The sequence below is a fragment of the Tenuifilum sp. 4138str genome, from assembly GCF_041102575.1.
Classification (GTDB): domain Bacteria; phylum Bacteroidota; class Bacteroidia; order Bacteroidales; family Tenuifilaceae; genus Tenuifilum; species Tenuifilum osseticum.
Map to the genome: position 1 here is coordinate 1 of NZ_JBGCUE010000003.1, position 115,343 is coordinate 115,343.

General features: G+C 41.7%; 117 protein-coding genes (1 of these 117 running past the window's edge). 48 read left to right on the top strand and 69 right to left on the bottom strand.

From position 1 onward, the window contains the following. Positions 1–315: 315 nt before the first annotated feature. Both AB6811_RS03555 and scpA read left to right on the top strand, forming a co-directional pair. Entirely contained in the window at positions 316–2,199 is a 1,884-nt protein-coding gene (locus AB6811_RS03555) for a methylmalonyl-CoA mutase family protein (RefSeq protein WP_369489074.1), read from the top strand. Between the two features lie 32 nt (positions 2,200–2,231). Further along, the gene (gene scpA / locus AB6811_RS03560) at positions 2,232–4,367 is read left to right on the top strand and encodes a methylmalonyl-CoA mutase (RefSeq protein ID WP_369489075.1); all 2,136 of its coding nucleotides are present in this window, start codon (positions 2,232–2,234) and stop codon (positions 4,365–4,367) included. Between the two features lie 880 nt (positions 4,368–5,247). Here the strand turns inward: scpA and AB6811_RS03565 are convergent. Together AB6811_RS03565 and fusA2 are read right to left on the bottom strand one after the other, a co-directional pair. After that, a complete protein-coding gene (locus AB6811_RS03565) occupies positions 5,248–5,706 on the bottom strand; it encodes a peptidylprolyl isomerase (RefSeq protein ID WP_369489076.1) in 459 nt (152 codons plus the stop codon). A gap of 81 nt (positions 5,707–5,787) precedes the next feature. Beyond that, a complete protein-coding gene (gene fusA2 / locus AB6811_RS03570; RefSeq protein WP_369489077.1) occupies positions 5,788–7,944 on the bottom strand; it encodes an elongation factor G2 in 2,157 nt (718 codons plus the stop codon). 407 nt (positions 7,945–8,351) lie between these two features. On the opposite strand from fusA2, the gene rpsL reads away from it, so the two are divergent. The 36 genes from rpsL (at position 8,352) to AB6811_RS03750 (ending at position 32,855) form a co-directional block, all read left to right on the top strand. Further along, the gene (rpsL, locus tag AB6811_RS03575) at positions 8,352–8,732 is read left to right on the top strand and encodes a 30S ribosomal protein S12 (protein WP_369489078.1); all 381 of its coding nucleotides are present in this window, start codon (positions 8,352–8,354) and stop codon (positions 8,730–8,732) included. A gap of 29 nt (positions 8,733–8,761) precedes the next feature. Then, positions 8,762–9,238, top strand: a complete 477-nt coding sequence (rpsG, locus tag AB6811_RS03580; protein ID WP_369489079.1) for a 30S ribosomal protein S7 — start codon at positions 8,762–8,764, stop codon at positions 9,236–9,238. A 31-nt stretch (positions 9,239–9,269) separates the two neighbouring features. Then, a complete protein-coding gene (gene fusA / locus AB6811_RS03585; protein ID WP_369489080.1) occupies positions 9,270–11,387 on the top strand; it encodes an elongation factor G in 2,118 nt (705 codons plus the stop codon). Positions 11,388–11,409: 22 nt separating this feature from the next. Then, the gene (rpsJ, locus tag AB6811_RS03590) at positions 11,410–11,715 is read left to right on the top strand and encodes a 30S ribosomal protein S10 (RefSeq protein WP_369489081.1); all 306 of its coding nucleotides are present in this window, start codon (positions 11,410–11,412) and stop codon (positions 11,713–11,715) included. Between the two features lie 25 nt (positions 11,716–11,740). After that, entirely contained in the window at positions 11,741–12,358 is a 618-nt protein-coding gene (gene rplC / locus AB6811_RS03595; protein ID WP_369489082.1) for a 50S ribosomal protein L3, read from the top strand. After that, on the top strand, positions 12,358–12,990 hold the full coding sequence (rplD, locus tag AB6811_RS03600) for a 50S ribosomal protein L4 (RefSeq protein WP_369489083.1): 633 nt from the start codon (positions 12,358–12,360) through the stop codon (positions 12,988–12,990). Before rplC ends, rplD begins: the two co-directional genes overlap by 1 nt. A gap of 12 nt (positions 12,991–13,002) precedes the next feature. Next, positions 13,003–13,293 carry a 50S ribosomal protein L23 gene (gene rplW / locus AB6811_RS03605; protein WP_369489084.1) on the top strand — a complete coding sequence of 97 codons (291 nt, stop codon included), beginning with the start codon at positions 13,003–13,005 and terminating at the stop codon, positions 13,291–13,293. Between the two features lie 5 nt (positions 13,294–13,298). Beyond that, the gene (rplB, locus tag AB6811_RS03610; RefSeq protein WP_369489085.1) at positions 13,299–14,123 is read left to right on the top strand and encodes a 50S ribosomal protein L2; all 825 of its coding nucleotides are present in this window, start codon (positions 13,299–13,301) and stop codon (positions 14,121–14,123) included. Positions 14,124–14,142: 19 nt separating this feature from the next. Then, entirely contained in the window at positions 14,143–14,412 is a 270-nt protein-coding gene (gene rpsS, locus AB6811_RS03615) for a 30S ribosomal protein S19 (RefSeq protein WP_369489086.1), read from the top strand. 23 nt (positions 14,413–14,435) lie between these two features. After that, the gene (gene rplV / locus AB6811_RS03620) at positions 14,436–14,849 is read left to right on the top strand and encodes a 50S ribosomal protein L22 (RefSeq protein WP_369489087.1); all 414 of its coding nucleotides are present in this window, start codon (positions 14,436–14,438) and stop codon (positions 14,847–14,849) included. Positions 14,850–14,856: 7 nt separating this feature from the next. Beyond that, a complete protein-coding gene (rpsC, locus tag AB6811_RS03625; RefSeq protein WP_369489088.1) occupies positions 14,857–15,594 on the top strand; it encodes a 30S ribosomal protein S3 in 738 nt (245 codons plus the stop codon). Positions 15,595–15,625: 31 nt separating this feature from the next. Continuing rightward, complete coding sequence (gene rplP / locus AB6811_RS03630; RefSeq protein WP_369489089.1) at positions 15,626–16,054, top strand: 50S ribosomal protein L16; 429 nt, start codon at positions 15,626–15,628, stop codon at positions 16,052–16,054. A 7-nt stretch (positions 16,055–16,061) separates the two neighbouring features. Further along, the gene (rpmC, locus tag AB6811_RS03635) at positions 16,062–16,262 is read left to right on the top strand and encodes a 50S ribosomal protein L29 (protein ID WP_369489090.1); all 201 of its coding nucleotides are present in this window, start codon (positions 16,062–16,064) and stop codon (positions 16,260–16,262) included. A gap of 12 nt (positions 16,263–16,274) precedes the next feature. Beyond that, positions 16,275–16,547 (top strand): 30S ribosomal protein S17, encoded by a 273-nt coding sequence (gene rpsQ, locus AB6811_RS03640; protein WP_369489091.1) that lies wholly within the window; start codon positions 16,275–16,277, stop codon positions 16,545–16,547. Between the two features lie 2 nt (positions 16,548–16,549). Continuing rightward, complete coding sequence (rplN, locus tag AB6811_RS03645; RefSeq protein ID WP_369489092.1) at positions 16,550–16,915, top strand: 50S ribosomal protein L14; 366 nt, start codon at positions 16,550–16,552, stop codon at positions 16,913–16,915. 20 nt (positions 16,916–16,935) lie between these two features. Beyond that, positions 16,936–17,256 (top strand): 50S ribosomal protein L24, encoded by a 321-nt coding sequence (gene rplX / locus AB6811_RS03650; protein ID WP_369489093.1) that lies wholly within the window; start codon positions 16,936–16,938, stop codon positions 17,254–17,256. Next, complete coding sequence (rplE, locus tag AB6811_RS03655) at positions 17,256–17,813, top strand: 50S ribosomal protein L5 (protein WP_369489094.1); 558 nt, start codon at positions 17,256–17,258, stop codon at positions 17,811–17,813. The genes rplX and rplE overlap by 1 nt, the downstream gene beginning before the upstream one ends. 3 nt (positions 17,814–17,816) lie before the next feature. Then, positions 17,817–18,086 carry a 30S ribosomal protein S14 gene (gene rpsN, locus AB6811_RS03660; protein WP_369489095.1) on the top strand — a complete coding sequence of 90 codons (270 nt, stop codon included), beginning with the start codon at positions 17,817–17,819 and terminating at the stop codon, positions 18,084–18,086. A 26-nt stretch (positions 18,087–18,112) separates the two neighbouring features. After that, positions 18,113–18,508, top strand: coding sequence for a 30S ribosomal protein S8 (rpsH, locus tag AB6811_RS03665; RefSeq protein ID WP_369489359.1), 396 nt, complete (start codon positions 18,113–18,115; stop codon positions 18,506–18,508). A 21-nt stretch (positions 18,509–18,529) separates the two neighbouring features. Further along, positions 18,530–19,084: a 50S ribosomal protein L6 gene (rplF, locus tag AB6811_RS03670; RefSeq protein ID WP_369489096.1), complete on the top strand. Its 555-nt coding sequence runs from the start codon at positions 18,530–18,532 to the stop codon at positions 19,082–19,084. A 22-nt stretch (positions 19,085–19,106) separates the two neighbouring features. After that, a complete protein-coding gene (gene rplR, locus AB6811_RS03675) occupies positions 19,107–19,466 on the top strand; it encodes a 50S ribosomal protein L18 (protein WP_369489097.1) in 360 nt (119 codons plus the stop codon). 5 nt (positions 19,467–19,471) lie between these two features. Next, positions 19,472–19,993, top strand: coding sequence for a 30S ribosomal protein S5 (rpsE, locus tag AB6811_RS03680; protein WP_369489098.1), 522 nt, complete (start codon positions 19,472–19,474; stop codon positions 19,991–19,993). Positions 19,994–20,005: 12 nt separating this feature from the next. Continuing rightward, a complete protein-coding gene (rpmD, locus tag AB6811_RS03685; RefSeq protein ID WP_369489099.1) occupies positions 20,006–20,185 on the top strand; it encodes a 50S ribosomal protein L30 in 180 nt (59 codons plus the stop codon). A 26-nt stretch (positions 20,186–20,211) separates the two neighbouring features. Further along, positions 20,212–20,658 (top strand): 50S ribosomal protein L15, encoded by a 447-nt coding sequence (rplO, locus tag AB6811_RS03690; protein ID WP_369489100.1) that lies wholly within the window; start codon positions 20,212–20,214, stop codon positions 20,656–20,658. Positions 20,659–20,664: 6 nt separating this feature from the next. Further along, complete coding sequence (secY, locus tag AB6811_RS03695; RefSeq protein WP_369489101.1) at positions 20,665–21,981, top strand: preprotein translocase subunit SecY; 1,317 nt, start codon at positions 20,665–20,667, stop codon at positions 21,979–21,981. 29 nt (positions 21,982–22,010) lie between these two features. Then, on the top strand, positions 22,011–22,787 hold the full coding sequence (gene map, locus AB6811_RS03700) for a type I methionyl aminopeptidase (RefSeq protein ID WP_369489102.1): 777 nt from the start codon (positions 22,011–22,013) through the stop codon (positions 22,785–22,787). A 14-nt stretch (positions 22,788–22,801) separates the two neighbouring features. Further along, on the top strand, positions 22,802–23,020 hold the full coding sequence (infA, locus tag AB6811_RS03705) for a translation initiation factor IF-1 (protein ID WP_369489103.1): 219 nt from the start codon (positions 22,802–22,804) through the stop codon (positions 23,018–23,020). Between the two features lie 19 nt (positions 23,021–23,039). Further along, positions 23,040–23,156 (top strand): type B 50S ribosomal protein L36, encoded by a 117-nt coding sequence (ykgO, locus tag AB6811_RS03710; protein WP_369489104.1) that lies wholly within the window; start codon positions 23,040–23,042, stop codon positions 23,154–23,156. 37 nt (positions 23,157–23,193) lie between these two features. Further along, positions 23,194–23,571, top strand: a complete 378-nt coding sequence (rpsM, locus tag AB6811_RS03715; protein WP_369489105.1) for a 30S ribosomal protein S13 — start codon at positions 23,194–23,196, stop codon at positions 23,569–23,571. Between the two features lie 10 nt (positions 23,572–23,581). Next, positions 23,582–23,968, top strand: a complete 387-nt coding sequence (gene rpsK, locus AB6811_RS03720; RefSeq protein ID WP_369489106.1) for a 30S ribosomal protein S11 — start codon at positions 23,582–23,584, stop codon at positions 23,966–23,968. A gap of 34 nt (positions 23,969–24,002) precedes the next feature. Beyond that, the gene (gene rpsD, locus AB6811_RS03725) at positions 24,003–24,611 is read left to right on the top strand and encodes a 30S ribosomal protein S4 (RefSeq protein ID WP_369489107.1); all 609 of its coding nucleotides are present in this window, start codon (positions 24,003–24,005) and stop codon (positions 24,609–24,611) included. 15 nt (positions 24,612–24,626) lie between these two features. Continuing rightward, positions 24,627–25,619, top strand: a complete 993-nt coding sequence (locus tag AB6811_RS03730; protein WP_369489108.1) for a DNA-directed RNA polymerase subunit alpha — start codon at positions 24,627–24,629, stop codon at positions 25,617–25,619. 5 nt (positions 25,620–25,624) lie between these two features. Further along, positions 25,625–26,149 carry a 50S ribosomal protein L17 gene (gene rplQ, locus AB6811_RS03735; RefSeq protein WP_369489109.1) on the top strand — a complete coding sequence of 175 codons (525 nt, stop codon included), beginning with the start codon at positions 25,625–25,627 and terminating at the stop codon, positions 26,147–26,149. Positions 26,150–26,234: 85 nt separating this feature from the next. Further along, positions 26,235–27,527 (top strand): phosphopyruvate hydratase, encoded by a 1,293-nt coding sequence (eno, locus tag AB6811_RS03740; RefSeq protein WP_369489110.1) that lies wholly within the window; start codon positions 26,235–26,237, stop codon positions 27,525–27,527. Positions 27,528–27,608: 81 nt separating this feature from the next. Further along, on the top strand, positions 27,609–29,498 hold the full coding sequence (locus AB6811_RS03745) for a menaquinone biosynthesis decarboxylase (protein WP_369489111.1): 1,890 nt from the start codon (positions 27,609–27,611) through the stop codon (positions 29,496–29,498). A gap of 24 nt (positions 29,499–29,522) precedes the next feature. Continuing rightward, positions 29,523–32,855: a ligand-binding sensor domain-containing protein gene (locus AB6811_RS03750; RefSeq protein WP_369489112.1), complete on the top strand. Its 3,333-nt coding sequence runs from the start codon at positions 29,523–29,525 to the stop codon at positions 32,853–32,855. Positions 32,856–32,903: 48 nt separating this feature from the next. On the opposite strand, the gene AB6811_RS03755 is transcribed toward AB6811_RS03750, so the two are convergent. Both AB6811_RS03755 and AB6811_RS03760 read right to left on the bottom strand, forming a co-directional pair. Then, positions 32,904–34,334 carry a DUF5723 family protein gene (locus AB6811_RS03755; RefSeq protein WP_369489113.1) on the bottom strand — a complete coding sequence of 477 codons (1,431 nt, stop codon included), beginning with the start codon at positions 34,332–34,334 and terminating at the stop codon, positions 32,904–32,906. Positions 34,335–34,337: 3 nt separating this feature from the next. Then, entirely contained in the window at positions 34,338–34,997 is a 660-nt protein-coding gene (locus AB6811_RS03760) for a hypothetical protein (protein WP_369489114.1), read from the bottom strand. A 552-nt stretch (positions 34,998–35,549) separates the two neighbouring features. On the opposite strand from AB6811_RS03760, the gene AB6811_RS03765 reads away from it, so the two are divergent. The 5 genes from AB6811_RS03765 to AB6811_RS03785 all read left to right on the top strand — a co-directional run bounded on the left by AB6811_RS03765 (position 35,550) and on the right by AB6811_RS03785 (position 40,580). Beyond that, positions 35,550–35,828 (top strand): hypothetical protein, encoded by a 279-nt coding sequence (locus tag AB6811_RS03765; RefSeq protein WP_369489115.1) that lies wholly within the window; start codon positions 35,550–35,552, stop codon positions 35,826–35,828. Position 35,829: 1 nt separating this feature from the next. Further along, on the top strand, positions 35,830–37,662 hold the full coding sequence (mutL, locus tag AB6811_RS03770; RefSeq protein ID WP_369489116.1) for a DNA mismatch repair endonuclease MutL: 1,833 nt from the start codon (positions 35,830–35,832) through the stop codon (positions 37,660–37,662). Between the two features lie 53 nt (positions 37,663–37,715). Then, positions 37,716–38,540 (top strand): rhomboid family intramembrane serine protease, encoded by an 825-nt coding sequence (locus tag AB6811_RS03775; RefSeq protein ID WP_369489117.1) that lies wholly within the window; start codon positions 37,716–37,718, stop codon positions 38,538–38,540. Positions 38,541–38,622: 82 nt separating this feature from the next. Continuing rightward, positions 38,623–39,498 (top strand): rhomboid family intramembrane serine protease, encoded by an 876-nt coding sequence (locus AB6811_RS03780; protein ID WP_369489118.1) that lies wholly within the window; start codon positions 38,623–38,625, stop codon positions 39,496–39,498. After that, a complete protein-coding gene (locus AB6811_RS03785) occupies positions 39,498–40,580 on the top strand; it encodes an endonuclease/exonuclease/phosphatase family protein (protein ID WP_369489119.1) in 1,083 nt (360 codons plus the stop codon). Before AB6811_RS03780 ends, AB6811_RS03785 begins: the two co-directional genes overlap by 1 nt. 5 nt (positions 40,581–40,585) lie before the next feature. Here AB6811_RS03785 and AB6811_RS03790 read toward each other — a convergent pair whose 3' ends face one another. The 65 genes from AB6811_RS03790 to AB6811_RS04110 form a co-directional block, all read right to left on the bottom strand. After that, positions 40,586–41,551, bottom strand: coding sequence for a pyridoxal-phosphate dependent enzyme (locus AB6811_RS03790; protein ID WP_369489120.1), 966 nt, complete (start codon positions 41,549–41,551; stop codon positions 40,586–40,588). A 5-nt stretch (positions 41,552–41,556) separates the two neighbouring features. Then, complete coding sequence (locus tag AB6811_RS03795; protein ID WP_369489121.1) at positions 41,557–42,357, bottom strand: peptidase associated/transthyretin-like domain-containing protein; 801 nt, start codon at positions 42,355–42,357, stop codon at positions 41,557–41,559. 414 nt (positions 42,358–42,771) lie between these two features. Next, the gene (locus tag AB6811_RS03800) at positions 42,772–42,933 is read right to left on the bottom strand and encodes a hypothetical protein (RefSeq protein ID WP_369489122.1); all 162 of its coding nucleotides are present in this window, start codon (positions 42,931–42,933) and stop codon (positions 42,772–42,774) included. Positions 42,934–43,382: 449 nt separating this feature from the next. Further along, complete coding sequence (locus AB6811_RS03805; protein WP_369489123.1) at positions 43,383–44,105, bottom strand: sulfite exporter TauE/SafE family protein; 723 nt, start codon at positions 44,103–44,105, stop codon at positions 43,383–43,385. A 338-nt stretch (positions 44,106–44,443) separates the two neighbouring features. Next, the gene (locus AB6811_RS03810) at positions 44,444–44,605 is read right to left on the bottom strand and encodes a hypothetical protein (RefSeq protein ID WP_369489124.1); all 162 of its coding nucleotides are present in this window, start codon (positions 44,603–44,605) and stop codon (positions 44,444–44,446) included. Positions 44,606–45,166: 561 nt separating this feature from the next. After that, positions 45,167–45,541, bottom strand: coding sequence for a heavy-metal-associated domain-containing protein (locus AB6811_RS03815; protein WP_369489125.1), 375 nt, complete (start codon positions 45,539–45,541; stop codon positions 45,167–45,169). 32 nt (positions 45,542–45,573) lie between these two features. Then, positions 45,574–47,379: an efflux RND transporter periplasmic adaptor subunit gene (locus tag AB6811_RS03820; RefSeq protein ID WP_369489126.1), complete on the bottom strand. Its 1,806-nt coding sequence runs from the start codon at positions 47,377–47,379 to the stop codon at positions 45,574–45,576. A gap of 1 nt (position 47,380) precedes the next feature. Further along, the gene (locus tag AB6811_RS03825) at positions 47,381–48,613 is read right to left on the bottom strand and encodes a TolC family protein (RefSeq protein ID WP_369489127.1); all 1,233 of its coding nucleotides are present in this window, start codon (positions 48,611–48,613) and stop codon (positions 47,381–47,383) included. Further along, positions 48,610–52,434, bottom strand: a complete 3,825-nt coding sequence (locus tag AB6811_RS03830; protein WP_369489128.1) for an efflux RND transporter permease subunit — start codon at positions 52,432–52,434, stop codon at positions 48,610–48,612. Before AB6811_RS03830 ends, AB6811_RS03825 begins: the two co-directional genes overlap by 4 nt. 94 nt (positions 52,435–52,528) lie before the next feature. Next, entirely contained in the window at positions 52,529–52,957 is a 429-nt protein-coding gene (locus AB6811_RS03835; RefSeq protein ID WP_369489129.1) for an HYC_CC_PP family protein, read from the bottom strand. Between the two features lie 752 nt (positions 52,958–53,709). Continuing rightward, complete coding sequence (locus AB6811_RS03840; protein ID WP_500812346.1) at positions 53,710–54,132, bottom strand: PQLLE family protein; 423 nt, start codon at positions 54,130–54,132, stop codon at positions 53,710–53,712. Next, positions 54,066–54,371, bottom strand: coding sequence for a hypothetical protein (locus tag AB6811_RS03845; RefSeq protein ID WP_369489131.1), 306 nt, complete (start codon positions 54,369–54,371; stop codon positions 54,066–54,068). Before AB6811_RS03845 ends, AB6811_RS03840 begins: the two co-directional genes overlap by 67 nt. 17 nt (positions 54,372–54,388) lie before the next feature. Next, positions 54,389–54,565, bottom strand: a complete 177-nt coding sequence (locus AB6811_RS03850) for a hypothetical protein (RefSeq protein ID WP_369489132.1) — start codon at positions 54,563–54,565, stop codon at positions 54,389–54,391. Between the two features lie 110 nt (positions 54,566–54,675). Then, positions 54,676–55,008: a GDCCVxC domain-containing (seleno)protein gene (locus AB6811_RS13805; RefSeq protein WP_500812344.1), complete on the bottom strand. Its 333-nt coding sequence runs from the start codon at positions 55,006–55,008 to the stop codon at positions 54,676–54,678. Further along, the gene (locus tag AB6811_RS03860) at positions 54,896–55,786 is read right to left on the bottom strand and encodes a cation diffusion facilitator family transporter (RefSeq protein ID WP_369489134.1); all 891 of its coding nucleotides are present in this window, start codon (positions 55,784–55,786) and stop codon (positions 54,896–54,898) included. Before AB6811_RS03860 ends, AB6811_RS13805 begins: the two co-directional genes overlap by 113 nt. A gap of 7 nt (positions 55,787–55,793) precedes the next feature. Beyond that, complete coding sequence (locus AB6811_RS03865; RefSeq protein WP_369489135.1) at positions 55,794–56,588, bottom strand: cation efflux transmembrane domain-containing protein; 795 nt, start codon at positions 56,586–56,588, stop codon at positions 55,794–55,796. 5 nt (positions 56,589–56,593) lie between these two features. Further along, a complete protein-coding gene (locus AB6811_RS03870) occupies positions 56,594–57,061 on the bottom strand; it encodes a hypothetical protein (RefSeq protein WP_369489136.1) in 468 nt (155 codons plus the stop codon). A gap of 45 nt (positions 57,062–57,106) precedes the next feature. After that, positions 57,107–57,493, bottom strand: coding sequence for a DUF302 domain-containing protein (locus AB6811_RS03875; RefSeq protein WP_369489137.1), 387 nt, complete (start codon positions 57,491–57,493; stop codon positions 57,107–57,109). 76 nt (positions 57,494–57,569) lie between these two features. Next, positions 57,570–58,094: a hypothetical protein gene (locus tag AB6811_RS03880; RefSeq protein WP_369489138.1), complete on the bottom strand. Its 525-nt coding sequence runs from the start codon at positions 58,092–58,094 to the stop codon at positions 57,570–57,572. An 82-nt stretch (positions 58,095–58,176) separates the two neighbouring features. Continuing rightward, positions 58,177–58,590: a Fur family transcriptional regulator gene (locus AB6811_RS03885; RefSeq protein WP_369489139.1), complete on the bottom strand. Its 414-nt coding sequence runs from the start codon at positions 58,588–58,590 to the stop codon at positions 58,177–58,179. Positions 58,591–58,716: 126 nt separating this feature from the next. Beyond that, on the bottom strand, positions 58,717–59,346 hold the full coding sequence (locus tag AB6811_RS03890) for a hypothetical protein (RefSeq protein ID WP_214043132.1): 630 nt from the start codon (positions 59,344–59,346) through the stop codon (positions 58,717–58,719). Positions 59,347–59,363: 17 nt separating this feature from the next. Next, positions 59,364–59,864, bottom strand: a complete 501-nt coding sequence (locus tag AB6811_RS03895; RefSeq protein ID WP_369489140.1) for a hypothetical protein — start codon at positions 59,862–59,864, stop codon at positions 59,364–59,366. Between the two features lie 272 nt (positions 59,865–60,136). Beyond that, positions 60,137–60,931: a cation efflux transmembrane domain-containing protein gene (locus AB6811_RS03900; protein ID WP_369489135.1), complete on the bottom strand. Its 795-nt coding sequence runs from the start codon at positions 60,929–60,931 to the stop codon at positions 60,137–60,139. 5 nt (positions 60,932–60,936) lie between these two features. Next, a complete protein-coding gene (locus AB6811_RS03905; protein WP_369489136.1) occupies positions 60,937–61,404 on the bottom strand; it encodes a hypothetical protein in 468 nt (155 codons plus the stop codon). A gap of 45 nt (positions 61,405–61,449) precedes the next feature. Continuing rightward, the gene (locus tag AB6811_RS03910) at positions 61,450–61,836 is read right to left on the bottom strand and encodes a DUF302 domain-containing protein (protein ID WP_369489137.1); all 387 of its coding nucleotides are present in this window, start codon (positions 61,834–61,836) and stop codon (positions 61,450–61,452) included. Between the two features lie 76 nt (positions 61,837–61,912). Beyond that, positions 61,913–62,437 carry a hypothetical protein gene (locus AB6811_RS03915; protein ID WP_369489138.1) on the bottom strand — a complete coding sequence of 175 codons (525 nt, stop codon included), beginning with the start codon at positions 62,435–62,437 and terminating at the stop codon, positions 61,913–61,915. 82 nt (positions 62,438–62,519) lie between these two features. Next, entirely contained in the window at positions 62,520–62,933 is a 414-nt protein-coding gene (locus AB6811_RS03920) for a Fur family transcriptional regulator (RefSeq protein ID WP_369489139.1), read from the bottom strand. A gap of 126 nt (positions 62,934–63,059) precedes the next feature. After that, positions 63,060–63,689: a hypothetical protein gene (locus AB6811_RS03925; RefSeq protein ID WP_214043132.1), complete on the bottom strand. Its 630-nt coding sequence runs from the start codon at positions 63,687–63,689 to the stop codon at positions 63,060–63,062. Positions 63,690–63,706: 17 nt separating this feature from the next. Then, entirely contained in the window at positions 63,707–64,207 is a 501-nt protein-coding gene (locus AB6811_RS03930) for a hypothetical protein (protein ID WP_369489140.1), read from the bottom strand. Between the two features lie 272 nt (positions 64,208–64,479). Beyond that, positions 64,480–65,286, bottom strand: a complete 807-nt coding sequence (locus tag AB6811_RS03935) for a cation efflux transmembrane domain-containing protein (protein WP_369489141.1) — start codon at positions 65,284–65,286, stop codon at positions 64,480–64,482. Beyond that, positions 65,267–65,653, bottom strand: a complete 387-nt coding sequence (locus AB6811_RS03940) for a DUF302 domain-containing protein (protein ID WP_116496663.1) — start codon at positions 65,651–65,653, stop codon at positions 65,267–65,269. The genes AB6811_RS03935 and AB6811_RS03940 overlap by 20 nt, the downstream gene beginning before the upstream one ends. 78 nt (positions 65,654–65,731) lie before the next feature. After that, positions 65,732–66,064, bottom strand: a complete 333-nt coding sequence (locus AB6811_RS03945; protein WP_321774021.1) for a P-II family nitrogen regulator — start codon at positions 66,062–66,064, stop codon at positions 65,732–65,734. A gap of 12 nt (positions 66,065–66,076) precedes the next feature. Further along, on the bottom strand, positions 66,077–67,315 hold the full coding sequence (locus tag AB6811_RS03950) for an efflux RND transporter periplasmic adaptor subunit (RefSeq protein WP_369489142.1): 1,239 nt from the start codon (positions 67,313–67,315) through the stop codon (positions 66,077–66,079). A 19-nt stretch (positions 67,316–67,334) separates the two neighbouring features. Next, positions 67,335–71,675: a CusA/CzcA family heavy metal efflux RND transporter gene (locus tag AB6811_RS03955; RefSeq protein WP_369489143.1), complete on the bottom strand. Its 4,341-nt coding sequence runs from the start codon at positions 71,673–71,675 to the stop codon at positions 67,335–67,337. A 143-nt stretch (positions 71,676–71,818) separates the two neighbouring features. Next, positions 71,819–72,124: a DUF6660 family protein gene (locus AB6811_RS03960; RefSeq protein ID WP_369489144.1), complete on the bottom strand. Its 306-nt coding sequence runs from the start codon at positions 72,122–72,124 to the stop codon at positions 71,819–71,821. 71 nt (positions 72,125–72,195) lie between these two features. Further along, the gene (locus AB6811_RS03965) at positions 72,196–72,609 is read right to left on the bottom strand and encodes a Fur family transcriptional regulator (RefSeq protein ID WP_116496670.1); all 414 of its coding nucleotides are present in this window, start codon (positions 72,607–72,609) and stop codon (positions 72,196–72,198) included. 693 nt (positions 72,610–73,302) lie between these two features. Next, entirely contained in the window at positions 73,303–73,557 is a 255-nt protein-coding gene (locus AB6811_RS03970; RefSeq protein WP_500812345.1) for a GDCCVxC domain-containing (seleno)protein, read from the bottom strand. After that, on the bottom strand, positions 73,520–74,410 hold the full coding sequence (locus AB6811_RS03975; protein WP_369489145.1) for a cation diffusion facilitator family transporter: 891 nt from the start codon (positions 74,408–74,410) through the stop codon (positions 73,520–73,522). Before AB6811_RS03975 ends, AB6811_RS03970 begins: the two co-directional genes overlap by 38 nt. A 6-nt stretch (positions 74,411–74,416) precedes the next feature. After that, on the bottom strand, positions 74,417–75,208 hold the full coding sequence (locus AB6811_RS03980; protein WP_016778468.1) for a cation efflux transmembrane domain-containing protein: 792 nt from the start codon (positions 75,206–75,208) through the stop codon (positions 74,417–74,419). Positions 75,209–75,213: 5 nt separating this feature from the next. After that, complete coding sequence (locus AB6811_RS03985) at positions 75,214–75,681, bottom strand: hypothetical protein (RefSeq protein WP_369489146.1); 468 nt, start codon at positions 75,679–75,681, stop codon at positions 75,214–75,216. A 45-nt stretch (positions 75,682–75,726) separates the two neighbouring features. Beyond that, entirely contained in the window at positions 75,727–76,113 is a 387-nt protein-coding gene (locus AB6811_RS03990) for a DUF302 domain-containing protein (RefSeq protein WP_291855486.1), read from the bottom strand. Positions 76,114–76,125: 12 nt separating this feature from the next. Continuing rightward, positions 76,126–76,359: an SHOCT domain-containing protein gene (locus AB6811_RS03995; protein ID WP_291855483.1), complete on the bottom strand. Its 234-nt coding sequence runs from the start codon at positions 76,357–76,359 to the stop codon at positions 76,126–76,128. Between the two features lie 51 nt (positions 76,360–76,410). Continuing rightward, entirely contained in the window at positions 76,411–76,935 is a 525-nt protein-coding gene (locus AB6811_RS04000) for a periplasmic heavy metal sensor (protein ID WP_010528936.1), read from the bottom strand. Positions 76,936–77,016: 81 nt separating this feature from the next. Further along, positions 77,017–77,430: a Fur family transcriptional regulator gene (locus AB6811_RS04005; RefSeq protein WP_369489147.1), complete on the bottom strand. Its 414-nt coding sequence runs from the start codon at positions 77,428–77,430 to the stop codon at positions 77,017–77,019. Between the two features lie 118 nt (positions 77,431–77,548). Further along, entirely contained in the window at positions 77,549–77,878 is a 330-nt protein-coding gene (locus tag AB6811_RS04010) for a P-II family nitrogen regulator (RefSeq protein ID WP_369489148.1), read from the bottom strand. 23 nt (positions 77,879–77,901) lie between these two features. Further along, a complete protein-coding gene (locus tag AB6811_RS04015; protein WP_369489149.1) occupies positions 77,902–79,203 on the bottom strand; it encodes an efflux RND transporter periplasmic adaptor subunit in 1,302 nt (433 codons plus the stop codon). Positions 79,204–79,221: 18 nt separating this feature from the next. Then, on the bottom strand, positions 79,222–83,565 hold the full coding sequence (locus tag AB6811_RS04020) for a CusA/CzcA family heavy metal efflux RND transporter (protein ID WP_369489150.1): 4,344 nt from the start codon (positions 83,563–83,565) through the stop codon (positions 79,222–79,224). A 135-nt stretch (positions 83,566–83,700) separates the two neighbouring features. Further along, entirely contained in the window at positions 83,701–84,006 is a 306-nt protein-coding gene (locus tag AB6811_RS04025) for a DUF6660 family protein (RefSeq protein ID WP_369489151.1), read from the bottom strand. Between the two features lie 70 nt (positions 84,007–84,076). Beyond that, positions 84,077–84,490, bottom strand: coding sequence for a Fur family transcriptional regulator (locus tag AB6811_RS04030; RefSeq protein ID WP_369489152.1), 414 nt, complete (start codon positions 84,488–84,490; stop codon positions 84,077–84,079). A gap of 673 nt (positions 84,491–85,163) precedes the next feature. Continuing rightward, the gene (locus tag AB6811_RS04035; protein WP_369489153.1) at positions 85,164–86,942 is read right to left on the bottom strand and encodes a DEAD/DEAH box helicase; all 1,779 of its coding nucleotides are present in this window, start codon (positions 86,940–86,942) and stop codon (positions 85,164–85,166) included. Positions 86,943–86,946: 4 nt separating this feature from the next. Further along, positions 86,947–90,348, bottom strand: coding sequence for an AAA domain-containing protein (locus AB6811_RS04040; protein WP_369489154.1), 3,402 nt, complete (start codon positions 90,346–90,348; stop codon positions 86,947–86,949). A 247-nt stretch (positions 90,349–90,595) separates the two neighbouring features. Continuing rightward, positions 90,596–90,994 carry a hypothetical protein gene (locus AB6811_RS04045; RefSeq protein ID WP_369489155.1) on the bottom strand — a complete coding sequence of 133 codons (399 nt, stop codon included), beginning with the start codon at positions 90,992–90,994 and terminating at the stop codon, positions 90,596–90,598. 47 nt (positions 90,995–91,041) lie between these two features. Beyond that, positions 91,042–93,714 (bottom strand): DEAD/DEAH box helicase family protein, encoded by a 2,673-nt coding sequence (locus tag AB6811_RS04050; protein WP_369489156.1) that lies wholly within the window; start codon positions 93,712–93,714, stop codon positions 91,042–91,044. A 9-nt stretch (positions 93,715–93,723) separates the two neighbouring features. Continuing rightward, positions 93,724–94,881, bottom strand: coding sequence for a DNA methyltransferase (locus AB6811_RS04055; protein ID WP_369489157.1), 1,158 nt, complete (start codon positions 94,879–94,881; stop codon positions 93,724–93,726). A gap of 91 nt (positions 94,882–94,972) precedes the next feature. Continuing rightward, positions 94,973–96,145, bottom strand: a complete 1,173-nt coding sequence (locus AB6811_RS04060) for an IS4 family transposase (protein ID WP_369489158.1) — start codon at positions 96,143–96,145, stop codon at positions 94,973–94,975. A gap of 78 nt (positions 96,146–96,223) precedes the next feature. Further along, on the bottom strand, positions 96,224–97,045 hold the full coding sequence (locus AB6811_RS04065) for a site-specific DNA-methyltransferase (RefSeq protein WP_369489159.1): 822 nt from the start codon (positions 97,043–97,045) through the stop codon (positions 96,224–96,226). Next, positions 97,042–97,347, bottom strand: a complete 306-nt coding sequence (locus AB6811_RS04070) for a helix-turn-helix domain-containing protein (protein WP_369489160.1) — start codon at positions 97,345–97,347, stop codon at positions 97,042–97,044. The genes AB6811_RS04065 and AB6811_RS04070 overlap by 4 nt, the downstream gene beginning before the upstream one ends. A 5-nt stretch (positions 97,348–97,352) precedes the next feature. Next, a complete protein-coding gene (locus AB6811_RS04075; protein ID WP_369489161.1) occupies positions 97,353–99,146 on the bottom strand; it encodes an ATP-dependent nuclease in 1,794 nt (597 codons plus the stop codon). A 514-nt stretch (positions 99,147–99,660) separates the two neighbouring features. After that, positions 99,661–100,755 carry a serine hydrolase domain-containing protein gene (locus tag AB6811_RS04080; protein WP_369489162.1) on the bottom strand — a complete coding sequence of 365 codons (1,095 nt, stop codon included), beginning with the start codon at positions 100,753–100,755 and terminating at the stop codon, positions 99,661–99,663. Positions 100,756–101,094: 339 nt separating this feature from the next. Then, complete coding sequence (locus tag AB6811_RS04085; protein WP_369489163.1) at positions 101,095–102,654, bottom strand: AlwI family type II restriction endonuclease; 1,560 nt, start codon at positions 102,652–102,654, stop codon at positions 101,095–101,097. After that, positions 102,647–103,555 (bottom strand): DNA adenine methylase, encoded by a 909-nt coding sequence (locus AB6811_RS04090; RefSeq protein WP_369489164.1) that lies wholly within the window; start codon positions 103,553–103,555, stop codon positions 102,647–102,649. Before AB6811_RS04090 ends, AB6811_RS04085 begins: the two co-directional genes overlap by 8 nt. Next, positions 103,545–104,876 carry a DNA adenine methylase gene (locus AB6811_RS04095; protein WP_288021368.1) on the bottom strand — a complete coding sequence of 444 codons (1,332 nt, stop codon included), beginning with the start codon at positions 104,874–104,876 and terminating at the stop codon, positions 103,545–103,547. Before AB6811_RS04095 ends, AB6811_RS04090 begins: the two co-directional genes overlap by 11 nt. A gap of 344 nt (positions 104,877–105,220) precedes the next feature. Beyond that, entirely contained in the window at positions 105,221–106,984 is a 1,764-nt protein-coding gene (locus AB6811_RS04100; RefSeq protein ID WP_369489165.1) for a tyrosine-type recombinase/integrase, read from the bottom strand. Positions 106,985–107,314: 330 nt separating this feature from the next. Next, the gene (locus AB6811_RS04105; protein ID WP_369489360.1) at positions 107,315–107,563 is read right to left on the bottom strand and encodes a tyrosine-type recombinase/integrase; all 249 of its coding nucleotides are present in this window, start codon (positions 107,561–107,563) and stop codon (positions 107,315–107,317) included. After that, a complete protein-coding gene (locus AB6811_RS04110; protein ID WP_369489166.1) occupies positions 107,560–107,838 on the bottom strand; it encodes a phage lytic cycle repressor MrpR family protein in 279 nt (92 codons plus the stop codon). The genes AB6811_RS04105 and AB6811_RS04110 overlap by 4 nt, the downstream gene beginning before the upstream one ends. A 261-nt stretch (positions 107,839–108,099) precedes the next feature. Here AB6811_RS04110 and AB6811_RS04115 point away from each other — a divergent pair, with 261 nt between their 5' ends. From AB6811_RS04115 to AB6811_RS04135, 5 genes are all read left to right on the top strand, one after another. Further along, a complete protein-coding gene (locus AB6811_RS04115; protein ID WP_369489167.1) occupies positions 108,100–109,125 on the top strand; it encodes a LacI family DNA-binding transcriptional regulator in 1,026 nt (341 codons plus the stop codon). Between the two features lie 24 nt (positions 109,126–109,149). Then, on the top strand, positions 109,150–110,295 hold the full coding sequence (locus AB6811_RS04120) for an MFS transporter (RefSeq protein ID WP_369489168.1): 1,146 nt from the start codon (positions 109,150–109,152) through the stop codon (positions 110,293–110,295). Next, positions 110,295–111,404 carry an ROK family protein gene (locus AB6811_RS04125; protein ID WP_369489169.1) on the top strand — a complete coding sequence of 370 codons (1,110 nt, stop codon included), beginning with the start codon at positions 110,295–110,297 and terminating at the stop codon, positions 111,402–111,404. The genes AB6811_RS04120 and AB6811_RS04125 overlap by 1 nt, the downstream gene beginning before the upstream one ends. A gap of 122 nt (positions 111,405–111,526) precedes the next feature. Then, the gene (locus AB6811_RS04130; protein ID WP_369489170.1) at positions 111,527–113,851 is read left to right on the top strand and encodes a beta-mannosidase; all 2,325 of its coding nucleotides are present in this window, start codon (positions 111,527–111,529) and stop codon (positions 113,849–113,851) included. 18 nt (positions 113,852–113,869) lie between these two features. After that, positions 113,870–115,343 carry the 5' portion of a GH92 family glycosyl hydrolase gene (locus AB6811_RS04135; protein ID WP_369489171.1) on the top strand. Its footprint extends 1,475 nt past the window's final position, so 1,474 of the gene's 2,949 nt are visible here — the first part of the coding sequence; it begins with the start codon at positions 113,870–113,872; the stop codon falls past the right edge of the window.

Below are 115,343 nucleotides of genomic sequence, written 5' to 3' on the forward strand. Positions count from 1 at the left end.
TCAAAGAACTATTTTCCCCTATATCCTATTCTGTATGAGCTATTCCTATCCTTTTGCTTAACTAAACGACATTGAATTATGAATTATTTTTTAATAGCCACATAGGCCAATAAAAACCAGAACACATATTGCAATTATGAAACTTACAACTGCAACCCTGCTACTGTTATGCTGAAAAGTGTTAAGCCTGTTTAACCCTACCGCGACCAATTTTTATGCTTAATAGCATTATTCGCTTAATTATCACCCCAAATTAACAGGCTGCTATTGTAGCAATTGTTAAATTTGCAAATCAAAAATCCTAAAAGTCTGATTATGGCAGAAAAAAGCAACGAGAAGCTTTTTACCGAATTTCCGCCGGTTTCAACAGCTGAGTGGGAAGCGGTAATCCGCGAGGATTTGAAAGGAGCCGACTACGATAAAAAGTTGGTATGGAAAACGCTCGAGGGGTTCAGCGTTAGGCCATACTACCGCTCCGAGGATCTTGCAAACCTTGAAACAGTTCATGTTAAACCGGGCGATTTCCCGTTTGTAAGGGGTAACCATCAAAAAGGTAATCCTTGGCTCATCCGTCAGGATTTTGAGGTATGCCTCGACAAACCCACCGAAGCCAATCGAAAAGCAATCGACATGCTGAACCGCGGTGTGGAATCGTTAGGTTTTAACCTATGTAGCGACTGTGAACCCTCATACGACTCCATTAGCCGATTGCTTAAGGATATCGACCTTTCAAGGGTGGAGGTTAACTTTACAGGGGGATCAGCATCAGCCAAGGCGCTTCCTTTCATTATCAAGTTTTTTGAACAGTCGGGCGTAAAGCCAACCGATATCAAAGGTTCTATTGATTACAGCCCGCTCACAACTTTTGCGCTTAAAGGCAAATTCTGCTGCGAGAACGATGCCTCGTACCAGGGTTTGGTGAACGTGCTAAACGCCGTAAAGAGTTTCCCAAACTTCAGGGTTATTGGTGTTAACGCCCATGTATTCCACAACAGTGGCTCCTCGGCTGTTCAGGAGTTGGCCTTTGGCCTTGCCATGGCAAGTGATTACCTAAACGCCCTAACCGACAAGGGGTTTGGTATCGATGAGTTAGCAGCTCGTATCCGTTTCAACTTTGCAGTGGGAGCAAACTACTTCATGGAAATGGCTAAGTTCCGTGCTGCACGCATGCTCTGGGCAAAAATGGTTGAAGCCTACAACCCCAAGAGCAAGGATGCTGCCCGCATGAGCATTCATGCCGAGACCAGCCGTTGGAACCTTACAGTTTACGACCCATACGTTAACATGCTCCGCACCACAACCGAGAGCATGAGCGCCGTATTGGCTGGAGTTGACTCGCTCAACGTGTTGCCATTCGATGCACCATTTGCTCAGCCTTCGGCTTTCAGTGAGCGTATTGCCCGCAACCAGCAAATATTGCTTCGCGAGGAGTCGCACTTTGGTAAAGTAGCCGATCCTGCTGCAGGCAGCTACTACATTGAGAACCTTACAATCTCAATTGCTGAGTACGCCTGGAACCTATTCCTTGAGGTTGACAGCCAGGGAGGTTTCCGCGAAGCCTTTACAAAAGGATTTATTCAGGAAAAGATTAATGAGGTTGCTGCTAAACGCGACGCCAATATTGCCTCGCGCCGCGAGACCGTTCTTGGAACCAACCAGTACCCCAACTTTACTGAGGTTGCCGACCTTGCCAAGGTTAAACCCGAGGCCGTTACCCGTCCAAAGCCCGTGAAATCAGCCGATGCTATTGCTCAACCTCTTGTTCCTTACCGTGGTGCTCAGGCTTTTGAGGAGTTGCGCTACCGAACCGATAGTAGCGGCCGTCGCCCACGTGTGTTCATGCTAACCCTTGGCAATTTGGCCATGCGTCGTGCACGTGCCCAGTTCAGCTGTAACTTCTTTGCCGTTGCTGGCTTTGAGGTTATTGACAACATCGGTTTCAATACTGTTGACGATGGTGTAAAGGCTGCAATGGATGCTAAGTCCGACATTGTGGTGATTTGCAGCTCCGACGATGAGTACGCCACACTTGCCCCCGAAGCCTTTGAAAGGCTTAATGGCAAAGCAATTTTTGTTGTGGCCGGCGAGCCCGCCTGCAAACCCGACCTTGAGGCAAAGGGGATTGCCAACTACATCAGCGTGAAGAGCAACCTGCTCGATACCCTGCTCAAGTATCAGGAAATGCTGGGAATTAAGTAACTGCAATTTTACTTAACCATAAGAGGTAAACAATGAAACCCGATTTTAAAAAGATAGATATAAAACACATCGATAAAAGTAGCGGTGTGTTAAACGTAGAGGCCGACTGGTTAACACCCGAACGCATTCCGGTGAAACCTGCCTTTACCGAAACCGACCTGGAAAACATGGAGCACCTGAACTATGCGGCAGGTATTCCGCCTTTCCTTCGCGGCCCTTACAGCACCATGTACGTGATGAAACCTTGGACTGTAAGACAGTATGCAGGCTTTTCAACCGCTGAGGAATCAAATGCCTTTTACCGCCGTAACCTGGCCGCTGGCCAGATGGGGCTTTCAGTAGCATTCGACTTAGCCACTCATCGCGGCTACGACTCCGACCACGAGCGTGTAGTTGGCGACGTGGGTAAGGCAGGCGTGGCTATCGACTCGGTAGAGGATATGAAAATCCTTTTCGACGGCATTCCCCTCAACAAGATGTCGGTTTCAATGACCATGAACGGCGCAGTACTTCCCGTTATGGCATTCTACATTGTGGCTGCGCTTGAGCAGGGTGCCAAGCTCGAGGAGCTAAGCGGAACCATTCAGAACGACATCCTGAAGGAGTTCATGGTGCGTAACACCTACATTTACCCTCCTGAATTTTCCATGCGGATTATTGCCGATATCTTTGAGTACACCTCAAGGAAGATGCCCAAGTTCAATAGCATCTCCATTTCAGGGTATCACATGCAGGAGGCCGGTGCTACTGCCGATATTGAGCTAGCATACACCCTTGCCGACGGGCTTGAGTACCTGCGCACTGGTGTAAAAGCTGGTATTGATATAGATGCCTTTGCGCCCCGCCTATCGTTTTTCTGGGCTGTTGGCATGAACCACTTCATGGAGATAGCCAAGATGCGTGCTGCACGCTTGCTCTGGGCTAAGATTGTTAAGCAGTTTAACCCCAAGAATCCCAAATCGATGGCGCTGCGTACACACAGCCAAACATCGGGGTGGAGCTTAACCGAGCAGGATCCCTTTAACAACGTAGCCCGTACCTGCATTGAGGCAATGGCAGCAGCGCTTGGTCATACTCAAAGCTTGCACACCAACGCACTCGATGAGGCCATAGCCCTTCCAACCGATTTCTCGGCTCGTATTGCCCGCAACACTCAGCTATACATTCAGGAGGAAACCAACGTTTGCCGCGCAGTTGACCCATGGGCAGGTTCGTACTACGTTGAGTACCTTACCCACGAGATAGCCCATAAGGCATGGAAACTTATTCAGGAGGTAGAAGAGCTTGGCGGTATGGCAAAAGCCATTGAGACCGGCATTCCAAAAATGAAAATTGAGGAAGCCGCAGCCCGCAAGCAAGCACGTATCGACTCGGGCAAGGATATCATTGTTGGCGTTAACAAGTACCGCCTGGACAAGGAAGATCCCATTGAAATACTTGATGTTGACAACACCGCCGTGCGCGAAGCGCAGATCCGTCGCCTGCAAAAACTCCGTGCTGAACGCAACGAGGCAGAGGTTCAAGCTGCCCTCAATGCCATTACACGTTGCGTAGAAACCGGCGAAGGTAACCTGCTGGAACTATCGGTTGAGGCTGCCAAGAAACGTGCTACACTCGGTGAAATATCATATGCCTGCGAGAAAGTGGTTGGCCGTTACAAAGCGGTTATCCGTTCCATTTCAGGCGTTTACTCAGCAGAATCTATGGATGATCCTAACTACCAGAAAGCCCGTGAGCTCTGCGAAAAGTTCGCTAAGCTCGAGGGACGCCAGCCCCGTATCATGATTGCCAAAATGGGGCAGGATGGCCACGACCGTGGCGCCAAGGTTGTATCGACCGGCTATGCCGATATAGGATTTGATGTGGACATTGGGCCTCTATTCCAAACCCCTGCTGAGGCAGCTAAACAAGCCGTTGAAAACGATGTTCATGTGCTTGGCGTGTCCAGCTTGGCTGCCGGCCACAAGACCCTAGTTCCTCAGGTAATTGAGGAATTAAAGAAACTTGGCCGCGACGATATCATGGTTATTGTTGGGGGCGTTATTCCTCCTCAGGACTACCAGTTCCTTTACGACCATGGCGTTGTGGGCATATTTGGCCCCGGAACCTCAGTGGCTTCAGCTGCCGTTAAAATTTTGGAAATCCTGCTCGAAAAATTTGAAGAGTAATCACATCGTTTATACTGAAAAAGGGTTGCGATTGCAACCCTTTTTCATTTATTCCTGATTTATAAGTATAAACTCCTCTAAAACGCCTTTCTGTCATGCTGAGCACAGCCGAAGCATCTCTTTATACCTTAAGTCCTGTATCTTTTTTACTTTTGTTTTCCAGCAATCGCTCTTTGTAATGTTTTTTTGTTGCGATGCAACGATTCACCATTGCTCTTTGGAAAAGGTACAACGTGCATCGCCCAAAATTTTGAATACAACAATACCCAGGGTTAAAACCCTAGGCTTAGTTGATTTGTCCCTACAGGGCTGTTCGCTATACCTGAGAGAGATTCCTCGACTAGCTCGGAATGACAATCCCCCTTTTTTCCTTACTCACATTGTCATGCTGAGCTCGCCGAAGCATCCCTTTGTACTTTCATTACCTAATTCTTTATTGCTCTTCGGAACCCTTTCGCAATGCGATGCAACGCTTCAGGGTTGTTCTTTGGAAAAGGTAATGCGTGCACCGCTATACTTGTGGGAGTAGCCATGGGGTTACAAATGTTTCGCCCCTACGGGGCTGGGGATGGCGATCGTTGTACGTGGAAAACGACCTCACCCCCGCCCCTCTCCTGACAGGAGAGGGGAGAGGCAATTAGGAAGCTTTTTTGCAGGGCTAAAGTCTCCCCTTTCAGGGGAGATTTAGAGGGGTCGTCTAGGTTGCTCGTGGAGAAAGACCTCACCCAAGCCCTTTCTCCTGAAGGGAGAGTGGAGCGCAATGGGGAAGCATTAAGGCGGAGCCTAAGCCTCACCTATCAGAAATGATTCAGAAGAGTTGGGATGCGATTTCTCGGAGCGCGAAACAAAACACCAAACACTAAACACTAAACACCAACCCTTATCCCTCAACAATTACAATCTTTTCAATCCTATCGCCAACACGGATAGCGTCAATTACTTCAAGGCCTTCGTAAACCTTACCAAAGCAGGTATGCTGGCGGTCGAGATGTTTGGTGTTTTGCCTGTTGTGGCAAATAAAGAATTGTGAACCACCTGTGTTACGGCCTGCGTGTGCCATGGAAAGAACACCACGATCATGGTATTGGTTGTTTCCGGTAAGCTCGCAGTTGATTTTATAGCCAGGTCCACCGGTACCTACCCGGGGATCTGTCATATCCTTGGAGTAGGGGCATCCCGCCTGAATCACAAAGTTGGGGATTACGCGGTGAAAGGCTAACCCATCGTAAAAGCCTTCCTTGGATAGCTTAACAAAGTTAGCAACGGTGTTGGGGGCATCCTCCTCGTAGAACCGAACCTTCATTACCCCTTTCGATGTGTGAATTTCTGCTGTTCTCATGGTGTGTTTGTTTGGTACAAAGGTACAAAAAAAAGAGGGCAAATCCCAACCGGTTGCCCTCTTTTGCTGAGTATCTTATGGCTATTCTTCCTCTTCCTGTTCCTGGTATGCCTTAAGGAGTTTTTCCTGAACATCGGCAGGTACTTGCTCGTACGAGGCAAACTTCATGGTGTAGGTTGCTCTACCGCTGGTTAACGAAGATAAGGCGGTGGAGTAGCGGTTTAGCTCAGCCAAGGGAACCTTGGCGTTAATCACCTCAAAACCTTTAACGCTGCCCATGCCCATAATAATGGCTCGGCGGTTCTGTAGGTCGCTCATCACATCGCCCATTCGGTCGGCAGGAACAAGCACTTCAACATCGTAAATGGGCTCCATGATCTTAGGACCGGCTTCCTTGAATGCATTCTTGAATGCATTGCGGCCAGCGAGTTTAAATGATATTTCGTTTGAGTCAACCGGGTGCATCTTACCGTCGTAAACGGCAACGCGGATATCGCGGGCGTAAGAACCGGTAAGGGGTCCCTGTTCCATCTTCTCCATAATACCCTTGAGGATGGCAGGCATAAAGCGAGCATCAATTGCGCCACCCACAATGCAGTTATAGAACACCAGTTTACCGCCCCATTCCAGGTCTATCTCTTCCTTCCCCCTAATCGAGAGGTTGATTTCCTTGCCGTTAACCTTGTACTTAACGGGGTCAGGTGCTCCTTCAACATAGGGCTCAATAACAAGGTGAACCTCGCCAAACTGACCGGCACCACCCGATTGTTTCTTATGACGATAGTCGGCTTGGGCTACTTTGGTAATAGTTTCGCGGTACGGGATACGCGGGGCTATGTATTCAATTTCGAGCTTGTGCAGGTTGGTAAGTTGCCACTTCAGTATATTGAGGTGGAATTCTCCCTGGCCTGAAATGATAATCTGACGGAGCTCCTTGGAATGTTCAACCAGAATGGTTGGGTCTTCCTGGTGGGCACGGTTAAGCAGTTCGCCCAGCTTTTCAACCTCGGCCTCATTCTTTGGCTTAACTGCGGTACGGAACTTGGGATCGGGGAATTCCATGGGGTCGAAGGTGAAATCCAGACCCGGTCCGCAAAGTGTATGGTTGGTTTTACTGTTTTTAAGCTTAACGGTAGCGCCTATATCGCCGGCAACCAGTTCGGAAACCTTGTTACGGTTCTTGCCTGCTACAACAAATAGCTGCGAAAGGCGTTCCTTTGTTGAGTTGTTGGCGTTGGTTAGATCCATACCCTCGGTTACCTTACCGGACATTACGCGGAAGTAGCTGATTTCGCCAATGTGTGGCTCAACGGTCGATTTGAATATGAAAAGTGAGGTTGGGGCGCTGGCGTCGCAGATAATGGGCTTTTCGTTATTGTTTTTAAGAACCGGGGAAAGGGTAGGATTTGGCCCAACGTTAATGATAAAATCCATAAGGCGCTTGGTGCCAATGTTTTTAGCTGCCGATAGGCAGAAAACCGGCATAATGCTGCGGCTGGCAATACCCTTTGAAATACCTGAACGCATCTCATCCTCCGTGAGCAAACCCTGCTCAAAGAACTTCTCCATGAGCGATTCGTCGTTTTCGGCAGCAGCCTCAATGAGCGCATTGTGAAGCTCATTGGCCTTATCCATTTCGCTATCGGGAATGGGGAGTTCCTCGCGGATACCGGTATCGCCCTTAAACTTATACATTTTCATGGTGATAACATCGATAAAGCTATCGAAAGCAGCACCGGTAGCAACGGGGTACTGAACTAAAATAACCTTATTACCGAAGGTTTGCTTTAGCGAGTCGAGTGTAGCATCAAAGTTAGCCTTATCGTGGTCGAGCTGGTTAATGGCCAGTATCATAGGCTTATGAAGACGCTCGGCGTGACGGTTGAAAATTTCGGTTCCAACCTCAACCCCGTATTGGGCGTTAATAACCATTACCAGCAAATCGGCGGGATACATCGATGAGATAACGGCGCCAACAAAGTCGTCGGATCCCGGGGTGTCAATAATGTTAAGCTTGCTATTATTGAACTCGGTGTATAGCAAGGTTGAAAAAATTGACCTTTGGTTCTGCTGTTCAATTTCGGTGTAATCGGAAACGGTGTTCTTCCCTTCAATTGTTCCCTTGCGTTCAATTACCTTACCTTCAAACATCATCGACTCGGCCAGCGATGTCTTGCCCGAGCCAGTATTACCCAGTAAGGCGATATTCCTAATTTGTTCGGTTTGGTAGGTTTTCATGCGGTTTACGCTTATTATTGGTTTAACATCAGGTTAGTTAATTTTTCCAGTCGCGGGTATTCATTTATATAAAGGTATATCCCTTTAAAACCGATTCCCTTGACCGGTACCACCCTTTTGGGGTAGCCCCAAAAATAGTAAAATTTTGTTTCCAACAAATAAAAATTTCCAAAAGCCTTATGTTGTAAAACATTTTAGGGACATTGAGCGGATGATTTTTACAAGTTGCTAAAAATCAGGCTTGTTTTTTTAAATCAAAAGCTATACCTTTGCGCCCGCAAAAATGCAAACCGACCAAAAAAGTTGATGATCAACAAAAAAGTTGAGTTGCATTGTTGTAATTGTAAAAAAATCAATACCTTTGCAGTCCATTTTTTAAACTTAAACTATAACAATAAATTGGATTTATGCCAACAATTCAGCAACTAGTAAGAAAAGGAAGGTCTAAACTGGTGGATAAGAGCAAGGCTCCAGCCCTTGATGCTTGCCCCCAGAGACGAGGTGTATGTGTACGCGTGTACACCACTACACCTAAGAAGCCGAATTCGGCTATGCGTAAGGTTGCCAGGGTTAGGCTTACTAACGGTAAGGAGGTTAACGCCTACATTCCTGGTGAAGGTCACAACTTGCAGGAGCACTCCATAGTGTTAATCCGCGGGGGTAGGGTAAAGGATTTGCCCGGTGTTCGTTATCACCTGATTCGCGGAACACTCGATGCTTCCGGAGTAGAAGGTCGTAAACAGGGCCGTTCCAAGTACGGCGCCAAGAGGCCTAAAGATAAAAAGTAAAAGTTAACCTCATTTGAATTGGTTGAACAATGAGAAAAGCAAAACCAAAAAAACGGATTATCTTACCCGATCCCAAGTTCGGCGATGTAATGGTTACCAAGTTTGTGAACAACTTAATGGTAACGGGTAAGAAGAGTATTGCCTTCGAAATCTTTTACAATGCACTTGATATAGTTGGTAAAAGAATGAAGGACAGCGAAAAATCGCCCCTTGAAATCTGGAAGATTGCCCTTGAAAACGTTACCCCACAGGTTGAGGTTAAGAGCCGCAGGGTGGGTGGTGCTACTTTCCAGGTTCCCACCGAGGTCCGTCCTGAGCGTAAAATCTCACTCTCCATGAAAAACCTCATACTTTTTGCCCGTAAGCGCGCCGGTAAGGGTATGAGCGAAAAGCTTGCTGCTGAGATTATTGCTGCTTACAACCAGGAAGGTGGTGCTTTCAAGCGTAAGGAGGATATGCATAAGATGGCTGAAGCTAACAAGGCTTTTGCACATTTCCGTTTCTAAAACCAAATAGCACGAGGAAGGTAGGAGATAGATGAGCAGAGATTTAAGATTCACTCGGAATATTGGGATTATGGCCCACATCGACGCCGGTAAAACAACAACTACCGAGCGTATCCTGTTTTATACAGGTAAAACTCACAAAATTGGTGAGGTACACGATGGGGCTGCAACAATGGACTGGATGGTGCAGGAGCAGGAGCGTGGTATCACTATCACCTCAGCCGCTACTACAACTTTTTGGAACTACGAGAATAAGCAGTATCAAATAAACATTATCGACACCCCAGGACACGTGGACTTTACCGTTGAGGTGGAGCGTTCACTCCGTGTACTCGATGGCGCCATTGCCACTTTCTGTGCCGTGGGTGGTGTTGAGCCCCAAAGCGAAACCGTTTGGCGCCAAGCCGATAAGTACAGGGTTCCCCGCATTGCCTATGTTAACAAGATGGACCGTGTGGGTGCCGATTTCCTTGGGGTTGTTCAGGAAATTAAGGACAAGTTAGGTGCAAACCCAATTCCCATTCAGCTCCCTATTGGAGCCGAAGATAACTTCAACGGCATAATCGATCTTATTGAGAATAAGGCCGTAGTTTTCTTTGAGGACGAAAAGCTTAAGGCTACCAACTACCGTTTGGAACCGGTTCCTGCCAACATGAAGGACGAGGTTGACGATTGGCGTGCCAAGCTTATTGAGGCAGTTGCATCGTACAACGATGAGCTCCTTGAGCGTTTCTTTGAAGACCCCGATTCCATTACCAAGCAGGAGATTATTGAAACTATCCGTAAGGCAACAATCGACATGTCGATTATTCCGGTTCTTTGCGGATCGTCGTTCAAGAATAAGGGTGTACAACACCTGCTCGATGCAGTTGTTGCCTTCCTTCCCAGCCCTCTCGATAAGGGCGATGTGGTTGGTACAAATCCTAATACCGATAAAGAAGAGGTTCGTAAACCCTACATCGATCAGCCTTTCTGCGGTTTAGCATTCAAAATTGCTACCGATCCCTTTGTAGGCCGTTTGGCCTTCATCAGGGTTTACTCCGGAAAGATTGATAGCGGTAGTTATGTTTTTAACACCCGTACCGGCAAAAAGGAGCGTATTAGCCGTATTTACCAGATGCATGCCAACAAGCAGAACCCAATTGAGTTTTGCGAGGCTGGCGATATTTGTGCTGCGGTTGGTTTTAAAGATATTAGAACTGGCGATACCCTTTGCTTGGAGGAAAAACCAATTGCCCTTGAGGCCATGACTTTCCCTGAGCCTGTAATTGGTTTAGCTATTGAGCCCAAAACCCAAAAGGATTTGGATAAGCTTGGCGTTGCGCTTAACAAGTTAGCCGAGGAAGACCCCACATTCCGTGTAAACACCGACCCCGATAGCGGTCAAACCGTGATTAGCGGTATGGGTGAGTTACACCTCGAGATCATTGTCGACCGCCTACGTCGCGAGTTCAATGTTGAGATTAACCAGGGCGCACCTCAGGTAGCTTACCGCGAGGCATTTACCAAGAGCGTTTCGCACCGCGAGGTGTTCAAGAAGCAAACTGGTGGAAAGGGTAAGTTTGCCGATATTATTTTTGAAATGGGTCCTGCAGACGAAGGCGTAACCGGACTGCAGTTTATTGATGAGGTTAAGGGTGGTAATATTCCCCGTGAATTTATCCCCTCAGTACAGAAGGGCTTTGAGCTAGCCATGAGCAACGGCGTACTCGCCGGCTATGCCATCCCCAGCATGAAGGTGGTACTCAAGGATGGCTCGTTCCACCCGGTTGACTCCGATGCACTCTCGTTCGAAATAGCTGCCCGTTACGGATTCCGCGCAGCAGGTCCAAAAGCCGCTCCGGTTTTACTTGAGCCAATCATGAATGTAGAGGTGGTTACCCCCGAGGAAAACATGGGCGATGTAATTGGTGACCTCAACAAACGTCGTGGCCAAATTGCCGGAATGGAATCGAAGGGTAACGCCCGAGTGGTTAAGGCTAAGGTTCCCCTTGCAGAGATGTTTGGGTACGTAACCGTACTCCGCACCCTAACCTCCGGACGCGCCACTTCAACCATGGAGTTCTCCCATTACGCCGAAGTACCCGCTAACATTGCTAAGGAGGTGATTGAGAAATCCAAGGGCAAAGAGCTAAAGGAAATTGAATAATTACTTTTATCCGATAAGTACAATGAGCCAAAAGATTAGAATTAAACTCAAATCGTACGACCACAACCTGGTTGATAAGTCGGCCGAAAAGATCGTGAAAACGGTCAAGGCTACAGGCGCTGTGGTGAGCGGTCCAATTCCGCTTCCAACACATAAGCGGATTTTTACGGTTAACCGTTCAACATTCGTTAACAAGAAGTCGAGGGAGCAATTTGAACTCAGCTCCTATAAGCGTTTGCTCGATATCTACAGCTCCAATGCGAAGACTATCGATGCTCTGATGAAGCTCGAACTTCCCAGTGGAGTCGAAGTAGAGATTAAAGTATGAGTGTGAATTGTAAATTAGAAAGACAATGCCACAAGGATTAATTGGACGTAAAATCGGAATGACTTCCGTATTCGGTGAGGACGGTAAGAATATCCCCTGCACCGTAATTGAGGCTGGTCCTTGCGTTGTCACACAGGTAAAAAGCGCTGAAACCGATGGTTATACAGCCATTCAGCTTGCCTATGATGACAAAAAGGAGAAACACACCAGCAGGCCTATGCTCGGCCATTTTAAGAAAGCCAACACTACCCCAAAGCGTAAGTTGGTTGAATTCCGCGATTGGGAAGGATTACAGCTTGGCGATGTAGTAACCGTTGACCTCTTTGCTAACGACAACTGGGTTGACGTAGTTGGTATAACCAAAGGTAAAGGATTCCAAGGTGTTGTAAAGCGCCACGGCTTTAGTGGAGTGGGCGGAAGAACCCACGGTCAGCATAACCGTCAGCGTCACCCGGGTTCTATGGGTGCATCTTCGTTCCCTTCACGTGTACTTCCAGGCAAGCGTTTGGCAGGCCGTACCGGAGGCGAAAGGGTGAAAATCATCAACCTACGTGTTCTTAAGGTTATCCCTGAGAGCAATCTTTTACTCGTTAAAGGATCGATTCCAGGGGCAAAGGGTTCTTACATAATTATTGAGAAGTAATGGAAATCAAGGTACTTAACATACAAGGACAGGAAACCGGCAGGACTATTCAGTTGGAAGACTCGATTTTTGGTATCGAACCCAACGACCATGCCATTTACCTCGACGTTAAGCAAATACTAGCAAACCGTCGTCAGGGTACGCACAAATCCAAACAGCGTAACGAGGTTTCCGGTAGTACCCGTAAGCTAAAACGCCAAAAGGGTACCGGTACTGCTCGTGCAGGTAGCATCAAGTCGCCCTTGTTCCGTGGTGGTGGACGTATTTTTGGTCCCGTTCCACGCGATTATAGCTTTAAGCTAAACAAGAAGGTTAAGCAGCTGGCTCGTAAGAGCGCTCTTGCATACAAGGTTAAGGAGAATGCTCTGCTTGTTATTGAAGACTTCAACTTAGATACTCCAAAAACCAAGGAATTTTTAAATATCTGCAAGAACCTGAACGTAGCCGACAAAAAAACACTCTTCTTGTTGGGCGAGCCAAATAAAAATATATATTTGTCGTCCAGAAATTTACAGAAGCAAACGGCTGCAATTGCCTCATCAGTAAACACTTACGATATTCTAAATGCTAATATGTTAGTGTTAACTGAGAGTTCTGTAGATGCTCTGAACAAAATGTTTAAGGTATCATAATAAGGAAGCGCCATGGATATACTGATAAAACCAGTTGTAACTGAAAAGATGGAGCGCTTAACCGATAAGCTGAACCAATACGGCTTTATCGTGGATAAGAGAGCTAATAAGTTACAGATAAAGAAGGCGATAGAGGAACTATACGGGGTAACCGTTGACTCAGTGAATACTATGCGTTATGCTGGTAAAGTTAAGTCCCGCTACACCCGTACCGGTGTATTGGTGGGTCGTACCAATAGCTACAAAAAGGCTATCGTAACGCTTAAGGAAGGAGATAAGATTGATTTTTATAGCAACATTTAACTAAGATGGCTGTACGGAAACTAAAACCTGTTACACCAGGACAGAGACACAAGATTATAGGTTTGTTCGATGACATTACGACAAACAAACCTGAGAAGTCGTTACTAGTCCCCCTGAAAAAGACTGGTGGTCGCAATAACCAAGGCCGAAGGACCATGCGATATATAGGGGGAGGCCACAAGCGCAGATACAGATTAATAGATTTCCTGCGCAACCGTGACAATGAGCCTGCTGTAGTAAAGACTATTGAGTACGATCCCAACCGCACTGCACGTATTGCGCTGGTTGAGTACCCCGATGGCGAGAAGCGCTACATTGTAGCCCCTGCAGGGCTCAAGGTAGGCCAAACCATCATGTCGGGTCGCGGAGTAGCTCCTGAGGTGGGTAATACCCTTTACCTTGGCGAAATACCCCTAGGTACCATTATCCACAACATCGAGCTCTACCCCGGCCGTGGTGCTTGCATGGCACGTAGCGCAGGATCGTATGCTCAGCTCCTAGCCCGTGAGGGGAAGTACGCTATCATAAAGCTGCCTAGCGGCGAAACCCGCATGGTACTTAACGAGTGTAGAGCCACCATTGGTAGCGTGTCGAACTCTGACCACGCATTGGAAAAATCCGGAAAAGCCGGACGTAGCCGCTGGTTAGGTCGTCGTCCTCGCACCCGTGGTGTTGCCATGAACCCTGTTGATCACCCAATGGGTGGTGGTGAAGGACGTGCCTCAGGAGGACACCCACGCTCACGTAAGGGTATTCCTGCTAAGGGTTACAAGACTCGTTCTAAGAAGAAACACAGCAGCAAGTTCATCATTGAACGCAGGAAAAAGTAATTTGTAAAAAACTGTAAGTATGAGTAGGTCACTAAAAAAAGGTCCCTTTATTGACTACAAGTTGGAAAAGCGTGTCATTCAGATGAACGAAACCAACAAGAAGTCTGTTATCAAGACTTGGTCAAGGGCTTCCATGATATCTCCCGATTTTGTTGGACACACCATAGCAGTTCACAACGGGAATAAGTTCATTCCTGTGTACATTACCGAAAACATGGTAGGTCATAAGCTGGGCGAGTTTGCTCCCACCCGCACCTTCCGTGGCCATGCTGGTAATAAGAACAAATAGTGAATTGATAAAAGGAAAAAGAGATGGGTGCAAGAAAACATAACATGGCCGAGAGGCTTAAAGCGGAGAGGAAAAACAAAGCAGTTGCTCGCTTACGCAACTGTCCATCTTCGCCCCGTAAGATGCGCTTGGTGGTTGACCTGGTTCGTGGTAAAGACGTAAACACAGCGCTCAACATACTTAAATTCAGCCGCAAGGATGCCGCAAAGGATGTACACAAGCTCATCCTTTCAGCAGTTGCTAACTGGAAAGCTAAAAACGAGAACGTACGCATTGAGGATGCCAACCTTTTCATCAAGGAGATCTTTGTTGATCAGGGCAGAATGCTTAAACGTATTCGTACAGCACCACAGGGACGCGCTCACCGCATCCGTAAACGCTCAAACCACGTAACCGTTGTGGTTGATAGCGCAGTTAATAACGAATCAAACAACTAACAGCTACATGGGACAGAAAGTTAATCCAATAGCAAACCGTTTAGGAATCATCCGTGGATGGGATTCCAACTGGTACGGAGGTAAAAAATACGCTCAGAAATTGGTTGAGGATAGCAAAATCCGCGACTACCTGAATGCTAGGCTTGCCAAGGCCAGCCTCTCAAAAATAGTTATTGAGCGTACCCTGAAGCTGATAACCGTAACCATACATACTGCTCGCCCAGGTATCATTATTGGTAAGGGCGGACAGGAAGTGGATAAGCTACGCGAGGAACTACGTAAGATTACCAACAAGGATGTTCAAATCAATATCTTTGAGGTGAAGCGCCCCGAAATTGATGCTGTTATCGTAGGTAACAACATTGCTCGCCAAATTGAAGGACGCATCTCTTATCGTAGGGCTATTAAAACAGCCATTGCCTCAACCATGAGGATGGGGGCTGAGGGTATTAAGGTGCAAATTTCTGGCCGCTTGGGTGGCGCTGAAATGGCACGCTCTGAAACCTACAAGGAGGGACGAATTCCCCTGCATACCTTCCGTGCCGATATCGATTACGCCCTAGCTGAGGCTCACACCAAGGTTGGCGTTATAGGTATTAAGACCTGGATTTGCAACGGTATTGTTTACGGTAAGCGCGATCTTTCACCAAACATTGGTACAAGGAGCGCTACAAACGTAGCCGAGAAAAAGGCAAAACCGGCACCTAAGGGAGGTTCACGTCCTCGTGCTAAGAAAAAGAAATAGTAAGGTGTATAAACACTAAAGCATTAGCGAAATGTTACAGCCAAAGAAAACAAAATACAGAAGGCAGCAAAAGGGAAAAATGAAAGGGACTGCTCAACGTGGAAACCAGTTGGCATTCGGTTCATTTGGAATTAAAGCCCTTGAGGCGAGCTGGATCACAAGCCGTCAGATTGAGGCTGCCCGCCAGGCCGTGACCCGTTACATGAAGCGTGAAGGTCAGATCTGGATCAGAATTTTCCCCGATAAGCCCATTACCAAGAAACCTGCCGAGGTACGTATGGGTAAAGGTAAAGGTGCTCCTGAGGGGTTCGTTGCTCCGGTTACTCCCGGCCGCATTCTGTTTGAGTGCGACGGCGTACCCTACGAGGTTGCAAAGGAAGCATTGCGCCTGGCAGCTCAGAAGCTCCCTATTACTACTAAGTTTGTTGTCCGTCCGGACTTTGTTGAACCTTCAAACTAATTGAGCCATGAAAGCAGCAGAAATTAGAGAGTTCACTGATAAGGAGATTCTTGAGCGTATTGAGCTGGAAAAAACCAACCTGCTTAAGCTAAGGTTGAACCATAGCATATCTCCTTTGGATAATCCAATGAAAATTAAAGAGACCCGCAGGAACATTGCCAGGTTGAAAACCGTCCTGAACCAGCGGAAGCTCAGTCAAAACAAGTAATGCGTTGTAGCTATGGAACAAGTAAACGAAGTAAAGAGAAATAACCGTAAGGAGCGTATTGGCGTGGTGGTAAGCAACAAGATGCAAAAGTCTATTGTTGTTGCCGTAAAGCGTAAGGTAAAGCACCCCATTTACGGAAAGTTTGTAAATAAAACCACCAAGTTTTACGCTCACGACGAGAATAATGTATGCGAGGTTGGCGATTTGGTTCGCATCATGGAAACTCGCCCTCTTAGCAAGCTCAAACGCTGGAGGTTAGTTGAAATCATTGAAAAGGCTAAGTAGTCATGATACAGCAGGAAAGTAGACTAGTAGTAGCTGATAATAGCGGAGCTAAGGAAGTGCTCTGCATCAGGGTACTGGGAGGTACCGGTAAACGCTACGCCCGTATAGGCGATAAGATAGTGGTTACCGTAAAGAGTGCCATACCAGGTGGTGATATCAAGAAAGGTACCGTTTCAAAGGCCGTAGTGGTTCGTACCAAGAAGGAGATCCGCCGTCCGGATGGCTCATACATCCGTTTCGACGATAATGCTTGCGTACTGCTTAACAACCAGGGCGAAATTCGTGGAACTCGTATCTTTGGCCCGGTTGCCAGGGAACTACGTGATAATTACATGAAGATTGTTTCACTTGCACCTGAGGTGTTATAAACCCCAATAACTGAAGAATTATGGCAAAGTTACACATCAAGAAAGGGGATATGGTTTACGTAATCTCCGGTGAATCTAAAGGCCACCAGGGTCGCGTACTCAGTGTGCTCGTAAAGGAGAACCGTGCAATTGTTGAGGGTGCTAACATGGTATCGAGGCATACCAAACCCAATTCCAAAAACCCTCAGGGTGGAATTATCAAAAAGGAAGCCCCAATTCATATTTCAAACCTAATGCTGGTTGACCCCACCACTGGCAAGCCAACCCGCATCGGTCGTCGGTTGAACGACCAGGGTAAACTTGTTCGTTACTCTAAAAAATCAGGAGAGGAGATTAAGTAATGGAATACGTACCAACCCTAAAGAAAAAGTATAGGGAGGAGATTGTCCCCGCGCTCATGAAACAGTTCAACTACAAGAGCGTGATGCAGGTTCCCCGGTTGGAAAAAATAGTGATCAACCAAGGGATAGGACAAGCAGTAGCCGATCGCAAACTCATTGAGCAGGCACAGGCAGAACTCACCATGATTGCCGGTCAAAAGGCAGTTCAAACCTACTCGCGTAAGGATATATCAAACTTTAAGCTCCGTAAGGGGGTTCCCATTGGGCTTAAGGTTACCCTCCGCCGCGAAAGAATGTATGAGTTCCTTGAGCGTTTAATCAACGTTTCCTTGCCGCGTATTCGCGACTTTAAGGGAATTAACGACAAGTTCGACGGCCGTGGAAATTACACCCTTGGCATTCAGGAACAAATTATTTTCCCTGAGATTGACATCGATAAGGTGAGCAAGATTCTGGGTGCTGAGATCACTTTCGTAACCACATCGGAGAACGACGAGGAGGCTTATGCACTTCTTCGTGAGTTTGGGTTACCTTTTAAAAATGCTAAAAAGGAATAGACTATGGCAAAAGAGTCAATGAAAGCGCGTGAGGTTCGCCGTGCGAAACTCGTTGCAAAATACGCCGAGAAGAGAGCTAAGCTCAAAGAGGAAGGCGATTACGTTGGGCTTCAGAAGTTACCCCGTAACTCTAACCCCATCCGTTTGCGTAATCGTTGCATGTTAACCGGAAGGCCCAGAGGGTATATGCGCCAATTTGGCATCAGCCGTATCACCTTCCGCGAAATGGCCTCAAAAGGCTTAATTCCTGGTGTTAAGAAAGCTAGTTGGTAGAATTTTAATAATAAAACGAAGCAATGATTACCGACCCAATTGCAGATTACCTAACCCGAATTCGTAACGCCGTGATGGCTCGTCACCGGGTTGTTGAGGTACCCGCTTCGAATATGAAGAAGGATATCACCAAGATTCTTTTCGATAAGGGGTACATACTAAACTATAAATTTGAGGATGATGGCAAGCAGGGCATTATTAAAATCGCTCTTAAGTATCATCCTGAGACTAAGGCATGTGCCATCAAGCACTTGGAACGCGTTAGTACTCCCGGCTTGCGTCGCTACAGCAACGCAAAAGATCTTCCCCGCGTGTTAAATGGCCTGGGTATTGCTATTATCAGCACATCGCAAGGGTTGATGACCGACAAGGAGGCTCGCGCCAAGAATATTGGTGGTGAAGTGGTTTGCTATGTTTACTAATCCAGTATAATTTTTAAACTAATGTCGAGAATAGGAAAAAAACCTGTAAACTTACCACAAGGAGTAAGCGTTAGCATTAGCGCCGATAATGTGGTAAGCGTGAAAGGCCCTCTCGGAGAACTAAAGCAAAAAGTTGATCCGGATATCACCGTAAAGGTAGAGGGAAATGAAGTTGTTCTCTCCAGACCAACTGATCATAAGCGTCACCGTTCGCTACATGGGCTATACCGTGCCCTTATCAACAACATGGTAATTGGTGTATCCAAGGGCTTTGAGGTACAGCAGGAACTTGTGGGTGTTGGTTACAAGGCCGAAGTTAAAGGTCAAATCCTTGAGATGAGCCTTGGTTTCTCCCACGACATCTACTTTGAGATGCCCAAAGAAATAAAGGTTGAAGCCATTACCGAGAAAAAGGGTAACCCCAAGGTCATTCTGAAGAGCATTGATAAGCAGCTCTTAGGTCAGGTTGCCGCTAAGATCCGCTCGCTTCGTAAGCCTGAGCCATATAAGGGTAAAGGTATTCGCTTTGTGGGTGAAGTTGTACGTAAGAAAGCTGGTAAGTCGGCTAGTGTATAACCCGTAAAACTGAAAGAGAGATATGGCTTTAAGTAAATTGGAAAGAAAGTTGCGCATTCGCAGACGAATCCGCAAAAGAGTTTCGGGAACAGCTCAAAAACCTCGTATGTCGGTTTTCAGGAGCAACACCAACATATACGTTCAGTTTATTGACGATATCAATGGTGTAACACTAGCATCGGCCTCTTCGATGTCAAAAGAGATTGCAGAGAAAAAAAATATTACTAAAACCGAACAAGCCCGACTTGTTGGACAGCTTGCCGCTAAAAACGCCATGGCTAAGGGTATTGAGAGTGTGGTGTTTGACCGTGGTGGTAACCTATACCATGGCCGCGTTAAGGCTTTAGCTGATGCCGCAAGAGAAGGTGGACTTAAATTCTAAGCACGATGTCACAGAATACCAACATACGAAGAGTAAAAGCCAGCGACCTTGAGCTCAAGGACAGGCTGGTTAGCATTCAGCGCGTAACCAAGGTAACCAAGGGTGGTAGAACTTTCAGCTTCTCAGCCATTGTTGTAGTAGGTAATGAGAATGGCGTAGTAGGGTATGGCTTAGGTAAAGCTAGCGAAGTAACCGCTGCCATAGCCAAGGGTATTGAGGATGCTAAAAAGAATCTGGTTAAGGTACCCATACTAAAGGGTACTATCCCCCACGAACAGGAAGCCAAGTTTGGTGGTGCCAAGGTGCTGATTAAACCTGCTTCGCACGGTACCGGTGTTAAGGCTGGTGGTGCTATGCGCGCCGTGCTTGAGAGCGTGGGTGTAACCGACGTACTTGCAAAATCAAAAGGCTCATCAAACCCTCACAACCTGGTTAAGGCTACCGTTATGGCATTGCTTGAACTGCGCGATGCTCACACCGTGGCCCAGCAGCGTGGGGTTGACCTTAAAAAAGTATTCAACGGATAAAAACTGATGACTATGGCAAAGATTAAAGTAACACAGATACGTAGCGTTATTGGCCGCCCCGAAGGGCAACGCTTAACACTTCGTTCGCTGGGAATCCGCCGTATGCATCATACCGTTGAGGTAGAGGCTACCCCACAGGTTATGGGTATGATTGCTAAGGTGCGTCACCTTGTGCGAATTGAAGAGCAATAGGTATAACAACTAACGATTGTAAGGTCATGAAACTAGATAAACTAAAACCCGCTGAAGGTTCTACCCACAACAGGAAACGTATTGCCCGTGGTGAGGGGTCAGGACATGGAGGCACTGCCACTCGTGGTCACAAGGGTGCCAAGTCACGCTCAGGTTACTCCCGCAAGTTTGGCTTTGAGGGTGGCCAGATGCCTATACAGCGTCGTCTACCAAAGTTTGGCTTTAAAAACCCATTCCGCGTTGAGTACAAGCCCATTAACCTTGAAGTGTTGCAAGCCCTTGCCGAAAAGCACGGCTATACCACTATCGATATTGATACCCTTATCAATGCCGGTTTAGTGTCGCGCAACGATATGGTTAAAATTCTTGCCAAGGGTACTCTCAGCGCTAAGCTTGAGGTTAAAGCCCACGCTTTCTCAAAGAAAGCAATTGAAGCAATTGAAGCAGCTAACGGAACCGCAGTAAAACTATAGTGAATAATGAAAGCCTTTTTCGAAACCCTCAAGAATATATACAAGATAGAGGATCTGCGCAAGCGGATTCTCTATACTCTTGGTATTCTGCTGATTTATCGACTTGGTAGCTTTATAGTATTACCGGGTCTTGACCCATCGCAGCTTGGCGCTCTGCAAGAGCAAACCAAGGAAGGTATCATGGGCCTCCTCGACATGTTTTCGGGTGGTGCCTTTGCTAATGCTTCCATTTTTGCGTTGGGTATTATGCCCTACATCTCAGCATCTATCGTGGTTCAGCTTTTAGGAATTGCTGTACCCTACTTCCAGAGGTTACAGAAAGAAGGCGAGAGTGGTAGAAATAAGCTTAACCAGATTACCCGAGTACTTACAGTAGGTATCCTGCTATTCCAGGGTCCAGCTTACATAACCAACCTTTACGTTCAGCTTCCACAGGGAGCGTTCCTGTTAAGTGAGTTCTGGTTCACCATTACAGCCACTGTCACCATGATTGGTGGAACTATGTTCATCATGTGGCTGGGTGAGAAGATCACCGATAAGGGTATTGGTAACGGTATATCGCTAATCATCATGATTGGTATTATTGCCCGCTTACCCTTTGCCTTTGTTGCAGAACTATTCTCAAAGGCCGAAGAACTTGGTGGTGGATTGGTTCTGCTCCTATTAGAGCTCGTTATACTATTTGCAGTATTCATGTTCTCAATCCTGCTTATTCAGGGTACACGTAAAATACCTGTGCAGTATGCCAAACGAATTGTAGGAAATAAACAGTATGGTGGTGTTCGCCAGTACATACCCCTTAAGGTAAACGCTGCCGGTGTAATGCCAATCATTTTTGCTCAGGCTCTGATGTTTATCCCCATGCTGTTTGCCCGCTTTGATGCTACTGCTGGCATTGCTGCCGCTTTTAGCTACACCGGATTCCTATACAACTTCACCTTTGGATTGCTGATCATAGTATTCACCTATTTCTATACCGCTATTATTATCAATCCCAACCAGATGGCTGAGGATATGAAGAAGAACGGAGGTTTTATTCCCGGAGTAAAACCCGGAAAGAAAACCGTTGAGTATCTCGACTCCATCATGTCGAAAATCACTCTACCCGGTTCAATCTTCTTAGCTATTATAGCTATTCTTCCTGCATTTGCCATTAAGCTGGGAGTTAACAACCAGTTTGCCCAGTTCTTTGGCGGAACCTCGTTGTTAATCTTAGTAGGTGTAGTTCTTGATACACTACAGCAGATTGAGAGTCACCTGCTGATGCGTCATTACGATGGATTAATGAAATCGGGAAGGCTGAAGGGCCGTTCCGGTATGTAATAGGGCAATTTTGCCAAACGTTCTTTATAATGTTTTTAGCTAAAACCGACGAGGAAGTTGAGCTGCTAAGGCTAAACAACGATCTGGTATCGCGCACATTAGCCGAGGTGGCAAAACATATTAAGCCAGGGGTAACCACCCAAAAGCTCGACTCAATAGCCGAGGAGTTCATCAGGGCTCATGGGGCTGTTCCGGGTTTTTTGGGGTATAATGGCTACCCAGCAACGCTTTGCATTTCGGTCAACGATGCAGTGGTGCATGGCATTCCATCGTCGTATGAGCTCCGCGAGGGCGACATAGTATCGGTCGATTGCGGGACCTTCTTGCACGGGTTTTATGGCGATTCCGCCTTCACCTTTTCGGTGGGCGAGGTTAAGCCCGAAGTGCAGCGGCTGTTAAAGGTTACCCGCGAATGCCTTGAGCTAGGCATTGAGGCTGCAGTAGCCGGTGGCAGGGTTGGCGATATATCCTACGCCGTGCAATCGCATGCCGAATCGAACGGTTACTCTGTAGTCCGCGAATTGGTGGGACATGGCATAGGCCGCCATATGCATGAAAAACCCGAAGTCCCTAACTACGGAGCACGAGGCCGTGGGCCTAAGCTTGTCGATGGAATGGCAATCTGCATTGAGCCAATGATTAACCTTGGCTCAAAGCACGTTTACCAGGATCTGGATGGATGGACCATCCGTACCCGCGACGGTAAACCCTCGGCGCACTTTGAGTTGGCCGTTGTTGTTCGAAAGGATAAAGCCGAAAGGCTTTCAACTTTCAAGTATATTGATGAAGTTTTACGTTTAAGTTAAATTTTTAAGAGCGAATGTCCAAGCAAACTGCAATTGAGAAAGACGGAACTATTATTGAGGCCCTATCGAACGCCATGTTCAGGGTAGAGCTCGATAACGGACATGTTATTACCGCCCACATCTCCGGTAAAATGCGTATGCATTACATCAAAATTTTACCCGGCGATAAGGTGAGGGTTGAAATGTCGCCTTACGATTTAACTAAAGGACGTATTACTTTTAGGTACAAGTAAACCAAAAAATTTCAATACAATGAAAGTAAGAGCATCAGTAAAGAAGCGCAGCGACGAGTGCAAGATAGTTCGTCGTAAGGGACGCTTGTATGTGATTAACAAAAAAAATCCTAAGTTCAAGCAACGTCAAGGATAATTTGTTTAATTTTGCACACTAATTATTAAGTGAAAATATGGCACGTATAGTAGGTGTAGATTTGCCGAAAAACAAGAGAGGCGAGGTAGCCCTTACCTATATTTATGGTATTGGCCGCAGCAGCGCCCGTAAGATTCTGGACAAAGCCGGAATAAGCTACGATACCAAAGTAGCCGATTGGACCGATGATAATGTAACAGCCATCCGTAACATCCTGAACGAAGGGTACAAGGTTGAAGGTGAACTGCGTTCCATGGTTCAGCTCAGCATTAAGCGCTTGATGGATATTGGTTGCTACAGAGGTATTCGTCATCGTCTTGGTTTACCTGTGAGAGGTCAATCAACCAAGAATAACGCTCGTACACGTAAAGGAAAGAGAAAAACTGTTGCCAACAAGAAGAAGGCTACTAAATAGTAATTAAGCTATGGCAAAGAAAACAGCAACTAAGAAAAAAGTAGTTAAGGTTGATCCGGTAGGACAAGCCCATATTCATTCATCGTTTAACAATATCATTGTTACAATGACCAACAGCACCGGTCAGGTTATTTCCTGGTCGTCGGCTGGTAAGATGGGTTTCAAGGGTTCAAAGAAGAATACTCCGTATGCAGGTCAAACTGCAGCAGCCGATTGTGCTAAAGTAGCCTACGATATGGGCTTAAGGAAGGTAAAAGTGTTTGTAAAAGGACCCGGCGCCGGCCGTGAATCGGCTATCCGTACCATCAACTCTACCGGTATTGAGGTAACTGAGATTGTTGATGTTACTCCACTACCACACAATGGCTGCCGCCCTCCTAAACGTCGTAGGGTATAACCATTTTAGTACGAATCAATAAAATTACAAAATAATGGCAAGATATACTGGACCAACAACCAAGATTGCCCGTAAATTCGGAGAGCCCATCTATGGGCCGGATAAGTACTTCGAGAAGAAGAACTATCCTCCCGGGGTTCACGGCTTAATGAAGAAGCGCAAAAAGGTTTCGGAGTACGGAACCCAGCTGCTCGAGAAACAAAAAGCTAAGTACACCTATGGCCTACTTGAGCGTCAGTTTGCTAACCTATTTAAGCAAGCTGCTCGTAGCAAGGGTATCACCGGTGAAATTCTGCTTCAGCTGCTCGAGTCGCGTCTCGATAACGTTGTATACCGTTTGGGCATTGCTCCTTCACGTGCAGCTGCCCGTCAGTTTGTGTTACATAAGCACATAGTTGTAAACGGTAAGGTTGTAAACGTACCCTCATTCAGGTTACGTCCCGGTGATGTTGTTGGCGTTCGTGAACGCTCAAAAACACTCGAAGCTATTACCGATTCCCTTCAGTCCAACCGTCACATCAAGTACTCATGGCTGGAGTGGAATAACGATAAAATGGAAGGCAAATTCATGAACGTACCTGAGCGTTCGGAAATACCTGAGAATATCAAGGAGCAATTAATTGTTGAACTTTACTCTAAGTAATAAAACCTGTACCATATGGCAATACTGGCATTCCAAAAACCCGATAAGGTTATCATGCTTGAATCTACCGATAACTTCGGTAAGTTCGAGTTTCGTCCTCTTGAGCCAGGCTATGGTATCACGGTGGGAAATGCGTTAAGGCGTATTCTGCTATCTTCGCTCGAAGGTTATGCCATTACCTGGATTAAAATACGTGGCGTTGACCACGAGTTTTCAACTATACCCGGTGTAATGGAAGACGTAACCGAGATAGTTCTCAACCTGAAGCAGGTTCGCTTTAAACGAATAGTTGACGGTGTTGACAACGAGAAGGTTACCATAACAATTACGGGGCAGAACGAGTTTAAGGCTGGCTACCTGTCCAACTTCCTTTCAGGATTCAAGGTGCTTAACCCTGAACTGGTTATCTGTCGCATGGAGCCTGATGTTAAGATTGAGATTGAGGTTAACATCAGCAAGGGTAGGGGATATGTTCCCGCTGAGGAAAACAAGCCTGAAGATGCTGAGTTTGGCATCATACCCATTGACTCCATTCACACTCCTATCCGTAATGTTAAGTACTCGATTGAAAACTACCGCGTAGAGCAGAAAACCGACTACGAAAAGCTTATCATCGAGATCAGTACCGATGGCTCTATTCATCCGAAGGATGCGCTGAAGGAGGCTGCTAAGATTCTGATTTACCACTTCATGCTGTTCTCCGATGAAAAGATTACCCTGGAGACCGAGGATAAGTTTGAAACTGAAGAATTCGATGAGGAAATCCTCCACATGCGCCAGCTGCTGAAGCAAAAGCTGGTTGACCTTGACCTGTCAGTTCGCGCATTGAACTGCCTCAAGGCTGCCGATGTGGAAACCCTTGGCGAGCTGGTTCGTTACAACAAGAACGACCTACTCAAGTTCCGTAACTTCGGTAAAAAATCGCTCACCGAACTTGAGGACTTGCTCGATAGCCTGAACCTCTCGTTTGGCATGGATGTATCAAAGTATAAATTGGATAAGGATTAATTACGATGAGACATAACAAAAAATTTAACCATTTAGGCCGTAAGAGCGCTCACCGTAAGGCAATGCTATCGAATATGGCATCGTCGTTGATACTGCACAAGCGTATCACCACTACTGTAGCAAAAGCTAAAGCTTTACGCTCTTATGTTGAGCCACTGATTACCCGGAGCAAGGACGATTCTACACATCAGCGCCGTGTAGTTTTCAGTCATCTTCAAAACAAGCAGGCAGTAACTGAACTTTTCCGTGAGGTGGCTCAGAAAATTGGCGATCGCCCCGGCGGTTATACCCGTATTCTTAAAACCGGTACCCGTATTGGGGACGCTGCCGATATGTGTATTATAGAGTTGGTTGATTATAACACAACTTACGTTAAGGAAACAGCTAAGCCCGCAGCCAAGAAAACCCGTAGGGCTGGCTCAAAAGCTAAAAAGGCTGAAACCGGTAGCGCTAACGTAGTTGCTGAAGAACCAAAATCGGAAAATCAGGATAGCGAAAATGCTACTTCAACTGACGAAAAGGCTGAGTAACACCAGCTTAACAATACTGATTTAGGGATGAGCTTTTAGCTTAATCCCTTTTTTTATCTAACTTTACTTAAAACTACAACAAACTATGGGACAAATTGTAAGCGTTCATGCCCGTGAGATTCTCGATTCCAGGGGCAATCCAACCGTTGAGGTGGATGTGATTACTGAGAGTGGATACTTTGGCCGTGCTGCTGTTCCAAGTGGTGCTTCAACCGGAGTTCATGAGGCCGTTGAGCTTCGCGATGGCGACAAGGGTCGTTACCTTGGCAAGGGCGTGCTTAAGGCGGTTAACAATGTGAACACAATTATAGCCGATGAGATTGTTGGTATGAATGTTCTTGACCAGCAGCTTATCGACGAAACCATGATTAAGCTCGATGGCACTCCCAATAAGGGTAACCTTGGTGCCAATGCAATTCTTGGTGTTTCACTAGCTGTTGCCCATGCCGCAGCTCAGCTTACCAATCAACCCCTTTACCGTTACGTGGGTGGCGTTAATGCTCGTACCCTTCCTATTCCCATGATGAACATCCTAAACGGAGGTTCGCACGCCGATAATAGTATCGACTTCCAGGAGTTTATGATTATGCCCGTTGGTGCCAACTCCTTTGCTGAGGCTATCCGTATGGGCGCTGAGGTTTTCCACAACCTAAAATCAGTTCTCAAAAAGCTTGGATACTCAACCAACGTTGGCGATGAAGGAGGTTTTGCTCCTAACCTGAAATCGAACGAAGAGGCTATCACCGTTATCCTTCAGGCCATTGAAAATGCCGGATACCGCCCAGGCGAGGATATTTACATCGCTCTCGACCCCGCTTCGTCCGAGTACTACCTGCCCGAGGAAAAGGTTTACCACCTGCATAAATCAACTGGCGAGAAGCTAACCCCTGCTCAAATGGTTGATTACTGGAAGAACTGGGTTGACAAGTACCCAATCATTTCCATTGAGGATGGTATGGCCGAGGACGACTGGGATGGCTGGAAGCTAATGACCCAAGCTCTTGGTAACCGCATACAGCTGGTTGGCGACGACCTATTTGTAACCAACGTAGATCGTTTGCAAAAGGGTATCAATATGGGAGTTACCAACAGTATCCTAATCAAGGTTAACCAGATTGGTACATTGACAGAGACAATCAATGCCGTTCGTTTAGCCGACGTTCACTCCATGACCTCAATCATGAGCCACCGCTCAGGCGAAACCGAGGATACTACCATTGCCCACCTGGCTGTGGCCTTAAACACTGGTCTTATCAAAACCGGGTCTGCTTCCCGTTCCGATAGGATTGCTAAGTATAACCAGCTTATACGTATTGAGGAAATGCTTGGCGATGCAGCTATTTACCCAGGTAAGAACTTCAAGTACATCAAAAAATAGTTCGGTTTTTGTAACTTTTCAAAGGCTTCGGAAGTATTATCTGAAGCCTTTTTTTATTTTTAGGGGCTAAATAGTTCCGGCATGGCCTACAAGTCGCTTAGTCATTTTATTGATGTTCTCGAGCAAAACGGTGAACTACTGAGGGTGAAACGTTTTGTTGATCCCGTTCTGGAAATAACCGAAATTACCGATAGGCATTCAAAGCTACCTGGTGGAGGGAAAGCTCTTCTATTTGAGAATACTGGCACCAATTTTCCCGTGCTTACCAATGCCTTGGGTTCCGAGAGAAGAATATGCCTGGCTCTTGGAACCAATAACTTGGAGGCATTGCGCGACGATGTGGGTAGGCTGCTTGAACAGTTTACACGGCCAAGAGGTAGCCTTTGGTCTAAAATCTCGGCATTACCCGAACTTACCCGGGTGGCATCGTGGATGCCAGCAAGCCGGACCGGTAAGGGCATTTGCCAGCAGGTTGTTCATTACAACCCCCATCTTGACATGCTGCCCGTTCTTAAATGCTGGCCACACGATGGGGGTAAGTTTATCACCCTACCCATGGTACACACCGTTGATCCCAATACTGGAACTCGGAATGTTGGGATGTACCGTATGCAAATTTTCGACTCCTCACATACAGGCATGCACTGGCACAAGCATAAAACTGGCGCTAAGCATTTTGAGGAGTATAAGGGCTTAGGCAAGCTAATGCCTATTGCAGTCACTCTTGGTGGCGATCCGGCCTATACCTATGCTGCTACCGCCCCAATGCCTGAGAATGTGGATGAGTACATTCTTGCCGGTTTTTTACGTAAAAAACGGGTAAGGCTGGTTAAGTGCCTAACGGTTGATATTGAAGTACCCGAGGATGTTGACTTTGTAATTGAAGGCTATGTCGATCCTTCCGAGGAACCAGCATGGGAGGGCCCTTTTGGCGATCACACCGGTTTTTACTCCCTGGCCGATTGGTACCCACGCTTCAAGGTGACCTGCATTACCCATCGCGCCGATGCCGTTTACCCGGCCACCATAGTTGGGGTTCCCCCGATGGAAGATGCTTATATAGCCAAGGCAACCGAACGTATCTTTCTTGAACCAATACGCCGAACCCTCCTGCCTGAGTTAACCGATATGGTATTGCCTACCGAAGGGGTTGCCCATAACATTGCCCTGGTTAAAATAAAGGATGAGTTTCAGGGACAGGCTTACCGTGTAATGAACGCACTTTGGGGTGCAGGACAAATGATGTTCAACAAGGTGCTTGTTGCTTTCCCAAATAACATCAATCTTACCGATGGTTACCAAATGCTTAACCATATATGTAGGACTGTAAACCCTCAATTCGACTTGTTTTTCGGGAAAGGCCCACTGGATGTGCTTGACCATTCATCAAATCAGTTTGCTTTTGGTAGCAAGCTGTTTATCGATGCTACTGCGCTTAATTATAGAGAAACTGGTTTCAATATTAATATCGATGATATTAAATCAAGTACCCTAGCATTTTCAAATCATATAGTTGCCTTAAACCTGACACTTATTGAAAAGGACATACCTATTCTAATAGCCTCGGTAAGGAAAAAGGAGATAGAGGATTGGCAGCTTTTTAAGCAGGAGCTCACATTACAGCCTATCTTTCAGGATTTGTTTGCTTTAGTTCTTGTTGATTTGGAAAATCAAATTGATGACCTTTCGCTGGTGCTCTGGTTTTTGTCGGGCAATATCGATCCCTCACGCGATTTATCAATTACACGGGTTAACGGAAGTAACTTGATTTTGATTGATGGGACTCGAAAGGCCTATCCTACCGATAACTTTCCAAGGCTTTGGCCGAACATTGTTACCATGGATGGCGAAACCATTGAAAGGGTTGATCAAATGTGGCATTGGCTCGATATAGGTGAATTCATTGAATCGCCATCGCTTAAGTTCTTTAATCTGAACCAAACCGATGATGCAGTAATGCGAATTCAATAACTTTTTTGTACCTTAGCCTAAACCATGGGGTTGTCTAGATTAGATAAAAAATTACTGCCTAGTTGCGTTGCAGCTCTTTTGCTAGCTGCAACATCTTCGGTTTTTGCTCAAAGGGTAAATGTTACCCTGTTTAACTCCGATAATGGTTTGCCCCAATCGTTTGTAAATGCTTTAATTCAGGACTCCTTAGGCTTCCTGTGGATAGGCACCCAGGATGGTTTATGCCGTTACGATGGTTACGATTTTGTGGTTTTTAACAACAACCCCTACGATAGCCTTTCGCTCTCCAATAACTACGTAAATCATTTGGTTGAGGGTGTAAATGGTGAACTTTGGATAGCAACCCGTAGTGGGCTTAATAGGTTTAACCGAAAAACAGGAAAGGTTAAGGTTTACTACAATCAAGCAAATAACCCAAGGTCGCTGTCGTCCAATATGATACTTAGGGTGTACCGCGACCGGAGTAATAGGATTTGGGTAAAAACCATTGATGCCTTACATTTATACAACCCAACAACCAACGATTTTACCCGATTCCCGCATTTCAACGATATTTTTAACATATCACAAACATCCGATTTGTCGCCGATTTTTGAGGATTCAAACGAACGACTTTGGGTTGGCACAAAGGACGGACTATTCTATTTCGATAAAGAGCGTCTAGTTTTTAAAAGGTACTCCGAAGATCCAGCTAATCCAAATTCCATTTGGGGTAATAGGGTTAATGCAATTACTGAGGGTTTAAACGGGAAATTGCTAATTGGTACCGATAAGGGGATAAATGAGTTTGACTTTCGTACGCAGAAATTTCGCAGAGTAATCCTTACACTTAACGACCCTTCCAACAAATCGTTGACTACTGGAATTCAGTTCCTGGGTTATGATAACGATTCCTCCCTTTGGGTTGGGAGCGTGGGAGGATTGGGTAAATTACTTCCAAACGGTACATTTATTAAGAACAATAGTATTTATAGCAACAATTTACCGGTAAATATTTTAAATGTATCAACGGTGCTTCGCGATAGGACGGGAGTACTGTGGATTGGTTCGCAAACCGGGTTGGTTAAGGTAAACCCCTTTGAGCACCGTATTGGTGGGTATAGTAAGGATCCAAACGGGCGGAATCTTTTCTCAAATAACGTTGTTGCATCGGTACTTGAAAACACTGACGGTAATATCTGGGTTGGAACATGGGGTAGCGGTTTGCATATCTTCAGCCCCACTACTGGTGAAAACCGACACTACTGGTCGGGAGGTGGCAACTACATTCCTAATGATTTTATTCATTCCCTTTACCAAACACGCGATGGTAGGGTACTTGTAGGCACACGCAATGGGGTTTTTCAATATCTTCCTTCATCGAGGCAGTTTGTCGACTTTTTTGAGAGGAACAATGTGTATGTGGGCGATCTGTTTAAGAACAACAGGGTTTACTCCATTACTGAGGATTTACAGGATAGAGTTTGGTTTGCCACCCGGCAGGGATTGCATTGCTTGAAAGGTGGAAATCTCATAAGTTTCTATGCCAGAAGGGGTGATTCCCTTTCGTTACCGGGAAATGAGGTTTACGATGTGGTTGCCGACAAAAATGCTAATGTTTGGGTGGCAACAATTTCAGGACTTTGCCGAATTTCAGCCGATTTGAGAACCATTGAAAAATTTTCATTCAATGGCAATAAAAGTACGTTGCCTTTCGAAGTGCTTTGCCTTTACATTGCCAGGAACGAAACGGTTTGGGTTGGTACTACCAGCGGTTTATTCTGGATTAACCCAAAAGGGAAAAATGTTTTGCATTCGGTTGTACTACCCGATGTTAAAATCAGGCTTATAAACGATATTCTGGAGGATGATCGTGGTCGATTCTGGATTAGCACCAATAAGGGATTGGTTCTGTATAATCCTCTTTCCAATTTGGTTAAGGTGTTCAATAACTCCGATGGGCTTTTTAGCAATGAGCTAAACATAAACGCATCGTTTAAGAATAGTAAAGGGAGGATGTACTTTGGGAGTATCGACGGTGTTAACGTATTCCATCCCGATTCAATTCCTACCAATAAGGTTGCTCCAAATGTTTGTATTACTTATATTCAGGTGTACAGTAAGTCGGGTAATACCGAAATTATCCCGTATCAGCTAAATTATCTAAAAATTCCTGATGATTTTAGCAACCTAACCTTCACAATTGCAGCCCTTGATTTTGTTCAACCCAACAAAAATTCGTACCGCTATCAGCTTGTTGGTCACGATAGCCGTTGGGTTGAGCTGGGAAATACTAACAAAATTACTTTTTCAAACCTTTCTGAAGGCGACTACGAGCTAAGAATTATGGGTTCCAATAGCGATCAGGTTTGGACTACAGAATATAAATCGCTAAGGATTCGTGCTGTTGCACCTTGGTGGCGTTCGCGGATTGCCAAGTGGATTTATGGGGTTATTGTACTAATTTCTCTCTTGGTATGGGCCATTCGTAGAAATAAGCATTTGCGTGAAATTAACCGTTTACTCAATGAACGTGAAACTGTGCTTGAGGAACTTAGGTTGCAGAAGGACGAGCTGGCCTTTAAGAATAAGAATATCACCGATAGTATTAACTACGCAAAACGTATTCAGGAATCGATGCTTCCCTCCATTAGCCGATTTAAGGAATATGTACCTGAGTCGTTTGTGATTTTTAAACCTAAGGATATTGTTAGCGGTGATTTCTACTGGGTGAACGAGACCCGTAACAAAACCTTTATTGCTGTGGTCGACTGTACAGGTCACGGCGTTCCCGGTGCGTTCATGTCAATCATCGGTATTGAGCTGCTTAGAAATATCACCAACGTTGAAGGCGTTGACGATGCTGCCGAAATACTTAACAGGCTTAGCGTGGCCATTCATAACACATTTGCTACCAGTAATCTTGAAACTACTGAGGGAATAAAGGTTAAGGATGGTATGGATGTGTCGTTTTGTGTTATCGACAAGGAGTATAACATGTTGCAGTTTGCTGGCGCCTTTTCAAACCTTTTCCTGGTTCGCGATGGAAAGCTAATGGAGATCAAGGGCGACAGGTACTCCGTGGGTATGGCAAATGAGCTAGGACATAGTCAGTTCAGCAGCTACTTCATTCCAATCCAACCAAACGACACAATTTACATGTTTACCGATGGAATTGTCGATCAGTTTGGAGGCCCGGAGGGTAAGAAGTTCAAATACCGCAGGTTTAGACACCTTCTTTTGAGTAACTATATGAAGCCTATCGAATTGCAAAGGACTATTATTGAAAAAACTATTAACGATTGGATGGGTAACCTTGAGCAGGTTGACGATATGCTAATTATAGGTATTAAACCAGAGCTAAGCTGTATGTTCTAGTATTGTTTACTGGTGATAATGCCTAAAATTCCGGTTCTATTTACTCTTTTACTTTACCCCATGCTGCTTTCGTTTCTGGTCCAAACCCCATGTCCAGAAACAACCACCACCGCTCGATTCCGGAATGCTTAACTTTTTCTTTTTTTGCTTACAACCCCAGAACAGGTTAAAGCCAAACCTTAGGTTTGCATTTCGTACCCTTTCCGGGTAGAATGGGGCAAGCAGGTTATCGGCAAGAATGTAAAACTGAAAGCTTTCACCCCCAATGTTAAAAGCGGCTCCAATGTTGGCAAAAGAGCCGTTCATCACAGAGTAGGTTAATGAAACCGATGAACCTTTCTTGGCCATAGCAATGGCCGATAGGGTTAGTCCTACCACGGGTCTGCCCGGATACCACTCGGTTCTTACATGTGCACCCGCAAGTAGTTGTGGGGTAAATGCGTAAGTGCCTCCAAAATAGGCTTTAGGGTTTAAAAATGACACAAAGCTACCGTTTGAGTGCTGGAATTGAACCTGGTTGTTTATGGAATCGGCAAGCATGTCGATATAGGCGTCGGGGTTGGTAAGGTCGGCAGGGGTGGCACCACGGTAAACAAAATGGCCATCGTTGGTAAAGCGCGAGGTGCTTTTGAGCCACCATATAAATCCTAAGTCCAGAATGCTACCACTCCATGTAATAGGGTCGTTGGGCTTTACAAAGCCCAAGTCGAATGCAAGCCCCGGATTGCTGAAGTTAAGGGAGAATGGCAATGGGCTAAATGCCCCTGCGCTAACTCCGGTAACATTCCCTGCAGCATCGGTAGTTACCCCTATGGGGTAAGCTACGTTTACCTGTGGATTCCAACGGGCATTAATATTGTGGGTTAAGGCATCTATCTCAATATCAACGCTATTCCTTTTGGTGTAAAGGCCTGCAAGACCGAACAGAATTTTGGCATGGGCGCCAACAAGCACATCGCCACGTAACCGGGTGGAGTAGCCAAATGAAAACTCCCTGTAGTAAAAGCTGTTTAGGCCGGGATTGGAGGTTACTAGCCCATTGCCCACGTACTGCGTATTCCCGTTAGCAAAAAGCGACATCAAACGTTTCGATACAAATAGCTTACTCTCCACTCGCTCAGTCCAGGCAAAGTTAAAGTACTGGTCGTTGTCGTACATAAATCCGAACGAAACGGGTGTGTAGTGGAGTTCCTCCGATAGGTAGTCCCAGCTATGCATTTGCCCAACAAGGGCAGGAAAGTTAATGGTACCTGTTCCGTTTGCAATATCATTATAGGAATAACCGGTAGAGTTCAGGTTTAGGTGTAACGACGAAAGGAAAGGCACACCTACATATACCGGACAATCAATCTGAACTGCTGGGTTTATTAGGTTCGATTGTGGTATGCGATGCATAAAGAAAAGCGAGTTGCTTTGCTGTGCCCATGCCAATGTATAAGCAAAAAATAAAGCGGAGAGAGTGGTAAATCGCAGTAACATACCCTAATTATTTTTGATAGTTTTGAAATCGACACGTGCAGCCAGCTGTACTTTTAGCTTGTAACGGTCAAAATATTGGATATTCTGCTCAGTAACACCTTCTTCAGTAATTACCAATCCGGCCCTAACCACTGCTGTGGCCGCGTTTTGCCATAAGTCGATACGGTTTTGGTCAAAATCAACCTGATACGATTCAAACTTGGTGCCCACCACGTTGCCATTTGAGTATATCTCGGCTGCAGGAACACTGGCCGGTTGTGCAAACAGTGAGTCTAACTTATTTTGGCCGCTGTCAAGTATCCATATTTGGGCATTCCCTTGTAGTGGAAACTCGTTCCAAATGTTAACGCGTATCATTATGTAGCTAATCAGATCGGACTGATTGTAAACCTCATTTAGGTTAATTGCAAAGGTATCCTGTATGTAAACATAGTTGTGTTTTGCCCAGTCAGGAACATTCTCGGTCAGGTTTACAACTGGTACGCCAAGGGTTTCAAGCGATTTACTGAGATTAAATTCACCCTCACCAACCGGTAAGGAAATTGAAGGAGCAAAGCTTACCGTATCGGGTAAAGGTTCAATGTTTTTTGTGCAGCACGTGAGGGATGTAATAAAAACAACCCATATGCTAGTTTTTACTCCAATTTTAAATATCATTCTCATTTAATAGTGTTTTTCTTTAACTATAACGCAATGCAATCAGTTTTATGTTTCTATAACCCGTATTCGCCAGTTGAAAAACCTAATGATGAATCGACTAAAAAATCTAATCATTCCGACTCAAAGTCACTCGTTTAACGCTTCACGTTAAACGAACTTAAGTTTTCTCTAACTTCCTCAACTCCATCACATTCCGATCATTTCGATCATTCCGACTCATTCCGATTATTCCGCCCCAAAGTCACTCGTTTAACGCTTCACGGTTCACGTTTAACGCGCTCAAGTTTCCTCTAACTTCCTCTAACTTCCTCTACCTTCCTTTAACTTCTTCTTATTCCGATCATTCCGACTCATTCCGACTCATTCCTCTAAAACCACCCCCTCCCCATTTTTACCAGCCCAGTTGAGTTTTTAATTCATGGAACTTCGGTTTAACATTTTTATAAAGCATTGTAATTTACGATATTTGATTAAATGGTCAAGTGTGATGTTGATAAAAAATTGAAGCATAATGATAAATGGCTAACTTTGTAATTCTAAAAGGAGATTCAAGTCATGGCAGGATTCAAGTTTTTTAGTATACCAAAGCCCAAGGGTTTTAGGTATAAACCTATATACTACAATGAGCAAAAGGAGGAGATGCGTGAGCGTGAGGAACGGATTAGGAAGGAATTGGGGCTCACCGATAAGGATAAACCTTTTGTTCCAAGCATCAGGGGGCAGTTTCAACGCGCACGAAAAATTAGTAGACCCTCGAGCGGGCAGTCGAATATCAGGTTATTGATTATTATTGCAATTCTTCTGCTAATCAGTTACTTCGTATTTTTCCGCTAGTATGGCCGATGTAATTCAACTGTTACCCGATTCCATTGCCAATCAGATTGCTGCGGGCGAGGTGGTTCAGCGTCCGGCCTCGGTGGTTAAGGAACTCCTGGAAAACTCCATCGATGCTGGGGCTCGTAATATCAACCTAATTGTCAGGGAGGGTGGTAAAGGTTTAATTCAGGTGATTGACGATGGGGTGGGAATGAGCGAAACCGACGCAAGGCTTTGCTTTGAGCGCCATGCCACCTCCAAGATTCGCGAGGCAGCCGACCTCTTTAACATCCGAACCATGGGTTTTAGGGGCGAGGCACTGGCATCCATTGCTGCTGTTGCCGAGGTTGAGCTACGAACCCGCCGGGCTGTTGATGAGGTTGGAACGGAGGTTAACATTTCGGCTTCGGAACTTGTTAACCAGCAGCCGGTGGCCTGTTCTATCGGCACCCAAATTGCGGTTAAAAATCTCTTTTTCAATGTGCCCGCAAGGCGCAAGTTCCTTAAAAGCGATTCCGTGGAGCTTAAGCATATTATAACCGAGTTTCAGAGGGTTGCATTGGCCTACCCCGAAGTGGCTTTCAGTTTGAGTCACAATGGTTCAGAACTCTACAGGCTGCCAGCATCGGGATTGAAGCAAAGGATTATTGGCCTATTTGGCAAGACCATAAACCAACACCTTGTGGATTGCTCCACGCAAACATCAATAGTTAATATTGGTGGTTATATAGGTAAGCCCGAAGGGGCTAAGAAAACTGCAGGCGAACAGTTCTTTTTTGTGAATGGCCGTTTCATGAAGAACCCTTTCCTGCACAAGGCTGTGTTGAACGCATATAACCGCTTACTACCACCCGATACCTACCCCTCATATTTCATTTACTTTGATATCGATCCGCAGTCCATTGATGTTAACATACACCCCACAAAAACCGAAATTAAGTTTGAGGACGAGCGAATGATCTGGCAGATATTACATGCTGCTGTACGGGAATCGCTTGGGAAATTCTCTGTGGTGCCTCCAATCGATTTTGATTCTGCTCCAGGATTCGATATCCCATACCTTCCCAAGAATGCACCGGTAACTTTTCCTACCATTGACGTTGACCCCTCCTACAACCCTTTCGATGAGCATAACAGGAATGTTCGTAAGCCTCATAGCGCCGATAAATCGCGTGAATCGGCAACCGGCTGGGAGCAACTTTTTACCGATTTACCCCAGGATCCAACCCCTATTCAAACCCGAATCGAAACCTTTGAATCGGAAGGGATGCTGAGTAAAGCTCCCGAAAACACCAACCGTTTTTACCAGTTTAAGGGCAAGTACATACTTACCACCGTAAAGTCGGGGCTGATGTTGATTGATCAAAAACGTGCTCATGAGCGCATACTTTACGAGCAGTATATAAGCGGCATGCAAGCCGATATAAACCTGAAACAGCGCGAGCTGTTTCCACAGGCCATTGAGCTGCTACCTGCCGACTTTGAGCTGCTGATGAGCAAGGCCGATGAGCTGTCGCGTTTGGGTATGGAAATCAGCAACTTAAACCACAACACAATAAGCGTGAATAGTATGCCGGTTAGCTCATCGGTTACCGATCCCGCAAAGCTGGTTGAAAACCTGCTTGCCATTATGCACGAGAACCAAGCCCTACCGTTCGACGATGCTAAACATCGCATTGCGCTTACCATGGCCAAAGCATCGGCTATTGGATACGGTAAACAGTTAAGTCAGTTTGAAATGCAGGAGATAGTCGATAAACTTTTTGCATGCCATGAACCAAACCTTACCCCTGATGGCAAAAAGATAATTATAATACTTGAATTGGACGATATTGACAGCCGGTTTAAGTAAACCCTAAACATTTTCTGATTACTAATGTTAACTCAATTCATAACACTAATAAGATGATATTCGGAAACAGAAATATTTTTAGCTCAACGCCCCCTGTGGTGATGAACCTAATTATGATTAACGTGGTAATGCTGGTAGTAACCTGGGTGATGGCAAACACGTTTGGAATTGATTTAAATCGTATTCTTGGTGTTTATCCCCCGGGCTCACCTAACTTTCGCCCTTACCAGATTGTTACCCACATGTTCATGCATGGTGGATTATTTCACCTCTTCTTCAACATGTTTGCCCTTTGGATGTTCGGTCGAATCCTGGAACAGGTTTGGGGTAGCCGCCGCTTTTTTATCTACTACATGGTAACCGGCCTAGGGGCAGTAACCATACATCTTTTGGTTAACTACCTCCACATTTCAGCTATCCAGAACGATGCTATGGCCATGCTAAACACCCCGTCGCCCGATGCTTTTGCTGCATTTGTTACCCGCCATTTCCCTGAATACTACGATCAGGTTTATGCCCAGTTTCTGGATAAATGGTACTTGTTCCCAAACAGCCCGGTTTATGCCGATCAGGCTGCTGAATATACCCGTCAACTGATTGCGCTGCAGCAGGGCATACCAACCGTTGGAGCTTCCGGTGCAGTTTACGGTGTGCTGCTTGCCTTTGGGGTTCTGTTCCCAAACACTGTACTGATGTTGCTTTTCCCACCTATCCCGATTAAGGCTAAGTGGATGGTAATTATTTACGGCGGTTTGGAGCTATACTTGGGTTTAACCCAACCCGGGAGTAGTATTGCCCACTTTGCTCACCTGGGTGGTATGATTTTTGGCTTTATTCTCATCAAGCTTTGGCAAAGGCGCACCGATGTATTTTATTAGTGTTGATATTTAGCCAAAAATCGGTTAACTTTACTAATACCTTTAAAGCTCGTTTTTTTGAACGGTTAAACATTTTTGTGTTATGTCTATTTGGGGTGAGATTAAGAGTTCGTTTCGGCTGGGTAGCAACCTTACCCGGCTTATCTATATCAACCTTGGTGTATTTTTACTTTTTGGATTGCTTAGGGTTTTCCTTTTTCTCTCTGCAAGTTCTTCGGGCTGGATAACAGGTTTTATGGCAGTGCCGGCCAACCTTCAATCGCTCATGGTTCGCCCATGGACTATTGTAACCTACATGTTTTACCATGAGGATTTTTTGCATATTCTCTTTAACCTGCTATGGCTTTACTGGTTTGGCCAGCTGTTTCTGCAATTCTTTGCCCAGAGGCAGCTCACATGGGTTTACCTGCTTGGCGGTATCAGTGGGGCTTTACTTTACATTTTAGCGTTCAACCTGCTACCTCCATTTAAAGGCTATGCTGAGGTATCGTTAGCCTTGGGCGCATCGGCTTCGGTGCTAGCCGTGGTTATTGCAGTGGCAACACTTCAGCCCAACTTTACTGTTTACCTGCTTTTTCTTGGTGCAGTAAGGCTCAAGTACCTTGCCCTTGCCACCGTTGTCATCGATATCATTAGCATCCCTGTTTCCAACGCTGGAGGGCATATTGCGCACCTTGGTGGAGCCCTGTTTGGCTTCATCTACGTTGTTGCTCTGCGTAGGGGAACCGATTTGGCTAAGCCATTTTACAGCATTAGCAGCATTAGGTTTCCAAAACGGAACCGAATGAAGGTAACTTACCGCAGCCATAATGCCGATTACGACTACAACTACCGTAAAGCACAAAAGCAAAAGCAGATTGATGATATCCTCGATAAGATTGCCCGCTCCGGCTACGATAGCTTAACCAAGGAGGAAAAGGATATTCTGTTTAAGGCCAATAACAGGAACATTAATTGATGCTCATTGTAAGGCTAATCCATCGGATTTTGGTGGGGGTAAATGTACTTTTTGCCCTCTTGCTGGTGCTTACCTATGTGAGCGTTTACATTAACCCTGAAGATTTTTGGTTTGCTGCGCTATACGGATTGCTTTACCCTTTCTTTCTGATAGTAAACCTACTTTTTCTTTTTTACTGGATTTTTCGGTGGCGAAAGTTAGTTTTCATTTCACTTGCAGCCATTCTGCTTGGCGTTAGCCATTTCAATGGCTTTATTCGCTTTCCGTATGGGAGTGCTGCAAAGGGTTCCAATCCTGATTTAAGGGTGATGACTTACAATGTAAACCTTTTCAGGCTTTACTCGTGGTCAAAGCTAAAACCCTCATATTCCGATATACTAACTCATATTAAGGACAACGACTTTGATGTGGTTTGCCTGCAGGAGTTTTACCTTAGGGAGGGCAAACTGAGCCATCTTGATGTTGAGCAGATGTCAGGGATGAAGGTTTATTCCTCATTCATACTTAGGCGGCCATCGTCGGCTTACGGCTTGGCCATTTTAACCAATCAACCTGTTGTGAGTGTGGGCGAAATATCGTTTCCTAATTCTTTTAACGCATGTATGTATGTCGATATAGTTAAGGGAACCGATACCATTAGGGTTTACAACCTTCATCTGCAATCTACCCGATTAAAGGAGCGTAACTTTAATTTTTTGCTTCGTAATGAGTTTAAGCTCGATAGCAAGAACTACGATGAGCTAAAGGATTTACTCAGCCGATTAGGCGTTGCCTTTACAAAGCGGGCCCGCCAGGTGAATATGGTGGTTGAACACATGCGTACTTGCCGTTATCCCATTATTATTTGCGGCGACTTTAACGATTCGCCCGTATCGTACACCTATCACACCCTAACGGCTTCCCTACACGATACATTTAAAGATGCAGGTAGCGGGGTTGTGGTCACCTTCAGCGGCCTGTGGCCCTCGTATCGAATCGATTATGTCTTACGGAGCAGACAGTTCCGAACCGTAACCTACCAAAGCCCACGACTGAGGTACTCTGACCATTTCCCGGTTATTGTTGAACTGCAACTACAGTGAAGTTGTTAGCCTTGCCAGGGCAGATGGTTTAAATCCACATTACCCCCTGAAATTATTACGCCAACACGTTTGTTGCGGAAAAGTTGAGCATTCTCCATGATAGCCGCCACCGGCACAGCCGACGATGGCTCAATAATAATCTTCATGCGCTCCCACACCATGCGCATGGCCTCAATAATTGATTGTTCTGAAACTGTGAGTATACCGTCGCAGTGCTGGCTTAGAATGGTGTAGGTTAGGGGCGAAAGCGATGTGAGTAATCCATCGGCTATGGTTTGGGGTTTTACCGAGGGGTAAATGGTATGGTCGCGGAGCGAGCGGTAGGCATCGTCGGCATTCTTTGGCTCAGCGCCATAAACCTTAACATGCGGGAACCGACCTTTGATAAATGCAGCAGTTCCGCTAAGTAACCCGCCACCGCCAACAGGCGCAATAACCATATCGATATCGGGCTGCTGCTGCATAAGCTCCAGCGCGGCTGTTCCTTGTCCACACACCACGTTAAAGTTATCGTAGGGATGAATGAATGTGGCACCGGTTTGGGATTTTATGCGGAGCATGGTTTGCTCCCTATCGGTTTGCGTTGGCGGGCAAAAGGTGATAATCCCACCATACCCCGCAACGGCTTTCTTTTTGATTTCGGGAGCATTTTCAGGCATAACAATGTATGCCGGAATTCCCTTTTGCCGTGCAGCCAATGCCAACGCTGCAGCATGGTTGCCTGAGCTGTGGGTAATAACACCGCTTTGGGCCTCATCGATACCTAAACGCATAATGGCATGGGTGGCTCCACGGAACTTAAAGGCTCCTACCCGCTGAAAGTTTTCGCATTTAAGGTAAGCGTTGCAGCCTAAAATGGAGTTTACACTCCTGGATGTTAGTACCGGTGTACTGTTTATGTGTTTCCCAATAAGGTTAAAAGCATTTTCAATGTCTAAATGGCTTGGAATGGTTATTTCCTGTGTTGCCATACTGCTTACTTTTTGGTGTTATTTTCCCCTTTTTTAGCGGTTTCAAATTCCTTAAACCTGTCAAGTATCCGTTCACGTATTTCGTAATCGGTTGAGGTTACTATGTAGTTCTCGTCGAAATTTAGGAATTCCATAAAATCCTGAAGCTCATTTCCGGTTAAACCGGTTAGGCTGCTAACAATGCCAGCATTAAATTTTCGGTCGGCTATACGCTTTTTCCTATCCTTTTCAATGGCCTCGGCAACCTTCTCGTTTTGTTTTTGGTACCAGTCCTTCCCAAAGCTTAACCCCATGGTTGGCTTTGGTAGATTACGTAGGTTTAAGCCCTTGGTGATTTTAAGGAAGTATAGCTGAATAACCTCTTGCTGCTTCGTTTCCTTTGTTTTTGTCAGTTTCAGGTTGGCAAACTCGCGCAGGAAACGGTCGTAGGTGCTGAAGCGCGATATTTTAACTTCCTCAATCTGGTAAACCTTTGGGGTAAGGGTTAGCTCGTAAAAAAGGGTATCCTTGTTGAACTGTCCCCAGTTCAGCACATGCTTGGTATGGTAGCCTATGGCTGTAATGCTAAGGCTATCGCCCAGCTTGAAAGGAATGCTAAAGTAGCCCAGCAGGTCGGAGATACAACCCTTTTTCTGGGTGATATTCATTACATGGGCCAGCCCAATTGGCTCATGGGTGTAGTAATCCGTAACCCTGAAATTGATTACACGCAATGAGTCAGGCACCGGGAGTAATACCTGCGCTGTAAGGCTTCTATTACTTGCAATTATTACCAGTAACCAGAACAGATGGAACCACTTTCTCAAAACGGATAGATTTTTCTCAAATATAGCTCATTCAGCAAATGAACAAATACCCTTCCTTCTCACTTTAACCCAAATTAACCGGTGGGGTTAATTGGTGTTTGTTGATGGCAGGAGGGTAGGGTGAGCAACCGCTCTTCCTTTGTAAGGTTAAGCGTTATCCTAATATCACATTAGACTACTTGTTAAGCAGAATTTGCGTTACAATTGCCTGCTGAAGCTTATTATCTGTGACTATTACTTTTTACACCAGCTTTGCAACTATGGGATACGCCAAACTTACTGTTATCGGATTTACATTCCCGCGATCGATTTTTTTAATTTTGTATAAACTATCAAAAATGAAAAAAATAGTTCAAATCATTATTTTTAGTCCTTTTTTTATCTAAAATATCTCCGATGCTCAAGTTTTAGATTTCATTTAGAAGTATCAAAGGCTTGATTTTTTTTACAAGCTTCAATTATTATCCCTTTAAACCAGCTATAATTATCGTTATCAATTTTATTAAAAATTTCTCCCCCCCCATCAAAATCACCATGATTTCTTTTATGTTCTGCAATCATTATTCTTTGGTCCAACTTCGATGGTTTAAGAAACGAAATTAAACTATTACAATTGTTTTCCCGTATTATCTCATCATTTTTCGTAGCGAATAGTTTTTGCCGTTTCTTAACCAATCATTATACAATCCCTTTTTTTAGAAATCTTTGTATAGATTTGGATTCCGATCAATAACCTTGTATAATTATTGGTTGCTGGTTTTTCGTATCCATTCTTGGTTTACAATTCACTTTATAATCAAGGTATAAGTTTTTAAACTTTGGGCTCAGGATTCTGAATATCTGTTTTGTCGTCGGCTTTAAATATTCATGATATTTACTTAATGTTTGAATGGTTGCGTTTATAAAACAATGGTAATTGTGGACATTGTCCCTGTTTGCCGTTACAAATCTTAATTCGGGCAGTAATGCTCAATACTACTACATTTTGCGTCAGGGGTGTATTGCATGTTGTTAACCGTTGGTTTTTATCCCAGTGCGGTAATAATCATTTGTAATCCAGATATAATCAGTAAAATCTCTACTAAAATTATAAATTTTTCTCTCGATAAATTCTCAATAATTTTCTTGCCTAACCAACTCCCTAAGATCATTGCAATCCCGATGAATAGTCCGTAATATAATTCAGTTTGCCCTACTAATGCGTATTTATTATATACTATTGTCTTGGTCAGGTGCATGGTCAAAGCGGTAAACGCTTCGCTTGCAATGTAGGCTGTTGCGGTCAGGTTTAATCCAAGGAAGAAAGCTGCTCCAAGCGGTCCGGCACTCCCTGCCAATCCAGAAAGAAATCCAGTCAATCCGCCACCAATGAGCATTCCTTTTTCTCCCAGAACGATTTTTTTTACATTAGCCCTTCGATAAATGACCAACAATATCAAAAATCCACCAATCCCTATTTTTATGTTTTTGCTGTCAATGTCCGTAAACAGAAAGCTCCCGAAAATTGTTAATGGAATCGCTGTCAGCAAGAACAAAAGTATCGGTTTCCATTTTAAATCTTTTCTGCCGAACCATATTCTTGAGGCGTTTCCAAAAATCTGTCCAATAGTTAGAATCGGAACGGCTGCTTTAACCCCTACAATTCCAGTCAATACAGGAAGCAATAGTAATGCCCCACCAAATCCAGCCGCTCCAGAAACTGTCGCTGCTATAAACGCTATCAAAAATATCAGGATTAAATCGGTCATCTGTCTGCAGTGAGTGTCTTTTTACAATGGTTGGCAACGGTTTTACGCTTGGCGCAGTGGCGGATTACGGGGTGCTTTCCTGTCAAGTTACAATTACTTTTGCTACGAGCTGTGCCGCTCGAATACGCACTGCACCGGCAATTAACAATACCGCGTGTTGGCAACTGGTGTTCATTCATTTCTGTCTGTTTGTCAATCGTTTAGCTTTATTTTTCATGTAATTTACAACCTGCACCAACCTATCCACGAAGCACAAATTTATTTTGTTTTTTTGAGAGTGGGCAAATAAGCGAAGCGATTCACGAACACCTTTATAAATAAACAATCCGTGAGTAATCCTAAAACCGTCCTGAAAGGCGGTTGCTCGGGTTGGAAAGGCGGAAGCTCTTTTGCAAGCCCTTGGTTGGAGCGTTGGCTTGTGGGGCTTTGGCAATGTGTGCAATGTGGGTGGGGTTTTCTTCTTTTGTGGGTGGGAAGAAAAAAACAAAATAAATTTCCATCAAATTTGCACTGTCCTGTCAAAAAGCTAAATCCTTTCTTTTGTTATTATTTATCACTATCGTATCTGTCTGCTCATCTGTCTTTCCACTTGTTGCCAACGGTTACGTATATGAAACGTTTGGCATTTCGAAGCATTTTCCTGGCAATATACAACAAAATTTGATACGAGCTGAAACGCCTGATAAACCACTGACTGCCAAATGTTTTATATACGATGTTGGCAACTGGTGTTCATTCATATTCGCCTGTTTGTCATTTATTTAGCTTTATTTTCTTGTCATTTTCAATCTGCACCAACTTATCCACGAAGCACAAATTTATTTTGTTTTTTTGAGCGTGGGCAAATAAGCGAAGCGATTCACGAACACCTTTATAAATAAACAATCCGTGAGTAATCCTAAAACCGTCCTGAAAGGCGGTTACTCGGGCTGGAGAGGCGTAAGCTCTTTTGCAAGCCTTTGGTTTGAGCGTTGGCTCGTGCGGGCTTGCATATGTGCTTACGCCTGTGGGATGGCAAATTAATGGATACCAATTAAAGGCAGCCATTAACCCCAATTCTTTTAGTGCTTATGTCCTTCATGACCTGTACTTTCTTTCTTTGCTACGGTACGGTCATATTTGCAGCATCCAGGAAGTGAATTATACACTTCATCAGAGGCTTTATGCATGGGTGTATCATGACCAACTTTAGCAATAGCCATTTGAACTTTATGCACAGTTGTTTTTGTTGAATCAAATGCTACTGTAAGCATTTTTGTTTCTTGCACCCAGTCGGCTTTGGTAACACCGTCAACTGAATTTGCCGCTTTCTCAATGCGGGACTTGCACATGCCACAATTTCCCTTTACTTCAAATTTTTCGGTTTTTGCCTGTGCAAATACCATACTTGTTCCTAAAAGGAACATACATACTAAACTTAAAACTTTTGTTTTCATATTATTGTGATTTAAATTGTGAATAAAAATGATTATTTAATTTCTTTGGTAACTTCTCCGCATTTCAGCATCGAACTGCCAAAATACGGGTTTCTAATTTCCTTCTCAGCACTCAGCCAGTCGGCCCCTTTGTTGTTATCGGCCATGGGGCAATGTTGAACGTAGATTGTTTTGCCAAGTGGTGCGAATGAATTGGTAATTTCAATCATCGTAACAGAAACCGATTGAAAGGCTTTTCGAAGTTGTTCGATGTCGGAAAAGTGCTGAATGTGTTCCAAATTTTTGGCTAATCTTCCCTGAAAATCCATCCAAACCATGTGCGCCTCATCTTTAAATAGTCCCATGTCCACTTTTTCCAATGCCGTTTTAAAGTTTGCAGCGTTTTTTTGAGCTCCTTTAAAATCATCGTTGGTCAGGGCATCTTTCCAATTTAAGTAGGTATTATAAAGTGGCTGCAAAGCTTCTTTGGCTTGTTTGTCGATGGACAAGGTTTTTGAAGTTGTTGATTTATTTTGTTCCTCATGACTTTCGTGTGAAACATTACTTTCAGTTGTCCCTCCGTGATTATGCCCGGTCATTACCTGTCCACCTTCAGGGCTCATCATGCTGGGTTTTCCGGCCAACTGGGCAGCGGCATCTATACTGAACGTGCCGTTTACCGCTATTTCTTCTCCCTCCATTAAACCTTCTTCAACCACATAGCTATCACCTAATGCAGCACCCAAAGTTATTTCACGCATGATGAAATTAACTCCTTGTTCTGAATTTGTTTTCACATACACCACCGAGCGTTTACCTGTCCACATTACGGCAGTTTTTGGTACCACAATAGAATTTGATTTGTTAGCTAATTTAGCCTGAACCATCCCCGAAGCAAACATTTCAGGTTTTAGCTTTCCGTTTGAGTTGTTATATTCCACTCTTGCTTTTGCCACTCTTGTCTTTGGGTCAATTACAGGGTCGAGAAATGTAATACTGCTTATAAATGATTCACCGGGCAAAGAGGCAATTGTAAATTCCACTTTATCACCTTTTTTAATCCAGTTTATATCCGATTCATACACATCAAATAACACCCAAACTTTCGATAGGTCAGCGATTTCATATATCGTTTCCCCTTTGCGAACATAGTCACCCAAATTTATTTTTTTTGATATTGTGTATCCTGAAACATCGGCTACTATTGGAAAATCATCATTTGCCTTTCCTGAGTTTAGTATTTCTTCAATTTGCTTATCGGAGAGTTTCCAGTTTTTTAGTTTCTCTTTTGCTGCCGCAAATAATTGAGGTTGCGTTTCGGCTATTTTCTGTGCCTCCAGCAGCTCTTCTTGTGCTGTTACCAACTCGGGTGAATAGATGTATGCAATGATTTGTCCTTTATTCACAAATTCGCCTGTAAAATTCACCAATAACTTTTCAATTCTACCCGGAATATGCGATGATTGTGAATATACCAACCGTTCATCGGCTTGTACTTTCCCATTAAGGCGGACTTGTTTAACTGGATTCATCTTCCCCACAAATGCCGTACTTACATTGGCGAGTTGCATAGCAGTTGGCGACATGCTTATCGCATTGGGGTCAATATCGGCATTTTGGTCATTCTCTAACGGTATTAAATCCATGCCGCAAATGGGGCAGTCGCCCGGCTCGTTTTGACGAATTTGCGGGTGCATGGAGCAAGTCCAAATTGTTTCTCCGTTTATTTCCGTTTTCACATGTTCATGGTCATCGTGAGAGTTACTTTTATTCCCTCCAAACATTAACCATCCTGCCAGCAAGCCGACAACAAGTGTTGCAGCGGCAATTATTATTGTTTTTTTATCTATTGCTTTCATTTTAATACGATTTAGATGTTATGTAATTGATTTTCTCAACGGCAATATGGTATTGAACCAAGGCGGTTGCTTTCATCTTCTGATATTTCAGCAACTGTTGCTGCATGCGTAGTACCTCTTCAAATTCTTTCCCGGAATTTCCATAGGAAGTAAATAGCAGATTTAATGATTTTTGCGAGGTCTGTATTTGTTGTTCGTAAAGTGATATTAACTGCAACTGTTGTTGAACCTGAAACCAAACCGTTTCATATTCAGAAAAAAGAGTATTTGTTACTTCCTGCTTTTGAAGTGTGTAACTTTCCTGCATCAGTTGAGATTCTTTCACCGATGCGTTGTATTTAGCCCGAAAGATTGGAATACTAATGCTTACCATTGGCATCAGAACATTTTTTCCATTATCAGGCATAGAAATATCGGCACGTTCGCCCACCAATACATAATCCAAGCCTATACCCAATTTCGGTAATCCTTGCTTTTGTGCAACAATCTCTGCGGTTTGGCTTGCCTGCAATTTTAAATCGAGTGCTTTTAATTTTGGATTGGCTACAATCAGTGAATCTTTTCTGTAATTATCTAAGAGAATCACCGATTTCAACGTATCGCTAATCTGCACCGGTTCATTTTCAGAACGATTTAAAAGCTTGTTGAACGTAGTCAGCAATGGTTTCTCTTTATCTCTCAGAATACTAAGATTGGTTTGTGCATCTTTCAGCATAATATCCACACGCAGCACATCTACCATTGTTCCTGTTCCATTTTTAAATTTCTGAGTAGCAATGGTTTTATAGGATTCTAAAATACTGATATTTTCCTGTTCAATACGAACAAAATCTTTTAATTCGTACAATGGATAGTAAGCAGAAGCCACCTGAAAATAAAGTCTATTACGAGCATCAATAAAGCTTTGAAACTTTGCTTCTGCTGTTAAGGTAGCAACATTGCCCTGTGCTTTTAAAGTACCAAACCACGGGAACATTTGCGTTAGTGAGAACTTTGCCTGTTGCGGCCCAACTCTTGTTTCCACCGGAGAGATAAAATACCCGAAAGAAAAAGTCGGGTCGGGCAAGGTACTTACTTGCGGCACTTTCTGTAAAGCTGCTTCGTATTCTTTATAAATAGCCTGTAAACCCGGATTGTTTTCGGCAGCTATTTTAAAATAGTCGTCAAGAGTTTGAGCAAAGCTCAAGCTACTAAAAAATAGCGTTGCTATTAATATTGCTATATATCGGTTCATGATTTCGATTTTTTAAGTTTATACTCTTCACGCAAGCAGTAAAGCGTGGGAACAATATAATAGGTAATGGCTGCCACAATCATACCGCCAAAAGCAGGGATAGCCATCGGCACCATTATATCCGCACCCCTGCCTGTTGATGTAAGCACCGGAAGCAAAGCAATGATGGTGGTTGTGGTGGTCATTACAGCAGGTCTTATTCTGCGTTCTCCTGCTTCCACAACGGCAGCCCGTATTTCCTTTATTGTTTTTGTTCGGTTACGTTTAAAACTTTGGTCGAGATAGGTTCCCATTAAAACCCCGTCATCGGTTGCCAATCCAAACAGGGCAATAAAGCCCACCCAAACGGCAACGCTTAGGTTCACGGTATTCATTTGAAAAAGTTCCCGAATATTAGTCCCAAAAACCGAAAAATCAGCAAACCAGCCTTGCCCGTATAGCCAGAGCATGATAAACCCGCCACTGAATGCCATCGCCACCCCTGTAAAAATCATGAGTGACGTGGTAACCGATTTGAATTGAAAGTAAAGTATCAGGAAGATGATTAAAAAGACCAACGGAACAATAATGCTTAATCGTTTTTCGGCACGCACCTGATTTTCATAACTTCCAGAGAATTTATAATTCACACCATTTGGAACAATTAATTCTCCTGCATCAATTTTTTGCTGAATCATTTCCTGTGCATCGTTTACAACATCTACTTCAGCAAAACCTTCCTTTTTATCAAACAGCACATAACCTACAAGAAAGGTATTCTCACTTTTAATGGCTTGCGGGCCACGCACATACTCCATATCAACTAACTGGCTAAGTGGAATTTGAGCCCCTGTGGGTGTTGGAATAAGAATTTTCCCAAGCGATTCCGGGTCGTCCCTTAGCTCTCTCGGATAACGGACTCGTATGGGAAAACGCTCACGTCCTTCAACCGTTGACGATACTTTCATGCCCCCGATTGCTGTTTCAATGCTTTGTTGCACATCTTCCACGTTCAATCCATAACGTGAAATTTCATCACGGTTGATATTTAGGTGAATATAAGGCTTCCCTACAATACGGTCGGCAAAGGCTGCTTCGGCTTTCACCGAGGGTACTTGTTTTAGAATACCTTCCAGTTTCAAACCAAACTCCTCGATGGTTTGAAGGTCTGGACCATAAACTTTGATGCCCATGGGTGCCCGCATCCCGGTTTGTAACATAACCAATCGGGTTTCGATGGGTTGCAGTTTCGGGGCAGAAGTAACGCCCGGTGTTTTAGTAACCGCAACAATTTCTTTCCAAATATCGTCGGATGATTTTATATGTTTGCGCCAGTTTCTGAAATAGTTTCCCTTATCATCCGGCACAAGTTCGTCTGGCGAAATGTTTTTAGTCAGCAATTCATCATTGCTGTATGCTTCCCCATTCTTCAACACAAAGCGACCATCGCCGTCAGTTTTAAAGCGTTTACGATGCCCTTTATCATTGAGTTCATATTCCGACTTATAATTGATAACATTTTCGTACATCGAAACAGGTGCTGGGTCAAGTGCAGATTCTACCCGGCCTAATTTACCTACGCTAAGTTCCACTTCGGGAATATTGGCAAGCAACATATCTAACTGCCCAACAACTTTTCTGTTATATTCAACTCCTGAGTGCGGCATCGAGGTAGGCATAAGCAGAAAACTGCCTTCATCAAGCGAGGGCATAAATTCTTTACCCATTCCCGGAAATAAATGGTTAAGTCCTGACCAAACAGCAGTAGTACGAATGTTCCAACCCATTTTGTCAGCTCCATTTGCCAGAAATCCAAAAATGTTTGAGAAACCCATCCAGATATTTACACCCAGCAACATCAAAAAAACAGGAATCATAAGAAATTTAACTTTATTATTCAAACACCATCGCAAAATCCTTCTGTATGAAAACTGCAATAAGGTAAATGCCCCTAAAATAAAGCCAACCAGCAAGGCAACAAAAACAAAGTTAAGAAGCACACTTTTCCCAGCTCCCAAAGGCAACCAGTACTTTGCCAAAAGCCAGACAACACCAACTACTACTAAAATCAATTCAATATTATCTAAGGTTTTGCCGAAAAGTGGATTTCTAAACAGTTTTTTGTCTCTAATTAATGGCTTAATAAAGGGAATACCTCCAAATAAAATCAACAAAATACCAGCCCATGCAACATTGCTGAACAGACCAATAAAACCAACCACAATAAGCAGCATATTCACCCCCTTGTTAAGGCGTGGATTTTTAATTTTAAAACCAAAAAACCAGTGAGCCAGCGTAGGTAAAATGATAAGCGAAACGATAAGTGCCGCTACCAAAGCAAAGGTTTTGGTAAATGCCAACGGGCCGAATAATTTACCCTCGGCAGCCTGCATGGTAAAAACAGGTATGAAACTTACAATTGTAGTAGAAACGGCAGTAAGGATAGCAGAGCTAACCTCTGCCGAGCCGTTGTATATTGTTGTTGTCAGCTTTTGCCCGGGTGGGGCTTCATCAACGTGTTTGACGATATTCTCCGAAAGAATTATGCCCAAATCGACCATGGTACCAATGGCAATGGCGATTCCCGATAGTGCTACAATATTGGCATCAACACCAAAATACCGCATGGCGATAAAAACCATGAGTACTGCAATGGGCAATAAGCTTGATATTAAAAAAGATGCCCTCAGGTTATAAATCATTACGATGATGACCAGTATAGTTATGAGAATTTGAAGTGAAAGGGCTTCTTCCAATGTGCCAAGTGTCTCATAAATCAATTCAGAGCGGTCGTAAAATGGAACAATGGTCAATTGGCTTTCGACTCCATTAGCCAAAATCTTTTTCGGCAAACCGGGTGAAATCTCCGTAATTTTTTCTTTTACATTGTTAATCACTTGCAATGGATTAGCTCCATACCGTGCTACCACCACACCACCTACTACTTCTGCACCGTCCTTGTCGAGTGCTCCCCTTCGTGTGGCAGGGCCAAGTGTTACTACACCAATATCTTTAATACGAATGGGAACGTTTTCCTGAACAGCCACTACGGCTTTCTCAATATCTTCGGTCTTTTTAACATAACCTAAACCACGGACAAGGTATTCAGCCTGATTTATCTCGATGGTTTTAGCCCCCACATCGCGATTCGATTTCTGTACTGCCTGCATCACTTTGTGCAAAGGAATGTTATAGGCTTTCAAGGCATCTGGATTTACATCTATTTGGTATTCCTGAACAAATCCCCCAATGGATGCTACCTCCGAGACACCTTCAGTTGCATTCAGTCCATATTTTACATAAAAATCCTGAACGGTGCGTATTTCGTGCAAATCCCAGCCCCCAGTCGGGTTTCCATCCTTATCACGCCCTTCGAGCGTGTACCAGTACACTTGCCCCAAAGCAGTTGCATCCGGGCCTAATGTAGGTTGCACCCCATCGGGCAATAGCCCGGAAGGAAGCGAACTTAACTTTTCCAAGATTCGTGAGCGTGACCAGTAAAATTCTACGTCTTCATCAAAAATGATGTAGATACTGGAGAAACCAAAAATAGATGAACTGCGAATGGTTTTCACCCCTGGAATACCCAAAAGATAGGTTGTTAACGGATAGGAAATCTGGTCTTCAATATCTTGTGGCGACCGTCCGTTCCATGGAGTAAAAACTATCTGTTGATTTTCGCCAATATCGGGTATGGCATCCACCGGAACAGGGTCTGATGGCAAGCCACCCACTTGCCAGCCAAAGGGAGCGGTAACAATACCCCATGCGACAAATCCGGTTAGAACAAGTACTGTTACCAACTTGTTCTCTAAGAAATATTTTATTATTTTATTTAGCATGATACAATGATTTTAACATGAAAATTAACTTTTAACGCAATATACGACAACCACACTACAAATTGAAATATGGAATCAATAGTTCATGTGAGAATCAAATCAGGAAAGTTTGAAAAAGCACCTGAATGTCTTTTTCAAGAGGAGGGGAAATGTATTCAGTATATACCCGATGTGTTGATTTTGGAAATAAATCCAAGTTCAAGGTGGTATAAATAAATGCTACAGTAAAATCAACATTAAAAACAGTTTGAGCGGCTTCTTTTACAAAATCGGCTGTACCTTGAATAGTTTGAAATTCATTTTGGCAGCAAGGAACGTTATTAAAACGAACCTGGTTATTATTGGAATGTTCAGAACCATCGCATGGTTGTTCCATACCCATCATTCCACAGCCCAAATGTTTTTCGCCCAATATTATCTTAGTTTCTACGGCTTCGCCACCGCAAAAGTGTGTACCCATGGTCAAGTTGATATGGCTTGCCAAGAGAATAAAAGATAATAATATGGAAAAAATCTGTTTCATAATTAGTTAAACGCAATAACATTAAAATTGTTTTCATTCACTTTCAATTTGTTGTATATTTTTTTTAATCCTGACATGAATGTCGAAAATTATTTAATTGAAAGTCAAACAGAAGTATCTGCTTAATTCATAATTTATTGTTACGGTGCGTAGGCAAGATTGCACTCTTTGGCAAAGCTTTGGTTGCAGCGTTGGCTTGTGGGGCTTTGGCAATGTGTGCAATGTGGGTGGGGATTCTTTCTTTTTTTTTTGCGGGGGGAAGAAAAAAACAAAATAAATTTCCTTCAAATTTGCACTGTCCTGTCAAAAAGCTAAATCCTTTCTTATTTTAATTTTGTCAATATCGTATCTGTCTGGTTGTATGTCGCTCTTACACTTGTTGCCAACGGTTGGTGTATGAAGCGTTGGGCATTTCGAAGCACTTTACTGCCAAACCGCTACAAAGTTTATTAAATGTAACGCCCTTGAAATTAGCACTATCCGCCCAATGATTTATACACTTTGTTAGCAACTGGGCGTTGATTCTTCCAGTCTGTTTTTCAGTCATTTAAGGTTTCTTTAATTGTCTTTTCAATCTGCACAAAACTGTCAACGGAGCGCAAATTTATTTTGTTTTTTTGTGGGAGGGCAACCCTAAAACCGCCCTTAAAGGCGGTTACTTGGGCAGGCTTTGTAAGCTCTTTGGCAAGTTTTGGTCGTGCGTTGGCTCGTGGGGCTTGCCAATGTGCTTACAAATAGGGAGGGCAATTCCACTATCCTCTTATGGTTTTGCCCAATGCTTCTAATAGTTGTGGATTGTCCTCTAAACCAATCTTTGCTACGGCATAGAACTCACTCATCCAATCATCTATTTTGGCAAATGCAGCATCTTTTATTTTTGTTGCATCTTGTGATTCCCCTTTTTCTTTCAGGTAAACTGCTCTTGCCGTTTCTAATTCAGAAATCAATGTGTTTGCCGCTGTCAAGTCGTCAACGGAGATTTTTAAACGGGATAATTTACCTTGAACCGCTGTATCGGCTGATGCCACGGAATAAAATTTCTTTGCAGCTTCTAACCATTTTATATATGTCCGTGGCATTGTTCCAGAAATTGTCAATTTGTCAGCGGTTAATGAATCGTTACGGAATACAACTTTTGCTTTCTTGCGGTGAATGTTGAATGTATATCCTCCAATTGTTCCTTTTTACTTGAAAAATCGGCGTAAGCGGCAGATGTTTCATCATCTTCGGTTTTGTTTGCATCGTATGCAGTCCGGGTTTTTGTAAGCAATGCTTTACCTTCTGCGATAACTACTGAATCATAACCTAAATCAGCCATAATAGCCGCAATTTCAGGTTGGGTCTCCGCATTTTCCAAAGCTACCCGGTACAATTCCAAAGTTGCTGTGTCTGTAAGTTTTGTTCGTGATGCCATAATTAAATTTTTAAAGGTTAATAATTAATTACATTTGGTTTTTTCGCTTTTACAATTCTGTTTTTCAGTCTTACAATTGCGTTACCCCCACCGACATTTTCTCTATTCGGATTTGAAATTGATTTTTCCGACCGTACTGCAATATTTCCCCAACTTGCCAGTCTTTTTTTCCTTTCTACTATTGCATTTTTCAAACTTACAACTGCTATTTTTCAACTTGATATTGTATTTGTAAAACTAAATGTTAAATATAATGAAAATACTTTTTGTAGGAACTCAGTTACATTTCCGTTTTGTTAAAAAATCAGCAACAACTTTCATTCTTTTGTATCGAAGGGCATTTTACCGAACCATATGAACAATAAACGCAGCAATCGCCTTTTTTGGGTTTTATAACAGCTTTGCACTTTTCACACTCATAGAAGAACTGGCATGAATCTTCAGGCATTTCTTCTTCTTTTTGATGCCCGCAATTTGGGCAGGTTATGATTGAGTGGTATTGAATTTTCATATCTATAAAGTTTTCAACAATCAGTTTTACATTCCTTTTCAATCCTTTCATTCTCAATTTGAAAGGTTGTGTGTCCAATTCCGAATTCGTGTTCAAGTTTCTTCTGCAGTTCAGAAATAAATTCATCGTTAAACCCTTTTGGCATTATCAGGTGGGCGGTTAAAGCTATTTGGGTGGTACTCATTGCCCAAACGTGTAAATCGTGAATATCGTTAACTCCATTTTGGGATAAAAGAAAGTTGCGTACTTTATCAAGTTTTATTTGTTTGGGTACTGCATCCAGCGCTAAATCAATGGAATCAGTAAACAACCGCCATGTACCCCAAAGAATAACCAGAATAATGATAAAACTCATTACCGGGTCAATCCATTGAATTCCGGTGAGGTTAATCAATAGCCCGGCAGCTACTACACCTAACGACACCCCGGCATCGGCAGCCATGTGCAGGAATGCCCCTTTGATGTTCAGGTCGTCTTTTTGGCCTTTCATAAACAGCAAAGCCGTAATGGTATTGATTACTACGCCTATCCCGGCAACAATCATCACTTGCGTACCTGCCACGGGTTCTGGATTTTTGAATTTTCCTACAGCATCCCAGCCAATTGCTATTACTGCTCCAAAAAGCAATAACGCATTGAGTATCGATACAAGAATGGTTGTTTTGCGAAGTCCGTATGTGTACTTTCCTTTTGGTTTTATGGAAGCGAGCCTGATTGCAGCCCAGGCAAAAATCAAACTCAGTACGTCGCTGGCGTTGTGGCCTGCATCGGCTAATAGTGCTGATGAGTTGGCTAACAGACCGTAAAATATTTCAACAGCAACAAAGGCGATGTTTAAACCTATGCCAATGGCAAAAGCTTTTCCGTAATTTTTTTGAGTTGTATGTTCATGCGAATGTGCCATGCTCTGTCTATTTACCAAGTTTCAATATCCTGAAAGCCCCCCTGACCACGATTAAAAATACAATTGCCCCAATGATTAAATCGGGATATTTTGATTGGGTCAACAAAACCAATACTCCTGCTGCGATAACACCAGTATTGATAATAATATCATTCGATGTGAATATCATCGTGGCTTTCATGTGTGCTTCTTCACTTTTTGATTTTTGTAATAAATAAAGGCAAACGGAATTGGCAATTAATGCCAATATGGAAACAATAATCATGGTTTTGAAATCCGGCACAGCTTCGAAACTGATAAATCTGCGTATTACTTCTATAAGCCCAATCAATGCTAAAGCCAGTTGAAAATAGCCACTCAGCTTTGCCACTTTTTTCTTACGGAACACAGTTGAACCAACTGCCCAAAGGCTTAGGCCATAAACCAAAGCGTCTGCAAGCATATCCAGTGAATCGGCCACCAGCCCCATTGATTTTGAAATAAAACCCGTGCTGATTTCAATGATAAAAAAAGCAAAATTTATAATTAGAACTGTCCAAAGCAGTTTCGATTGTACTGATGAATCGTCCTTGAATTCATCCTGTTGGACAACAATGGTTTCTTTGTGTTCCGTGCCCAATTTGAGTTCTTTAAGGTGTTTTTCGATTTCCTCATTTTCTTCGGAATGAAACACGGTGAGCTTCCGGTTTTCAATATCGAACACCAAACTTTTAATTGTGGAAAGCCCTTCCAGCTTCATCCTGATAAGGGATTCTTCGGAAGGGCAATCCATTTTGCTGATGGTAAATACAGATTTGAACATGTTAACTATTCTTTATGTAACACCACGTTTAACGGAATAAAGACACCTACTTTCAAGCCCCAATTAATATCATCAACAGGTGTAAACAGGAATACAAAGGCATTTCCCACGTTACCCAATTTGAAATTGGGGCCGGTCTGAAGTATGAATTTTTTTTCATCAATCATATACTCTTCCGCCAAAACCCACGATACAGGAATCTTTTTGTCGAAGCCGACAAACCAATATTCGTTAAAATTGTAGATGGCGTTGGCAAAGGGCGTGTATCCTACCGAAAGATAGGTTTTATTATTAAACATGGCGCCTAACTCGGTATGGATACGTGTTATTTCCGTCTTGTTACCGTCAAAATCGTACATCACAAAAGGGTTAACACGTACCCCAGCAATTACTTTTAACCGTTCGCCCTCCTGTGCATCCACGGTGAATAACCAGAAAAGTACGAGGGTTAATAATAACAGTAGTTTTCTCATTTTATTAATTTTTTAAGATGTTTGTAACATTTATCTTATACAACATTAAAGATTCTTAATCACCTTTTCAAGTTTCGACCTGATTTCGCCAGCAATTTCACTTAATTTGTCATTTTCAACCGCCAGCATCGAAGCCAACGGGTCAATGGCAGCTACTTCTGTTTTGCCATTGTCCAGTTCCTGCAAAATTACATTGCAGGGTAGCATAGCACCAATTTTGTCTTCAGCTTGTAGTGCTCTATGGGCAAATGGAGGATTGCAAGCCCCTAAAATCCGGTATTTTCTGAAATCGATATTTAGTTTCTTTTTTAATGTGGCCTGCACATCAATTTCGGTCAATACCCCGAAACCTTCTTTTTTCAGTTCTTCAGTAACTTTTTCTACTGCTTCTTCAAAAGCATAATCCGTAGTTTTTTCAAAATAGTATTTCATATCATGTGATTTTAAAAATTATTTAAAAAAATGAAACACCAAAGTGGTAAAAATTGGTGTTTCATTACCGCTTCATTTACCAGCAATTATTACGAAACGACATCATCATTTGCCTGCGTGAGTTCATGTCCATATTACCGGCATACCAGCAGTTTTCCGACATATCCCACCAACTGTAATTATTGTTGTTAAAGTAGGTAAGCTGCTTTTCAGTGAGAAGTTCTTTTACCTGAACTTTTGTTTCCAAATTGATGTCTTCAATTTTTTCTTCCTTAACCCTGATACTGCTCCTCAATGATTTTACCTTTTTAACATCCAGGTCGGGATTTGAATTAGCAGCCCGGTATTCCATCCTTAAATTGCGAAGCTCGTTTTCAATCGGCAGCTTTTTCTCGTAACTGTTTTTACGTAGCTCATTGATTTCCGTAATTTGTTCGGCTGATAAGGCATATTCCGCCGGGGTGTTGTAATTCCACCATTGGGCATCAGCGGTTGCCGACCAATTTGAGTTACAACAATGCGGCTGCGCCATTGCCTGCGATGCAGAAAAAATAATTAATCCCGCGATAAAAAAAGTCAATTTAAAATTTCTTGTTTTCATAACAAATAATTTTTAATGTTAAACATTCCAATAATTTCAACATCAAAATTACCAATAAGTTAGTGCAACACTATTGCAAAGTTTAATCACAGCGTGGACACACGCCGTTAATAATGAATTGCGCATTATCATAGGTGTATCCTTCAGGCAGTTTAATGTTGGGAATTGGAAGTTCTTTCATGCAACGTGTCCTGCCACAGCGCGTACAATAAAAATGAACATGCAGGTCATGTATATTACATGTACAATCCTCATCACAAACAGCATACTTCACCGAGCCTGAACCATCATCAACTGTATGCACGATGAAATTGTCTTCAAATGTTTTTAGCGCCCGGAAAATGGTTGAACGCTCCACTTTTTCAAATCGTTGCTCCAAATCTGCCAGGCTCAACGCTTTGCCCGAATCAGTAAGTGTTTTGTAAACCAATGTCCGCATGGCTGTTGGTTTGACGTTTTTCGATTCAAGTTTCTTTTCAATTTCATTATTATCCATTCCTACAAATATTTATGAGACAAATATTATTCGACGCTTTTATACCCCAAATTTACATAAAAATGTTTAATAACCTTACGGGATTTATCTTTACAACTTCAATTGCTGTACTACCCACATCTTTAATTACTTGACTCCTTCAAATACTTCAAAATAATTGGAATTGTTCTGAATTGTAAATTTGAAAATACATGAATTCATTTTTGGATTAAATCCCCCAAAATGATTGTCATTTTGATTGTGTTGGGTATTCATGTGATTGGTCCAGGCGTTCCATTGGTCAGTTCCCGCCCAGTTGCTGTTGCCCCAACCTTGATTCATATTTCCCCAGCAATTGCCATCGTTCATCCAGGCGTTATTTGTCCAACCGGATTGGCGGTTTGTGCAAAAATCATAATTATTGCGATTATGTCCATATTCAGCAAAAAAATCTTGTCCGGTATAACACACCATAATGCTGTCATAGTTTTGGTATAGTTGCATTGTAAAGGTTGAATCAAAATTGTAGGACAAACAATGCATACTAACTAAGCTATCGTTTATTAGCGTTACATTTAATGTCGCCGGACTGGACTGATTAGTAGCTGTACTCTTAAGAGTACCTGTATATGTGCCGATTACGCTGGAAGCTAAAGTATTATCCAAGGGTGTTTCTTCTTCCTTGTTACATGAATAAAAAAGGAATCCAACTACTGCTACCATTAAAAAAATAACTTTTGTATTTTTCATGCCAGTAAATAATTTATTTCGTTTCATTTTTCTATCCTCCTATTTTATTCCAATATAAATCCTGCATTTTTAACTTTTGCCTCCAATTCGCTATACGCAATTTGTTTTGGATTGTATTCAATCAGTACCTGGTTCGATTTACGATATAACTTAAAATCTTCAACACCTTTAATTCCGTTTAACAAAGTCGTCAATTTCACGTTATCACCTTCTTTATGCTCAACAAAACAGATTACGGTTTTTCTTTCATCAATTTTAATTGTAGTGATTTTATTATTATCATTAAGTTCAGCTTCTATATAGAGGGCAAAAGGTAAATCTGTCAATTTTGTTTCCTCCCCGTTGTATTTAACAGTCATGTTTTTGTCTATCTGAACCGGCATGCAAGCCTGTGTTCCTAAAACACATATTACAATTCCGTCGTCACCTAATTTTTCACCACCGACTGTTCCAATAATTTTTTCTGTTTCCTGCGCATAGATGTTCGCAATTGATACACCAAAAATCAAGACTGTTGCTTTGATTACATTTAATATCTTGTTCATTTTACTTTTTTTATAAATTTTAAGTTATTGTATGCGAAATTTTAGTTTGATTTCGCTTTTCTGAAAGCGGGCAAGTTGCCTTGCCTGCCTTCAAAAAAAGCATCTAAATCTGTTACAATCCTTTGCTATTCAGAAAGGAATTGATTTTATATGAACCACTTGACTGGTTGTATGCATGTAAGGCTGAATTTGAACTAAACAACAATTCCATTTCAGAATAAAGTGGGTCGTCAGCGGGAATAACATTATTGACTCTAAAATTACTTCCATATCTATTTTCCAAGTTTTAATATCCTGAAAGCCCCCCTGACCACAATTAAAAAAACAATTGCACCAATGATTAAATCAGGATACTTTGATTGGGTCAACAAAACCAATACTCCTGCTGCGATAACACCAGTATTGATAATAATATCATTCGATGTGAATATCATCGTGGCTTTCATGTGTGCTTCTTCACTTTTTGATTTTTGTAATAAATAAAGGCAAACGGAATTGGCAATTAATGCCAATATGGAAACAATAATCATGGTTTTGAAATCCGGCACAGCTTCGAAACTGATAAATCTGCGTATTACTTCTATAAGCCCAATCAATGCTAAAGCCAGTTGAAAATAGCCACTCAGCTTTGCCACTTTTTTCTTACGGAACACAGTTGAACCAACTGCCCAAAGGCTTAGGCCATAAACCAAAGCGTCTGCAAGCATATCCAGTGAATCGGCCACCAGCCCCATTGATTTTGAAATAAAACCCGTGCTGATTTCAATGATAAAAAAAGCAAAATTTATAATTAGAACTGTCCAAAGCAGTTTCGATTGTACTGATGAATCGTCCTTGAATTCATCCTGTTGGACAACAATGGTTTCTTTGTGTTCCGTGCCCAATTTGAGTTCTTTAAGGTGTTTTTCGATTTCCTCATTTTCTTCGGAATGAAACACGGTGAGCTTCCGGTTTTCAATATCGAACACCAAACTTTTAATTGTGGAAAGCCCTTCCAGCTTCATCCTGATAAGGGATTCTTCGGAAGGGCAATCCATTTTGCTGATGGTAAATACAGATTTGAACATGTTAACTATTCTTTATGTAACACCACGTTTAACGGAATAAAGACACCTACTTTCAAGCCCCAATTAATATCATCAACAGGTGTAAACAGGAATACAAAGGCATTTCCCACGTTACCCAATTTGAAATTGGGGCCGGTCTGAAGTATGAATTTTTTTTCATCAATCATATACTCTTCCGCCAAAACCCACGATACAGGAATCTTTTTGTCGAAGCCGACAAACCAATATTCGTTAAAATTGTAGATGGCGTTGGCAAAGGGCGTGTATCCTACCGAAAGATAGGTTTTATTATTAAACATGGCGCCTAACTCGGTATGGATACGTGTTATTTCCGTCTTGTTACCGTCAAAATCGTACATCACAAAAGGGTTAACACGTACCCCAGCAATTACTTTTAACCGTTCGCCCTCCTGTGCATCCACGGTGAATAACCAGAAAAGTACGAGGGTTAATAATAACAGTAGTTTTCTCATTTTATTAATTTTTTAAGATGTTTGTAACATTTATCTTATACAACATTAAAGATTCTTAATCACCTTTTCAAGTTTCGACCTGATTTCGCCAGCAATTTCACTTAATTTGTCATTTTCAACCGCCAGCATCGAAGCCAACGGGTCAATGGCAGCTACTTCTGTTTTGCCATTGTCCAGTTCCTGCAAAATTACATTGCAGGGTAGCATAGCACCAATTTTGTCTTCAGCTTGTAGTGCTCTATGGGCAAATGGAGGATTGCAAGCCCCTAAAATCCGGTATTTTCTGAAATCGATATTTAGTTTCTTTTTTAATGTGGCCTGCACATCAATTTCGGTCAATACCCCGAAACCTTCTTTTTTCAGTTCTTCAGTAACTTTTTCTACTGCTTCTTCAAAAGCATAATCCGTAGTTTTTTCAAAATAGTATTTCATATCATGTGATTTTAAAAATTATTTAAAAAAATGAAACACCAAAGTGGTAAAAATTGGTGTTTCATTACCGCTTCATTTACCAGCAATTATTACGAAACGACATCATCATTTGCCTGCGTGAGTTCATGTCCATATTACCGGCATACCAGCAGTTTTCCGACATATCCCACCAACTGTAATTATTGTTGTTAAAGTAGGTAAGCTGCTTTTCAGTGAGAAGTTCTTTTACCTGAACTTTTGTTTCCAAATTGATGTCTTCAATTTTTTCTTCCTTAACCCTGATACTGCTCCTCAATGATTTTACCTTTTTAACATCCAGGTCGGGATTTGAATTAGCAGCCCGGTATTCCATCCTTAAATTGCGAAGCTCGTTTTCAATCGGCAGCTTTTTCTCGTAACTGTTTTTACGTAGCTCATTGATTTCCGTAATTTGTTCGGCTGATAAGGCATATTCCGCCGGGGTGTTGTAATTCCACCATTGGGCATCAGCGGTTGCCGACCAATTTGAGTTACAACAATGCGGCTGCGCCATTGCCTGCGATGCAGAAAAAATAATTAATCCCGCGATAAAAAAAGTCAATTTAAAATTTCTTGTTTTCATAACAAATAATTTTTAATGTTAAACATTCCAATAATTTCAACATCAAAATTACCAATAAGTTAGTGCAACACTATTGCAAAGTTTAATCACAGCGTGGACACACGCCGTTAATAATGAATTGCGCATTATCATAGGTGTATCCTTCAGGCAGTTTAATGTTGGGAATTGGAAGTTCTTTCATGCAACGTGTCCTGCCACAGCGCGTACAATAAAAATGAACATGCAGGTCATGTATATTACATGTACAATCCTCATCACAAACAGCATACTTCACCGAGCCTGAACCATCATCAACTGTATGCACGATGAAATTGTCTTCAAATGTTTTTAGCGCCCGGAAAATGGTTGAACGCTCCACTTTTTCAAATCGTTGCTCCAAATCTGCCAGGCTCAACGCTTTGCCCGAATCAGTAAGTGTTTTGTAAACCAATGTCCGCATGGCTGTTGGTTTGACGTTTTTCGATTCAAGTTTCTTTTCAATTTCATTATTATCCATTCCTACAAATATTTATGAGACAAATATTATTCGACGCTTTTATACCCCAAATTTACATAAAAATGTTTAATAACCTTACGGGATTTATCTTTACAACTTCAATTGCTGTACTACCCACATCTTTAATTACTTGACTCCTTCAAATACTTCAAAATAATTGGAATTGTTCTGAATTGTAAATTTGAAAATACATGAATTCATTTTTGGATTAAATCCCCCAAAATGATTGTCATTTTGATTGTGTTGGGTATTCATGTGATTGGTCCAGGCGTTCCATTGGTCAGTTCCCGCCCAGTTGCTGTTGCCCCAACCTTGATTCATATTTCCCCAGCAATTGCCATCGTTCATCCAGGCGTTATTTGTCCAACCGGATTGGCGGTTTGTGCAAAAATCATAATTATTGCGATTATGTCCATATTCAGCAAAAAAATCTTGTCCGGTATAACACACCATAATGCTGTCATAGTTTTGGTATAGTTGCATTGTAAAGGTTGAATCAAAATTGTAGGACAAACAATGCATACTAACTAAGCTATCGTTTATTAGCGTTACATTTAATGTCGCCGGACTGGACTGATTAGTAGCTGTACTCTTAAGAGTACCTGTATATGTGCCGATTACGCTGGAAGCTAAAGTATTATCCAAGGGTGTTTCTTCTTCCTTGTTACATGAATAAAAAAGGAATCCAACTACTGCTACCATTAAAAAAATAACTTTTGTATTTTTCATGCCAGTAAATAATTTATTTCGTTTCATTTTTCTATCCTCCTATTTTATTCCAATATAAATCCTGCATTTTTAACTTTTGCCTCCAATTCGCTATACGCAATTTGTTTTGGATTGTATTCAATCAGTACCTGGTTCGATTTACGATATAACTTAAAATCTTCAACACCTTTAATTCCGTTTAACAAAGTCGTCAATTTCACGTTATCACCTTCTTTATGCTCAACAAAACAGATTACGGTTTTTCTTTCATCAATTTTAATTGTAGTGATTTTATTATTATCATTAAGTTCAGCTTCTATATAGAGGGCAAAAGGTAAATCTGTCAATTTTGTTTCCTCCCCGTTGTATTTAACAGTCATGTTTTTGTCTATCTGAACCGGCATGCAAGCCTGTGTTCCTAAAACACATATTACAATTCCGTCGTCACCTAATTTTTCACCACCGACTGTTCCAATAATTTTTTCTGTTTCCTGCGCATAGATGTTCGCAATTGATACACCAAAAATCAAGACTGTTGCTTTGATTACATTTAATATCTTGTTCATTTTACTTTTTTTATAAATTTTAAGTTATTGTATGCGAAATTTTAGTTTGATTTCGCTTTTCTGAAAGCGGGCAAGTTGCCTTGCCTGCCTTCAAAAAAAGCATCTAAATCTGTTACAATCCTTTGCTATTCAGAAAGGAATTGATTTTATATGAACCACTTGACTGGTTGTATGCATGTAAGGCTGAATTTGAACTAAACAACAATTCCATTTCAGAATAAAGTGGGTCGTCAGCGGGAATAACATTATTGACTCTAAAATTACTTCCATATCTATTTTCCAAGTTTTAATATCCTGAAAGCCCCCCTGACCACAATTAAAAAAACAATTGCACCAATGATTAAATCAGGATACTTTGATTGGGTCAACAAAACCAATACTCCTGCTGCGATAACACCAGTATTGATAATAATATCATTCGATGTGAATATCATCGTGGCTTTCATGTGTGCTTCTTCACTTTTTGATTTTTGTAATAAATAAAGGCAAACGGAATTGGCAATTAATGCCAATATGGAAACAATAATCATGGTTTTGAAATCCGGCGCAGCTTCGAAACTGATAAATCTGCGTATTACTTCTATAAGCCCAATCAATGCTAAAGCCAGTTGAAAATAGCCACTCAGCTTTGCCACTTTTTTCTTACGGAACACAGTTGAACCGACAGCCCAAAGGCTAAGACCATAAACAAGTGCATCTGCCAGCATATCCAACGAATCGGCAACCAAACCCATAGATTTAGAAATAAAACCCGTGGTAATTTCAATAATAAAAAATGCAAAGTTGATAATCAAAACCGTCCAAAGGAGTTTCGATTGTACCGATGAATTGTCCTTGAATTCATCCGCTTGGACAACAATTGTTTCTTGGAGTTGCGACCCTAAATTGAGTTCTTTCAGGTGATTCTCAATTTCAGAGCTTTCTTCAGAATGAAAGACAGTAAGTTTTCGGTTTTCAATATCGAACACCAAACTTTTAATCATGGAAAGCCCTTCGAGTTTCATCCTGATAAGGGTTTCCTCGGAAGGGCAATCCATTTTGGAAATTTTAAAGGTGCTTTTAAACATTGTGAATGACATGTTTTAATTTTTGTTGAACCTCATTTGCAACACCTGCCAATTTTTCATTTTCAACAGATTGCATTGATGCCATCGGGTCAACGGCAGCAATTTCTGTTTGGTTTTCTGAAATTTGTTGCACGATTACATTGCAAGGCAACATCGTACCGATTTTATCTTCTTCCTGTAATGCTTTGTAGGCAAAAGCAGGGTTACACGCACCAAGTATGCGGTACTTTCTGAAATCTACCCCCAATTTTTCTTTTAGTTTTTCGTGTATGTTGATTTCAGATAATACCCCGAAACCCTCCTTTTTGAGTTCTTCTGTTACCCTTTTTACTGCTTCTTCAAAAGAGCAATTCAATGTTTTTTCAAAATAGTATTTCATCGTTTTTGCTTTTAATGTGAATTATTTAAAAAGCAAGTTGCCCGATATATTAAGGCAACCTGCCCTTAAAGTTATAAATTATTTTTCTCCATTTCCCAAACCCGTTTTCACACGGTACACCTTTTCGACATCGGAAACATAAATTAACCCATCGCCTGGATTAAGTGTACACCCGTATTCACAGATTATAGCACAAATAGTATCAACATCTTCATCCTCTGCTACAATCTCAAGTTTAGCAATCTCACTGTCGGTAACAGAAAATTTCTGCGAAACAAATGTGTTTTCATCTTGCAGTTTTCCCGTACCTTCTGCCGAAGAAAGCGTAATGTTCTCAAAATCATTGTCGATTAAATGGTGAACAATTTCATTCACTTTATTTGGTCTTACAAATGCTTTTATTTCTTTCATAATTTTATTGTTTTAATCATCATCTCCGGTTTCTTCTTTCTTCATATCAGCCAATAAATAGTAGGCTGTATTCAAAACTACCTGTGTGTTATCAGGCAACGAATTTATCAAATGTATTTCCGTATATCCATCGTCTTTCAGTCCGGGAATAACTTCGACCATTCGGAAGGCCATACTATTTTCTTCCGCATTATCTTCATTGTCGGCATGGATTTCTTCATTTGCAGGTTCGTCCTTTTCTCGTTCTTCAAGAGCCTGATTGTCCAGTATAAAAATGAAGGATTTTGTCCCCTCCGTAACAATAGCATCATTGGGCAGAGCACGGGTATATTTTTCATCGGTATGCAAATGGCCAGAAATATACATTCCCGGGATAAGCCCCGAAACTTTTTCATTAATTTTTGCATGGATATGAACTGCCCTCGAATTGGCCTCAAACTCTTTTCCAATTGCAAAAACGGTTGCTGTTAACTCTTCTCCCGGACGGTTTGAAACCGTGAAATGCACTTTTTGGCCTTCTTTTACCAGATGCACATCTTTTTCATAAACCATAAAATCGGCATGAATTGCGGTGTTGTCAGTTATTTCAAGCAGTATGTCTTTTGCATCAACATAAGAGCCTACTTTTATATTAACTTCATTTACAAAACCGTTTATTGGTGAATTAATGTTTATGGTATTTGAAATATTGCCCTGCATAATTTTATCGGGCGAAAGATTCAGCAATTGCAGGCGTGATTTTAATCCTTCGTATTTTGCTTTTGCCGTATTGTATTCCGCTTTTGCCTGTTGGAAGTCTCGGCCTGCACCAACATTGTTTTCAAACAATTCTTTTTGGCGTTCAAATTCCTGTTCCAGAAATTCAAGCCTGTTGGCAACTTCGACAAAACTTTCCTGTAAGGCAATGTAATCCGGATGTTCAAGTACTACCAATAATTGCCCCTTGCTTACCCGGTCGCCATGGAATACTTTTATCTCTTTTACATTCCCGCCAATAACGGCTGTAATATCGGCGCTGTTTGCAGGAGGTACTTCGAGTTGCCCGTTTATCTTTACTACCGTGGTTAGGTTGCGCATTTGAAAAGACCCCAATTTTAATTTCAGGGCTTCCCGTTGGTTTTTATTTAATATCACAATGCCTTCGGGGCTATGTTCTTCGTGTTCTTCGCCTTCTCCGGCTGTTTTGTTTTTTGTGTTGCACGATATTAATGTGGCGATTGCCATCAATGCTATAATTATTTTTGTCTTCATCATTACTCAATTTTGTTGATTATTTACCTGTTATGAATTTTAATTGGGCAGACAATTCGAAGTATTCTGCCTGTTGCATTAAAAAGTCTTGTTTTGTCCGTATGGCTGCTTCTGTGTTCTGAATAAACTGGACATAGTCGATACTGCCTAAACGGTACGCCAGGTTGGAAGCCTGAATTTGTTCGTCGGCCAGAGGCAATGCTTCTTTTTGATAATAGTTGATAACCTGTTGCAAAGTAAGGTAACGGCTGATTTGCTGGTTGTACACGGCTTTCAGTTCCAGTTCCTTTTGCTCGTACTGTTGGTTTGCAATTTGGAAGTCAATTTTTGAAGCTTTGGTTTTGCCCGATTGTGAAAAGAAAGCCAGCGGGACAGAAATACCTACTTTCCATCCATAAAATCCTGAATTGCCGTCAACCGATTGCCATTTATAACCCAAGTCTAACTTTGGAAGGAAATTGGCCTTTTCAGCTTTCCACGCCGATTCTGCTACATCAATTCCGGTTGAATAGTAATCAAGTAAAGGGCTTGCACCCAAAGAATCAGTTCCTGAAACAAGTTCAAAAACATATTGTCCTAAATCCTGAGTATTCACATCAACAGCCCCCGGATATAGCAGGTATTGGTTAAGGATTTGCAAGCTTGCCAAATAGTTACTTTCGGCTTTCCTTAAATTCACCTGCAATTCTTTGTATTTGGCCGATGCCGAAAGATATTCGATTTTTGAAGTTGCCTGTGTATTGTAACGCAACTCCGCAGCTTTCTGAAAATCGGTGTACAAGGTGTCAAGGTCTTTAAATAGTTGCCATTGCTGTTTGGCATGGACTGCATTGTACCAGGCAAGACTAACATCACGAGCCAACGAATATTCGGTAAGTTCCTGACCGGATAAAGCTTGTTTTGTACGGCTGTTTGCAAGCTTGCTTTTAGCCGGTATGCCGAACAGGTCAATGTCTGTTTGTCCAATCCCGATTTTGTTTTGAATACCCGGTGCGTTGTTGCCTACTTCTTCTTTCCCGGTATAAATCGAAGTCGTTCCCAGTTCGTATGCCGTAGCTTTTAATGCTTCCTGTTTGTCAACTTCCAATTTGGCTGCCTTAATTGCCGGATAGTTTTCTTTTGCCCTTTCAATGGCTTGTGGCAATGTTATCGTAGAATCCTGCGCATTGGCATTTCCTGAAATTCCCAAACCTGCAATCACAACAAGAACGGTAAACATCCCTAAAGCTGTTTTTGGCATTTTTATTTTTTTAACGCCACTTTCAACAAATTTATAGAGAATAGGTAGCACAATAAGCGTCAACAAGGTTGATGTCAACATTCCTCCAATCACCACAGTAGCCAAAGGGCGTTGAACTTCTGCTCCTGCCGACGTGGAAACCGCCATAGGCAGAAAGCCCAGAATATCGGTTGAAGCTGTTAATAAAATTGGACGGATACGCCGGATTGAACCTTTTTTAATAATGTCGTTTATATGGAGTTTGCCTTCTTCTTTCAATTCATTAAAACCGCTAATCAACACTAAACCGTTAAGTACCGCAACGCCAAACAGGACGATAAAACCTACGCCAGCCGAAATACTAAAAGGCATATCACGCAAATAGAGCGAAAATATACCCCCAACAGCGGCAAACGGCACAGCCACATAAATCATTAGCGTTTGTTTAAACGACTTTACAGCGAAGAAAACCAACATGAAAATTAATGCCAAAGCAAGCGGAACAACCAGCGACAAGCGTTTTGATGCCCGTTCGAGGTTTTCGAAAGCGCCGCCGTAGCGGATATAATAGCCCGTAGGTAAATCCAGCTTTTCATCTAAGGTGGTTTGAATTTCTTCCACAAGTGATTTTACATCCCTACCCGAAACATTAATCCCTACATAAGTTCGCCGGTTGGTATTGTCGCGGCTGATTTGCATTGGCCCCGGCTGATAACTTATTTCTGCCACTTCTTTTAAAGGGATTTGATTACCGTCGGGCAGGTTGACAAAAAGGTTTCGGATGTCGTCAATGCTCTGTCGATGTTCCTCGTCCAGACGCACAACCAGGTCGAACATCCGCTCGCCTTCGTATATGCTTCCGGCAACGCCACCACTGAAAGCCGATTCAACTATGGTATTTAGTTCTTTAATTTTCAGGTTATACCTTCCAAGTTTGTTACGGTCGTAATGAACGGTTATCTGCGGCAATCCGCGTGTGGCTTCAGCTTTTACACCTGCCACGCCTTCAATTCCCGAAACCAGCCCGGCAATTTCTTCGGATTTGGCTGCCAGAATTTCTAAATCGTCGCCATAAAGTTTAACCGCAACATCTTCACGTATTCCGGTCAGCAATTCATTGAAACGCATTTCAATAGGCTGCGTAAATTCAAAATTTATACCCGGCAAAACACTTACTTTTTCCCTTACTTTTTCAATTAATTCGGCTTTCGATTCGGCTTGTGTCCACTGGTCTTTTGGTGTCAATATCACAAATATATCTGCAATGTCCAAAGGCATTGGGTCCATGGGTAAATCTGCCACACCAATCCTGCTTTGAATACTTTCTACTTCATCAGGAAAGTTTTCCAAGACAATTTGTTCCAGTCGGGTGGTAGTTTTTGTTACTTCGGTTAATGAAGTTCCCGGCTTTAAAAATGCCTGAAAAACAAAATCGCCTTCATCGAGTTTTGGGATAAATTCGGCTCCCATTCTGGTAAACAGAAAACCACCGGAAATTAACAGCACGAATGCGATGGTAATTACAATCCAACTCCTTTTAAGCGACCATCCGATTACAGGAGTATAAGTATTTTCGAGTTTTCCAATTATTTTATCGCCCCAGGTTTTTTTGTCTGTTTTTGGTGGTTGGAGGAATAAGGCTGCCATCATCGGAATGTACGTGAGGCACAAGATAACTACGCCCAAAACAGCAAAACCAAAGGTCATAGCCATCGGGATAAACATTTTGCCTTCGATACCTTGTAAGGCCAAAACGGGTATAAATACAATCAAAATAATCAGTTGCCCAAAAAATGCCGAGTTCATCATTTTACTTGCCGAATTATAGGCAATTTCGTTTCGTTTCGCCTGGTCGAGTTTTGTTCCGATAAGGTTTTTGCGATGGAGGTAAAATATCATGGCTTCAACAATAATTACTGCTCCATCAACCAATATCCCGAAATCGAGTGCCCCCAAGCTCATCAGGTTTGCCCACACCCCAAACAGGTTCATCATGATAAATGCAAATAGCAAGGCCAGCGGAATGGTTGATGCCACAATTAAACCGCTCCTTAAATTCCCGAGGAAGATAACCAGCACAAAAATAACAATCAGCGCACCCAACGACAGGTTTTCGGCAACGGTAGATGTGGTACTTTTAATGAGCTTGCTGCGGTCAAGAAAAGGTTTAATTTCAACACCATCAGGCAGTGATTTTTGAATTAAAGCCATCCGCTCTTTTACATCCTTAATCACATCGTTTGAGTTTTCGCCTTTCAGCATCATCACGATTCCGCCAACGGCCTCTCCCTTTCCATCTTTGGTAAAAGCACCATAACGGACAAAACTTCCGAATTTCACTTCTGCCACATCCCTGATGAAAATGGGTTGCCCGTCAATGTTTGCGACCAAAGTGTTTTTAATATCATCCAACGAACGCATCAACCCTTCGCCACGGATAAAGTTCGCCTGAAAGTTTTTCTCGATATATGCGCCGCCTGTATTCTGATTGTTGTCGTCAAGTGCTTCAAAAATATCCGAAATGGCTAAACCCATACTTCTGAGTTTATCGGGATTAACAGCGACTTCGTATTGTTTACCCCTGCCACCAAAAGAGTTTACTTCTACCACTCCGGGCAGCATAGCCATTTGCCGTTTTACAATCCATTCCTGCATGGTGCGCAGTTCCATGTCGTTATAAACGGTATCGTAACCGGGTTGCACTTCAAGCGTGTATTGATAAATTTCGCCTAATCCGGTGCTGATTGGCGCCATAAACGGTTCCCCAAATCCCTGTGGAATTTTTTCTTTCACTTCGGCTAAGGCTTCGCTTACCAATTGCCGGGGAAGGTAGGTTCCCATATTGTCCTCGAAAACTATTGTTACCACTGACAGCCCAAACCGGGAAACCGAACGAATTTCGATAACCCCCGGCAGGTTGGCCACCGATAGTTCCACCTGGTAGGTTACAAACTGCTCAATGTCTTCGGTGCCCAGGTTGGGCGCGGTGGTAATCACCTGCACCTGGTTGTTGGTAATGTCGGGCACGGCATCCAATGGCACTTTCGTCATGGAATATATTCCGCCAATAATCAGTCCGATTGTCATCAGCCCGATAAGTGCCTTATTCTTTATTGAAAAGGATATTATACTGTTTATCATTTGATTTCTATAAATTTTTAATGTGAATACGATTAATTATAATGAGCTAAAATCCATGTGCTTGTTCATGGAAACCCCATTATATCATGGCAATGAAATGATACATGAGCTTAATGCTCAGCTGTAGAGAAAGAAGAAATGAATTATATTTTGGGCGGTTGCCAGATAGATGCAACAGGGCTTGAAAACGAAGATTCTTTCAATTTAACATCTAAAGTACTTTCTACTAAATTGGTAAAGGAAATACTAAAAAAAGATGGGAAAGAAAGGGTCTGGCAACAATGACAAAAACAAAACGGGGAACATAAATCAACATTATTTGTGTGATTTTGGCTTTGTTCTGATAATTCCAGCGTAACAGAATTTGAATTGGAAGCATGTACATCATTGCATGGTATGGCTGTTAAAACCATTACATACATTGATAATATTACTGTTACATATTTCATCTGAAAATTATTGTCATTTATAAAGTACAACAGCAAAGATACTCAAAAGTTGATGCAACCGGGTTGCAAAGTTATTTTTTGCAATTTGAACAAATACCTTTGACAACAAAGTTTGCACTGGAAAATTCAAATCCATTGGGTAAGTCTGGCTGGGGAACAGGTAAATCTTTCATACAATACGTTTTTCCGCATTTGTTGCATAAAAAATGAACATGTAAATGTTCTGGTTCGCAAGTGCAAAAATCTTCGCAAAGTGCGTATCTTAAAGAGCCAGAGCCATCTTCAATTGAATGAATGAGTTGATGTTCCTGGAAAGTTTTTAAAGTTCTATATAACGTTGCTTTATCAGCTTTTTCAAATTTTTGTTCTAATTCAGGCAAACTAATAGCCGTTTTTTGTTCTGTTAGAACTTGCAAAACCAATTGTCGCATTGCAGTTGGTTTGATGTTTTTTAAGTTGAGTTTGTTGTCTATTTCCTTTTTCATTTTGTCGGTTCATTTCTTAATAGCTCAAAAGTAACAATTCAGCACGAGTGTGTAGGCAAAATTGCAGCTCTTTTACAAGCCTTTGGTTTGGGCGTTGGCTTGTGGGGGCTTGGAAATGTGCTGCAATGTGGGGTGGGGTTTCTTTCCTTTTTTTGCGGGGGGAGAAAAAAAACAAAATAAATTCCATCAAATTTGCACCGACTTGTCAAAGAGCTAAATATTTTAATCTGCTTGTTTTAAACTGCACCTATCAGTCTTGAAGGTTCTCTTTTTTCGCCTTGTTGCTAACGGTCGGCGGTATGAAACGTTGCGCATTTTGAAACACAAACTTATCAGCCCGCTAAGCTGTTGATTAAATGTTATATTGCTCAAATATAGCACTATCCGCGCAATGTTTTATGACCGCGTGTTAGGGGCTGGTGTTCATTCATTTCTGTCTGTTTATCAATTATTTAGCTGTCATTTCACTGTCTTTTTCAATCCGCACCAACCTATCCACGAAGCACAAATTTATTTTGCTTTTTTGTGGGAGGGCAACCCTAAAACCGCCCTTAAAGGCGGTTACTTGGGCTGGCTTTGTAAGCTCTTTGGTAAGCTTTGGTCGTGTGTTTGCTTGTGGGGCTTGCCAATGTGCTAACAAATAGGGTGGGCTTTCTAATGATTTTAAGAACTAAATTTTATATAAACAAAAATTCAACAACATTGCCCAGATTGAATGGGAGGACACTTTTCTGTTCCATACGAACAAAACACGCAACAATCGCCCTGTTTTGGTTTTAAAACGGTATGGCAATTTTTACATTCATAAAAGAACTGGCAGGAACCCTCCGGCATTTCTTCTTCTTTTTGATGCCCGCAATTTGGGCAGGTTATGATTGAATGGTATTGAATTTTCATTTCTTTAAAGTTTTCAACAAACAGTTTTGCATTCTTTTTCAATCCTTTCATTCTCAATTTGAAAGGTTGTGTGTCCTATCCCGAATTCGTGTTCAAGTTTCTCCTGTAATTCAGCAATAAATTTATCATGATACCCTTTGGGCATTATCAGGTGGGCGGTTAAAGCTATTTGGGTGGTGCTCATTGCCCAAACATGTAGGTCGTGAATTTCTTCAACACCTTTTTGTGCCAACAGTAATTCCCTGACTTTTTCGAGGTTGATGTTTTTAGGTACGGCATCCAGCGCCAAATCTATGGAATCGGTAAACAAGCGCCAGGTGCCCCAAAGGATGACCAGGATGATGATAAAACTCATTACCGGGTCAATCCATTCGATTCCGGTGAGGTTAATCAATAATCCGGCAACAACCACTCCCAACGACACCCCGGCATCGGCAGCCATGTGCAGGAATGCTCCTTTGATGTTCAGGTCGACTTTTTGGCCTTTCATAAACAGCAAAGCCGTAATGGTATTGATTACCACGCCTATTCCGGCAACAATCATCACTTGAGTACCTGCCACGGGTTCGGGATTTTTGAATTTCCCTATGGCATCCCAACCGATGGCTATTACTGCTCCAAAAAGCAATAGCGCATTGAGTATCGATACAAGGATGGTTGTTTTTCGAAGACCGTATGTATATTTCCCTTTTGGCTTTATAGAAGCAAGCCGGATTGCTGCCCAGGCAAAAATCAAACACAGAACGTCGCTGGCATTGTGACCTGCATCGGCTAATAATGCTGATGAGTTGGCTGCCAGACCATAAAATATTTCAACAGCAACAAAGGCGATGTTTAAACCAATGCCAATGGCAAAAGCTTTTCCGTAACTTTTTTGCGTAGTATGTTCATGCGCGTGTGCCATAATTGATTACTTCGAAAGTTTTAAAATCCTCACTGCCCCGCGCATCACAAAGGTGAAAACAATGCCACCAATGACCAAATCAGGCCATTTGCTGTTTAGTAAATACACCAGCATACCGGCCAGGATAACCCCGCCGTTCACGATGATGTCGTTGGAGGTGAATATGGCGCTGGCCTGCATGTGCGCTTCTTTGCTTTTGGCTTTGTTGATGAGCCACAACGAAACCAGGTTTCCGGCAAGCGCCAGGATGGAAACAATAATCATCCACTGAAAAAGGGGCGTTTCGCTATTGCTGAAAAAACGTCGCAGCACTTCGGCAAAACCCAGCGTAGCCAGCCCCATCTGGAAATACCCGCTGATTTTGGCTACTTTTTTCTTTCGTGAAATGGCCGCACCCACTGCAAAAAGGCTGAGCCCGTAAACAATAGAATCAGCCAGCATGTCCAGAGAATCGGCCACAAGTCCCATGGAGTGCGAAATCCAGCCTGTGGTAATTTCCACCACGAAAAAGGTAAAATTGATGCCCAGCACCCACCAGAGTATTTTCAGCTGTTGTGAATCGTGTGCACCGGGCGGTAATTCCGTTTCGGTAGTATTTCCGAGTTTGTCACCTAATTTTAGCTGGCTGATTGCCTGGTGGATTTCATCCACAGGGCCTGAATGATATACCTCCAGCTTCCGGTTTTCAATATCAAAAACTAGGTTTTTAACGGATGAAATCCCTTCCAGCTTCATCCTGATAAGGGATTCTTCGGAAGGGCAGTCCATTTTACTGATGGTAAATACAGATTTGAACATGTGAACTAATCTTTATGCAAAACCACATTTAAAGGAATAAAAGCGCCCACTTTCAAGCCCCAGTCAATATTATCAACAGGGGTAAACAGAAATACAAACGCATTTCCCACGTTCCCTAATTTGAAATTGGGGCCGGTCTGGACTATGAATTTATTTTCATCTATCATATACTCTTCCGCCAAAACCCACGATACCGGGATTTTTTTGTCGAACCCTACAAACCAGTATTCGTTAAAATTGTAGATGGCGTTGGCAAAGGGCGTGTATCCCACCGACAGATAGGTTTTATTGTTAAACATGGCGCCCAATTCGGCATGGATACGCGTTATTTCCCTTTTGTTACCGTCAAAATCATACATCACAAAAGGATTAACACGTACCCCTGTGATTACTTTTAACCGTTCGCCTTCCTGGGCATTCGCTGTGAATACCCAGAAAAGTACGAAGGTTAATAACAATAGTTGTTTTCTCATTTTCAAAAGTTTTGAATATGTTCCCCAAATAAACTGCAAGCAGAATTATAGATTCTCAATTACCTTTTCAAGTTTCGCCCTGATTTCATTGGCGATATCACTTAATTCGTCATTTTCAACCGCCTGCATGGAAGCCACCGGGTCAACGGCAGCTACTTCTGTTTTGCCATTATCCAGTTCCTGCACAATTACATTGCAGGGGAGCATGGCGCCTATTTTGTTTTCCGCTTTCAATGCTTCATGAGCAAAGGGTGGATTGCAAGCCCCTAAAATTTGGTATTTTTTGAAATCTACGTCCAGCTTCTTTTTTAATGTAGCCTGTACATCAATTTCGGTCAACACCCCGAAACCTTCTTTTTTTAGTTCTTCGGTTACAATTTTAATGGCTTTGTCGAAACCGTACTCTGTTGTTTTTTCAATGTAATACTTCATGATATTTTTATTTTACATTAAATCTTTTTTTCGTTCTTCAAACTCCTGTTTGTTTATTTCGCCACGGGCGTAGCGCTCTTTTAAATAATCGAGCGCCGACTTACTTTCGGGTGGGTTGCCGGGGCGGTTATTTTGACTCATTCCTTTAACAACCATCCAAACAACGGCAATTACGATAATGAGCCCTATAACCCACCACCAGCCCATTCCCATTCCCCATCCGTGACACCCAAATCCATCCATCATAACATTCTCCTTTCTTTTTATCGCTTGTTTTTTTAAAAACCGAACTGGTGTTTACCAACAATTGCTGCGACGTGACATCATCATCTGTTTACGAGAATTCATTCCCATATTACCTGCATGCCAGCAATTTTCCGACATATCCCACCAATTGTAATTGTTGTTGTTAAAGTAGGTAAGCTGCTTTTCAGTAAGAAGTTTTTTTACCTGAACTTTTGTCTCCAGGTTGATATCCTCAATTTTTTCTTCCTTGTCGCGGATAGTGCTTCTCAGTGATTTCACCTTTTTTACATCCAGCTCAGGATTTGAATTAGCAGCCCGGTATTCCATTCTCAAACTGCGAAGCTCATTTTCGATTGGAAGCTTTTTCTCGTAGCTGTTTTTACGTAGCTCATTGATTTCCGTAATTTGTTCGGCTGATAACGCATATTCTGCCGGGGTGTTGTAATTCCACCATTGGGCATCGGCGTTAGCCGACCAGTTTGAGTTACAGCAATGGTGCTGTGCCATTGCCTGCGATGCAGAAAAGACAATCAATCCTGCAAGTAAAAAAGCCATTTTAAATTTTCCAGTTTTCATAATTAATAATTTTTAATGTTAGACATTCTAATAATTTCAACATCAAAATTACCAATAAGTTAGTGCAACACTATTGCAAAGTTAATCGCAGCGCGGGCACACCCCGTTAATGATGAATTGCGCATTATCGTAGGTGTAGCCTTCAGGCAGTTTAATGTTGGGAATTGGAAGTTCTTTCATGCAACGTGTTCTGCCGCAACGGGTACAATAAAAATGAACGTGCAGGTCATGTATATTACATGTGCAATCGTCATCGCAAACGGCATACTTCACCGAGCCTGAACCATCATCAACAGGGTGGACAATGAAATTTTCCTCGAATGTTTTAAGCGCCCTGAAAATGGTTGAACGCTCCACTTTTTCAAATCGTTGCTCCAAATCCGCCAGGCTCAGCGCTTTCCCGGTTTCGGCAAGTGTTTTATAAACCAGGGTTCGCATGGCTGTTGGTTTGACGTTTTTCGATTCAAGTTTTTTGTTAATCTCGTCATTTGTCATTTTAAAAATATTCTGTATTAATTACTACATCCCAATAAAATTTAGTTCAATTATGGTTTAAATGCAAATTAAACAAAAAGCTGCGGCAACCAGAAAGCTGCCACAGTTTAATATTTGATTAATTCCCCTTTTTCAAACCATCTTTCACCCGGTAAATCTGGTTTACATTAGAAACATAAATCAACCCATCGCCGGGGTTTAATGTTTTGCCTTGTTCTGAAATAATGTGTACCACTTTGTCCACATCATTTTTATTGACCACAAGTTCCAGTTTGGCCACTTCGCTGTCGGTAATAGAAAATTTCTGGGACACAAAGGCATCCTCATCCTGTAATTTCCCGGTACCTTCCGCCGATGAAATGGTCATGTTCTCAAAACCTGCATCTTTTAAATGATGCACTATACCATCTACTTTATTGGGCCTTATAAATGCTTTTATTTCTTTCATATCTAATCTTTTTTAAAAGTTTATTAATCGTCATCACCTGCTTCGTCTTTTTTCAAATCAGACAAAAGGTAGTAAGCTGCGTTCATTACAATCTGTGTATCATCGGGCAGGGGATTGAGCAATTTTACCTCTGTATAACCTTCATCCTGCAAGCCTGCAACTACTTCTACCATGCGGAAAGCCATCACTTCATCGCCCTCACCTTCATGTGTGCCTTCTTCATGTCGGGCATGCTCCTCATCGCTTTCTTCTGCGTGTGTTTCATCATGCGCGTGTTCGTCTTCGTCAGCATGGTTAACCTCATGCCCGTGTTCCGCTTCGGTGGCTTGTTCATCCAGCACGAAAATATAAGATTTTGTGCCTTCGGAAACAATGGCATCGTTGGGCAAGGTGCGGGTATAATTTTCATCGGTATGGATGTGTCCTGAAATGTACATGCCCGGAATAAGGCCCGGTACGGTTTCATCCAGGCTGGCATGTACATGCACGGCCCTGGCGTTGGCTTCAAATTCCTGACCGATGGCAAAAATCGTTGCCGTGAGCTCCTTATCGGGAATATTGGCTGCGGTAAAATGTACCTTTTGTCCTTTTTCCAGTAAATGCACATCATTTTCATACACCATAAAATCAGCATGGATTTCGCTGTTGTCGGTAATTTCAAATAGCATGTCCTGTGCCCCGGCATACGTGCCCACTTTCACGTCTATTTCATTCACGTACCCATTGATGGGCGAAACAATGGGAACGCTGTTGGAAATCGTTCCCTCTTTAACTTTTTCGGGCGAGAGGTGCAGGAGTTGCAAGCGGGCTTTTAATCCCTGGTGTTTTGCTTTGGCCGAATTATATTCCGACTTTACCTGTTGGAACTCCCTGCCTGCGCCTACGTTGTTCTCGAAGAGCTCTTTCTGGCGTTCATACTCCATTTCCAGGTATTCGAGCCGGCTGGCTAATTCGGCAAAATCTTCCTGTAGTTTGATATAATCAGGGTGTTCGAGAATGGCGAGGGTTTGTCCCCTACGCACCTTGTCGCCATGGAAAACTCTGATATCCCGCACATTTCCCCCGATTACTGCCGTAACTTCTGCCGAGCTTGCGGGCGGCACCTGCATCTCACCGTTTGTTTTTACCATGGTGGTGAGGTTTCGCATTTGGAAAGTCCCCAGTTCTAAATCCAGGGCTTCGCGTTGCTGTGGATTAAGCAATACCACGCCTTCGGGGCCCTCTTTTTCCGTGTGTTCCCCGGGTTCACTGTTTTTGCTTTTGTTGTTGTTGCACGACATGAGTGTAACTACTGCAAGAAGCGCTATAATTATTTTTGATTTCATTGTTATCTGTTTTTAAAATTATTGACCTGTAATGAATTCCAATTGTTCTTTAATTTCGAAATATTCCGCCAGCCGGGACAAATATTCCTGCCTTGTTTTAATGGCTGATTCGGTATTCTGGATAAACTCGATATAACCGAGACTGCCCAAACGGTAACCCAGGTTGGCGGCTTCAATTTGTTCATCGGCAAGTGGCAGCGCTTCGTTTTTATAATATTCCAATACCTCGCCCATCACCCTGTACCGGCTTAAAAGTTCTTTGTAGGAAGCGTTCAGTTCGAGCGCCCGCTGCTTGAATTGCTGCCCGGTCATTTCGTAATTGATACGGGCGGCTTTTGTTTTGCCCGACTGGGAAAAGAACAGCAGAGGAATGGAGATACCGGCCTCCCATCCATAATAACCGGATGTTCCATCGACAGATTGCCGGGAATACCCCAAATCGAGCTTAGGCAAAAAATTTGCTTTTTCGGCTTTCCACTCTGCTTCGGAAACATCCAACTGTTGCTTGTAAAGATTAAGCAAAGGGACGGCGTTTAACGAATCAAGCGGGTAGGAAGTTTGAATGGTTTCATCCCATTCCTGCCCGGCATCGGCAATTTCAACACCATCGGGGTACATCAGGTACTGGTTCAGCAGTTGCAAAGAAGCCATGTATTCGCTCTCTGCCTGTTTCATGTTAACCATTAATTCCTGGTATTTGGCAGAAGCTGCCAGATAAGCTACTTTGGATGTTTGCTGGGTTTCGAAACGCAACCCGGCAGCCCTGAGGAAATCGGCATAAACACTGTCGAGCCGGTTGTACAATTGGGTTTGCTTTTTGGCTACCAATGCCCGGTACCATGCAAGGCTCACGTTTCTGACCAACTCATCTTCGGTCAGTTCAAGTCTTGATTCGGCCAGGTTGATGCGCGATTCATTCAGCTTGTTTTTAGCAGGTATGCCAAACAGGTCAATTTCCGATTGCGCCAATCCAATTTGGGTTTGAATACCCACCTCACCATTGCCGGTCTCCTCCTTTCCGGTGTATATAGAGGTGCTGCCCAAATCATAAGCTGTGGCTTTCAGGGCCTTTTGTTTTTCAACATTGAGCGAAGCGGCTTTTAGCGAAGGATAGTTTTCCTTAGCCCGTTCAATAGCCTGCTCAAGGGTAACGTTGTTTTCCTGTGCTTTCAGGCTGCCCGAAATTCCAAGCCCGCCGAAAATAAACAACAGAGTTATTACCGTGGTATTGAGTTTGGGCGCTTTCAGTTTTGTTTTGCCCGACTCTACCATTTTATATAAAACAGGCAACACGACCAGTGTTAGAAGCGTGGACGTTAACATTCCGCCAATGACCACCGTTGCAAGCGGACGTTGCACTTCCGCCCCTGCTGATGTGGAAATGGCCATAGGCAGGAAACCGAGTATATCAGTTGAAGCGGTGAGGAAAATAGGGCGTACCCGGCGAATGGAACCTTTTTTGATAATATCACCCAGGCTAAGTTTTCCCTCTTCTTTTAACTCGTTAAAACCGCTTATTAATACCAGTCCGTTTAACACTGCCACACCAAACAGCACGATAAAGCCTACGCCTGCCGAAATACTAAACGGCATTCCCCGCAAGTAAAGCGAAAGTATTCCGCCCACTGCTGCCAGTGGGATGGCCATGTAAATCATCAGGGTTTGTTTAAACGATTTTGTGGCAAAGAAAACCAGCATAAATATCAATGCCAGAGCGAGTGGCACAACAAGTGAAAGCCGTTGGGTTGCCCTTTCGAGGTTTTCAAAAGCGCCGCCGTAGCGGATGTAATAGCCCGAAGGCAATTCCAGTTCTTCATCAAGTGTTTGCTGTATTTCTTCCACCAGCGATTTAACGTCCCTGCCTTCCACGTTAATGCCAACATACGTGCGCCTGTTGGTATTGTCGCGGCTGATTTGCATGGGCCCCGGCTGATAGCTTATTTCAGCTACCTCTTTCAGTGGTACCTGGTTACCGGTGGGGGTGTTTACAAACAGGTTCCGAAGGTCGTCAATGCTTTGGCGGTGTTCTTCGTCGAGGCGTACCACAAGGTCGAACATTCGCTCACCTTCGTAAATTACCCCGGCAACACCCCCGCTAAATGCTGTTTCAACCACAGTATTAAGGTCTTTAATTTTGAGTCCATACTGCCCCAGTTTGGTACGGTTATAGTTAACGGTTATTTGAGGCAATCCACTGGTTCTCTCAGCGCTTATTCCTTCAATACCCTCAATTCCCGCGATTAAGTCTGAAATTTCATCGGCTTTGTCGGCCAGCATATCCAGGTCATCGCCATATAATTTTATAGCCACATCCTGCCTGATACCAGTTAAAAGTTCGTTGAACCGCATTTCGATAGGCTGGGTAAATTCGTAGTTAATACCCGGCAACACACTTACCTTTTCCTTTACCTTGTCAATCAGTTCCTGTTTCGATTCGGCCTTTGTCCATTTGTCCTGTGGTTTAAGAATAACAAATATATCAGCAATATCCATGGGCATTGGGTCCATAGGAATATCAGCAACTCCAATACGGCTTTGAACAGACTCTACTTCGTCTGGAAAATTCTCCAGTACTATTTGTTCAAGACGGGTAGATGCATCCTTCACTTCCGATAATGATGTTCCCGGTTTCAGGAAAGCCTGGAAAGCAAAATCGCCTTCGTCCAGTTGAGGAATAAATTCGGCCCCCATACGTGAGAAAAGAAAACCACCCGAAACTAAAAGTATAAGTGCAATTCCCAATACAAGCCTTCCTTTGTGCAAAGCCCAGCCAATTACGGGTTCGTAAAGGTTTTCGAGTTTCTCTATAAAACGCTCGCCCCAGGTCTTTTTATCTGTTTTAGGCGGTCTCAGGAATAGCGCCGCCATCATGGGTATGTAAGTAAGGCACAGCACCATAACACCCAACACGGCAAACCCAAAGGTCATGGCCATAGGCTTAAACATTTTGCCTTCAACGCCCTGCAATGCCAGTACCGGGATAAAGACAATAAGGATAATAAGCTGACCGAAAAATGCAGAGTTCATCATTTTACTGGCTGAATTGTAGGCTATTTCATTTCGCCGGGGCAGGCCGATTTTTTTCCCGATAAACTCGTTCCGGTGCAGGTAAAAAATCATGCTTTCCACAATGATTACCGCTCCGTCAACCAGAATACCGAAGTCGATGGCTCCGAGGCTCATCAGGTTAGCCCACACACCAAATACTTTCATCATGATGAAAGCAAACAGCAAAGCCAGTGGTATGGTCGATGCCACCAGTAAACCGCCCCGAAGATTGCCAAGAAAAATAACCAGGACAAAAATTACAATCAGCGCCCCAATCGACAGGTTTTCGGCAACTGTGGATGTGGTGCTTTTTATCAGTTTGCTGCGGTCGAGGAATGGTTTTATTTCCACCCCTTCTGGTAAGGATTTTTGGATTAACGCCATGCGTTCTTTTACATCCTTGATTACATCGTTGGAGTTTTCACCCTTCAGCATCATCACGATACCGCCTACGGCTTCGCCTTTACCGTCTTTAGTAAAAGCCCCGTAACGCACAAAACTTCCGTGCTTTACTTTGGCTACATCCCTTATAAAAACAGGTTGCCCGTTTACATTGGCTACTGGTGTGTTGCGTATATCATCAATCGAACGCATTAAACCTTCGCCACGGATAAAGTTGGCCTGAAAATTTTTCTCAATATAAGCCCCTCCGGTATTCTGATTATTATCTTCCAAAGCCTCGAAAATGTCGGCAATGGTCAGGTTCATGCTTCGAAGCTTATCGGGGTTAATGGAAATTTCGTATTGTTTTCCGCGCCCTCCAAAGGAATTTACTTCAACCACCCCCGGAACCATTGCCATCTGGCGTTTTACAATCCATTCCTGCATGGTGCGTAGTTCCATGTCGTTATACACCGTATCGTAACCGGGCTGAACTTCAAGCGTGTACTGGTAAATTTCACCCAATCCGGTACTGATTGGCGCCATAAACGGGTCGGCAAAACCCTCCGGGATTTTTTCCTTAATTTCTGCCAGCGCTTCGCTTACCAATTGCCGGGGAAGGTAGGTTCCCATATTATCCTCGAAAACTATTGTTACCACTGACAGCCCAAACCGGGAAACCGAACGAATTTCGATAACCCCCGGCAGGTTGGCCACCGATAGTTCCACCTGGTAGGTTACAAACTGCTCAATGTCTTCGGTGCCCAGGTTGGGCGCGGTGGTAATCACCTGCACCTGGTTGTTGGTAATGTCGGGCACGGCATCCAATGGCACTTTGGTCATTGACCAGATACCCCCGATAATAAGCCCAATGGTCATCAAACCAATGAGGGCTTTGTTTTTGATTGAAAAAGCTATGATTTTGTTTATCATTTGATTTCTTTTAATTATTAATGTGAATCCTGTACAGCATTTTTTTCTATGCGTTCAAATTTAATACGTTCGCAGTATCATGGCAATGCAAGGATGTCTAAGTCAACTGCTCAATATTTAAGAAAGAAAAATGAATTATATTTTGGGTGGTTGCCAGATAGATGCAACGGGACTTGAAATTGCAGGTTCTTTCAATTTAAAATCTATAGTAATTTCAACTAAATTGATAAAGGAAATACTAAAAAATGAAGGAAATGAAAGTGTTTGGCAACAATGACAAAAACAAAACGGGGAACATAAATCAACTTCGTTTGATTGATTCGGGCTTTGTTCTGATAATTCAATAGAAACAGAATTTGTATTGGCAGCATGTACATCATTGCATGGTATGGCTGTTAAAACCATTACGTACATTGATAATATTACTGCTACATATTTCATTTAAAATTCATGTATTTTCTGAATTACAACGGCAAAGATACCCCAAAGTTCATGCAACCCGGTTGCAAAGTTATTGTTTGCAATTTGAACAAACACCTTTCACCACCATATTCACGCTTTCGAGTGAAAAGTTATTGGGGAGGTTTATTTTTGGAACAGGAATATCGTTTAAACAAAATGTTTGATTGCAATTTGAGCAAAGGAAATGGACATGCAGGTCTTCGGGTTGGCAATCGCAAGCTTCCTGGCACAAAGCATATTTTACCGAACCCGAACCATCCTCAATCGCATGAATCAGTTTATTCTCCTGAAATGTTTTAAGCGTACGATACAACGTTGCCTTATCCGCTTTTTCAAATTTTTGTTCCAATTCCGGCAGACTGATAGCTGTTTTTTGTTCGGTCAAAACCTGTAAAACCAATTCGCGCATGGCGGTTGGTTTGATGTTTTTGGATTTGAGTTTGTTGTCTATGTCCTTTTTCATTATACTAACTTTAACAATCTCGGTTTGTTCAAAGCTTAAATGTAACAATTATGCACCTGTGCGTAGGCAGAATTGCAGCTCTTTTTCAAGCCTTTGGTTTGGGCGTTGGCTTGTGGGGGCTTGGAAATGTGCTGCAAGGTGGATGGGGTTTCTTTTTTGCGGAGGAAGAAAAAAACAAAATAAATTTCCATCAAATTTGCACTGTCTTATCATAAAGCTAAATCCACTGATATATCATTTTTTATAATTATCATTTCAGGTTGTCGTTGTGTCTTTTTCACTTGCCCCTAACGGTTTGGCGGTATGTTTTTGTTGCCGATTTCGAAGCACTTCACTGTCAAGTTACACGAAAGTTTATTAGATGCAGAAACGCTGAAACCCGCACTGTCTCGGCAATAAAATATACCGCCTGTTACCGCCAGGTGTTCTGTCTTCCAGTCTTGTAAACCATTGTCATTATTGAATTTCCGTATCATTGTTATTTTACTTTCTTCATTTTCTGTCGGCTTGTGTGTTAGCGTTTTTTATTTTTTTAAAGTGTCGGCAAATTTTTTAAATCAATTTCTTTCTGTACGTTGGCTTTGCAAGCTCTTTGACAAAGCTTTGGTTGGAGCGTTGGCTCGTGGGGCTTTGGCAATGTGCTTGCAAATGTGTGAGCTTATACATATTAATATCAAAATAAATCTTCCGTTTCTGCTTGTTCGAATACTTTGAAGGAACTTTCATAAAAATCCCGAAAATTTGCAATCATTTTATCTAATTCTATGTCATTTGAACTCAAAAGGAATAAATTCTTGTGTCCAATTACTATGCGTTTCTTTTTGGCTCTTGTGATAGCTACATTGAAACGGTTTGGATTAAAAAAGAATGTAGCCCGTTGCATTGCTTTTATTGGATCAGATGTAGCCAGTGAAAATATTACAATATCACGTTCCTGACCCTGAATCCGTTCAACCGTATCTAAAAACAATTTCTCCTTGAAATCGCTGTAATTATTAAGCTTAGCCAATGCCTTTTTAATTTGTCTTACCTGGGCTCTGAATGGTGTTAGAATTGCAATATTTTCAGGATCAATTTCTTTTTTAAAATATTCCTCAATAAATTCAGCAATAATTTCAGCTTCATATTCAGACCGAGATTCATTGCTCTCATGATAATGACAGAAAAGCACTTCAGGCTTATCTGCAGAAAGTATTTCGTTGTGCTTTTCAAAATTATAAGGAATATCAATTAACCACGTTTCATTTTTTGTGTCTGGTTTCAATCTACCATTATAAAATTGTTTCGAGGGGAATTCATTTATCCATTTATTCATTCTGTATGTAATATCAAGCATTATTCCTGAATGGAACTGATGCAAGTGTTCAAAAATTGATTTCTGAAAAACTACATCCGTATGGTTTTCTGCTATAATTGGGGGTAATTGTTTATGGTCACCAATAAAAATAAATTTTGAGCCTTTTACCATCGCTGCGATAGCCAATGGTATACTTAATTGCCCGGCTTCGTCAAAAATAATTACATCCCAATCCATAAACTCAAGTTTACGGGTATGAGGCGAATAGCAAGTTGCACCAACAACAATACCTCGGCTATTATTGTCATAAGCTGTATTTCTGAAATCTGGAGTATTCCTGGCTGTAGAACCATCGTAATTCAGTCCTTCTTTCTGATTGCTTTTGCCAACCTTTATAATATGTTGATATTGCGAGAGTGTTGAGCATTTTTGAAGTGCGTTATTAATAGCTGTATGGGTGGGGGCAGTGATCAGTACTTTTTTCCCTTCGATTGCAAATTGATGGGCTAAATGCGCAAGTAACCATGTTTTCCCGGAACCAGGGGGACCTTGTATAAGATAATAATTATTGGTTGCATAGGCATATGCAAAAGCTTCTTTCTGAGTATCATTAAGATTTGTATTAGATGCCAATTTTCGTCCAGCTTGTAATTGATTAGATGGAATATTAGGTGTTATACTACCTTCAAAAATTCCGTTTATTAATTTATACTTTGATGTGTCTGTTTGGAGTATAAAAGTTGATTTTTTTACAATGTGCCGGATATCAACAGCTGCAGCATCTATTTGCCAACCATTTTTGTTATTTAGCGATTGAGGAATGCTTTTGGACCCAAATCCTACTTCAAGAATCATTTCATTGTCATTATCTTCCAGGACATCTAATTCAAAAAACTTTCCGTGACCACTTAAAATAACAGGCGATGTTTCACGAAACTTTGACCTGTTATCTTCACATTTTATTTTAACTTTAGTAAAAACAATATTCCCATCATAGTTAAAATCAGGAAAAAATTCAGCAAATACATTTTCAATGGTATCACCTTTTTTTACCCTGTCTGCAATGGGTGTTTTTAATGTTTCGGCAACCTCCTGGTTTTTCCAGTCGTATTCAACATCTATTGCCCGGTTTAGTCTTTCAATTAAATTTGGCATATCTTTAAAATAAATCTGTTGGTACTGATTTAACTTTTAGAGGGTTCAGAAGATATCCATTTTTCTCTTTTATAAAATCGATTAATTTCTTAAAAGTTTTGTCCTTAATTAGAACATCTTCAGAACCTATAAGTATTAGATGATCTTTTGCTCTTGTGATTGCAACATTTAATTTGCGATCAACTCCTTCGTCATTAAGTGATTGTATAGCTCCTAACTGTGTTGTGCTTTTTACAGCGAATGAAACAATAATGATTTTTCTTTCACTACCTTGAAATCTTTCTACAGTATCAATTGTAATATCCTGTAATTTATTATCAAGATGGTTTCGGATGTTTGCAATTTGTGCTCTAAATGGAGTTATTACACCAACAGTTTCATTGGGATTAAAGTCATCCCCAAAAACTGTTGCAATGTGTTTCACTGTTTCTGCAACAAGTTTTGCTTCCTCATCATTAATTTTAGATCTTAAGTCAACTTTTGATGGAACAAATACGACTCTTGATTTAGTTAGTAAAATATTTATTGGATTATTGTTATAGCTTTCATAATTAGGAATCTTTTCTCTCTGAGAATCTTCGCTCTCCTCTAATTTATTCTTATAAAATTCTTTTTTAGGGAATTCAGCAATATCAGCATGCATCCTATACTGAAATTTTAGCGTGTCAAAACAATCATCCCATGATTTTTTTATTGCATTTTTCTTCAGACGGTAAAATAATGATTCTCGGAAATTTTTTAATGATAAGTCATTGAGTATGGCATCATCACACTTGCTATCATTTTCACTTTGTACTACAACTGCTGGTAGTTGGTTTTCGTCCCCGATAAATATCCATTTCTTAAAGTACTTCAAGAAACCAATAATCTGTGGCTCGATAACTTGAGATGCTTCGTCAATTATAAGCGTTTCAAATTTTTTGAATTTTAAAATGTCGAGGCTGTTTGCAAAAGTTGAAATTGTGGACACGAATACATTATTACTCTGAACAACTTCGTTAAGTTCATCGAGCTTTAAGCGCCCTGCTAAGTCTGACCAATAATATGGTTTATCACCTTTACCTAAGCGAATGCAATTAATATTAAGGCTTTGTAACTTTTCACATATTTCATCAACAGCCCGGTTAGTAAAAGCAACAACCATAATATCATTTTCAGGTTTTGCTAAGTTTCTGACTATTTCCACCAAAACCTTGGAGGTTTTCCCAGTGCCCGGAGGTCCTTGAATTAAGTAATAATCTTTAGCTCTTACAGCATTCTTTACATTTTCAAATTGTATCTCGTCTAATCCATTATTAGGTATTTCAATTGAGCTGTCAAACTCAGGTCGTGATAAACCCAGTACGAGGTCAATCACTCTTTTTTCCGATTTAACAAATTCATAAAGTTGCTGCAATAATTGCTTATATCCTGTTTCTCTGAAATCTCTGTCAAGTGCCCAATATTCAGATTTTGCAAAATAGTTTTTATTTAGTTGTTTGTTAATTAAGCTTATTTCAATAGAATTCATGTCTACCGAAACCACATAACATTTAAGTATCTGGGATTTTAAAGGGTGTATTTCATCGGGATTGGGAGTTGGATATAAGATTGCCGTATCACCTACCCTGAATGAACTAACATTAACGACACTCGAGAAAATATTTTTGTCGAGAGATAATTTAATATGAAAATCATCCGAAATTTCTTTGACTTTTAAGTAAATTAAAACATCATAATTTTCTATCTTATCTGACTTGGATGCCTTCCATAATTCAGCGTAACCATTAGACTTATTATAAGAATCATTACTACCAATTTTTGCAACTTGTAATTCTCTGTAAATAAACCTTAAGAAGCCCAAGAAATATGCTTTAAGGGTTTCATCCAGATTTTCAATAGTACTTTTAAATTCAACTACCAAATCTTCAAGAAACTTTGGATAGGGGCCAAAGGATTCTGAAAGGATTTCAAAAAATGGTTCGTAAATACCTCTTGCAAGTTTAAGCTCGCTAGAAACAATTCGGTTACGAAGCATTAACAATTCCTGCTTAGACAAATATTTTTCACCAGCATCAACATTTCTTAAAGGTTTCTCCTCAATTGGTGCACTGGAATATAAAATCGAATTGTATCCAATACGGTCTGGATATGTTGATGAAATCAGTAAGTCATAACACATCGTTTGAGCTTCATGGTTTAGGTATAAGCCGATATTTGTATCTGGATAATTTTTCGATGATTTAAGTTCAATAATATCTTTTCGATTACTATCGCTTCCATAATCAATGAGCATGTCAAGTCTTCCTTGTAGACCATATTTATTGGAAACAAATGTTGGCTCGAGTATGATCTCCTTACCTTTATAACTGTGAATAACTTGCTTTAACTGTTTTTCATGCTCATTTGCCTCAATATAGATTGCTTGAATTTTTGACCGGTCATAAAAACCTTTCTCATTGGCAATACATAACATTCCAAAAGAATTCTCTCGCATTACAGATTCAAAAGATGATTTGTAATTGTAGTTCTCATCCGTCACAATATCATCCAACATTTTACCTACAATATTTCCAACCATAATTCTATCGGTAATTTCACCTTTGGTGAAACGATTAAGAATGTAGAGTAGAGGATTATCTTCGTATTTTCCAAATGATTTATTATTGAATTGTCTGCATTCTGAAAGCTCTTTTGCATCAATTAGATAATCTGGTTCCAATACAACATATGACTTATCTGTTGTATAAAACTCATCTTCTTTGTCTTTGTATTTCTTAACGTTTGTAACATAAATATTTTGATACGGCTCTACAATTTTACCAAAAACCGACAAATCACTTCCAAATCCGTTTTCATTTTTATTATTCCAAAGTTTAAGCTTTATTACACCCAAACTGTCGGTATTGCAGGTTAAAACACAAAATTTACCTTCAATTTCACCGAAAGGAATAAAAACATCTTCAACTACAGCATAAAAATCATAGGTTGGAAGTATTGGTCTCTTAAATGCTGTTTTCTTTTTTATTTCATCAATAAATAATTGATAATATTCCTGAATTTTACTTGGAATAGTTATGTTAGAGAAATACGAGATTACTTCTGCTAATTGATAAACACATTTTTTATCATCCAATTCAGTTGGCTGGAATTCTGTTTCATGAACAACTTGGTTAGCGAACTTTCTTAATGTATGAGTGTTGTCAACAATATTTTTAGGTGTCTCATACTCATTGAAAATAAAAATACTTCTAGCATTTAATCCGCTTATATATTGATTGGCATCTACAGTTAACGCTTTAAATAAGTCATCTAGGATTGACCTGTATTTTGGTATCTTTTCTTTTGGGTTTAGCGTTTTATTTTCAATTGTCTCTTGAATTCTTTCAAAAAGCAATATCCCAATTTGTTTGTCAATATTTTTCATTGTAACGATATCTTTAGCGTTGGCAAAATTGCACTCTTTGACAAAGCTTTGGTCGCAGCGTTTGCTTGTGGTGCTTTGGCAATGTGTGCAATGTGGGTCGGCAATTGTTTTAAATAATGTGCGGTGGGCAAAAAATACAAAACATCGGGTCGGCTTGAGTGTCGGCTCTCTTGTCTCGTCAATATTTCGTTTTTCTGTCCTTTCACAATGGTTTACTTTTCAATTTTCTGTCTGTCGTTTCTGTTTCCTACACTTGGCGGTAACGGTTTGCGTGTATGTGCAGTAGCGGATTAGAAGCACTTACCTGTCCGTTTAGCACAAAGTTTCTTAGATGCACAGAGCTTAGATTTACCACTTCACCCGCTATTGCCACATACACGCTGTTACAGGCTGGCGTTCTTGTCGTCCGTGTCTTGAAGCCATTGTCAGTAATGAGTTTTGCAACCAACTGTCCGATTGTTTTTGTTTCGGAATGTGGATTGGCGTTTTTAAAATTTTTAAGAGGGAAAGGAATTTTTTTAAAACCATTTTTTTCGGGCTGGAGAAAAGCATACTCTTTTTGCAGCTTTGGTCTGCGGGCTGATATGCGAGGCAGCAAAATGTGTATGCTTTTGTGGGTGGGATTATATTTCTTCTGTTTTTCCATTTTTCGAATTTAGCTAACCTGTTGCTTTTCGCATTAATGCTTTTAGATTACTCAACCTTCAACACTTCCTTAAATTTCGCTTTGAATTTCTGTTGGGTGTTGTAGTTATAGAAAGGTAAACCAATGATTTTATATTTATCATCTTCGTAAAGCATTTCTATCTTTTTGATTTTTGCTTTGATGTTTATTTCTTCTAAAAATTCTTCTTTCCATTTGTCTTTTTCAATATAGCCATCTCCCTTTGGTTCAATGAATAGCTGATAAGAAAGTTTCTTTGCGGTTTTCTTCTCTTTCATAAACAGCACAAAGTCGGGTTCAAAGGCTTTTCCGTCTGTGAAGTTGTAAATTTTGAACAGCCGTTCATTGCGGAGCAGATAAATGTCATCATATTTTTCTTTCAGCGTGTCAATGGCTTGTTCAAGGTATTTGATAAAATACTTTTCTTCACTTGTGCCATAATTTTCATCAAATATGTACCAGTCCTTTTCTGCTACATTCATTCTGAAATCGGCAACCCAGTTTCCGGTCATTGGTAAACCATATTGTTTTTTGCTGTCTGCCTCCGGTTCTGAAACCATCATCAACTTATCGTGTTTCAGATACTCTTTTAGTGGTCTGCCTTCAAATTCTTTGCTGCCTTCGTATTGATGAACTTTGGCACTAATATCATTTTTTATCCTGCACAATACATTTTCCGCAATTCTCAATTTTTCTTGTGGAAGCAAATTTTTCAACCTTTCTTCGCTGCCAATCAGAGTTACAGGAGTTTTTCCAATCCATTTTTCACTGGTTATAAATTCCCTTGTAGATGTCAGTTGCGGTAAAATTCTTTTGAGATTATCAAAATTGAAGAACGGAATGTTTTCAGTGGCTTTCAGACAAATTGGCAATCCTAAATCAATCAGTTCTATGTTTTTGTTTATTGAGCCAATGAATTTCTTTTGCAGTTCTTTGTCAGCTTTTACGGCTTCTTCATCAAATACCACCAATTCATCCGTTCCGCTTGTTCCGATATATTCCTTGTATTGTAATCCAGTTTCGTGGATTTGCTTTAATGAAGAAACATTTTTGTTGCTTTTCAAAACCTGCTCGTTCGTAAATATTAATCCTTCTTCCCAAAGTCTAGTTTGCTTGAAAGTTGGTTTAACTTTTATTTCAATAGGATTTTCGTCCTGATTTGGGTCGTAAACTCCCTGCTCAACAAGTTCTTTAGTAATGGCTTCAATATATTTGTTGTCATTCAAGCTGTGGTAATACAATTCTTCCAAACAGCGTAAATCGTTTCGCAAATCTTTATCAAATTTTCTTTGATACATTTCTTCATCGGGCCTTGTCTGAAAGGGAAAATATCTTGCACCTCTGCCAATTAATTGTGCTTCTGAAATGGTGCTGGCTGCTGCTTTTCCGTTGGTATTTACTCCGTTGCTTTCATCTAAACGAACAATATCAAAGAGGTTTAAAACATCCCACCCCTCTGTAAGCATTTTCACGGTAAATACAGCCCTGAACTCATTTTTCTCTAACTGGTTTAATTCAATCTGTTTTTCTTCGCTGTCGTTTTCATTATTTACAATAATGCAGCGTTCATCCCTAAAATCGTTTTTTATTTCTTCGGTCAGTTGGTCAATGGAAACTCCGTGTTTTTTAAAAAATTCAAACGCTTTTTTTAATGTTGCTCCGCCTGAATTTTCCAAATCTTTTATATCTTTTGTTTTCAGGTTTTTCAACAAAAGTTTAAAATCTTCAAAGCATTTATTGCTTTCTTCAATGCTTGCACTTTTAAACAGAATGACGGGTTTAAACGGTAAATAGGGGGATAAGATATTATTTTCATTCGCTACCTTCAAGCGGTATTGACTTAAAACTAATGCTTGTAAAATTCTTTCGTTTGTGCTAATGCCCGATTTTATCAGTTTAATTTCTTTGCTGTAACCGTCATTTCTAAACTCACGAAGCGAATAACGCAGAAGGATTTTATCAGCATATTTTTTTGCAATTTCAGGATGGTTCAGGTCAACTGTTGCAGTATATTCTAAAAGAATATTTTCGGGGTGGTTTTCAATAATCGTGTTTATTGTCCACTCCCAACTATTTTCTTCTTCTTCCTCTGTTTTGCTTTTTTTTCTTTTGGTTAGCGTATTGAGGTGGTGTGCTTCATCTGAAAGAATTACCAATTTTGACTGCTGTAAACTTTCAAATGTAAGTCCGTTTTCTCTCGGCTCTTTTAATTGAATGTGCAATCCCTGAATGGTGCTGAACATTATATTAATATCATTGCCCGGAACTGTTTCAAAATTCTCCACCTGATTAATTCCAATTTCCCTGAAATCAAAAATTATTTTGTCGGCAAACAGGTATTTGCTGTTTCTTTTATCGGTAAAATTGGAAATGGTTTTCTTTATGATGTTGTTGCTGTTAACAATAAAAATAAAATTTCTGTAGCCCTTTGTATATAGCTCAAGAATATTGGCAGCCATCAAAACGGTTTTCCCGCTTCCTGTCGCCATATGGAAAAGCAAATGAATAGGCTTGTCTTTGGGTCTGTCCTTAAATTTGTTTAAGTAAAAATCAAATTTTGAAATCGCTTCTTTTTGATATTCCCTGTCTAAAAACATTGGGTTCAGATTGCTCTTGATATGCTCTGGTACATCAGTATTCAATAAGCCGTAGCTTTGAGCAAATTTCCATTCGGCATCTAATTTATCTGCTAAGAATTCCATTGTTTCGGCTTATGAAATGTTGTAAAACTTTTTGTTCAGGGCAATTTCATCTTCGCTCATTTTGTAAAAGGCATCTTCCATTTCGGTGAGGTTCACATACAAATGGTTTTTATCCAAACATTCGCAGAGCAGTTGTTTCTGTTCTTCCAATGTAAGTTTTTCAAATTCACCATTGTCCCATTTATTATGGTCAATTTCAATTCTGAAAAAAGCCTCCTCTTTCATTTGCTCATACAGTTTTTTTAATGCCTTACTGTCTTTGGCTGCCTCAATATCATCAATGTATTGCTGATTGTAGCGTTTTAGTTCTGCATAAACAAAACTGCCTCCGCCTTTCCAACCAACTGATTGGGAAATACCTGACTGTTCGCCTGATATTACATTTTTCAGCCTTGTTACACTTCCATTTTTCCCATAATCTAATTGTTCAATTCCAATATATCTTCTATTCATTTTATGAGCTACGGCGGCAGTTGTTCCACTTCCTAAATGATAGTCAATAATTAAATCATCATAGACAGTAAAAAGGTCTAATAAGAGTTTCATTAATTCTTCTGGCTTTTTCCCATTTCTAAATGAAACATTTCCTTGGTCTGCAACATTATTATATTCCTCCGCAAAATTGAAGAAGTTCGGATAAGGCTTTAGCGTAACATCACTTGATTGTGGTTTACCTTGATAATAGCCACCATTAACATTTCCTTTTGGGGGCAAGTAAAAATACCTACCACCTGTAGCATCATCACCCATTTCTGGAACTTTAAATAGTGTTTCTGGCGGATAATCATTTCTTAATTTCTCTAAATATTTTACATAAAATCTACCACTACTATTTTTTTCCCGAATGGAACCACGAATACTGATTTTTTTGAGATTGGAGAAATCAGCTTCCAAAATATCTACTTTGTATTTATCTGGAGTGAAAATTAATACTTCTTTCTTCCCGAATTTTATTTTATCTGGCTTTCCAATTTCTTCAATCTTGTATATATATTCATTTACATTTTTTTCTTCCTCTCGTTTTGGCAGCTTTTGAAAACGATTTTTTGAATAAAGCAATATATATTCTATAACATCATTGTATTCCTTATCGCCAGTTAAAATTCTGTCAGGGTGTCTAACTTGTATATTAAAAGTGCATAAATGTTTTTCAAATAGTTCATCCATCACAGCTGTCCAAAATAATTTAAAATCAAAAAATGCCTAATTGTTAATCAGGTGGTTAGGGTTCAAAAGTAACCAATTTTAAAATTAGACCCTACCCTGAAAACAGCTTTAGCTGTACCGCATCCTCTTTTCTGGGACGGATAAAGGGCTGGTTTAGCCATTCCCACAGGTTAATCTTCACGAAGAGGTTCAACCGGACAAAGCTAACCAGGTTCGACATGTGCCACTGGTACTTGGCCTTGGCCTTCAGGAATGTGAGCAGCAGTATAGTGATCAGCGCCGTCCAGATCTGGATCTGCACCGCGTTTTCGGATGTGCCCACAAACGACTTAATCCTAAGGTTCTGCTTGATTAGCTTGAAGAACGACTCGATGTGCCACCGTTCCTTGTAGATGCGCGCCACGGTGGTTGCTGTCCAGGAACGGTTGTTGGTAATGAAGACCAGCTCGTTCTTATTGACCTCGTCCCAGTACCTCACCCGGCGGAGCAGCCTGGGGTAATCGTGCTGGCTTTTTACCCCGGTAAGGCGTATGTTGGAGTCCTGCAGCACATTCCTATCCCTTTCCCCCGACACGTCAAAGTCCTCGACCAGCTCGTAGTCCAGGTTATCCTTGGAGCGGGTGACGAACCAGGTGTTCATGCTGTCCAGCTTGTTCCACCAGGAAAAGTCGTAGTAGCCCATGTCGAATACCAGAATGCTACCCGAGGGCAAGCTCATGCCCCTGGCGGCGGTAATGTCGGCCACGCTGCCCCGGGTTAGGTCGGCAAAGGCCGGAAGGCACCCCTCGTAGTCCAGCAGCAGGTGCAGCTTGACGGCGCCCTTGCGCGTCCTGAACTTCGCCCAGTCGTATAGCGACAGCGAGAGCGATATGACGCTGGCGTCCAACAGGTAAACCTTTCGCCGTATCTGGCGCAGGGCTGGCTTGGCAAACCTGACCTGCGACCTGAAATGCGCTGCCAGGGCGTAGTAGAACTCCTCGAATAGCTTGCTGGGCCGCCTCCCGTTAATGTAGGATATGCTCGACTTGGATGGGGCCTGCGTGCAGCCCAGGTGGACTATGTTACCCGTTATGCTCCTTAAGCCGTTCGAAATATCCCGTACTGAGCTAAGCTGCCCCAGGTGGCAAAATACCATGCTTATGAGGTGTGTCCAGCTATCAATCCCCTTGCTGTATTTGTCCCCGTTGTACTTCTTTACGATATCGGAGAATATATGCCGGGGTATAAGGCTGGTGATTTGGGAAAAAAGCGTTAACTTTACCATGGGAGTTGGTTTTTTGGTCAATGTAAAACTATCCCTTAACGGGGATATTTCCAACTCCCATTTTTTATCTACAAAATTTTATTTTGGACGGATGTGTTCATCCATCAAAACTTTTAAGTAAGCATATTGATGAAAACTGCATTGAACTGCAATTACAGACTCGTATTTCATTAATGTTTTTGCAGCTAAAAGCCGATTTTTCATAAATACAAGCCAAGTGCTGTGATTAAACTTGTCATTGTAATTGAAGCTATCGCTTCCGGTATTATAAGGTGGGTCAATGTAGATAAGTTTTACCTGTCCTGCTATGCTTTTAATACCTTTTAAACTGTGCAATGCCAAAAGATTGTTTCCTTTCAATATCAGGTTTTGCTTTGAAAAGTCAATATCGGATTTTGCGTTTAGGGTGTGTTCTCCTTTGCTGTCATACAGTTTAAAATTAGTAAGGGCTTTAGTGTCAAACAGGCGGGTTATTTCATCGGGAGCAAGTGTTTCATTGTAAAAAATTTCATTTCTTTTCTGTTCTTCCTTGTCTTGCCCGCCTTCTAAAACACAGTCCTTGTAAGGAAATACTAAAACAACATCTTTATTCTCACGATAATATTCGCCTTTTTCGTCTTGTAAGCCGATTTGATTTTTAAACTCAGTATAACTGTTTGGTAAAAAATCTTTGTTCTTAAGGAAGTTTAAAAATTCCCTTTGTTTGAAAACGGTTGCACCACCAACCTCCATAAAAAATTGCTTTTTCAGGCTGTTATGGCTTAACAGAATTTTTAGTAATGCTTCATTATACTGATAGGCAGCATCTGAAATTTTACTTTTGTTAAGTTTGCCGTTAACGACAAATTCTGATTTGTCTTTCAGCAATTTTTCTAAATCTTTATATAAGTTCTGCATCATTTCGTCTTTTGCTTTTTAATGTATTTAATTTCTTGCTCTGTTACTTTAAGTGCATCCGTAGCAAATTCTTCATCCTTAATTACATATACGACACGGTCGCTCAACCAGAGTATTAAAAGTTCTTTTTCATCTGCATCAAAATATTTCGCTAATTTCTTAACTTGTTCTTTTGTGGCTGTTCTTTTGTTGTGTTCCATTTTACTTAAAACAGCCTGGTCAATGTCAAGATAAGAAGCAACGGTACGCAAAGGCAAGTGCCTTTCTTCTCTGTATTTTTTTATAGTTTCTCCGAAAGTTGGCATAAATCTTATTTTACTTCAACTGCTTCAGCTTTAGCAGCAATGGTGTTTTCAATTTTAGGTGCTGTTATTAGGTGGTTAATCAATTCTTTCAATTCGGCAATTTTGGCTTCAGCAATATTTCCTTGTTTGTGTTTCATCATTAAATTCAATGGTTTTAAATCTGCTCGGTTAGGTTTGTCAATTCCTAAGAATGTTTCTAAATCTGTGTCAAAGTTTTTTATATGCCAAGTAAATTCATTTCTATTGTCTTCAATAAAGTCATTGATGTATTTGTGAACATCCTTATCATTGTCTGAATCCATAAGAACAGAATGAGTTATGCCAAGTTTACCAAACAAATTCATAAAGCGATGAATACTGAATTTGCCCATAGCATCTAATAAATAAATATGTTTTTCCTTTAAATCCTGCCATTGAGTATTAAGCAGGTAATCAATAAATATTTTTTCTGATGCTCCTTCGCAAATAATTATGTGTTTTGCAAAAAATAAAGCTGCACGTTCACTATCAAGCCACAAAAAGTATTTTATAGTTTCTTCTTCAAGTTTTAATGCTAAATCAGGTGAAGCATTACCTAAATTTTTGCTATTTATTTTAGCTTTTATTGGTGCAGGCGTTGCTGCATCACCTAATAAATCAGAAAAGAGTTTGAATAGGCTTAGATTCGCGTCAAATAATGCTTCTATTTCATTGCTTTTGATTTGAAATATATTTGTATGGCCTTTTTTCTTTTGAATTTTAATAATAGAGTTTAGGGCCATTGTGTTTTTGCAAACAAAAATCGGGGAATGAGTGGTTATTAGAATTTGCTGATTATTTTCAGTTGCAATTTTTTGCAGGTTCAAATTCATTTGCTCCTGTTGTGATGGATGCAAGAATGCTTCCGGTTCTTCAAAAAGTATCAGAGTAAAATCAGGTGAAAACTCTTTCTTTTTTTCTTCCTTTTTATCAGTATAATTTGAGGAGAGCTTGATAAGCGTGTAAATCAAATGTCTTTGTAATCCTTGACCTAAAGAAGTAACTTCAATTTCTTTATTGTCCGAAAGGTTATTGTCTTGAATGTAGTGAGAGAGCAAGCTTTTAACAATGTCAGGTGGCTTTATTGGATTTATTTTTATTCCAAATTTTATTTCCCAATTTTTGAGCTCGCTATTTATTTCATCTTCAATCGCTTTCATAGAATATCCGTCTTCACTTGTTTCCTTTTGAAAGTCAGCATTGAATTTGTCAAATGAACCGTTTAGCGTTTCAAATGCTTTACTGGATTTAATAACCTTGCCGAAAACATAATTAACCATTTCCCTAAAAGGACTTGGGCCTGAAAGTTTAAGGTTGTCGTCAGACTTTGAAAGTTCGGGTATATAAATAATGCGTCCAAGTTTATTTTGTGAAACTCCTTTTGCCCCATAAAATAGGTTTGTGGATAGTGTCCCCTTTTCGTAAGCGTAAATATTGCTTTGGTTTCCTTTTACTAAATCAGGGTTTTCAGACTTAAAATAACGTCTTACGCGTAAAATGCTATCTTCCGATTTATATTCTTCTTTTAAGGATTCCTGTTCTTCTGGAGTTGTTTTAAAATGTAGTTCTATCCAACTTTCTTTGTCTTTAGTTGGTATTTTAGGGAAGTCGTTGCCCTCATTAAATTTCACTCCAGCGTCTTCATAGAAAGCTCTTAGTGCTGAAATTACGTTCGTTTTTCCCGCGTTATTTTCTCCAACTAAAAGTGAGTAATCCGCCAAGTCAAACTCGCTGTCAAGTATTGAACGGAAATTGTGAATGATAACTTTTGATATTTTCATCTTTGAATCTGTTTGCTTTGACAAATTTCGTCAAAGATATGAATAGTTTTCTTATTTTCTCATTTAATCTCTCTCAAAGTTTTCAACAGATTACTATTGTCAAGTGGGTCGGCAAAATTGGCTCTTTTGCAAGCTTTGGTCGTGGGTTGGCTTGTGGGGCTTGCAAATGTGCCAATGCGGGCAGGCATAAAATTGTTTTAAAAAAAGTGCGGTGGATAAAATTTTAAAAACATTCGGGTCGGCTTTGAGTGTCGGCTCGTTGGTCTGTGTCAAGTTGTTAAAGAACTGTCCAGTTAAAGTCCGCTTATTTGTCAGGTTGCAACATCTCCATTTTTCAGTCGTCACTGTCAGGGTTGCACTGTCTTTTTACGCTTGCCTGTAACGGTTACGTATAAGAATAGTAGCCGACTGCGGGCTTCATTCCTGTCAAGTTACAAGAATATTGAAGCGGGCTACAACCCTTGAATTTACTACTATCTCGGCTATTATTTTTATACATTGTTAGGTGTTGTTATTATTCATTTTTAAGTCTGGGATGTATTTTTGTTAAATCCTTGATCAAATACTCCAAAGGTGTTCGCTTTTCTTTCGAAATATGTCTGTTGTCTGCATTTATTACAATTACCAAATCTAAATCTGGAACAATATTTATGATTTGTCCTCCATTGCCGGGAATAAACCAAGAGTTAAATCCATATTCTGTTTTTACCATTTGCCATTGACAACAACCATATAAAGGATGCATGATTTCAATAAATGGATTAAATATTTCTTCCATCCATTCTGATGAAACAATCTGTTTGTCAAACCATTTTCCTTTTTTCAGGTATAATAATCCATATTTAGCGATATCCCTTGATTTGAGTTTTAGTCCACCACCAACATCAAAAATGCCATTTTTTGAAAACCAACTGTAATCTTTTATTCCAAGAGGTTTGAAAAGATTATCTTCCGTATATTCCGCAATGTTTTGTCCAGTTGATTTTTTAATTATTTCACCAATAATAATATTGTTTGGTCCGCTATACACATATTTAGTTCCTGGAATAGTGTCCATTGGTAATTCCAATGATGCTTTCAACCAATTATCCATTTTATCCATTTGTACTCCCATATTATTGGGGTCATTAATAGGTAATGCATGCTCATTCCATTTAAAACCAGATGTATTGGTAAGTAAATCTCTAATCGTTATTTGACTTTTTAAAGTGTCTTCTGCAAGCGAAGCATACTCTGGAAAAAAATCAATCATTTTCTGGTTTACATCTTTAACTTTTCCTTGCTCTATCGCAATGCCAGTCATAATTGCACTGAAACTTTTCGTTGTAGAAGCTAAAAAATGAAGTTCATTACTTTTCCATCCATTATAATACTGCTCTATGATTAGGTCATTGTTGTGAATAAGCAGTAAGCTGTGGATGTTTCCGTATATTCCTTTGCATATATCACTATTTATTTTCTCAAATGCTATTTTGTCGAAGTTGTGTTCTTCAAGTGTTGATACGTTCAAACCATCATTTTTGTCAATCGGTATTTTATAAGAACAATCAGGTTTCCTATTACAACCAACTAAACTTAAAATAATTAGAATACTTATGAGTTTTTTCATATTGTTGATTTTGTCTATTTTCAATAACACCTAACGTTTTGCGTGTATGTGCAGTAGCGGATTAGAAGTACTTTCCTGTCCGTTTAGCACAATGTTTGTTAGATGCACAGACCTTCGATTTACCACTTCACCCGCTATTGCCACATACACGCTGTTACCACCAGTGCTTCCTTGTCTGCCGTGGTTTGTCGGTCTATTTGTTGCTGTTATATTCATTGTCTTTTATCGTGCGGTGGGGCATTTTTTATAATTTCTTTTCTCTTGCGTTGGCTTGTGCGGCTTTGGTAATGTGCTTGCATTATGCTTTGGAAATATTCTAAGAACCTCAATCATTTTTCATTAATTCAAATTATTTCTAAAATCTTCAATAACTTGATTTGTATAATTTTCCATATCGCTGAAATTTTCACAAGCCAAAGTAACTTCTATAAACTCATTAATTGGATAGGGCTTTAAATTCAAGTTTTGTTCTTTTATTTTATGTCGGACAATTGAATAGTCAAAATAATCTTTAGTGTCCTGATGAATTATTGGAGCAACAAATGAAAGGTATTTGGAAAGATATTCGTTCATTTTGTTATCTTCAAAAAAATGACGAATAACTGATGTCGTTTCGCTGTTCAATTGTTGAGTTTTATTTCGGATTAGTGTTACTTCAATAAGCCAATAAATATTTTTTGAGTAAACTTCAATATCACCTTTATTACCTGGAGCGTGTGAAATTGGCATACCTATATAATCGGCTTTGTAATTTGGTCTAATTGCAAACTCTTTACCGTATTTAAGTGCAAGAATTAAACTCAAATAAAACTCTAACTTCAATGGTTCTGCAATATATTTGAAAGCAGGAACAATATTTTTTGGAGTTCCAATTAAACCAATACTTTCAACAATTAATTTTTCGTTTAACTCATACAAATCAATAATTTCCGCAACTTTTTTAGCGTATTCAAAGCCATCAGTTTCAGGAATTTCTTCCCTATGTTTGTAAACTAAGGCAAGCAATACGTCATTGTATGATTCTAACTTTTCAAAATGATTTTCGGGAATAGTTTTTTCATCATCACTAAGTTCAACGTTTATTGAAAGCAAATCGTTTATATATTCATCATTTGCTATGTTTCTGTATATAAACACTTTGCCTCTGAATTGGATTGAAACAAATCCTGTAATGACTAAAAGGCGTAATACAACATCGGGATAATCTCTTAATATTGTTTGTGCTTTTAAATTAGTACCAAATCTTTCTCTCACAAATGCTTCAACTTCATTAGAATCTCGAAAAGCATTTTCATCTATTATTTCTAAAAACTCCTCTACATTACCATTTTCACTAAAAGTAGAAACAATAAATTGTTCATAAGATATTTTTTCCCTTTGGGTAAGAATTTGAAGAATGAACTTAAAGTAATTAAAATCATTTGAAACATTGCGATATGGAGAACGTCTATTGTACTTAATAGCCTGAATAGAAAATGCTTCTTGTTCATCAATCTCATTGTTTATAAGCATAAGAGCAATTTGCGAAAATCTTAGTTTTTGTTTGTATTGAGCAAGAACAAAACCTAATTCTGACAATGTTCTTACATAAGTCCAAAATCTTGACTGATAACCTTCGGGAAATCCGCCATCTGCTTTTCGAGTTCTATTTACAAACTGAACTTGTTGTGATATACTTTCAATTGTTGAATTTTCAGTTATTTCTACACCATCACTTGAAACGATTCCTTCAAGATACAATTTTGATACAACCCTTAACAATACTTCATCATCCAATATTTCACCAATGAATGGAGCTATGGCTGCTAAAATCCCTTTATATCTTTCAGGATTTCTTACAGCTGTTTCAAACGCCATTTGTTTGAAAGTTGGAGTAACTTTTCTTCCTTTTTTACTCATAGTTTGTAACTAAAACTTCTCTAAATGATTTTATGCTATTGTCGTGGTAACTGATGTAATTACTCTTTATCGGAATGATATTGTAATTCGATGACCACTTGTTAAAAATTTTATTTTCTTTGTCTTTATAATGTGTAACGTTTGATACCGCAAACCTTATTTTATTTTTATTTAGCAAATCCAAAGTTTTTATTAATTCAAGTTCCTTTTTCTCATCCCAAAGTTTATTGTATTCACTAAATGTTATCAAATAAGGAGGGTCAAAATAAATAAAGTCGTCTTGTTGCGGTTTTACGCTTTTTAAAAAATCAGTGTAGTCTTTATTGTACCACTTTATTTTTTCAGTTTTTACTTTATCAAAGTAGTTTTCAAGTGCAGTTACTACATTTTTATTAAAATCAACATTCCCGACAGGTAAATTATATTTGCCTGAACCATTAAAACGAATCATCCTATTGAAGCCATATATCAACAATACATAAAATTTGTATAAGTCTATTTCCTTTTCGTTGTTAAAGTCTGTTTTCAATTTCTCAAAACTATTTTTATTGAATTTTGCGAAATAAGTTTTTTTATATTTAATTTTTAATTCAGTCGGAATAATGTCTTCTTTGTATGAACGTGAAAGATTATATTCAAAAATAATTTTTTCAATTTCGTTAAAGAACTTTTGTGGAGATTTTGAATGTTTGATTAAAAAATTATGTAAGTTAAATACATATTTGTCAATGTCATTTAGCAAATATTTATTTGCATTTACATTTAGGAAAACTGAACCCCCGCCAGCAAATGGTTCGATGAACCTATTTATTTCATTAGGGAAATTCGGTAATATTTCTTTTAATAATTTGTATTTATCGCCCACATAAAATAATGGCGAACGTATTATTTTAGTTCCCATTTACTTTAGTGATAAATAATAATTCTTTATGATTATCAAATTCCGTCTTTCCTGTATTAAAAAATCTATGAGAACATTCAAAAACTTTAGTTTTTCCTTTCTTTTTTAAGATATCTTCAATGGTTTCAAGACGGATTTTATTTTCCGATGAATTACTTTTTGAATTATATGTGTTGTTGTAAGAAACAGCAATATATTTTACGTCAAGATTTTCAATTAAATCTCTGAAAGCTGCTTTAGCATTTACGGTGCAATATACACTCATATTTTCTGGCTCAGGTTTTAAAGCAACACCGAATAATGGCGGTTTGTCCCATTTAACTAAGTTTTCGTAAACGTGGTAGAAACGACTGTATTGACGTGAATTATAGGGAGGGTCAATATATGCAATGTCAGCTGAAATTTTTCGGGCTAATAGATTTGCATTTTCTTGGTATATTTCAACATTTTTAATATCAACAGGTTTAATCAATCTCAGATTTAATTTTTTATATTTTATTGGCTTCTTAATGTAGGCATCAAAATGTCCAACAGTATTTGCTATTTTGTCAATGTTATAAATTAGTGATGTAAGTATAACAGAATACTCCTTGTCTGTCAAACTATTCTTTCTGCTTTCTATATCTTCACGAATGTAACCAATTAGCTTAGCGTTTAAGTGGTCAAAAAATTTATCTCCATAGTTTTCCGAGAAATAATTTTCTTCCAAATCATTTGGATTTATGCTATTATAATATTCTAATATATCTTCAACTTTTTCTCTATCCCAATAATCGGGTTTAAAAAAAGCTTTATAAATGATGTTATTTGCGTGAAGTATATCGTTAATGATAATATAGGGAAAGTGTTCCGATGCAGCTTTTGCAACACTTGCAGTTCCTGCAAAAATATCAATTAAGGATTCTGCATCTTTTGTTTCTTTAAGTATGGTTTCAATTATCCAATTTGTAAGTTTAGCTTTACTACCAATATATCTTCTGCTTTCAAGGTTAATGTAATTTTCTGCTTTTAATTCAGGGAATAGTGAAATTGGCTTTCCATATACAATCTTTTCTTCAGCAACTTGTAGTGCTTCTAAACCAAAGTCCTCATACTTTATTTCTGATACAACCTTGTCACTTAACCAATGAACTAAAATTTTATGCGTGTCACAGTTATATAATTCGGCAAGTTGTAATAGTTGTTTTTTTGTCGGAAGTCTCTTGCCATTTTCAATTCTGCTTAAAACTGTTGGGTCAATTTTTGTCTTACTATGCACCTCTTGAAGTTGTAACGCAAGTGCCTCTCTAGTTTCTTTAAGATATGTTCCAATTTTGTCCATACTTTTAACTTGTCAACTTTTGGCAAAAATAAAAAAAATACCAAATAATAAACAAGTGCGATGGAAAAAATGGTTCTTTTAGTTTTGCGAAGAGGCGCTTTTTTTGTTGGACAAAACTAAATGTGCCGTTTGTGAGGCAGGCAAAAAGAAATTTTAAAAAATGCGAAGGGTAGGCTTTTTCCTTCTTTTCTGCCACCTGCCCCATTTGCAGAACACGGTCAGATTGTAAGTACGTACGCTTAGTCGATATGGTCTGTATGTTGAGTCTATTTTCTGTCATTGTCTTGTTGTGTAGTCTGTCTTTTTAGCATTGGTGGTAACTAGTAAATATCTATATAAACTTGTCACTTTTCAGTTTTTTTAGAAGTATTTGTCGTAGTATTAAAGCTTGCTGCCAGTCGGTCGAGTGGGCTTTGTATCCGGTCAACTCCCTTTTGGGTAAGGTGGGTGTAGATGGTGGTGGTCTTGATGCTACTGTGTCCGAGCAACGCTTGAATGAATCTGAGGTCGGTTCCGGCTTCAAGCAGATGGGTTGCAAAGCTGTGACGTAAAGTGTGTGGTGTGGCTCTTTTCTCCAATCCTGCCGCTTCCACTGCGCGCCTCATGATTTGTCGTACACTGCTTGCGCTGTATGGTTCGCCCTTGTATTGCCCCTCAAAGACATATTTGTGGCTGTTGGTAAGGTTGCGGTATGCCTTCAACCCTGCAACAATAGTATAGGGTAGCATCACATAGCGGTCTTTTTTCCCTTTCCCACATTTGATATGGATTTTGTGCTCTTCGAAAAGGATATCATCCCAGCACAGGGTAACCAGCTCGCTAACCCTTAAACCTGCCCCATATGCAAGCATGATAAGCATCTTGTGTTTGGGATTCTTTATCTGAGCAAAAATTCTAATACATTCAGCTTCGTTAAGTACAGGGGGGAGTTTATGCTCTTTTTGGGGGCGTGGTAGGGTAATTTCATAATCCCTGTGTAATACATTTCGATAATAAAACTGCATAGCGTTTACAAGCATATTGCCAGTCGAAGGAGATAACCCATGTTTCATCATGTTGCCGAGTTGCCTCACTATTTCTTTCTGGTCAATTTCGGCAGGGTTTCGGAAATCGTTTGTACGCAAAAAGGTAATCAGTGCATTGCCATAATTTTTTATGGTGTTGTAGCTCATATTTTTAGCCAGCATGGTATCGGTCATGGCATTCAGATAAATTAGCCCCTGGGGCGGTGTAATCCTTTGCAGGTTCGCAAGAGTAGTTTCCAGCTTCACCTGTTTCAGGTTGGGAGCATACCGTTTGTGGAGGTAATTTTCGGGCAAACGGTTTGTTAAGCTAAGGCCGCTGTTTTTGGCAAGCGCAACCAGGTTTTCCATCATTGCCGGAGTGGCTGGCAGCAGGTAGCATTGGTTGGCTTTGCTGTAACGGCTGCCGGCAAATCGCTTAACCTGTTGCACAATGGCCGATATGGCGGGAAGTTTCACCATCATCATCTTCCTTTCAGCCGCATAGGGCTCTACCACAATTTTACCATTTTGTCCTTCTGGCGTATGGTTTATATAGTAATCGGCCGGTAATAATCCTGGTTGACCCAGAATGGCTTCAACCTTGGTTTTCACAGACACATGCCTCAGTACCATCCAGGCTTTGTGGCTCTTGTTCCAGTAAACGCCTTTCGTTTCTTTAAGCGCTTTGACAATGGTTGGGGTGTATGGGAGTTTAACAGCCCAGTATTTCCCGATAATTCGCAAAAACTCGGCACAGGCTCCGGTAGGTTCATCCTTTTTGGTCGGATTATGTTCCGCAGCAACCTGCAGCGGAAGGGCGTTGTCGCTCCGGGCGGCAGCTATGGGCGCATTGTCGTGGCTCTTTTGTAAACCAGGCGCCTGTGGCGGAACCTTTTCTTCCGGGTCGTTTATAATTTCAATCTCAGGAAAAGCTTGTTCTATTTTCCGAAAGTTTTCCTTGCTGTAATCAACATACCAGCATCGATATGTCCGGCTCCATATGGCACCAATACTCCTGGCTCTTTGGTTTAATTGCTCATCATATTTAAAAAACAGCCCGATTCGGGGAGCGCTACGATGCTGTATTTTCTGCAAAAAAACCATTACATGAACATGTTTAAGCTAAATTAATAATAAGAATTTTTCACTACAAAATATTTTATATATTTTTTTAACCCAGGAGGGTATATCAATATGCAAAAATGCTCCAAATATAATCGCTCAATATAATATACTACCAATAATAAAACAGAAGTTAATCCACATATAAATCTTTAGTGCAATTCTATTGTCGATCTTATCATTCATAATGCAAGTATCACTTTTTTTTAATAGCCCATAGCTCACCTATTTGTATACCTTTGGTTTATTAATGGCACCATTTTTTGGATGTATTGTATACGAAAGTTGCATAATATCAAAAGTAGTATTATATTATAAATCATCGAAGGGCGATTTTATTTTTTGGATGCTTTGGGTCGATACTTGCGTGTAAATTTCCTTGGTTTTGGGACTCTTGTGCCCCAAAAGTTCCTGTATGTACGGCAGATCGGTGCCGCTCTCGAGTAGGTGCGCTGCGTAGCTGAGCCGCAACCAGTGCAACGTTAAGGGGTTGCGAACGCCTGCTTTCTGCGTAGCGTACTTAGCACCTTTTGTAGGCTTCCTGCTGTGTACTGCTCTCAGGCTTCCTGACCCTCAAATAGCCATACCATGGGCTTATATATCTTGTAGTAATCGCGCAGCATCTCAATGGTTTTTGCCGATAACGGTACAACCCTGTCCTTGTTTCCCTTCGCTTGTTTTACTATAAGCAGGTTGCGACCACTGTCTATACTTGTGGGTTTTAAATCGATTAGCTCGCTGCGCCTTAATCCGCATGTGTAAATTAGGCTGAGCATTGTGCGGTGCTTAATGTTTTGTGGCGCAGTTATTATTCGCTTTACCTCTTCCTTGCTCAAAACATTAGGGAGCTTATGCTCCGTGCGTGGCCTATCAAAATTCTCTTCATCCTGTACGCTTTTTAAAACTTCTCTGAAATATGGCTTTACCGCATATCCTTCTGCGGCCAGACTATCCCCATTTTGGCCGGTTGTTTTGTCGGTAATAGCGTGTGTTAATGGTTACGTAAATGAATTTGAAACAACATTTTCACTTTTAGCTATCAGATCACTAAATCGATTTAGATTTTTTTATACCTTTACCGTACCTAATAGTAATGTATGGCAAACCGCGTTACTCTCAACCATATTGCCCAGCATGTTGGGGTTTCAAAGACCTTGGTATCGCTTGTGCTGAACGGGAAAGCGCAGCAATACGGTATTTCAAAACAAACCTGCGATAAGGTACTTGCTGCGGTTAAGGAGTTGAACTATAGGCCCAACAAAACCGCCCGTAGCCTGCGAATCGGGAAAACCGAAACCGTTGGGCTGATTGTGTCCGATATCGCCAATGCGTTTTATGCCCAAATGGCCCGCATGTTTGAGGACTTAGCTTCAGCGCAAGGGTATAGCGTTATCATTTGCAGCACCGACGAGGAGGTTGAAAAGGAGCAGAGGCTAATAACCATGCTGCGTAACCGTCAGGTCGATGGACTTGTGGTGTCAACGTCGCAGCGTGAGCCTGAATGGCTAAAGGCTGTGTACGAAAGCGGTACGCCATTGGTGCTTATCGATAGGCATTTGGGTAGTGATACGCTACCCGCCGTAGTAGCCGATAATAGGTCAGGGGGCGCCATGCTTGCCCATCACCTGGTGGAGCAAGGGTATAACCGTCCTCTGGTGTTGGGGCTCTCCACAAACCATATTTCGTCGGTGGCTGAACGTATCGATGGGTTTATGGATGTGTTCAAGGAACATGGATTGCCTTGCGCGGTTCGCGAGGTGGGGTTCAACACCGTTCAGGCCGATGTGGATGAGCTGCTGGTAAACCTTAAGGCTCTCCCGTTTAAGCCCGATTGCCTGTTTGCGGTAAATAATAACATAGCCACCGCTGTGCTGCACTCACTGGCCGCTTCCAACGTCAAAATCCCCAGCGATATGGCAATGGTATGCTTCGACGATTTACCGTACTTCAGCTTTATCAGCCCCACAATCACTGCCATTGAGCAACCCATTGCCCAGATGTGCAGCAGGGCATTTGAAGTGTTGAGCCAGCTAATGGATGGGGAAAGCTATTTGAGCCATGAGGTGATAAGGCTTCCTGTAAAGCTTAACGTACGCCAATCATCGCAGAATAAATCGAAATAGAATATCAAACTAAAATCACACCGTATGAACCGTAAAACATTTGCCATTTTGCTTGCCTTCCTGTGTATGGGGTTTGGCGATGCAGTAGGTCCGTTTGTGGGATTAGCTAAGGAGCAGTTTACCCTATCGAACTTTGAGGCGCAGCTTATTGCCTTTATGGGATTTATCATGTTTGGGCTTTTATCGGTACCCATGGGTTTGGTTCAGGACCGTACCGGTAAAAAGTTTGTCCTGATGCTGGGATTATCCATTGCGCTGGTTGGTCTTGTCCTTCCGCTTTTTGGGCTAAGCAGCTATGCGCTATTCCTGCTAACCATTCTGCTGCTTGGAGCGGGTGCCGCAATACTGCAGGTGGCTGGTAATCCTATTATGCGCGATGTGTCCGAACCCGGAAAATACTCACGAAATCTGAGTTTCGGACAATTCATTAAGGCAATCGGATCGCTTTCCGGTTCGCTCATCCCCTTTGCAGCCGCCAAGTGGCTGGGTATGGATTGGAAGGTACTTTTCCCAATTTATGCAGCGGCGCTTTTAGTCACCCTTATTATTATAGCGTTTACCAGTATTCAGGAGGTTAAGGCCGATAAGGAGTCAGCTACTCTTGGTAGCTGCTTTAGCTTGCTTTCAAACAGGTTTATCCTACTTATGGTGTTAGGAATTTTTGTTTACGTTGGCATTGAGATATGCTTGAGTTCAGGAGTGCCAATCCTGCTCAGTTCGCATTACGGTATCGATTTAAAGACCTGGGGCTTGCTGGGCAATGCATTTTTCTTCATCGCCATACTAACCGGTAGGTTTTTGGGCTCATTAATACTGTCGTGGGTGAAACCCCACAGCTTCTTTCGTATGACCGTTGCCCTGGCAGTATTGGGTCTTTTGCTGATTTTTGTTGATAATCGGGTTGTAACCCTGGTGGGTGTGTTTATCACAGGTCTTGGCTTTGCCAATATTTTCCCGCTGATATTCTCAATTACAGTCGATTCCATGCCCGAACGTACCAACGAGATATCCGGACTTATGGTAACCGCCATTGCTGGTGGCGCTTTCATTCCACCGCTTATGGGGCTGCTTGCCGATGCAACCAGCATTAGGCTTGGGTTTATTGTTCCCTTGGCTGGTATTGCATTCATTGCGCTGCTCACCAAGGTTAAACCTAAAACCCAACTGTAATGGACTATAAAAACGACAATCGTGTAGTGCTTACCCTTGATGCCGGCGGAACAAACTTTGTGTTCAGCGCTATTAAGGGAATGGAGTGCATAGGCCAATCCATAACGCTTCCAAGCAATGGCGATAATCTCGATAAATGCCTTTCAGGCATTATCGATGGCTTTAGTAGCTTGATAGATGGCTTAACCGAAAAGCCTGTTGCTATCAGCTTTGCATTCCCCGGCCCGGCCGATTACCCCAATGGAATAATTGGCGATTTGGGCAATCTGCCTGCTTTCCGTGGCGGTATAGCCTTGGGACCCATGCTTGAGGATAGGTTTCACTTACCCGTTTTTATCAATAACGATGGCGATTTGTTTGCTTACGGCGAGGCTATTGCTGGATTTTTACCATACGTAAACCAACTTCTTGCCGAGAGTGGAAGTAATAAGCGCTACCGGCATTTGCTGGGGATTACGTTAGGAACCGGATTTGGAGCAGGGCTTGTGGTCGATGGAAATCTTTTCATTGGCGACAATTCGGCTGGCGCCGAGATTTGGTTAGTTCGTAACGCTATCGATCCCGACTGCTTTGCCGAGGAGGGAGCAAGCATAAGGGCTGTTCAACGCGTTTACCATTCGTACAGCAAGCATAGTCATGGCAAGCCGCTAACACCAAAGGATATCTACGAGGTGCTTGAGGGCAAGCAGGAGGGCGACCTTGTGGCTGCAAGGTTAGCCTTTCAAACCCTAGGCGTAGTGGTAGGCGATGCCATTGCTAACGCCGTCACCCTGACCGATTCGTTGGTGGTGATTGGTGGAGGTTTGTCTAATGCATGGAAGTATTTTGCCCCAGCCATGCTCAGCCAGCTCAACGGAACCATTTCTCGCACCGATGGAACAAAGGTGGATAGGCTTGAGGTTAAGGTGTTCAATATTGAGGACGAGGAGCAGCGAGCAAGGTTCCTGTCGGGGCAACGGCAGCAGGTAAGCGTCCCCTTTTCAAATCGTATGGTTGAGTACGACCCTTTGAAACGTATTGGTGTAGGTTTATCGCGCCTTGGCACAAGCCATGCGGTGGCTGTTGGAGCTTACGCTTATGCGCTTGGAATGATTGATAAAAAAGGTTGATAATCCTTATCAGCCATAATGAAGCGTGTAATAAAGGGCAGTGGCAAAAATGGGAGTAGGGCAAAAATGATGTTTCGGCTTGCTCACATTGCAAAAGGGAAAGGTTACTGAAAACATTATAAATGGCGAAAAAGGTTCTATCGGTTCTGGTCTTATGGGCGTTGGCTTTTGCTGCTCTATCGCAGCATGAGTTACCGCTCAATGGCCAATGGTTATTTAGGAGGGCAAACACAGGTGACGATTGGCTGCCTGCAACCGTTCCTGGTGCGGTTCATGTTGACCTTCAGGCCAATGGCCTAATTGGCAATCCATACCTTGGATGCAATAATATGCACTTGGCTTGGATTGATAGTGCCGATTGGGAGTACCGCAAAGTCTTTACTTTGCCCAAAGCCTTTAGCCCAAATAGGGATGTTGAGCTGGTGTTTGAAGGACTCGATACCTATGCCGATGTTTACCTGAACGGTGTGAAAGTACTATCGGCCGATAACATGTTCAGGCGGTGGACGGTTCCTTGCTCACGGTTCCTTAGCAAAGGGCAAAATGAGCTAAGGGTATTTTTCCGTTCTGCCGTTCGGATGGTCGATAGCATTGCCGGGCGTGGGAGTTACAGGTTGCCTGGCGGCGAATGGGCCTATGTCCGTAAGGCTGCATACCATTTTGGTTGGGACTGGGGCCCCCGATTTGTTACCTGTGGTATTTGGAAACCGGTTTACTTAAGGTTGGTCCCAAAAGTGCGAATCGAAAACCTTTCAATATCAACAATATCCGTTAGCAATCAAAGAGCTGTAATGGCTATCGATTTCGATATGGCAAGTGATGCCAAAAAACCATTGCGGCTAACCGTAACCGATGCTTCTACAGGCAAGATATACCTTGATACAACCATTCTGCCCAAAGGGCATGAGGTGAACGCACATTTTTATATTGATAGCCCTAAGCTCTGGTGGCCAAACGGAATGGGGGAGCAGTATCTAAATCGATTTAGAGTGCAGGTGTTTGAAGGGAAAAGGTTGGTTGATGATAGGGTGTGCGATGTAGGAATTAGAACCGTAAAGTTGATATCGGAGCCCGATAGCGCTGGGCAATCGTTTTACTTTTTGGTAAACGGTTTGCCAATGTTTGCCAAGGGGGCAAACCTTATCCCACCCGACTTCTTTGTGCATAGCACTGCCGATTCGGCATGGGTTAAGCAGGTTGATTTAGCTGCCAAAAGCAATTTTAATATGCTTAGGGTTTGGGGTGGCGGTGTTTATGCACCCAATGCTTTTATGGAGGAGTGTACCCGCAAAGGCATTCTGGTTTGGCACGACTTTATGTTTGCCTGTTCAATGTATCCATACAGTTCTGCTTTCCTTGCCAATGTAAAGGCTGAAGTTGTTGAACAGGTAAAACGCCTGCGCAGGCACACAAGCCTTGCGCTATGGTGTGGTAACAACGAGGTGGACGAGGGATGGCATAACTGGGGTTGGCAAAAGCAGCTTAGCGAGCTTGCGGGAGCAACCGATTCGGTATGGAATGGTTACGTTCAGCTTTTCCAGCAGCTTTTACCTGAGGCTGTAATGCGTTACGATTCCACCAGAAGTTACTGGCCGTCGTCGCCCATGTTTGGCTGGGGAAGAGCTGAAAGCACTACGCACGGCGATTCGCACTACTGGGGTGTGTGGTGGGGTAGGGAGCCCTTTGAGCGATACGCCCAAAGAATACCACGCTTTATGAGTGAGTACGGTTTTCAGGGTGCACCTTCCGAACAGGTTCTACGAATGTTTAACGACGGGTATAACCTGCCCGACTCGGCTCAACTGCTATGCCATCAAAAGCATCCGGTAGGATACCAAACCATAAATGAGTATATGGAACGCGAGGGGCTTAAGCCCAACGATTTGCTGGAGTGGATGGACTATAGCCAATTGGTTCAGGCACAGGGTTACGCTCATGCCATAGAGGCGCATAGATTAGCATCGCCCTACTGTATGGGCACGCTGTACTGGCAGCTGAACGACTGCTGGCCTGTAGTGTCGTGGTCAGGTACTGACTATGCTGGAAAGTGGAAACGGGTTCAATACTACGTGCAAAATCTCTATAAACCTGTTATTGCAGGTGCCCATTTAGATGATACTTTGGTTGTGGTAAAAGCCGTATCCGATAGTATAAAGCCCATACAGGTAGATATTTCCGTTAGATTTTTTGACATCAATGGAAATGAATTAAATCAACTTTACCAGAGTTTGACCTTGCAACCTAATGTTGCTGCTGAGGTTGGTAGAGTACCGCTTACCCTCGAGCTAATTGCTCGCAACGATATCTACCTGAGATTAACTGTTAGCATCGATAATGAAACGCGCTTTGAGAGCGTTTACTACTTTACCAAATCACCCCATAAGGATATTCTGGGTATGGGAATGGTTCAACGAATAAGAGAGATAAAAAGGGAAACATCGGAATAAATCATAAACCTAAATAGTATGAAACCATTGGTATTAGCAACGGTACTTTTGCAGGCTGTAAGCCTTTGGGCGCAGAAAGACCCTGCCGATTATGTAAACCCTTTCATTGGCACCGATTTTCATGGTCACACCTACCCAGGGGCTACTGTCCCCTTTGGAATGGTACAGCTAAGCCCTGATACACGCTTATCGGGATGGGATGGATGCTCGGGTTACCACTACACCGATAGGGTTATTTACGGATTCTCGCACACACACCTGAGCGGTACCGGTGCATCGGACTATGGTGATATTCTGTTTGCACCAGTTGTTGGTAAATCGCCCATTTTTGAGAGTAAAAAGTACTCATCGCCATTTAACAAAAATAATGAGCAGGCAAAGGCTGGCTACTACTCGGTATTTCTGGACAAGTACAAGGTGAAAGCTGAGCTAACTACAACGGCAAGGGTGGGGTTTCACAAGTACACCTATGCTAAACCCAACGAACCAGCCATGGTCATTGATCTATCCCACCGCGATAAGGTATTGGAGGCATGGTTTAAGGTAGTGGGGAAAAACGAGCTGCGTGGCTATCGCCATTCGTCGCAATGGGCAAAAGACCAAAAAATCTATTTTGTAGCCCGATTCTCGGAGCCTTTTGCCTTGGGCCCCAAGTTTACCGACGATAGTGGGGAAATGAACACCCTTGTTAACGACGATGGCACGGTTGAGGTTCATGGAACCAAGCTAAAGGCATGGGTGCTGTTCCCAAAGCTGAAAAACAAAGTTTTACTGGTAAAGGTGGGCATATCCTTTGTGAGCGAGGAGGGAGCTCTCAAGAATCTTGAGGCTGAGGTTCCCGGCTGGGATTTTGATGGCGTTGTTGAGGCAGCCCGCAAGTGGTGGAACGATGAATTATCAAAAATTCAGGTTGAAGGGGGCACCCCCGAGGAGTTAACCACGTTTTACACAGCCATGTACCATGCCATGGTTGTCCCAAATATCTTTTCCGATGTGGACGGATTGTACCGCACTATGGATGGTAATGTACGTTACGCCAATGGTTTTACACCCTACACCGTGTTTTCCATTTGGGACACCTACCGTGCATGGCATCCGCTAATGACCATTATTGATACCAAGCGCACATCCGACTATATTAATACGTTTCTTTCGCACTACCGTTATGGAGGAAGGCTTCCGGTTTGGGAACTTGCAGCCAACGAAACCGATTGTATGATAGGTTACCACTCTGTTTCGGTAATTGCCGATGCATGGATTAAGGGTATTCGTGGTTTTGATGCCGAGTATGCCTTTCAGGCCATGAAGCACAGCGCAAATCTTAATCACTTTGGATTGCTGTATTACAAGCGTTATGGTTTTATACCGGGCGATATGGAGCACGAATCGGTATCAAAAACCCTTGAGTACGCTTACGACGATTGGTGTATAGCTCAAATGGCAAAAGGTTTAGGGAAGCATGATGATTACAGCACGTTTATTAAGAGAGCTC

Coding starts and splice junctions, on each gene's coding strand:
- AB6811_RS03555 (WP_369489074.1), top strand. CDS start 316: ATGGCAGAAAAAAGCAACGAGAAGCTTTTTACCGAATTTCCGCCGGTT.
- scpA (WP_369489075.1), top strand. CDS start 2,232: ATGAAACCCGATTTTAAAAAGATAGATATAAAACACATCGATAAAAGT.
- AB6811_RS03565 (WP_369489076.1), bottom strand. CDS start 5,706: ATGAGAACAGCAGAAATTCACACATCGAAAGGGGTAATGAAGGTTCGG.
- fusA2 (WP_369489077.1), bottom strand. CDS start 7,944: ATGAAAACCTACCAAACCGAACAAATTAGGAATATCGCCTTACTGGGT.
- rpsL (WP_369489078.1), top strand. CDS start 8,352: ATGCCAACAATTCAGCAACTAGTAAGAAAAGGAAGGTCTAAACTGGTG.
- rpsG (WP_369489079.1), top strand. CDS start 8,762: ATGAGAAAAGCAAAACCAAAAAAACGGATTATCTTACCCGATCCCAAG.
- fusA (WP_369489080.1), top strand. CDS start 9,270: ATGAGCAGAGATTTAAGATTCACTCGGAATATTGGGATTATGGCCCAC.
- rpsJ (WP_369489081.1), top strand. CDS start 11,410: ATGAGCCAAAAGATTAGAATTAAACTCAAATCGTACGACCACAACCTG.
- rplC (WP_369489082.1), top strand. CDS start 11,741: ATGCCACAAGGATTAATTGGACGTAAAATCGGAATGACTTCCGTATTC.
- rplD (WP_369489083.1), top strand. CDS start 12,358: ATGGAAATCAAGGTACTTAACATACAAGGACAGGAAACCGGCAGGACT.
- rplW (WP_369489084.1), top strand. CDS start 13,003: ATGGATATACTGATAAAACCAGTTGTAACTGAAAAGATGGAGCGCTTA.
- rplB (WP_369489085.1), top strand. CDS start 13,299: ATGGCTGTACGGAAACTAAAACCTGTTACACCAGGACAGAGACACAAG.
- rpsS (WP_369489086.1), top strand. CDS start 14,143: ATGAGTAGGTCACTAAAAAAAGGTCCCTTTATTGACTACAAGTTGGAA.
- rplV (WP_369489087.1), top strand. CDS start 14,436: ATGGGTGCAAGAAAACATAACATGGCCGAGAGGCTTAAAGCGGAGAGG.
- rpsC (WP_369489088.1), top strand. CDS start 14,857: ATGGGACAGAAAGTTAATCCAATAGCAAACCGTTTAGGAATCATCCGT.
- rplP (WP_369489089.1), top strand. CDS start 15,626: ATGTTACAGCCAAAGAAAACAAAATACAGAAGGCAGCAAAAGGGAAAA.
- rpmC (WP_369489090.1), top strand. CDS start 16,062: ATGAAAGCAGCAGAAATTAGAGAGTTCACTGATAAGGAGATTCTTGAG.
- rpsQ (WP_369489091.1), top strand. CDS start 16,275: ATGGAACAAGTAAACGAAGTAAAGAGAAATAACCGTAAGGAGCGTATT.
- rplN (WP_369489092.1), top strand. CDS start 16,550: ATGATACAGCAGGAAAGTAGACTAGTAGTAGCTGATAATAGCGGAGCT.
- rplX (WP_369489093.1), top strand. CDS start 16,936: ATGGCAAAGTTACACATCAAGAAAGGGGATATGGTTTACGTAATCTCC.
- rplE (WP_369489094.1), top strand. CDS start 17,256: ATGGAATACGTACCAACCCTAAAGAAAAAGTATAGGGAGGAGATTGTC.
- rpsN (WP_369489095.1), top strand. CDS start 17,817: ATGGCAAAAGAGTCAATGAAAGCGCGTGAGGTTCGCCGTGCGAAACTC.
- rplF (WP_369489096.1), top strand. CDS start 18,530: ATGTCGAGAATAGGAAAAAAACCTGTAAACTTACCACAAGGAGTAAGC.
- rplR (WP_369489097.1), top strand. CDS start 19,107: ATGGCTTTAAGTAAATTGGAAAGAAAGTTGCGCATTCGCAGACGAATC.
- rpsE (WP_369489098.1), top strand. CDS start 19,472: ATGTCACAGAATACCAACATACGAAGAGTAAAAGCCAGCGACCTTGAG.
- rpmD (WP_369489099.1), top strand. CDS start 20,006: ATGGCAAAGATTAAAGTAACACAGATACGTAGCGTTATTGGCCGCCCC.
- rplO (WP_369489100.1), top strand. CDS start 20,212: ATGAAACTAGATAAACTAAAACCCGCTGAAGGTTCTACCCACAACAGG.
- secY (WP_369489101.1), top strand. CDS start 20,665: ATGAAAGCCTTTTTCGAAACCCTCAAGAATATATACAAGATAGAGGAT.
- map (WP_369489102.1), top strand. CDS start 22,011: ATGTTTTTAGCTAAAACCGACGAGGAAGTTGAGCTGCTAAGGCTAAAC.
- infA (WP_369489103.1), top strand. CDS start 22,802: ATGTCCAAGCAAACTGCAATTGAGAAAGACGGAACTATTATTGAGGCC.
- ykgO (WP_369489104.1), top strand. CDS start 23,040: ATGAAAGTAAGAGCATCAGTAAAGAAGCGCAGCGACGAGTGCAAGATA.
- rpsM (WP_369489105.1), top strand. CDS start 23,194: ATGGCACGTATAGTAGGTGTAGATTTGCCGAAAAACAAGAGAGGCGAG.
- rpsK (WP_369489106.1), top strand. CDS start 23,582: ATGGCAAAGAAAACAGCAACTAAGAAAAAAGTAGTTAAGGTTGATCCG.
- rpsD (WP_369489107.1), top strand. CDS start 24,003: ATGGCAAGATATACTGGACCAACAACCAAGATTGCCCGTAAATTCGGA.
- AB6811_RS03730 (WP_369489108.1), top strand. CDS start 24,627: ATGGCAATACTGGCATTCCAAAAACCCGATAAGGTTATCATGCTTGAA.
- rplQ (WP_369489109.1), top strand. CDS start 25,625: ATGAGACATAACAAAAAATTTAACCATTTAGGCCGTAAGAGCGCTCAC.
- eno (WP_369489110.1), top strand. CDS start 26,235: ATGGGACAAATTGTAAGCGTTCATGCCCGTGAGATTCTCGATTCCAGG.
- AB6811_RS03745 (WP_369489111.1), top strand. CDS start 27,609: ATGGCCTACAAGTCGCTTAGTCATTTTATTGATGTTCTCGAGCAAAAC.
- AB6811_RS03750 (WP_369489112.1), top strand. CDS start 29,523: ATGGGGTTGTCTAGATTAGATAAAAAATTACTGCCTAGTTGCGTTGCA.
- AB6811_RS03755 (WP_369489113.1), bottom strand. CDS start 34,334: ATGTTACTGCGATTTACCACTCTCTCCGCTTTATTTTTTGCTTATACA.
- AB6811_RS03760 (WP_369489114.1), bottom strand. CDS start 34,997: ATGAGAATGATATTTAAAATTGGAGTAAAAACTAGCATATGGGTTGTT.
- AB6811_RS03765 (WP_369489115.1), top strand. CDS start 35,550: ATGGCAGGATTCAAGTTTTTTAGTATACCAAAGCCCAAGGGTTTTAGG.
- mutL (WP_369489116.1), top strand. CDS start 35,830: ATGGCCGATGTAATTCAACTGTTACCCGATTCCATTGCCAATCAGATT.
- AB6811_RS03775 (WP_369489117.1), top strand. CDS start 37,716: ATGATATTCGGAAACAGAAATATTTTTAGCTCAACGCCCCCTGTGGTG.
- AB6811_RS03780 (WP_369489118.1), top strand. CDS start 38,623: ATGTCTATTTGGGGTGAGATTAAGAGTTCGTTTCGGCTGGGTAGCAAC.
- AB6811_RS03785 (WP_369489119.1), top strand. CDS start 39,498: ATGCTCATTGTAAGGCTAATCCATCGGATTTTGGTGGGGGTAAATGTA.
- AB6811_RS03790 (WP_369489120.1), bottom strand. CDS start 41,551: ATGGCAACACAGGAAATAACCATTCCAAGCCATTTAGACATTGAAAAT.
- AB6811_RS03805 (WP_369489123.1), bottom strand. CDS start 44,105: ATGACCGATTTAATCCTGATATTTTTGATAGCGTTTATAGCAGCGACA.
- AB6811_RS03810 (WP_369489124.1), bottom strand. CDS start 44,605: ATGGAAATTTATTTTGTTTTTTTCTTCCCACCCACAAAAGAAGAAAAC.
- AB6811_RS03815 (WP_369489125.1), bottom strand. CDS start 45,541: ATGAAAACAAAAGTTTTAAGTTTAGTATGTATGTTCCTTTTAGGAACA.
- AB6811_RS03820 (WP_369489126.1), bottom strand. CDS start 47,379: ATGAAAGCAATAGATAAAAAAACAATAATAATTGCCGCTGCAACACTT.
- AB6811_RS03825 (WP_369489127.1), bottom strand. CDS start 48,613: ATGAACCGATATATAGCAATATTAATAGCAACGCTATTTTTTAGTAGC.
- AB6811_RS03830 (WP_369489128.1), bottom strand. CDS start 52,434: ATGCTAAATAAAATAATAAAATATTTCTTAGAGAACAAGTTGGTAACA.
- AB6811_RS03835 (WP_369489129.1), bottom strand. CDS start 52,957: ATGAAACAGATTTTTTCCATATTATTATCTTTTATTCTCTTGGCAAGC.
- AB6811_RS03845 (WP_369489131.1), bottom strand. CDS start 54,371: ATGGCATCACGAACAAAACTTACAGACACAGCAACTTTGGAATTGTAC.
- AB6811_RS13805 (WP_500812344.1), bottom strand. CDS start 55,008: ATGAATTTATTTCTGAACTGCAGAAGAAACTTGAACACGAATTCGGAA.
- AB6811_RS03860 (WP_369489134.1), bottom strand. CDS start 55,786: ATGGCACATTCGCATGAACATACAACTCAAAAAAATTACGGAAAAGCT.
- AB6811_RS03865 (WP_369489135.1), bottom strand. CDS start 56,588: ATGTTCAAATCTGTATTTACCATCAGCAAAATGGATTGCCCTTCCGAA.
- AB6811_RS03870 (WP_369489136.1), bottom strand. CDS start 57,061: ATGAGAAAACTACTGTTATTATTAACCCTCGTACTTTTCTGGTTATTC.
- AB6811_RS03875 (WP_369489137.1), bottom strand. CDS start 57,493: ATGAAATACTATTTTGAAAAAACTACGGATTATGCTTTTGAAGAAGCA.
- AB6811_RS03880 (WP_369489138.1), bottom strand. CDS start 58,094: ATGAAAACAAGAAATTTTAAATTGACTTTTTTTATCGCGGGATTAATT.
- AB6811_RS03885 (WP_369489139.1), bottom strand. CDS start 58,590: ATGGATAATAATGAAATTGAAAAGAAACTTGAATCGAAAAACGTCAAA.
- AB6811_RS03890 (WP_214043132.1), bottom strand. CDS start 59,346: ATGAAACGAAATAAATTATTTACTGGCATGAAAAATACAAAAGTTATT.
- AB6811_RS03895 (WP_369489140.1), bottom strand. CDS start 59,864: ATGAACAAGATATTAAATGTAATCAAAGCAACAGTCTTGATTTTTGGT.
- AB6811_RS03900 (WP_369489135.1), bottom strand. CDS start 60,931: ATGTTCAAATCTGTATTTACCATCAGCAAAATGGATTGCCCTTCCGAA.
- AB6811_RS03905 (WP_369489136.1), bottom strand. CDS start 61,404: ATGAGAAAACTACTGTTATTATTAACCCTCGTACTTTTCTGGTTATTC.
- AB6811_RS03910 (WP_369489137.1), bottom strand. CDS start 61,836: ATGAAATACTATTTTGAAAAAACTACGGATTATGCTTTTGAAGAAGCA.
- AB6811_RS03915 (WP_369489138.1), bottom strand. CDS start 62,437: ATGAAAACAAGAAATTTTAAATTGACTTTTTTTATCGCGGGATTAATT.
- AB6811_RS03920 (WP_369489139.1), bottom strand. CDS start 62,933: ATGGATAATAATGAAATTGAAAAGAAACTTGAATCGAAAAACGTCAAA.
- AB6811_RS03925 (WP_214043132.1), bottom strand. CDS start 63,689: ATGAAACGAAATAAATTATTTACTGGCATGAAAAATACAAAAGTTATT.
- AB6811_RS03930 (WP_369489140.1), bottom strand. CDS start 64,207: ATGAACAAGATATTAAATGTAATCAAAGCAACAGTCTTGATTTTTGGT.
- AB6811_RS03935 (WP_369489141.1), bottom strand. CDS start 65,286: ATGTCATTCACAATGTTTAAAAGCACCTTTAAAATTTCCAAAATGGAT.
- AB6811_RS03940 (WP_116496663.1), bottom strand. CDS start 65,653: ATGAAATACTATTTTGAAAAAACATTGAATTGCTCTTTTGAAGAAGCA.
- AB6811_RS03945 (WP_321774021.1), bottom strand. CDS start 66,064: ATGAAAGAAATAAAAGCATTTGTAAGACCAAATAAAGTGAATGAAATT.
- AB6811_RS03950 (WP_369489142.1), bottom strand. CDS start 67,315: ATGAAGACAAAAATAATTATAGCATTGATGGCAATCGCCACATTAATA.
- AB6811_RS03955 (WP_369489143.1), bottom strand. CDS start 71,675: ATGATAAACAGTATAATATCCTTTTCAATAAAGAATAAGGCACTTATC.
- AB6811_RS03960 (WP_369489144.1), bottom strand. CDS start 72,124: ATGAAATATGTAACAGTAATATTATCAATGTATGTAATGGTTTTAACA.
- AB6811_RS03965 (WP_116496670.1), bottom strand. CDS start 72,609: ATGAAAAAGGAAATAGACAACAAACTCAACTTAAAAAACATCAAACCA.
- AB6811_RS03970 (WP_500812345.1), bottom strand. CDS start 73,557: ATGAAAGGATTGAAAAAGAATGCAAAACTGTTTGTTGAAAACTTTAAA.
- AB6811_RS03975 (WP_369489145.1), bottom strand. CDS start 74,410: ATGGCACACGCGCATGAACATACTACGCAAAAAAGTTACGGAAAAGCT.
- AB6811_RS03980 (WP_016778468.1), bottom strand. CDS start 75,208: ATGTTCAAATCTGTATTTACCATCAGTAAAATGGACTGCCCTTCCGAA.
- AB6811_RS03985 (WP_369489146.1), bottom strand. CDS start 75,681: ATGAGAAAACAACTATTGTTATTAACCTTCGTACTTTTCTGGGTATTC.
- AB6811_RS03990 (WP_291855486.1), bottom strand. CDS start 76,113: ATGAAGTATTACATTGAAAAAACAACAGAGTACGGTTTCGACAAAGCC.
- AB6811_RS03995 (WP_291855483.1), bottom strand. CDS start 76,359: ATGATGGATGGATTTGGGTGTCACGGATGGGGAATGGGAATGGGCTGG.
- AB6811_RS04000 (WP_010528936.1), bottom strand. CDS start 76,935: ATGAAAACTGGAAAATTTAAAATGGCTTTTTTACTTGCAGGATTGATT.
- AB6811_RS04005 (WP_369489147.1), bottom strand. CDS start 77,430: ATGACAAATGACGAGATTAACAAAAAACTTGAATCGAAAAACGTCAAA.
- AB6811_RS04010 (WP_369489148.1), bottom strand. CDS start 77,878: ATGAAAGAAATAAAAGCATTTATAAGGCCCAATAAAGTAGATGGTATA.
- AB6811_RS04015 (WP_369489149.1), bottom strand. CDS start 79,203: ATGAAATCAAAAATAATTATAGCGCTTCTTGCAGTAGTTACACTCATG.
- AB6811_RS04020 (WP_369489150.1), bottom strand. CDS start 83,565: ATGATAAACAAAATCATAGCTTTTTCAATCAAAAACAAAGCCCTCATT.
- AB6811_RS04025 (WP_369489151.1), bottom strand. CDS start 84,006: ATGAAATATGTAGCAGTAATATTATCAATGTACGTAATGGTTTTAACA.
- AB6811_RS04030 (WP_369489152.1), bottom strand. CDS start 84,490: ATGAAAAAGGACATAGACAACAAACTCAAATCCAAAAACATCAAACCA.
- AB6811_RS04035 (WP_369489153.1), bottom strand. CDS start 86,942: ATGCCAAATTTAATTGAAAGACTAAACCGGGCAATAGATGTTGAATAC.
- AB6811_RS04040 (WP_369489154.1), bottom strand. CDS start 90,348: ATGAAAAATATTGACAAACAAATTGGGATATTGCTTTTTGAAAGAATT.
- AB6811_RS04045 (WP_369489155.1), bottom strand. CDS start 90,994: ATGGAAAAACAGAAGAAATATAATCCCACCCACAAAAGCATACACATT.
- AB6811_RS04050 (WP_369489156.1), bottom strand. CDS start 93,714: ATGGAATTCTTAGCAGATAAATTAGATGCCGAATGGAAATTTGCTCAA.
- AB6811_RS04055 (WP_369489157.1), bottom strand. CDS start 94,881: ATGGATGAACTATTTGAAAAACATTTATGCACTTTTAATATACAAGTT.
- AB6811_RS04060 (WP_369489158.1), bottom strand. CDS start 96,145: ATGGTAAAGTTAACGCTTTTTTCCCAAATCACCAGCCTTATACCCCGG.
- AB6811_RS04065 (WP_369489159.1), bottom strand. CDS start 97,045: ATGATGCAGAACTTATATAAAGATTTAGAAAAATTGCTGAAAGACAAA.
- AB6811_RS04070 (WP_369489160.1), bottom strand. CDS start 97,347: ATGCCAACTTTCGGAGAAACTATAAAAAAATACAGAGAAGAAAGGCAC.
- AB6811_RS04075 (WP_369489161.1), bottom strand. CDS start 99,146: ATGAAAATATCAAAAGTTATCATTCACAATTTCCGTTCAATACTTGAC.
- AB6811_RS04080 (WP_369489162.1), bottom strand. CDS start 100,755: ATGAAAAAACTCATAAGTATTCTAATTATTTTAAGTTTAGTTGGTTGT.
- AB6811_RS04085 (WP_369489163.1), bottom strand. CDS start 102,654: ATGAGTAAAAAAGGAAGAAAAGTTACTCCAACTTTCAAACAAATGGCG.
- AB6811_RS04090 (WP_369489164.1), bottom strand. CDS start 103,555: ATGGGAACTAAAATAATACGTTCGCCATTATTTTATGTGGGCGATAAA.
- AB6811_RS04095 (WP_288021368.1), bottom strand. CDS start 104,876: ATGGACAAAATTGGAACATATCTTAAAGAAACTAGAGAGGCACTTGCG.
- AB6811_RS04100 (WP_369489165.1), bottom strand. CDS start 106,984: ATGGTTTTTTTGCAGAAAATACAGCATCGTAGCGCTCCCCGAATCGGG.
- AB6811_RS04115 (WP_369489167.1), top strand. CDS start 108,100: ATGGCAAACCGCGTTACTCTCAACCATATTGCCCAGCATGTTGGGGTT.
- AB6811_RS04120 (WP_369489168.1), top strand. CDS start 109,150: ATGAACCGTAAAACATTTGCCATTTTGCTTGCCTTCCTGTGTATGGGG.
- AB6811_RS04125 (WP_369489169.1), top strand. CDS start 110,295: ATGGACTATAAAAACGACAATCGTGTAGTGCTTACCCTTGATGCCGGC.
- AB6811_RS04130 (WP_369489170.1), top strand. CDS start 111,527: ATGGCGAAAAAGGTTCTATCGGTTCTGGTCTTATGGGCGTTGGCTTTT.